The 115,343-nt window shown below is 49.5% G+C and carries 93 protein-coding genes, 4 pseudogenes and 1 riboswitch (1 of these 98 only partly in view); of the genes and pseudogenes, 8 read left to right on the top strand and 89 right to left on the bottom strand.

The features are described from left to right. From BN3277_RS08115 to argC, 10 genes and pseudogenes are all read right to left on the bottom strand, one after another. Positions 1-615, bottom strand: partial view of a hypothetical protein gene (locus BN3277_RS08115; RefSeq protein WP_059041736.1) — the 5' portion only. Its footprint begins 108 nt before the window's first position; the window shows 615 of its 723 coding nt (coding positions 1-615); the start codon lies at positions 613-615; the stop codon falls past the left edge of the window. After that, positions 615-1,259, bottom strand: a complete 645-nt coding sequence (locus BN3277_RS08110; protein ID WP_059041735.1) for a YhbD family protein — start codon at positions 1,257-1,259, stop codon at positions 615-617. Before BN3277_RS08110 ends, BN3277_RS08115 begins: the two co-directional genes overlap by 1 nt. Positions 1,260-1,494: 235 nt before the next feature. Beyond that, the gene (locus BN3277_RS08105) at positions 1,495-3,492 is read right to left on the bottom strand and encodes a methyl-accepting chemotaxis protein (protein WP_059041734.1); all 1,998 of its coding nucleotides are present in this window, start codon (positions 3,490-3,492) and stop codon (positions 1,495-1,497) included. A 394-nt stretch (positions 3,493-3,886) separates the two neighbouring features. Further along, positions 3,887-5,302: an argininosuccinate lyase gene (gene argH, locus BN3277_RS08095; RefSeq protein WP_059041732.1), complete on the bottom strand. Its 1,416-nt coding sequence runs from the start codon at positions 5,300-5,302 to the stop codon at positions 3,887-3,889. 253 nt (positions 5,303-5,555) lie between these two features. Further along, positions 5,556-6,794, bottom strand: a complete 1,239-nt coding sequence (locus BN3277_RS08090) for an argininosuccinate synthase (protein WP_059041731.1) — start codon at positions 6,792-6,794, stop codon at positions 5,556-5,558. A gap of 23 nt (positions 6,795-6,817) precedes the next feature. Further along, positions 6,818-7,780: an ornithine carbamoyltransferase gene (gene argF, locus BN3277_RS08085; RefSeq protein ID WP_059041730.1), complete on the bottom strand. Its 963-nt coding sequence runs from the start codon at positions 7,778-7,780 to the stop codon at positions 6,818-6,820. Positions 7,781-7,783: 3 nt separating this feature from the next. Next, entirely contained in the window at positions 7,784-9,061 is a 1,278-nt protein-coding gene (locus BN3277_RS08080; protein WP_187380045.1) for an acetylornithine transaminase, read from the bottom strand. A 58-nt stretch (positions 9,062-9,119) separates the two neighbouring features. Then, the gene (gene argB / locus BN3277_RS08075; protein ID WP_059041729.1) at positions 9,120-9,905 is read right to left on the bottom strand and encodes an acetylglutamate kinase; all 786 of its coding nucleotides are present in this window, start codon (positions 9,903-9,905) and stop codon (positions 9,120-9,122) included. A 62-nt stretch (positions 9,906-9,967) separates the two neighbouring features. After that, positions 9,968-11,307, bottom strand: a pseudogene (gene argJ / locus BN3277_RS08070) (bifunctional glutamate N-acetyltransferase/amino-acid acetyltransferase ArgJ). A gap of 15 nt (positions 11,308-11,322) precedes the next feature. Beyond that, a complete protein-coding gene (argC, locus tag BN3277_RS08060; RefSeq protein ID WP_059041727.1) occupies positions 11,323-12,378 on the bottom strand; it encodes an N-acetyl-gamma-glutamyl-phosphate reductase in 1,056 nt (351 codons plus the stop codon). A 235-nt stretch (positions 12,379-12,613) separates the two neighbouring features. On the opposite strand from argC, the gene BN3277_RS08055 reads away from it, so the two are divergent. From BN3277_RS08055 to BN3277_RS08045, 3 genes are all read left to right on the top strand, one after another. Further along, positions 12,614-13,315, top strand: coding sequence for a PIG-L deacetylase family protein (locus BN3277_RS08055; protein ID WP_059041726.1), 702 nt, complete (start codon positions 12,614-12,616; stop codon positions 13,313-13,315). A 197-nt stretch (positions 13,316-13,512) separates the two neighbouring features. Further along, a complete protein-coding gene (locus BN3277_RS08050; protein ID WP_059041725.1) occupies positions 13,513-14,328 on the top strand; it encodes a zinc ribbon domain-containing protein in 816 nt (271 codons plus the stop codon). Then, positions 14,329-15,840: a zinc ribbon domain-containing protein gene (locus BN3277_RS08045; protein WP_059041724.1), complete on the top strand. Its 1,512-nt coding sequence runs from the start codon at positions 14,329-14,331 to the stop codon at positions 15,838-15,840. Between the two features lie 67 nt (positions 15,841-15,907). Here BN3277_RS08045 and BN3277_RS08040 read toward each other — a convergent pair whose 3' ends face one another. The 13 genes from BN3277_RS08040 to BN3277_RS07980 all read right to left on the bottom strand — a co-directional run bounded on the left by BN3277_RS08040 (position 15,908) and on the right by BN3277_RS07980 (position 33,441). Further along, on the bottom strand, positions 15,908-16,798 hold the full coding sequence (locus tag BN3277_RS08040) for a YitT family protein (RefSeq protein ID WP_059041723.1): 891 nt from the start codon (positions 16,796-16,798) through the stop codon (positions 15,908-15,910). Positions 16,799-16,924: 126 nt separating this feature from the next. Next, positions 16,925-18,035 (bottom strand): peptide chain release factor 2 gene (gene prfB / locus BN3277_RS08035; RefSeq protein WP_148501000.1). Its coding sequence is split into 2 segments (ribosomal slippage): positions 16,925-17,962 and positions 17,964-18,035, totalling 1,110 coding nucleotides; the frame shifts between segments, so codons are not numbered across the junction. A 320-nt stretch (positions 18,036-18,355) separates the two neighbouring features. Continuing rightward, complete coding sequence (gene secA / locus BN3277_RS08030; protein WP_059041722.1) at positions 18,356-20,863, bottom strand: preprotein translocase subunit SecA; 2,508 nt, start codon at positions 20,861-20,863, stop codon at positions 18,356-18,358. A gap of 222 nt (positions 20,864-21,085) precedes the next feature. Next, on the bottom strand, positions 21,086-21,637 hold the full coding sequence (gene hpf / locus BN3277_RS08025) for a ribosome hibernation-promoting factor, HPF/YfiA family (protein WP_059041721.1): 552 nt from the start codon (positions 21,635-21,637) through the stop codon (positions 21,086-21,088). A 130-nt stretch (positions 21,638-21,767) separates the two neighbouring features. Next, on the bottom strand, positions 21,768-22,274 hold the full coding sequence (locus BN3277_RS08020) for a VanZ family protein (protein ID WP_059041720.1): 507 nt from the start codon (positions 22,272-22,274) through the stop codon (positions 21,768-21,770). A gap of 128 nt (positions 22,275-22,402) precedes the next feature. Further along, positions 22,403-22,600 carry a cold-shock protein gene (locus BN3277_RS08015; protein WP_007132290.1) on the bottom strand — a complete coding sequence of 66 codons (198 nt, stop codon included), beginning with the start codon at positions 22,598-22,600 and terminating at the stop codon, positions 22,403-22,405. Between the two features lie 232 nt (positions 22,601-22,832). Beyond that, positions 22,833-23,909: a glycosyltransferase gene (locus tag BN3277_RS08010; protein ID WP_059041719.1), complete on the bottom strand. Its 1,077-nt coding sequence runs from the start codon at positions 23,907-23,909 to the stop codon at positions 22,833-22,835. Between the two features lie 7 nt (positions 23,910-23,916). Next, entirely contained in the window at positions 23,917-24,678 is a 762-nt protein-coding gene (locus tag BN3277_RS08005; protein ID WP_232436360.1) for a glycosyltransferase family 2 protein, read from the bottom strand. Between the two features lie 20 nt (positions 24,679-24,698). Then, complete coding sequence (locus BN3277_RS08000) at positions 24,699-26,468, bottom strand: glycosyltransferase (RefSeq protein ID WP_059041717.1); 1,770 nt, start codon at positions 26,466-26,468, stop codon at positions 24,699-24,701. A gap of 46 nt (positions 26,469-26,514) precedes the next feature. Next, the gene (locus BN3277_RS07995) at positions 26,515-27,291 is read right to left on the bottom strand and encodes an FkbM family methyltransferase (protein WP_059041716.1); all 777 of its coding nucleotides are present in this window, start codon (positions 27,289-27,291) and stop codon (positions 26,515-26,517) included. An 18-nt stretch (positions 27,292-27,309) separates the two neighbouring features. After that, entirely contained in the window at positions 27,310-28,098 is a 789-nt protein-coding gene (locus tag BN3277_RS07990; RefSeq protein WP_059041715.1) for a glycosyltransferase family 2 protein, read from the bottom strand. Between the two features lie 16 nt (positions 28,099-28,114). Beyond that, a complete protein-coding gene (locus tag BN3277_RS07985; protein WP_059041714.1) occupies positions 28,115-31,390 on the bottom strand; it encodes a glycosyltransferase in 3,276 nt (1,091 codons plus the stop codon). Next, on the bottom strand, positions 31,387-33,441 hold the full coding sequence (locus tag BN3277_RS07980) for a glycosyltransferase (RefSeq protein ID WP_059041713.1): 2,055 nt from the start codon (positions 33,439-33,441) through the stop codon (positions 31,387-31,389). The genes BN3277_RS07985 and BN3277_RS07980 overlap by 4 nt, the downstream gene beginning before the upstream one ends. A 207-nt stretch (positions 33,442-33,648) precedes the next feature. Here BN3277_RS07980 and BN3277_RS07975 point away from each other — a divergent pair, with 207 nt between their 5' ends. Beyond that, positions 33,649-35,148: a CDP-glycerol glycerophosphotransferase family protein gene (locus tag BN3277_RS07975; protein WP_059041712.1), complete on the top strand. Its 1,500-nt coding sequence runs from the start codon at positions 33,649-33,651 to the stop codon at positions 35,146-35,148. A 15-nt stretch (positions 35,149-35,163) separates the two neighbouring features. Further along, positions 35,164-35,553 carry a glycerol-3-phosphate cytidylyltransferase gene (tagD, locus tag BN3277_RS07970; protein ID WP_059041711.1) on the top strand — a complete coding sequence of 130 codons (390 nt, stop codon included), beginning with the start codon at positions 35,164-35,166 and terminating at the stop codon, positions 35,551-35,553. 41 nt (positions 35,554-35,594) lie between these two features. On the opposite strand, the gene BN3277_RS07965 is transcribed toward tagD, so the two are convergent. The 56 genes and pseudogenes from BN3277_RS07965 to upp form a co-directional block, all read right to left on the bottom strand. Further along, positions 35,595-37,568, bottom strand: a complete 1,974-nt coding sequence (locus tag BN3277_RS07965; RefSeq protein ID WP_059041710.1) for a tetratricopeptide repeat-containing glycosyltransferase family 2 protein — start codon at positions 37,566-37,568, stop codon at positions 35,595-35,597. Between the two features lie 18 nt (positions 37,569-37,586). Then, on the bottom strand, positions 37,587-37,925 hold the full coding sequence (locus BN3277_RS07960; RefSeq protein WP_059041709.1) for a hypothetical protein: 339 nt from the start codon (positions 37,923-37,925) through the stop codon (positions 37,587-37,589). After that, complete coding sequence (gene fliS, locus BN3277_RS07955) at positions 37,922-38,311, bottom strand: flagellar export chaperone FliS (RefSeq protein ID WP_059041708.1); 390 nt, start codon at positions 38,309-38,311, stop codon at positions 37,922-37,924. Before fliS ends, BN3277_RS07960 begins: the two co-directional genes overlap by 4 nt. A gap of 17 nt (positions 38,312-38,328) precedes the next feature. After that, positions 38,329-39,786 (bottom strand): flagellar filament capping protein FliD, encoded by a 1,458-nt coding sequence (gene fliD / locus BN3277_RS07950; protein WP_059041707.1) that lies wholly within the window; start codon positions 39,784-39,786, stop codon positions 38,329-38,331. Between the two features lie 13 nt (positions 39,787-39,799). Next, positions 39,800-40,150: a flagellar protein FlaG gene (locus tag BN3277_RS25980; RefSeq protein WP_059041706.1), complete on the bottom strand. Its 351-nt coding sequence runs from the start codon at positions 40,148-40,150 to the stop codon at positions 39,800-39,802. Between the two features lie 150 nt (positions 40,151-40,300). Then, complete coding sequence (locus tag BN3277_RS07940; protein WP_059041705.1) at positions 40,301-41,071, bottom strand: flagellin N-terminal helical domain-containing protein; 771 nt, start codon at positions 41,069-41,071, stop codon at positions 40,301-40,303. A gap of 165 nt (positions 41,072-41,236) precedes the next feature. After that, complete coding sequence (locus BN3277_RS07935; RefSeq protein ID WP_059041704.1) at positions 41,237-42,079, bottom strand: beta-1,6-N-acetylglucosaminyltransferase; 843 nt, start codon at positions 42,077-42,079, stop codon at positions 41,237-41,239. Between the two features lie 27 nt (positions 42,080-42,106). Further along, complete coding sequence (gene csrA, locus BN3277_RS07930; protein ID WP_059041703.1) at positions 42,107-42,334, bottom strand: carbon storage regulator CsrA; 228 nt, start codon at positions 42,332-42,334, stop codon at positions 42,107-42,109. Next, complete coding sequence (locus BN3277_RS07925) at positions 42,315-42,776, bottom strand: flagellar assembly protein FliW (RefSeq protein WP_059041702.1); 462 nt, start codon at positions 42,774-42,776, stop codon at positions 42,315-42,317. Before BN3277_RS07925 ends, csrA begins: the two co-directional genes overlap by 20 nt. A 91-nt stretch (positions 42,777-42,867) precedes the next feature. Continuing rightward, positions 42,868-43,764, bottom strand: a complete 897-nt coding sequence (gene flgL / locus BN3277_RS07920) for a flagellar hook-associated protein FlgL (protein WP_059041701.1) — start codon at positions 43,762-43,764, stop codon at positions 42,868-42,870. 66 nt (positions 43,765-43,830) lie between these two features. Further along, positions 43,831-45,387 carry a flagellar hook-associated protein FlgK gene (gene flgK, locus BN3277_RS07915; RefSeq protein WP_059041700.1) on the bottom strand — a complete coding sequence of 519 codons (1,557 nt, stop codon included), beginning with the start codon at positions 45,385-45,387 and terminating at the stop codon, positions 43,831-43,833. A 24-nt stretch (positions 45,388-45,411) separates the two neighbouring features. Further along, positions 45,412-45,912 carry a flagellar protein FlgN gene (locus BN3277_RS07910; RefSeq protein WP_059041699.1) on the bottom strand — a complete coding sequence of 167 codons (501 nt, stop codon included), beginning with the start codon at positions 45,910-45,912 and terminating at the stop codon, positions 45,412-45,414. Between the two features lie 9 nt (positions 45,913-45,921). Next, positions 45,922-46,209 carry a flagellar biosynthesis anti-sigma factor FlgM gene (flgM, locus tag BN3277_RS07905; RefSeq protein WP_059041698.1) on the bottom strand — a complete coding sequence of 96 codons (288 nt, stop codon included), beginning with the start codon at positions 46,207-46,209 and terminating at the stop codon, positions 45,922-45,924. A 129-nt stretch (positions 46,210-46,338) separates the two neighbouring features. Further along, positions 46,339-46,758 (bottom strand): TIGR03826 family flagellar region protein, encoded by a 420-nt coding sequence (locus BN3277_RS07900; protein ID WP_059041839.1) that lies wholly within the window; start codon positions 46,756-46,758, stop codon positions 46,339-46,341. Positions 46,759-46,873: 115 nt separating this feature from the next. After that, positions 46,874-47,530: a ComF family protein gene (locus tag BN3277_RS07895; RefSeq protein WP_148500998.1), complete on the bottom strand. Its 657-nt coding sequence runs from the start codon at positions 47,528-47,530 to the stop codon at positions 46,874-46,876. A 541-nt stretch (positions 47,531-48,071) separates the two neighbouring features. Then, a pseudogene (locus tag BN3277_RS07890) lies at positions 48,072-49,286 on the bottom strand (helicase-related protein); the annotation flags it as partial. A 1,386-nt stretch (positions 49,287-50,672) separates the two neighbouring features. Continuing rightward, entirely contained in the window at positions 50,673-51,092 is a 420-nt protein-coding gene (locus BN3277_RS07880; RefSeq protein ID WP_059041694.1) for a hypothetical protein, read from the bottom strand. 696 nt (positions 51,093-51,788) lie between these two features. Beyond that, the gene (locus BN3277_RS07870; protein WP_059041692.1) at positions 51,789-52,517 is read right to left on the bottom strand and encodes a response regulator; all 729 of its coding nucleotides are present in this window, start codon (positions 52,515-52,517) and stop codon (positions 51,789-51,791) included. Next, complete coding sequence (locus tag BN3277_RS07865) at positions 52,510-53,682, bottom strand: sensor histidine kinase (protein ID WP_059041691.1); 1,173 nt, start codon at positions 53,680-53,682, stop codon at positions 52,510-52,512. Before BN3277_RS07865 ends, BN3277_RS07870 begins: the two co-directional genes overlap by 8 nt. Before the next feature lie 47 nt (positions 53,683-53,729). Beyond that, entirely contained in the window at positions 53,730-56,516 is a 2,787-nt protein-coding gene (locus tag BN3277_RS07860; RefSeq protein ID WP_187380043.1) for a stalk domain-containing protein, read from the bottom strand. Between the two features lie 311 nt (positions 56,517-56,827). Further along, positions 56,828-60,868, bottom strand: a complete 4,041-nt coding sequence (locus BN3277_RS07855) for an Ig-like domain-containing protein (RefSeq protein ID WP_089153323.1) — start codon at positions 60,866-60,868, stop codon at positions 56,828-56,830. 185 nt (positions 60,869-61,053) lie between these two features. Further along, positions 61,054-62,256: a methionine adenosyltransferase gene (gene metK, locus BN3277_RS07850; RefSeq protein ID WP_059041689.1), complete on the bottom strand. Its 1,203-nt coding sequence runs from the start codon at positions 62,254-62,256 to the stop codon at positions 61,054-61,056. Between the two features lie 362 nt (positions 62,257-62,618). After that, on the bottom strand, positions 62,619-62,888 hold the full coding sequence (locus BN3277_RS07845) for an alpha/beta-type small acid-soluble spore protein (RefSeq protein WP_059041688.1): 270 nt from the start codon (positions 62,886-62,888) through the stop codon (positions 62,619-62,621). Between the two features lie 116 nt (positions 62,889-63,004). After that, complete coding sequence (locus BN3277_RS07840) at positions 63,005-63,514, bottom strand: hypothetical protein (RefSeq protein WP_059041687.1); 510 nt, start codon at positions 63,512-63,514, stop codon at positions 63,005-63,007. 94 nt (positions 63,515-63,608) lie between these two features. Beyond that, positions 63,609-66,113 carry a hypothetical protein gene (locus BN3277_RS07835; RefSeq protein WP_232436358.1) on the bottom strand — a complete coding sequence of 835 codons (2,505 nt, stop codon included), beginning with the start codon at positions 66,111-66,113 and terminating at the stop codon, positions 63,609-63,611. A 323-nt stretch (positions 66,114-66,436) separates the two neighbouring features. After that, positions 66,437-69,430, bottom strand: a complete 2,994-nt coding sequence (locus BN3277_RS07830) for an Ig-like domain-containing domain (RefSeq protein WP_059041685.1) — start codon at positions 69,428-69,430, stop codon at positions 66,437-66,439. 510 nt (positions 69,431-69,940) lie between these two features. Continuing rightward, positions 69,941-70,282 carry a hypothetical protein gene (locus BN3277_RS07825; protein ID WP_059041684.1) on the bottom strand — a complete coding sequence of 114 codons (342 nt, stop codon included), beginning with the start codon at positions 70,280-70,282 and terminating at the stop codon, positions 69,941-69,943. A gap of 167 nt (positions 70,283-70,449) precedes the next feature. Then, positions 70,450-71,868 (bottom strand): group II intron reverse transcriptase/maturase, encoded by a 1,419-nt coding sequence (gene ltrA, locus BN3277_RS07820; protein ID WP_059041683.1) that lies wholly within the window; start codon positions 71,866-71,868, stop codon positions 70,450-70,452. A 453-nt stretch (positions 71,869-72,321) separates the two neighbouring features. After that, on the bottom strand, positions 72,322-76,473 hold the full coding sequence (locus tag BN3277_RS07815) for an S-layer homology domain-containing protein (protein ID WP_059041682.1): 4,152 nt from the start codon (positions 76,471-76,473) through the stop codon (positions 72,322-72,324). 895 nt (positions 76,474-77,368) lie between these two features. Next, the gene (locus tag BN3277_RS07810) at positions 77,369-78,490 is read right to left on the bottom strand and encodes a glycosyltransferase family 4 protein (protein ID WP_059041681.1); all 1,122 of its coding nucleotides are present in this window, start codon (positions 78,488-78,490) and stop codon (positions 77,369-77,371) included. Between the two features lie 112 nt (positions 78,491-78,602). After that, entirely contained in the window at positions 78,603-79,364 is a 762-nt protein-coding gene (locus tag BN3277_RS07805; protein ID WP_089153322.1) for a WecB/TagA/CpsF family glycosyltransferase, read from the bottom strand. A 14-nt stretch (positions 79,365-79,378) separates the two neighbouring features. Then, entirely contained in the window at positions 79,379-80,524 is a 1,146-nt protein-coding gene (csaB, locus tag BN3277_RS07800) for a polysaccharide pyruvyl transferase CsaB (protein WP_059041679.1), read from the bottom strand. Then, positions 80,497-82,515: a DUF5693 family protein gene (locus BN3277_RS07795; protein WP_059041678.1), complete on the bottom strand. Its 2,019-nt coding sequence runs from the start codon at positions 82,513-82,515 to the stop codon at positions 80,497-80,499. The genes csaB and BN3277_RS07795 overlap by 28 nt, the downstream gene beginning before the upstream one ends. Before the next feature lie 70 nt (positions 82,516-82,585). Beyond that, complete coding sequence (locus BN3277_RS07790; RefSeq protein ID WP_059041677.1) at positions 82,586-84,304, bottom strand: phospho-sugar mutase; 1,719 nt, start codon at positions 84,302-84,304, stop codon at positions 82,586-82,588. A gap of 44 nt (positions 84,305-84,348) precedes the next feature. Next, complete coding sequence (gene fabZ / locus BN3277_RS07785; RefSeq protein ID WP_059041676.1) at positions 84,349-84,771, bottom strand: 3-hydroxyacyl-ACP dehydratase FabZ; 423 nt, start codon at positions 84,769-84,771, stop codon at positions 84,349-84,351. 344 nt (positions 84,772-85,115) lie between these two features. Beyond that, positions 85,116-85,319 carry a DNA-directed RNA polymerase subunit beta gene (locus BN3277_RS07780; protein ID WP_059041675.1) on the bottom strand — a complete coding sequence of 68 codons (204 nt, stop codon included), beginning with the start codon at positions 85,317-85,319 and terminating at the stop codon, positions 85,116-85,118. Positions 85,320-85,331: 12 nt separating this feature from the next. Next, complete coding sequence (locus BN3277_RS07775; protein ID WP_059041674.1) at positions 85,332-86,153, bottom strand: flagellar hook-basal body protein; 822 nt, start codon at positions 86,151-86,153, stop codon at positions 85,332-85,334. A 32-nt stretch (positions 86,154-86,185) separates the two neighbouring features. After that, positions 86,186-87,085 carry a flagellar hook-basal body protein gene (locus BN3277_RS07770; RefSeq protein WP_059041673.1) on the bottom strand — a complete coding sequence of 300 codons (900 nt, stop codon included), beginning with the start codon at positions 87,083-87,085 and terminating at the stop codon, positions 86,186-86,188. 78 nt (positions 87,086-87,163) lie between these two features. Continuing rightward, complete coding sequence (gene mreB, locus BN3277_RS07765; protein ID WP_059041672.1) at positions 87,164-88,162, bottom strand: rod shape-determining protein; 999 nt, start codon at positions 88,160-88,162, stop codon at positions 87,164-87,166. Between the two features lie 242 nt (positions 88,163-88,404). Then, the gene (spoIIID, locus tag BN3277_RS07760; protein WP_059041671.1) at positions 88,405-88,689 is read right to left on the bottom strand and encodes a sporulation transcriptional regulator SpoIIID; all 285 of its coding nucleotides are present in this window, start codon (positions 88,687-88,689) and stop codon (positions 88,405-88,407) included. A gap of 480 nt (positions 88,690-89,169) precedes the next feature. Further along, the gene (locus tag BN3277_RS07755; RefSeq protein WP_059041670.1) at positions 89,170-89,916 is read right to left on the bottom strand and encodes a M23 family metallopeptidase; all 747 of its coding nucleotides are present in this window, start codon (positions 89,914-89,916) and stop codon (positions 89,170-89,172) included. A gap of 100 nt (positions 89,917-90,016) precedes the next feature. Continuing rightward, positions 90,017-91,147, bottom strand: coding sequence for a stage II sporulation protein D (gene spoIID, locus BN3277_RS07750; RefSeq protein ID WP_232436357.1), 1,131 nt, complete (start codon positions 91,145-91,147; stop codon positions 90,017-90,019). 406 nt (positions 91,148-91,553) lie between these two features. Then, a complete protein-coding gene (gene murA / locus BN3277_RS07745; RefSeq protein ID WP_059041668.1) occupies positions 91,554-92,897 on the bottom strand; it encodes a UDP-N-acetylglucosamine 1-carboxyvinyltransferase in 1,344 nt (447 codons plus the stop codon). Positions 92,898-93,182: 285 nt separating this feature from the next. Beyond that, complete coding sequence (locus tag BN3277_RS07740; protein WP_059041667.1) at positions 93,183-93,437, bottom strand: DUF1146 family protein; 255 nt, start codon at positions 93,435-93,437, stop codon at positions 93,183-93,185. A 271-nt stretch (positions 93,438-93,708) separates the two neighbouring features. After that, positions 93,709-94,125 (bottom strand): F0F1 ATP synthase subunit epsilon, encoded by a 417-nt coding sequence (locus BN3277_RS07735; protein ID WP_059041666.1) that lies wholly within the window; start codon positions 94,123-94,125, stop codon positions 93,709-93,711. A 59-nt stretch (positions 94,126-94,184) separates the two neighbouring features. Then, positions 94,185-95,576 carry a F0F1 ATP synthase subunit beta gene (gene atpD / locus BN3277_RS07730; protein ID WP_059041665.1) on the bottom strand — a complete coding sequence of 464 codons (1,392 nt, stop codon included), beginning with the start codon at positions 95,574-95,576 and terminating at the stop codon, positions 94,185-94,187. 34 nt (positions 95,577-95,610) lie between these two features. Beyond that, positions 95,611-96,474, bottom strand: coding sequence for an ATP synthase F1 subunit gamma (atpG, locus tag BN3277_RS07725; protein WP_059041664.1), 864 nt, complete (start codon positions 96,472-96,474; stop codon positions 95,611-95,613). A gap of 307 nt (positions 96,475-96,781) precedes the next feature. Beyond that, on the bottom strand, positions 96,782-98,296 hold the full coding sequence (atpA, locus tag BN3277_RS07720) for a F0F1 ATP synthase subunit alpha (protein ID WP_059041663.1): 1,515 nt from the start codon (positions 98,294-98,296) through the stop codon (positions 96,782-96,784). Between the two features lie 15 nt (positions 98,297-98,311). Continuing rightward, positions 98,312-98,860 (bottom strand): F0F1 ATP synthase subunit delta, encoded by a 549-nt coding sequence (locus BN3277_RS07715; RefSeq protein WP_059041662.1) that lies wholly within the window; start codon positions 98,858-98,860, stop codon positions 98,312-98,314. Further along, positions 98,857-99,345, bottom strand: a complete 489-nt coding sequence (atpF, locus tag BN3277_RS07710; RefSeq protein ID WP_059041661.1) for a F0F1 ATP synthase subunit B — start codon at positions 99,343-99,345, stop codon at positions 98,857-98,859. Before atpF ends, BN3277_RS07715 begins: the two co-directional genes overlap by 4 nt. A 114-nt stretch (positions 99,346-99,459) precedes the next feature. After that, positions 99,460-99,684 (bottom strand): F0F1 ATP synthase subunit C, encoded by a 225-nt coding sequence (atpE, locus tag BN3277_RS07705; RefSeq protein ID WP_009223739.1) that lies wholly within the window; start codon positions 99,682-99,684, stop codon positions 99,460-99,462. A 124-nt stretch (positions 99,685-99,808) separates the two neighbouring features. Next, positions 99,809-100,630: a F0F1 ATP synthase subunit A gene (atpB, locus tag BN3277_RS07700; protein ID WP_059041660.1), complete on the bottom strand. Its 822-nt coding sequence runs from the start codon at positions 100,628-100,630 to the stop codon at positions 99,809-99,811. A 38-nt stretch (positions 100,631-100,668) separates the two neighbouring features. Continuing rightward, the gene (locus BN3277_RS07695) at positions 100,669-101,043 is read right to left on the bottom strand and encodes an ATP synthase subunit I (RefSeq protein WP_059041659.1); all 375 of its coding nucleotides are present in this window, start codon (positions 101,041-101,043) and stop codon (positions 100,669-100,671) included. Further along, a complete protein-coding gene (locus tag BN3277_RS07690; RefSeq protein WP_232436356.1) occupies positions 101,036-101,224 on the bottom strand; it encodes an AtpZ/AtpI family protein in 189 nt (62 codons plus the stop codon). Before BN3277_RS07690 ends, BN3277_RS07695 begins: the two co-directional genes overlap by 8 nt. Before the next feature lie 235 nt (positions 101,225-101,459). Continuing rightward, positions 101,460-102,614, bottom strand: a complete 1,155-nt coding sequence (gene wecB, locus BN3277_RS07685; RefSeq protein WP_059041657.1) for a non-hydrolyzing UDP-N-acetylglucosamine 2-epimerase — start codon at positions 102,612-102,614, stop codon at positions 101,460-101,462. A gap of 812 nt (positions 102,615-103,426) precedes the next feature. After that, positions 103,427-104,056 (bottom strand): uracil phosphoribosyltransferase, encoded by a 630-nt coding sequence (gene upp / locus BN3277_RS07680; protein ID WP_059041656.1) that lies wholly within the window; start codon positions 104,054-104,056, stop codon positions 103,427-103,429. A gap of 274 nt (positions 104,057-104,330) precedes the next feature. Here upp and BN3277_RS07675 point away from each other — a divergent pair, with 274 nt between their 5' ends. From BN3277_RS07675 to BN3277_RS07665, 3 genes are read left to right on the top strand one after another with little or no spacing between them, the layout of a single operon-like run. Further along, positions 104,331-104,822 carry an RrF2 family transcriptional regulator gene (locus tag BN3277_RS07675; RefSeq protein ID WP_059041655.1) on the top strand — a complete coding sequence of 164 codons (492 nt, stop codon included), beginning with the start codon at positions 104,331-104,333 and terminating at the stop codon, positions 104,820-104,822. A gap of 58 nt (positions 104,823-104,880) precedes the next feature. Beyond that, entirely contained in the window at positions 104,881-105,798 is a 918-nt protein-coding gene (locus BN3277_RS07670) for an NAD(P)/FAD-dependent oxidoreductase (RefSeq protein ID WP_059041654.1), read from the top strand. Continuing rightward, a complete protein-coding gene (locus BN3277_RS07665; protein ID WP_059041653.1) occupies positions 105,795-106,571 on the top strand; it encodes a class I SAM-dependent methyltransferase in 777 nt (258 codons plus the stop codon). The genes BN3277_RS07670 and BN3277_RS07665 overlap by 4 nt, the downstream gene beginning before the upstream one ends. A gap of 75 nt (positions 106,572-106,646) precedes the next feature. Here BN3277_RS07665 and glyA read toward each other — a convergent pair whose 3' ends face one another. The 10 genes and pseudogenes from glyA to BN3277_RS25305 form a co-directional block, all read right to left on the bottom strand. After that, positions 106,647-107,894, bottom strand: coding sequence for a serine hydroxymethyltransferase (gene glyA, locus BN3277_RS07660; protein WP_059041652.1), 1,248 nt, complete (start codon positions 107,892-107,894; stop codon positions 106,647-106,649). Between the two features lie 34 nt (positions 107,895-107,928). Further along, positions 107,929-108,513 (bottom strand): TIGR01440 family protein, encoded by a 585-nt coding sequence (locus tag BN3277_RS07655; RefSeq protein WP_059041651.1) that lies wholly within the window; start codon positions 108,511-108,513, stop codon positions 107,929-107,931. Positions 108,514-108,648: 135 nt separating this feature from the next. Continuing rightward, positions 108,649-108,731: riboswitch (ZMP/ZTP riboswitch) on the bottom strand. Positions 108,732-108,791: 60 nt separating this feature from the next. Then, positions 108,792-109,376 carry a low molecular weight protein arginine phosphatase gene (locus BN3277_RS07645; protein ID WP_059041649.1) on the bottom strand — a complete coding sequence of 195 codons (585 nt, stop codon included), beginning with the start codon at positions 109,374-109,376 and terminating at the stop codon, positions 108,792-108,794. A 74-nt stretch (positions 109,377-109,450) separates the two neighbouring features. After that, complete coding sequence (locus BN3277_RS07640; RefSeq protein ID WP_059041648.1) at positions 109,451-110,011, bottom strand: manganese efflux pump MntP; 561 nt, start codon at positions 110,009-110,011, stop codon at positions 109,451-109,453. A 373-nt stretch (positions 110,012-110,384) separates the two neighbouring features. Further along, a complete protein-coding gene (locus tag BN3277_RS07635; RefSeq protein ID WP_059041647.1) occupies positions 110,385-111,257 on the bottom strand; it encodes a DUF72 domain-containing protein in 873 nt (290 codons plus the stop codon). Between the two features lie 4 nt (positions 111,258-111,261). After that, positions 111,262-111,955: pseudogene (locus BN3277_RS07630) on the bottom strand (L-threonylcarbamoyladenylate synthase). A 143-nt stretch (positions 111,956-112,098) separates the two neighbouring features. Next, positions 112,099-112,791, bottom strand: coding sequence for a stage II sporulation protein R (spoIIR, locus tag BN3277_RS07625; RefSeq protein WP_059041645.1), 693 nt, complete (start codon positions 112,789-112,791; stop codon positions 112,099-112,101). Positions 112,792-113,328: 537 nt separating this feature from the next. Then, positions 113,329-114,549, bottom strand: a complete 1,221-nt coding sequence (locus BN3277_RS07620) for an FtsW/RodA/SpoVE family cell cycle protein (protein WP_059041644.1) — start codon at positions 114,547-114,549, stop codon at positions 113,329-113,331. Between the two features lie 230 nt (positions 114,550-114,779). Further along, positions 114,780-115,055 (bottom strand): hypothetical protein, encoded by a 276-nt coding sequence (locus tag BN3277_RS07615; RefSeq protein WP_059041643.1) that lies wholly within the window; start codon positions 115,053-115,055, stop codon positions 114,780-114,782. Positions 115,056-115,171: 116 nt separating this feature from the next. Next, positions 115,172-115,343, bottom strand: a pseudogene (locus BN3277_RS25305) (protein-(glutamine-N5) methyltransferase, release factor-specific); the annotation flags it as partial.

The raw sequence follows: 115,343 nt of genomic DNA, 5'->3' as shown, positions 1-115,343 counted from the left end.
GCGCACCACGTCCGCTTTCGTACCTTCCAGCCGAAGGTCATCGCCCTCGATCACGCCTGCTGTTAAACGGGAGGCCCAGTGCGGGGAGAGATAGTCGAGCAGCCGTTTGCTTTTGCGCTGTCGAACAAGGATGAACTCTCCTCCGATTTCCTTGGCATGGCTGGGGCCATTCAGGTCAATCGTCAGCTTTCCCGCATTCAGCATCCCGCCAACCTGAAGGTGACCATAAACCTCCGCTTCCTCAAACTCAGCGCCCCCTTCCAGCTTTAGGACGCCGTCCACCTTGGCCGTCTCCCCAATGACAGAGCCCCCGGCTTTAAGAATCCCCCGGACGTGCAGGGAGGAGAATCGGACATCCCCGCTAACTTTAAACATTCCATCCAGTTCAAACTTCCCCCCGCGCAGTGCCCCATCCGATGAACCGGTCCCGTTCAGGCTGAACTCTCCCGCTTCGAGCGTTCCTTTGATTTTCAGCGTCCCATTTCCGCTCAGCGCCTCACAGGTGATCTCACCGTTTAGCGTTGCAATGCCTTCCGATTGAATTTTCCGATACGCGCCGCCCGACGCTTGACCCACGCCGTTAATTTTCAGATCCTTAACGCTTCGTTCCGCCATTACCCCTCACTCCCGCTCACCAATAGTTTCAATTCCTCTGTACAGCGCGCCAGGGATAGACGGGCAACCGTCCTGACGCTGCGGTCCATGTAAATTTCAACATCTCCCGGCACCAGGATAAAAGCGGCCACCCCCATTTTACGGGTGAGATGCACGCCGCATTCCTTTCCGGCCAAGCCCGGTAAATATTCCTCCAGAGTTTGAACCAATAAGCGCCCTTCCTCCAACGAAATATCCCCGCTTTGCAGCAGTTTGTCGAGCACGTAAACGGTGAGCATCTGATCGAAGCCCAACAGCGACATCCCTTCAGATTTCCCCGCAGTCTCGATATATAAGTTCAATGATGTCGATGTAACAATGTTTCGCTCTAGAAGCTCACCCACGCTTAAACGGATATCCCCCGGACTTGGTGAGAAGACATCGGCCAAGGCATCCAGCGATAAATCATCCTTCATACCTAGAATCCGGTCGATGCGCTGCAGCATTTTTTCCCTGGGAAAAAACGTCTCCTGCCCCGTAAAAGAAGACTTGCGGATAAACCACTGTTCCGGAATCAGGTTCTTGCGTTTCCATCGGTATAACTGTCCATACGAAATCCCTGTCAGATCCAGCAATTCCTTCTTGGAGATTAATTCCTCGGTCATTGTCATGCTCCTTTCTCGCTTTAACAACGTAACATAACATTGTTACGCTGTAAAGTAGGCAGAAGCGGATCCCTAGCAATCGCATTGCTGTTATTCATCTTAATTCACTTCCCCGGTCCCTCCATCCGTCTCGAGGCGGATTTCTACGCCGGGCCCGGGGTGGAATTCGGGATGCAAAAGAGCCCCCTGCGCCAATATACTTGGCTCAGGAGGCTCTAGAACTTCAACGATTCGCTTATAACTTAAACCGCTCGATTTGGTTATGCATATCTGCTGCCATTCGCGCCAAGCCCTCCGAGGCGGAGGAGATCTCCTCCATGGACGCCAACTGCTCTTGAGTAGCGGCCGTCACGCCCTGGAAGCTCTCCATGCTGCTGGCCGAAGTCGCCGCGATCTGTTCGACGGAATGAGCAATTTCATCGGCGCTTGCCGACATTTGCTCGGTAATAGCGGATACCTCATGGATTTGCTCCGAAATCCGCTGCGTCGAGCGCTCGATCGCGTGGAAGGCCGTTTGCGCTTCCTCGGTCACGGACATCCCACGCTCTACGTTGGCATTAACCTTCTGATTCATCATCTCATAGGCCTTGCCGGCTAATTGAGCCATCCGCCCGATGTTCTGCTGAATCATTTCCGACGTTGCTCCCGATTGCTCCGCCAGCTTCCGTACCTCGCCGGCGACTACCGCGAAGCCGCGTCCCTCTTCGCCGGCACGTGCGGCTTCGATCGCCGCATTTAATGCCAACAGGTTGGTTTGGTTCGCGATGTCCGTAATTGCGCTGCTCATCCCCGCAACCTGTCCGCTGAGCTCGTTCATCTGCTGCATCAGCTCCACCGATTCCAATGTGGAGCGGCGGATTTCCTCCATCTGTAAGCCAACGAGGTTGACCTTCTCGCTTCCTTCCTTGACATCCCCCACCGTCTGGATGGACGATTCAACGATAGTATTGGACGCTTCAGCAATTTTCCGGATCCCTTGGGACATTTCATCCATCGTTTTGGCACTCTCCGATGAAGCGGCGGCTTGTTTCTCCGCGTTGTCCGATGCATCTTGAACAAGCTCCGTGACGTATTCAACAGCCTTGGCATTTTGCTCCGTGCCCGCCGTCAGCTCTTCGCTCGAAGAAGCCAGTTGGCTTGCCGTTTCCGACATCTCACGAACCATTACCCGCAAGGAGGCCAGCATTCCGTTATAGTTCTCGGCCAGCTGACCAATTTCATCCTTACGTTTCGTGGCTACGTCCTCGTTTAAGTAACCTTCGCTAACCCGTTTGGCTGAACGATTGAGTTGCTCAATTGGTCGCGTGATGCTCAGGATCACCAATAACAGCAGGATACCGGCGACAACCAGCGAGATCGCCAGAACGATCAGGGAGGTCCACATGATTGGCTTGGAGGCATCGCTGAATTCCTGCACGTCCAGCACTCCGACGATTTTGAACCCGGTCAGCGGGTTCGTGGTAAAATAGGCACTTTTCTCCAGACCGGTAGCCGAATCAATATAATTCAGGGAACCTGATTCCGCCGCATGCAATTGAGGTATGAAGTCTTCAGCCGCTTCTTCGCCGATCGTGCGGGTTGGGTGAGAGACGAATTTGTCCGTGCGGTCCACGATAAACATATATCCACGTTCGCCCAAGCGAATGCTGCTGACTTCCTGGTTGAGATTCGCAAGGTCCAGAGAGACCGTAACCGCCCCCTGATGGTCCTTTAATGCGTGACTGATATACAGGTTATAATTGCCGGACGTTGCCGATTGGAACGGATCGATAATGACCGTTTCCTCCGGACTTTCCAACGAGGACTTGTACCAGTCCCGTACCCGTGGATCGTAATCCTGCTTACCGGGATCGGGGGCCTTCATCCAGGCTCCGTTTTGATTGCCGACAACCAGGTTTTCCAGTTCCGGATGCTTCTCCACGAACAATTCAATTAATTGACGCAGCTCGGGGGACTGGGTATCCACTTGCGCGGATTCAATCTCCTGGGCCAATTGCTCCACGTTTTGAACCTCCGCCTGCACAATGTGGGTAAGCGAGTCATTCAACAGGTTCACACTCGATCGGGTACTAGCGTCCATTTGCTCATGCAATTGCCCGCTGGCCCGGGTATAGCTCGTAAAAGATGTCACCAGGTTGGGGACCACCAGCAGCACAGCAAAAATAATCAGCAGCCGGTTGCGCAAGGACCGGACCTCCACCAATTTCCGAATTTTTGTAAATCGTTGCTTCATGCTTTGTTTTCTCCTTTTATTTTAATTGGGGCATCCTGTCGGTTCTTGCTGTGTGCCAGGGGTTGATCAACTGCAGAAAACTATAGCGGATGTCAACCAATTCTGATTTCGTTTGAGTTCCGTACAATAGATTTACCGCGTTGGCAGTGATGAATCTAACATTTATTTCGACAAAATACGATATTTTCTTTAGTGTTTTTCTGAAATTTTCGTAAATTTCATGATCTTTTTGGGTGATTTCCTGAGATTTTCGAATATCAGAACTTTTTTTCGACACTTTTCAACATATATTTCCAATATCCTCCTGATCAAAGACAGCAAAAAAACAGCCGTTCGTCCTGCGACGAAGGCTGTTCTATCAAGGGTGCCCGATCCCTTTTGAAGGGGCGTTCGATTATTTACTTTTTTCCGCGTAGGTTTGCGTCCATTCCCGGCCCGCTTCCAGCTTGCTCTCCGCGCGTTCAATCGCCGCCGTAACCTGAGCGGTTGCCGTCCCGCCGTACACGTTACGGGCATTTACGACACTCTCCGGCTGCAGCACTTCATAGATACTGTCATCAAACAGCGGCGAGAACTGCTTGAACTCCTCCAGGGTGAGGTCCAGCAAGTATTTGCCGTTCTGGATGCAATACAGCACGGTTTTGCCGATGACTTCGTGCGCCTGACGGAAAGGGAGACCTTTGTTCGCCAGGAAGTCGGCGATGTCGGTCGCGTTGGAGAAGTCCTGGTTCACCGCCTCGCGCATCCGCTCTTTGTTCACCTTCATCGTGGCAATCATCGGCGCGAACAGTTGCAGCGCCCCCTGCAGGGTAGCAACCGTATCGAACATACCTTCCTTGTCTTCCTGCATGTCCTTGTTGTACGCCAGCGGCAGCGACTTCAGCACGGTCAACAGACCCATCAGATTGCCGTAAACACGGCCCGTTTTGCCGCGGACGAGCTCCGGCACGTCAGGGTTCTTCTTCTGCGGCATAATGCTGCTGCCGGTGCAGAACGCGTCGTCCAGCTCGATGAAGCGGAACTCCGTGCTGCTCCACAGGACCAGCTCCTCGCTGAGGCGCGAGAGATGCATCATCAGAATGGAGGCGTCAGCCAGAAACTCGACGATAAAGTCGCGATCGCTTACCGCATCCAGGCTGTTTTCATACACGCCGTCAAAATGCAGCTGCTCCGCTACGAAATGGCGATCGATCGGGAACGTTGTCCCGGCCAATGCCCCTGCGCCCAGCGGCAACACGTTAATCCGCTTGTAGCTGTCCTGCAGGCGCTCGATGTCGCGCTGGAACATGGACACGTACGCCAGCAGATGATGGGCGAACAGGATCGGCTGCGCCCGCTGCAGATGAGTGTATCCCGGCACAATCGTGTCGAGGTTCGCTTTGGCTTGACCCAACAGCGCTTCCTGCAGCTCCTGCAGCAAGCCTACGAATTCCACCACCCGTTTGCGCAGGTAGAGGTGCATATCTGTGGCCACCTGGTCGTTGCGGCTGCGGCCGGTGTGCAGTTTCCCGCCAACCGAGCCCACCTCATCGATCAGCTGCTTCTCGATGTTCATATGGATGTCTTCGTCCGACACGGAATATTCCAGCTCGCCGCGGCGGATTTTGAGCAGGACCTGATGCAGGCCTTCCTTGATCTTCTCAACGTCCTCTTCCGGCAGGATCCCGCATTTCCCCAGCATCGTGACATGCGCCAAGCTTCCCTGCACATCCTCCTCCGCCAACGCCTTGTCAAACCCGATGGAGGCGGTATATTCCTCAACTAAACGGTTGGTCTGCTTCGTAAAGCGGCCACCCCACAGCTTGCTCACCTGACCCACTCCTTAACTTTGAAACTTGATCGTTAATCCAATCCATCCGACCAGAAGGAAATGGATTCGAAATTTCGACTACATTTCCTCACTAACCATCGAAATTGTAGATTGTATTCGAAAAATCATACACATTCCCGCCCCATCCCCGCAAAATGCTCAATTATATACGAAATTTCATACACATTGGGGTCGAGTCGCCGGAAATCGGCGAATTGTATTCGGTTTTTCGAATAGATTTGGGGTACTCCCTTTACTTACCGCTGTTTTGCGCCACTCCCGTACCCACTTTCAACCGCAGCGCGTTCAGATGGATAAAGCCCGTGGCGTCGCCTTGGTCGTACGCCTGCGTTGGATCGGCTTCCATTGTAGCGATGTCCGGGTTGTACAAGCTCACCGGGCTCTTCACGCCAGCGGCGATGATGTTGCCTTTGTAAAGCTTCACGCGCACGATGCCCGTCACGTTCTTTTGGCTCTCCGTCACCAGCGCCTGCAGCGCCAGACGTTCCGGCGCAAACCAGAAGCCGTTATATACGAGCGTGCTGTAACGGGTGATCAGGCTGTCGCGCAGGTTCATCACCTCGCGGTCCATGGTCAGCGATTCCATTTTGCGATGGGCCGTGAACAGGATCGTGCCGCCCGGCGTTTCATACACCCCGCGGCTCTTCATGCCAACGAAGCGGTTCTCCACCATATCGACGCGGCCGATGCCGTGTTTGCCGCCCAGCTCGTTTAGCTTCTCCATCACCGCGAGCGGATTCAACCGTTCGCCGTTCAGCGCCACGCAGTTGCCTTGCTCGAACTCCAGCTCCAAATACTCCGGCTGATCCGGCGCATCCTCCGGCGAAGCGCTGAGCAGGAACATGTCTTTGTTCTCCGGCGCAGACGCGTCGAACCACGGATCCTCCAACACGCCGCTCTCGTAGCTGATGTGCAGCAGGTTGCGGTCCATCGAATACGGCTTTGCCGCCGAGGCCGTAACCGGAATGCCGTTCGCTTCCGCGTAAGCGATCATCTCGGCCCGTCCCGGAAAGCGGTCGCGGAATTCGCTCAGCCGCCAAGGGGCGATCACGCGAATCTCCGGCGCCAAGGCAGCCGCCGCCAGCTCAAAGCGCACCTGGTCGTTGCCTTTGCCGGTTGCGCCGTGGGCGATGGCCGTAGCGCCTTCTGCGCGGGCGATCTCCACCATCCGCTTCGCGATCAGCGGGCGGGCGATGCTGGTGCCCAGCAGGTATTGCCCTTCATACAATGCGCCCGACTGGAACATCGGGTAAATGAAGTCCTTAGCAAATTCATCGCGAAGGTCGTCGATGTAGACTTTGGAAGCCCCGGTCGCAAGCGCCTTCGCTTCGAGCCCGTCCAACTCCTCTTTTTGGCCGATATCGGCTGTAAACGCGATGATCTCAGCGTCATACGTTTCTTTTAACCACTTCAGGATCACCGACGTATCCAAACCTCCGGAGTACGCCAGTACGATTTTTTCCTTTGCCATGATTCCTAGTCCTCCCCGAAAAATTATCCCAACAACGCAGCCATCAGCGCTTTCTGCGCATGAAGCCGGTTCTCCGCCTGGTCAAAAATAATCGAATGCTCCCCGTCGATCACGCCTTCGCTCACTTCCTCGCCCCGATGGGCCGGCAGGCAATGCATAAAGACATAATCCGATTTCGCGTACCGCGCCAACTGCTCGTCGACCTGGTAATCCCGGAAGGCAACTTCACGCGCTTTCTGTTCTTCCTCAAAGCCCATGCTCGCCCACACGTCGGTATAAATGGCATCCGCCTCTTGTACCGCCGCTTTCGGATCGCGCACCACTTCAATCACGGCCCCCGTCGCTTTGGCGATTTCCTGCGCGTCCGCCACGATTTGCGGGTCCGGCTCATACCCTTCCGGGCTGGCGACCGACACGTGAACGCCAAGCTTTGCCCCGCCGATCATCAGCGAATGCGCCATATTGTTGCCGTCGCCGATGTAAGCCAACTTGAGGCCCTGCAGCGTGCCTTTATGCTCGTAAAGCGTCTGGTAGTCGGCCAGCACCTGGCACGGATGGGCCAAATCGCTTAATCCGTTGATAACCGGTACGGTCGCATAACGAGCCAGATCAACCACTTTGTCGTGTCCGAAGGTCCGGATCATGATGCCGTCCAGGTAACGCGACATAACCCCCGCCGTATCGGCGATCGTTTCGCCGCGTCCGAGCTGGATATCGTTTTTGCTGAGAAAAAGAGCGTGCCCCCCCAACTGATACGTACCCACCTCAAAAGATACCCGCGTCCGCGTTGACGATTTCTCGAAGATCAACCCAACGGTTTTCCCCTTCAGCGGCTGGTATTCCTCGCCGTTCTTCTGCTTGCGCTTCAGCTCAATGGCTAAATCGATCAAATAGTGGATCTCTTCAGTCGTATAGTCGGTAAGTTCAATAAAGTCGCGGCCGCTTAAATTCATGCTGCTGCGTTTCGATGATTCCAACAATGCCATGGTTCAGTTCCCCTCCTTGGAAGTATAGGCGGCCACAACCTCGGCCAAAATCGACACGGCTTGGTCGATCTCCTCCTTCGATACCTTGAGGTTCGGCAGCAGGCGGATCACGTCAGGGCCGGCGGTGACAAACAGCAATCCGTGTTTCTGCCCGAGCAGAACGATGTCGCCCACCGGGCCCGCGCACCCGATGCCAATCAGCAAGCCTTTGCCGCGAACTTCCTGGACGAAAGGCTGATCCTTAAACGTCTCCTTCAGGAGTCCTACCAGGTAATCGCCCATCTCCTGGACATGCTCCGGAATGCCCTCCTCCTGCATCGTCTCCAGCGTTGCGATGATGGCCGACGCGACGATCGGGTTGCCGCCAAACGTCGAAGCGTGGCTGCCCGGAGAAAATGCATCGCGCAGATATTCTTTAGCCAGCATCGCCCCGGCCGGCAAGCCGCTGGCAATCCCTTTGGCGGAGGTGAAAATATCCGGCTCAATGCCGTAATGCTGATGCGCAAACCACTTGCCCGTACGGCCCATACCGGTTTGCACCTCGTCGATGATCAGGAGCAAACCCTGCTCCTTGCACAACGCGACCAGCTCCTGTACAAACGACGGGTCGACCGGATACACGCCGCCTTCGGCCTGCACCATCTCCAACATAACCGCTGCCGTTTGCGGGCCAATGGCTGCTTTCAGCGCGGGGATGTCATGCAGAGGTACGGTCTTGAAGCCTTCCGGAAGCGGCAGATAGCCGTCTTTGACTTTCTGCTGACCGGTTGCCGTCAGCGTGGCCAACGTCCGTCCATGGAAAGACTGCTCAAACGTAATGATCTCGTAGCGGTTCGTTCCCTTGATCTTCTGATGGTAGCGCCGCGCCAGCTTGATCGCCGCTTCGTTTGCTTCGGCGCCGCTGTTGCAGAAGAAAACGACGTCCGCACAGCTGATCTCCGTCAGCTTCCGGGCTGCCGTCTCCTGCTGCGGAATATGGAACAGGTTGCTTACATGCCACAGCTCATCCAGCTGCGCCTTCACCTTGGCCGTCACCTTTTCGGGCGCATGGCCCAGGTTGGCGACCGCAAGGCCGCTCATGAAATCGAGGTAGCGGTTGCCCTTATCATCCCACAACCAGCTGCCCTTCCCTTTGACCAAATGAATCGGATACCGGGCATAGCTCGGAAAAATCGCACTAGGATTGTTCCCTTCCGCCGCGGCCGCTGCGGTTGCTGCAGCACCGACTTCAGTTGCCGGAACCGTGGTTGCTTCTTTCAGATCGCTTTGCGTTTGCGCCATCGTCTTTTTCCACTCCCATCTTCTTAAATACTAATATAACCTCGTCTCCACCAGTTCGCTACGCCATGCGTACGATTCGGGTCCCGATGCGCTCGCCGGACAACACCTTGCCCAGCACGCCCCGCTCGCTGCCGCCCACGATCACGGCTTCTTGTACGCTGCCGCTGATGCAGGCCACCGCCGCGCGCACCTTCGGAATCATTCCTCCGTAGATTTCTCCGGTTGAGATCATATCCTCGATTTGCTGAACCGTGATCGTCTCCAGCACTTTCTTTTCGTTACCTGTCATCTTCAAAATTCCCGGCACGTCGGTAACGACGATCATCCGCGAGACGCCTAGAGCGGAAGCGACCGCCCCGGCCGCCGTGTCCGCGTTGATGTTATAACGCTGCCCGCCGTTGGCATCGATGCCGACGGGAGCAATTACCGGGATATACCCGAGGTCAAGCACCCCGCCAATCAGTTCAGCATTAACGGCCGTGACGTCGCCAACGAGTCCAACCTCTTGGTAATTCGCCACCGGCTTGGCCTGAAGCAACCCGCCGTCCACGCCGGACACGCCCAATGCTTTCCCGCCGTTTTGATTGATGCGGCGCACGATCGTTTTGTTGATGCTGCCCGCCAATACCATTTCCACGACGTCCAGCACTTCCTCACTCGTGTAACGCAACCCGCCGACGAACTTGCTCTCAATCCCCAGCTTGCCAAGGTTCTCCGAGATGGCCGGGCCGCCGCCATGCACGATGACCGGCTTTATCCCGTCCTTCTGCAGCTCCACCAAGTCTTTAAAAAAAGAATCCGGCAGCTCCGCGAGCGTGCTGCCGCCACATTTCATCACAAACATTGCTTAGTTGGCTCCTTTCCGGAGTTTATCTCATCTGATAAATCATTTAGGTTATGAAATTATTAGGTTCGATACGCCGCATTGATACGGACATAGTCATAGGTCAGATCGCAGCCCCAGGCGGTTGCTGCGCCTTGGCCGTTATGCAGGTCGACGGAGATGTGAACTGTGTCGCCTTTCAAGTACGCCAGCGCCACTTCCTCATCAAAAGGAACCGGGCGCGAGCCCTCCAGCACAACGATCTCCCCCAGCTTGATGTCCACCGTCTCCGGGTTCACCGGCTCGCCGGCGCGGCCCACTGCCGCGATGATGCGCCCCCAGTTGGCGTCCGCGCCAAACACCGCCGACTTCACAAGGCTTGAGCCGATGATCGTCTTGGCGATCGCGCGGGCGGAGTTGTCGGTCACGGCACCGTGTACTGTGACCTCCACCAGGCGCGTTGCGCCTTCGCCATCGCGGGCAATCGCCTTCGCCAGTGTCTCGCACACGTGGCGGAACGCCGCGGCGAATGCATCCCAATCGGCATGCCCGGGCGACAGCTCCCGGTTGCCGGCCAATCCGCTGGCCATCGCCAGCAGCATGTCGTTGGTGCTCGTATCCCCGTCGACGGTGATCATGTTAAACGTCACGTCGGTCGTTTGCCCGAGCAGGCCTTGCAGCGCCTGCGGCTCAATGGCGGCATCGGTCGTGACGAACGCCAGCATCGTGGCCATATTCGGATGGATCATGCCCGAGCCTTTGGCGGCCCCGGCGATCGTCACCTCGCGGCCGTCCACGTCGAGCTTCACGCACACCTCTTTCTTCACGAGGTCCGTGGTCAAGATCGCCTGGCAGAACTGCTCGGCCCCCTCGTCGTTCGCCGCTACGGCCGCCGGCAATCCGATGATGCCGGCGTGGACGCGATCCATCGGCAGCAGCTCGCCGATGACACCGGTGGAGGCAACGGCGACTTCGTTCTCGCCGAGCCCAAATGCTTCCGCCGCTGCGGCGCGCATCGCGTACGCGTCGGCTTCGCCTTGCGCGCCCGTGCACGCGCGCCAGCGAAGAAGGCGAGGCCGGCCGGCTGACGGCGACTCGGGGCGATGCGGGGAAAACCGGGCATTAGAAGGAAATGACCGGGGGGCACTGGCCGGCCCGAAAAGATAAGAATTTGAAAAAACCTGCAAAGTTTTGGGCCACCCCCGACTGCCTCTTATACTTCGCGCGTCACTTTCAGCGGGGCGGCCTGGAATACGTTTGTCGTGTAAACCGCCGCGGCCACCGCCGGCACCTCGCAGAGGATCGCGCCGAGATCGTTGCGCGTCGTTTTCTTCAAACCGCAATGCAGCCCGCCGGCTTGGAATCCTTTTGGCGAGGTAATGCTCCCCTCCGGCGCTGTACGAAATAAACTAACCACTCCCATGACGTACTCCTTTCCCTATGGGTAAACCGGCGTCAGCTTCAGACCAGTCGTTTCCTCCCAGCCCATCATCAGGTTCAGGTTTTGGATGGCCTGCCCTGCGGCGCCTTTCACCAAATTATCGATAACCGATACGATCGTCAGTCGGCCCGTACGCGCATCCGCCGCAAAACCGATGTCGCAGTAGTTGGAGCCAAACACCTCTTTGGTCGCCGGCCATTTGCCGTTGTCCCGGATGCGGACAAACGGACGTCCCTCGTAGTATTGCCGATACAGCTGGATCAAATCTTCCTCCGTATAGGCACCCTTCAACTGGGCATACATCGTGCACATAATCCCCCGCGTCATCGGTGCCAGGTGCGTCGTAAACGTCACCGTCACCGGCTCGCCGGCGATTTGCCCCAAGGTTTGCTCGATCTCAGGAATATGCTGATGTTTGTTGACTTTATACACTTTCATATTTTCATTGATTTCCGCATAATGGCTCGTTAGGTTCATGCCCCGGCCCGCGCCGGATACGCCCGACTTGGCGTCGATGATAATACTAGCCGAGTCAATCCAGCCTGCGCTTAGCGCCGGGATTAGGCCTAGCAGAGTTGCAGTCGGATAGCAGCCCGGGTTGGAGATCAACTCCTTGCCTTTGACTTCATCGCCGTAAATTTCGGCTAAGCCGTATACGGCCCGCTCAAGAAACTCTGCCTTCGGAGCTTCATGCTTATACCATGCCTCGTATTCACGGCCGTCTTGAATTCGAAAATCGCCGGACAAATCGATCACCTTCAGCCCTGCTTCCAGCAGCTGCGGCACTAGCTTGGCGCTGACGCCGGACGGGGTTGCCGTAAACACGACGTCCACCTTTGCCGCGAGCTCCTTGGGATCTAAACCGTCCAGCGGCTGAACGATGATCTCCGACAAATGCGGGAATCCGTCCGTCAAGGGCTCCCCGGCACTGGAGACGGAAATGACCGAAACGATCTCGGCCTGCGGATGTCCCCATAAAAAACGAATCAGCTCCACGCCCCCATACCCCGTGGAACCGACAATGGCTACTTTCATCTTTTCCCCGTTCACCATGCTAACCTCGCTTTCCTCTCCCGATGTAAAAGCCTATGACATCAACAATATGCATTATTCCGTTGTAAATATGTATTATTATACGGTTGAACTTATATAAATACAACAACTCTCGCAAAAAATTTCCCTTTGCATGTCAGGCCTCTCCCAGCCACTTTTATTCTGTATTCTGATTCAAGTATAGTAAGAAGGAGTTTACCACTTAGGCTGCAGATAAAGGAGGAGAGGCAACAACATGTCGAACCGTAAAACGATCGCATTCCTATACGCCCATCCCGATGATGAGACGTTTGGCTGTTCTTATCTGATCCGGCAGATCGCCGACGAAGGAGGTCAGGCCGTCCTGCTGACGGCGACTCGGGGAGATGCGGGGAAAACCGGGCATTTGGGAGAAATGACACGCGAGCAGCTGGCTGCCCGCAGAGATAAGGAATTGGATAAAGCTGCTGAGATTTTGGGCATCTCCGTTGTTGAGCAACTGGGGTTGCCGGACGGTAAGCTGAGTGAGGTAGACCCAACCTTGCTACGGGAAAAGATCGCCGATTTCCTGCAGCGCCATCAAGCTGAGGTGGTGATCACGTTCCCGGAGGACGGTTTATCCGGCCATCCGGATCATATCGCGATCCATTACGCCGTCAACGAGGTGGTGCTTGGCGGTCATGCGCCAACCGTACAGAAGTTATACTACAACCAATTGGGGTCGTATACATCGGAGCATTCGAGCGTGCTGCGCGTAGATGGCGGCGATCGCTGGGAAGCCAAACGTCAAGCACTGGCCGCCCATGAATCGCAAGTATGGAGCGTAGAGCGGGTGTTCGGCGTCTTGGGACCAATGGTCCCGCCGGGCTTCGAGATCGAATCGTTCGAGTTAGTTTGGGAGCGGGGCGAGCGGTATCCGCAAGTTAATGAGACCTCCATCTACGACGGATTGCTATAAAGTTTTGAGCAGAATAAACCATCCGAATTTCTTACTAATTCGGATGGTTTTTTTGCTCCATCCCCTTCCTAATTCCCCATACTCGAACGTTAAGTCTTCAACAAACATCTCATCAAATGTCATTTTTTCTCATTGACGGCTTGGTTCATCAGAACTAAATTTAATAAGAATATAATAGAACTACAGGAGGATATTTCATGAATTGCACGCATTGTGGTTATCCACAGGAGAAAGGGAGATTTTGTGTAAAATGCGGTTCTCCGCTGCTGGCAGGGAATGAACCGTCAGGCGCAGCTGAAGCTGCTCCAGCAGCCAGCGATCCAGGCCAGGGGGTACCCGCCATCACTTCTTTGGCAGATGGCTGGAACAAGGTGAAGCAAAGCGAAACGACTAAGCAAGGACTGATGATCAGCAAGCAATATTGGACTTATTTTCTTAAAGCGCTGCTTCATCCTTTCCAAACCACGCAGAACGTCACGGCCAATCATTTTACGAACGGCATGATTACTATAGTGTTGACTGCACTGTTCTTCCCGCTCGTCTTTATTATTGGTGAATCCAAGTACGGCGGACATGTCTCGTTTGGCAGCGGATTCCTGAAACCTTTCTTACTCATCTGGATTGCCTTGCTGCTCGCTAGCGCGATCTCATTTGCTGTGATCCGGTTGGCTCGGGTTTCAACGAATTATGTATCGGTAACGGCCAAGTTCGGCACCATGCTCGTTCCCGCCGTCGCCGCACTTGTCCTGGCCATTCTCACTATCGTATTGGATATCAAGGAAACGATCCCGGTTTTGTTCCTGATTATTTCAATCCTAATTGTGTTTAGTTCAATTACAGCGGTTGTACTCAGTACACGCAAAGAAAGCATCACAGGTTTGGATCCGCTTTATGGAGCGATGATTGCGAATCTCGTATTTGGTTATATCTTTTTCAAATTTATTGAATACAGCGTTTCGTCCATTCTCTCGGATATCTTTGGCGGCTACGGAATGTACGGAGGTTTTCTATAAGTGCAAAATTCGATAAGTTATTGTCGCGAATGTGGGGAGAAGCTGGAGGGTCATTACGAACATTGCCCAGAGTGCGGCACAAGAGTACATACGCCTGAAGCGAACTTAAACGCTCAGCCTTCCTCGAATCATCCAACTCAATCAAGCTCCTACATTCCTGCCGTGGAGATTCAGTCCATCGACTGGAACCAAACCGGTTCCCGCCTGTGGGCCTGGATTAAACGTTACAAGTGGGGGTTGACCGCGGCGCTTGCCGTCATCCTTCTTGTCGTGGGATTCGTTCAAATCGGAAAATATTTGACCGATGTGGACAGATTAGTTGCCAAAACAGAGAGTGCACTATTGGAGAAGGATGCCGCCAAGCTGGCAACGCTGCTACAGATTGAAAAAGGAACTACGCTGACCCTGAATGAGGAATCCTTACAACCGTTCATGCGTTATCTAGAATCCGATTCAGATGCTTTGGATGAACTGATTGACAGCTTGAACGATCAAGCATCCTATTATCATGAGACATCTTCCGAAGAAGTAACGGGGGATACGTTCTATAACAGCCTGATTCACTTGCGTAAGGACGGGAAGCAGCTGCTATTTTTTAACCATTATGTCTTGGAGATGACTCCCGTATATGTCGACGTCACAACCAACTATGAAGCGGCTGCGATTTATTTGGATGATCTTCAGGTCGCTGTAGCGGATTCTTCGGATTTCAAGACAACCATCGGACCGTTGCTTCCAGGACTGTATACTTTCAAGAGCGAGTTTGCTGGTGAGTATACTTCCCTTCGGAATGAACAGGATCAGGTATTAACAAGTTCCGATGATGACCATGAACAGCTTGATATGTATCTGGACGGCAGTTATATGATGGTCCGTTCCAACTACGATGAGGCTTCCATCTATATCGATGGGAAGAACACCGGGCTAGCAACGGGAGAAGAGGTTGAAATTGGACCGATCTCTATGGAGGGGGTCAATGAACTGTATGTGGAGAAGGAATTCCCTTGGGGAAAAGTACAAAGCGAAAGCCTCCCGGTCACTGACTCCTATATGTACGTTGAACTGGATCCTGTTAATGATGCCTTCCAGGAAGCGATTATGGAGGCAACTAAAGAATTTATTCTCGGCTGGATCGATTCATTGAACACGCTGGATCCTACAAAGGCCCGTAATCTGTCCGACTACATGTTGGAATCATTAACCGGGTACGTTCAACAATATAAGGATAGCGGCCGGACCTATCAGGGGAAATTGAATAAAGTCGTATTTGATCTTGACAGTATCGGATTAGGTACAAATGGAGACGGAAATTATACCGCAAGAGTGACGGTACAGAATTATGCGGAAGAAGTTGCTTATGATCAAGGCGTAACGCCGGAAGCCGCTGTTGAAGAAGCGAACCCGATGACTTATGAGCTTATTTATACAGATGGAGAATGGGTCGTCGAGAGCTCCTACAATCCATACTGGTTTGATGATAGCCATACGAAGGAAGTCGTCATCAGCGAGTAAAATAAGATGTTCAAAAAGAGCAAGCACCTGCAAAGGCGCTTGCTCTTTTATATCTTTACCTTATCCACTATTCAAGCGTCCTTTTAAACCCTTCGCCTAAGACTTCATGTGCATTCGTAATGATCACAAAAGCAGTCGGATCTAACGTCTGCACCAACGTCTTCAGGCGCGTCACTTCGCTTTGCCCAACGACGACCATCAGCACAGTCCGCGTATCCCCGGTGTAACCGCCGCGGCCGTCCAGCTTGGTCAGCCCCCGGTCTAGGTGATGAAGCACCGCCTCCGAGATTTCCTCCGTCCGCTCCGCGATAATGTAAGCGACCTTCGTATAATTAAAGCCCAGCTCGATAGCATCGATGATCTTCCCGGTGATGTACAAGCCGATTAAAGCGTACAGCGCTTTTTCCGGGGATAGCAGAAATCCCGCCAACGCGATCACAATCCCATCCATCATCACAACGCAGACGGAGAGGCTTAGGCCGCTGTATTTCTGGATAATCTGCGCCAAGGTGGATAACCCGCCGGTGGATCCCCGGCCGCGGAACACGATGCCAAGCCCAAACCCTACACCGATGCCTCCATATAAAGAAGCCAGCAACGGATCGGTCGTTGGTACAGGCATCTCCCGCGTCAAGAAGACGAAGAAAGGCAACACCACGGTACCGAGTAAGGACCGAATGGAGTAATCACGTCCAAGCAGCAGGTAACCGGCGATAAACAACGGGATATTCAGGGCCCACTGCGTGTAAGCCGGCTCAATGCCAAGCTGTGACTGAACGATGATCGAAATCCCCGAGACTCCGCCCGAGGCGATATTGCTGGGCACAAGAAACAGGTTAAACGCCAAAGCTGTGATCAACGAACCTACGATGATCATCGCCGTATCCAGGATGTGACGAACCGGCCCGGTGACCGGGATATAATCATGAAATCTACGTTTTCGGACTTTCGGCGGCATTCCTGCCCCTCCTTACATGCATCTCAATATGTAAAAAAGAAAAACCCACCCGTACCAAGCGTGGCCAAGGTGGGTCGTATGAAACAACGGCTCGGACAAGTTGCGCCTAGGCGCTCTCGACGCCGCTTAGCTCTCCGTCTTAATCTGGCTGCGCAGATAACCGTCGATAAAAGCGTCCAGATCCCCGTCCATCACCGCGCCGACGTTGCCCGTCTCCACGGAGGTCCGGTGATCCTTCACCATGCTGTACGGGTGGAACACGTACGAGCGGATCTGGCTGCCCCAGGCGATTTCCGACTGCTCGCCGCGGATTTCGTCCAGCTCGCGCTGCTGTTCCTCGATCTTGCGTTCGTACAGCTTGGAGCGGAGCATCGTCATCGCCCGTTCGCGGTTCTTGATCTGCGAGCGTTCGTTCTGGCACGTCACCACGATCCCGGTTGGGATGTGGGTGATCCGCACCGCCGAGTCGGTCGTGTTGATGTGCTGGCCGCCGGCGCCGCTGGCGCGGTACGTATCAATCTTCAAATCCTCGGTACGGATTTCGATCTCCACGTCATCGCTGATCTCCGGCACGACGTCGCAGGAGACAAAGGACGTATGCCGGCGTCCGGAAGCGTCAAACGGCGAGATCCGCACCAGGCGGTGTACGCCTTTCTCCGCCTTCAGATAGCCGTAGGCGTTGTAGCCTTTGATCAACAGCGTAACGCTCTTGATCCCGGCTTCGTCGCCCGGCAGATAGTCCAGCGTCTCGACCTTGAAGCCACGCTTCTCCGCCCAGCGGGTATACATCCGCAGCAGCATTTGGCCCCAGTCCTGGGACTCGGTGCCGCCGGCGCCGGGATGCAGTTCGAGAATCGCGTTCATCTTGTCGTAGGGCTGGTTGAGCAGCAGCTGAAGTTCAAACTCCTCCAGCTTCTTTACAAGCGATGTAACGGAATCGGCGACCTCTCCGGCCAAGGACTCGTCGCCTTCTTCATCGGCGAGCTCAGCCATCATTTCCATTTCATCATACTCGTTCTGCAGCGCCGTGTACTGATCCACGGAGGATTTCACCGCGTTCATCTCGGCGATAATCCCCTGGGCTTTCTCGTTGTCGTCCCAGAAGTCCGGAGCTGCCATTTTTTCCTCATAGTTGGCGATCATCTCTTGCTTCAGATCTAAGTCAAAGAGACCCCCTAAGGTTGGTTAATTTCTTCGCGATTTCGCGCATGTCCTGTTTCACGTTCGGATCGATCATACGTTAGATCACCTTTCTTTCTTCAATTATGCAGCCCAAACGGGCAAAAACGGGCAACCCGGGGATTCCCAGGCCACCCGTTGTTTCTTTTCTACACTTTGCCTACGCTGAGCTAAACGTAAAGGACCGTAATGACCTTATTGGCCCATTTCCCGGATATTTCCTGCTGTAACGGACTCCACAGACCTTATTAGGCACTTATAGCGGCAAATGTAACGTTGTTTGACCCAATAAAGTCCTTCAGGTCCGTTAGAATCGAAACAAGTTCAAACCACTCTAACTAGCGTCACTGGTGTCCGTTAACTTAGCGAAAGTTCCACCTAAGCGTTCTGGCCGTGGCAGTGTTTGTACTTCTTCCCGCTGCCACATGGGCACAGGTCGTTGCGTCCAATGGCATCGCCGCGTTTCACGGGGCGTTTCTCCGCCGGCTCGCCGCTGGTGGAGATTTTGCTCTCATCCACAACCGCTTGACGCTCTTGGTTCGATTCAACCTGAGCCTTCATGATGTAGGTCGCAACTTCTTCCTGGATGCTGGCGATCATTGCGTTAAACATCTCGTAGCCTTCAAATTGATATTCGCGCAGCGGATCGGTACCGCCATAAGCCCGAAGATGAATCCCTTGGCGCAGCTGATCCATCGCGTCGATATGGTCCATCCACTTGCTGTCAACGGAGCGAAGTGCAATAACCTTCTCGAACTCGCGGACCAATTCCGGACCAATAGCTTCTTCGCGAGCATCGTATTTGGTCAGGACGCGTTCAAAAATATACTCGACCATCTCGTTAGGCTCTTTGCCCCATAGATCGTCCTTAGAAATGGCGCCCTCGTCCAGCAGCTTACTGTTGACGTAATCGGCGACTTCCTGCAGCTCCCAGTTCTCTGGGAGTTCGTCAGCAGTATGGGCCTCAACAACCCGTTCGATGACCGGTTTGATCATATCGAGAATGATTTGCTTAATATTCTCAGATTCCAGCAGCTCGCGGCGTTGTTTGTAGATGATCTCGCGCTGTTGGTTCATCACGTCGTCATATTGCAGGACGACTTTACGCACGTCGAAGTTGTTGCCTTCAACGCGCTTTTGGGCGGACTCGATGGCACGGGTGATCATCTTGCTCTCAATCGGCTGATCTTCCTCGAAACCGAGGCGATCCATCATGTTCAGCACGTTATCCGCACCAAACCGTTTCATCAATTCGTCGCCCAGCGACAGGTAGAATTGCGTGGAACCCGGGTCACCTTGACGACCGGCACGACCGCGCAGCTGGTTATCGATCCGGCGCGATTCATGACGCTCGGTACCTATGATATGCAGGCCGCCTAAATCGGCCACGCCTTCGCCAAGCAAAATATCGGTACCACGGCCCGCCATGTTCGTGGCGATGGTCACGGAGCCCGGTTCCCCGGCGCGGGAAATGATTTCCGCTTCCTCCGCATGGTATTTTGCGTTCAGCACCTTATGCGGTACGCCTTTACGCTTGAGCATTTCGGATACGCGTTCGGAGTTCTCGATCGAGATCGTACCGACAAGTACCGGTTGATTTTTCTTATGACGTTCAACGATTTCATCAACAACCGCTTTAAACTTGCCGTCGACGCTCTTATAAACAACGTCCGCCATATCTTGGCGTTGGTTCGGCCGGTTGGTCGGCACCTGCAGTACTTCCAGGCCGTAAATTTTCTTAAATTCCTCTTCCTCTGTTTTCGCCGTACCGGTCATCCCGGCCAGCTTGCGATACATCCGGAAGTAGTTCTGGAATGTGATCGTCGCCAGCGTCATGCTTTCGTTCTGAACCTCGATCCCTTCCTTGGCTTCGATAGCCTGGTGCAACCCGTCGCTGTAACGGCGGCCTTGCATGATCCGCCCCGTAAATTCGTCGACGATCAGCACTTCGTCATCTGTCACGACGTAATCCACGTCGCGGCGCATGATGACGTTCGCTTTGAGCGCTTGCACCACATGGTGGTTCAGCGTAACGTGCTTATGATCGTACAAGTTATCAATGCCGAAGACGCGCTCCGCTTTGGCGACCCCTTTTTCGGTCAGCGAAACGGCCTTGACTTTAATGTCTACTGTAAAATCTTCTTCCGGAGTCAACGTCTTCACAAATCGGTCGGCTGCATAATACAACTCGGTCGATTTCTGAGCTTGACCGGAAATAATAAGCGGTGTCCGTGCTTCATCGATCAAAATGGAGTCCACTTCGTCAATAATACAAAAATACAACGGCCGCTGTACCATCTGTTCCTTATAAAGCACCATATTATCGCGCAGGTAGTCGAACCCAAATTCGTTGTTCGTTCCGTACGTGATGTCGCAAGCATACGCTTCCTGCTTCTGCTCATGCTCCATGCCGTTCAGGTTCACCCCAACCGTCATGCCGAGGAAGTTGTAAATCTGCCCCATCTGCTGGCTGTCGCGTTGTGCCAAGTAGTCGTTGACGGTAACGACGTGCACGCCTTGCCCCAGGAGCGCATTCAAATAAACCGGCAGGGTGCCGACCAGCGTTTTCCCTTCACCGGTTTTCATTTCCGCGATCCGGCCTTCGTGAAGCGCCATACCGCCGATCAATTGCACGTCGAAATGACGCATGCCCAGCGTTCGCTTGGAAGCTTCCCGTACCGTGGCAAAAGCCTCCGGAAGCAGCTCATCCAGCGTCTCGCCTTTCTCGATCCGTTCCCGGAACTCGGCGGTTTTCGCCTGCAACTGCTCGTCCGAAAGTGCCTCAAATTGCGGCTCCAATGAATTAATATGATCTACCGTCTTCATCAGACGTTTGACATCACGTTCGTTCGTGTCGCCAAAAATCTTCTTTACTAATCCCAGCATGATTTACCCCTTTCACGCATAAACAGATGATTTGCCTAAATTGTAACAGTTTGTAAGGCACGCCGCAACACGCCCCATCACGTCTGCACTGCGGTAAAGCGCCTTTGTATACGAATAAAGAGCCCTATCCGCGGGCGGATAAGGCTCGTTTCCTTAGTGTTGGGATCACAGGAATTACCACCTAGTTCAATCCATTGCCATGATTGCACGGAGTGCAAGGGGTTAATCCTGTTCGATCAAACCGTATTTGCCGTCATTGCGTTTGTAAACGACGTTCACTTCCTTGGTGTCGATGTTCGAGAAAACGAAGAAATTGTGTCCTACCATATTCATTTGCAAAATCGCTTCCTCTACGTCCATCGGCTTCAAGGTGAAGCGTTTCGTGCGAACCACTTCCAGCTCTTCGTCGCTTTCATCCAAAGCCACGGAGCCTGCGGTTGCGCCCTCTACAAAGAGGCTGTTCTTCACGCCTTTCTGGCGCAGTTTACGGTTGATTTTCGTTTTGTGCTTGCGGATTTGACGTTCAAGCTTGTCCACAACCGCATCAATGGATGCATACATATCATCGCTGCGGTCTTCCGCGCGGAGCACAACGCCTGTCAGAGGAATCGTTACCTCGACCGCGTGCAAACCTCGTACCACACTTAATGTGACAGTACCGTCTGAGGTGGGGGGTGCATCAAAGTACTTGTCAAGCCGGCTGAGCTTCTTGTCTACGTAGTCACGCAAGGCCTCAGTCACTTCAATCTGCTGTCCTCGAATACTAAAATTCATAGGGCACTCCTCCTTTGCTTTGCACCTTCATTATACCATGGTGTAAAGGCAAAGTAAAAAGTGTTAAGAGGGCGTTAAGCACACCATCCCCCTCTAAAAATGTTTACATTCCGGCTAATCACCTGTGCTGTCAGGCCCGACGGTGTCTCTTGGCATCGCGCCATCGTTTCAACAAAATCGTGAACGCCGCGCCGAAGGTTGCCCCGATCGTATCCAACACCACGTCCTGCACCAAGGCGGTCCGCCCCGGGGTAATACTCTGGTGCAGCTCGTCCGTGCAGGCATAGAGGAACGCGATCAAGATCGCGAGGAGGAGGCGCCGGCGGTTGGAGCGCCCACGTCCGCCTAAGGCGTAAACCAGGAGCGCCGCCAACAGGGCATAACTTCCGAAATGCGCCGCCTTGCGGATGAAGAACTCGATAAAGCTCGCCCCGCCCACGCTCTCCACGCTGATCTCATGCCCGCCGTAGCTGAACCGGATCCCGCCGAACCAGTCGTTGATGGATTGGTCCGAGGTGTTTTTTTCGATATCCGGTACCAACGACTGCTCTTGATACGATTGCGAAGAGAACGCAAACAGGATCGCCATCATCGCGATCGCCGGCAGCCAGCGGAGCCAGGGCCGAAGGTTGTGCATGGAGGGTCACCTCGTTCGTTTGCGAAATGATTACATAAGAAAACCCCGGGTTTCCCCGGGGAGTTGCTAGCGAATCTTTAATTGTTAACCATCGTACCGTTCATATGTAGGTCGGCTGTGCCGGATGATTACAGTTTGATTACGTTAGCGGCTTGTGGACCTCGAGCGCCTTCAACGATTTCGAACTCGACGGATTGGCCTTCTTCCAGCGTTTTGAAGCCTTCAGATTGAATCGCGGAGAAGTGTACGAATACGTCGCCGCCTTCTTCAGTTTCGATGAAACCGTAGCCTTTTTCTGCGTTGAACCATTTTACTTTACCTTGCATGCACTAACATTCCCTTCATTATCAAATAAGAGTGTGATCCTTGTAACCAAGCCCCACATGTCTGACTATACCACCCGAACTTATCCAGTGTCAATTACCAAGGAAAAGGTTTTATTGTAAGGAATTTGTAAAGTTTTGTCGGATTTTAGTCTGAACACTACAGAGGGAATGGAGTCACTCTTAACCCTAATTAACCTTGAAGGATGGGGGTGAAACAAGAAATTTCAAAATCTCAGGATTCATGACCTAGTCGGCTCAATCGAGCTGCGGAAGGCCGGTATTTCATTGCAGCTGCCTTCTGATAATACTGCACAGCTTGGCTGACATTACCTGTCACCTCGTAAAAAACCCCGAGATTATGGTATGCCGCAAAACTCCCGGTTCCCAGCACACTTCCTTCTAGATCACTATCCCCTATTTCGAGAGCTCGCTGGTAGTACTTTTCGATTAGCGGAAGTAGCTCACCAAATCGATCGGGGTCTCTTGAAATGAGCTCCAGCAGGTACAACCCTGAGGCAAAAAAGAAATCGGGATATTCCCACAGAAACTCACGCTCCCCCTCAATGACATCAAGGCCATTCTCCAAGTTTCCCGAGGCAATCATTGCATATAAATAGTTCACGATGATGCTTGGAGCGTATCCTTCAGTACGATGAATTAAACCATAAGCCGTTTTAAGATGTTCATAAAACAAAGAATGCTTCTCCAGTCCCCGGTACTCTTTAGCTATTTGATAGTGATAGTAAGGATCCGCAGGATTTTCGGCTATGACACTTTGCAATATCGGGATGTTTCTGTCGCTTTTTGTCTGACCATAATATCCATCATGCATAATTTCGACATCAACTTTATATCTTGGAAGCCCCGATTCAATCTGCTCATGAATTCTTCCGCTATATCTGCAAGACGTTGGAAAAAGCCTCGAAATATAAATCTGCTCGTAATTATCCCCGTCTTCTGCCAGAAACTTGTCGATTCTCTTCACCTTGCCAATTGCAGTTTTTGAACCAATAAATTCACGAATGGCTTCTCCGCAATCATTCGCAATATACTCATCCGCATCCAAGACTAAACTCCAGTCGCTTGTCGCCTTCGACAAAGCAAAGTTGCGGGCGGCCGAAAAATCCTGAACCCACTCAAAATCAAACACCCGGGCGCCATACTCCCGGGCTATATCCTTAGTCTTATCCGTGGACCCCGTATCAACGATTACGATCTCATCCACATACCTAACTGCACTATCAAGACACCGACGAAGTACGGCCTCTTCATTTTTTGTGATCATTACCAAAGAAACAGTCGGCTCCATAGCTTCCTCAACTCATCTCTAATTTTGACTTTCTGATCCAATCCAGCATTTCTGGGCTTTTCGCTTTCGATTCCGCGATATTAAGATACCTAATGGCTTTATCATTATCCAATCCGATCATTTCTCGTCCTAAATGCATCCATAACCTAGCATTCTCTTGATCTTCCTGCAAGCTTTGGATCAAAAGATCAATGTTGCGTTTTTTCTTGACTCGAAGGTCGATCTGATTAAAATCATATCCATCGTGGAGAAGATGTATATCGCTCTGGATTCGCTCTAACGGATGGTAAACAATTTGCTCATGGATTTTATCTTGAAAACGTAATGAACTAGGGAATAATCTGACGTAGCCAACAGGGATGGTTTCAACAATTTTACCGTCTACGGTATTGTCGTAAACGATATCAAATACGCACTTTTTCCCTTGGGCATCCATTTGGTTTGTATATTCTCGAATTTTAGATTGATCCTGTTCAGGAAGAACATCGTCTGAATCAACGACAAAGGTCCATTCCTGAGTTACCTTAGACAAGGAAAAATTACGAGCTGCAGAAAAGTCGTTGATCCATTGGAAATGATAAAGTTGTATATGTTTATACTGTTGGCAATAGGCTTCTACAATTTCTACAGTACCGTCTGTTGAACCAGTATCGACAATTACAATTTCGTCAACAGCTGTTAATATGCTATCTAAACAACGTTCAATACAACGAGATGAATCCTTTATTATCATTGCGGCGGAAACGCCCATTAGATCACCTGGCTTCACTTAGACCCTTTTAAAGTCTATTAAATTGAATTAAGAGCTCTCATAATTATTTCTAAGAGTTGGTTAGAAGCGTCATCTCTAACATCGATCGCATTCAGGTAGTGCAAAGCTTGATCATGTGCACCAATCTGATATAGGACATATGCATAGTTATACAATGTATCATGATGTCTACTATCAATCTCTAGAGATGCATTCAAGAGTGGGATAATGTCGTTAAATAAACCTTGAGCGAAAAAAGAGGTCGCTAAAATATTAAAGACTTGCTGTTTATCTATACTCACAGTGTGAATGACTCTTATAATATCTCTATTGTCAATTTCGTGATTTTTGATCATACCAACGATAAGCGAAATGGCATCCGAAGAATCTTCTTTCCCAACTCTCTTGAGTAACTCCTCTAATTGAGGTGTATCAGATTCTGAGGTTCTTGAAGCTCTAATCAAGTATTTGACCGACTTAAGGTGATTATTATCCTCTAGATTTACAAGTGAACTTAAATGGCCTACAAAGCCCTCTTCTATATCAGTCATTGTACTCTGTACTGTCTTGTATCTGATTTCCGTAAATCCAGCTTCTAAGAACAGCTTTTGGATTTCAGGTAATGAATAGAGGTGTAAGCTACTACGGTTCACTACGCCACCACTATATAATGTATCATTTTTTAATAATGAGTATATAACGCTATAGTGTGTTGAATTTGGGATGCTGGCAATCATTTTCCCGCCTGGTTTAAGGGAGGCAACTAACTTCTTTAAAACCATTTCCGGGTCAACCAGTTGATCTATGACATCACCCAAAAGGATATAGTCGTAATAACCCTCTGGATATGAATAATGCTCCGCATCCCTAGCAATAACATCGCAAACTAATTTAGCAATAGATGCAGCACTTTCATTTTTCTCAATTCCTTGCAAGTTCGACTTAGGAAACTTATATTTTGCTTTCAGTAATGTTGCCCCACATGCACAGCCTACATCTAATATATTCAATGACCTGTCGGCATCCTCTTCGTTCATGAGGTCGATCAAATCTTCTCGTGGCTGCATATGGTGTGCAGTATGAAAACCCCATTTTTCTTCAAACAAAACTCTATTTTTATTCCATAACTGTTGTCTTTGCTCCGGCATTTCCCCAAATGAAGTCGATCCAAAGTGATGAATAAAGACGTTCTGACAGAGCATTAGCTTATATCCTGTTTGCATAATCCTAACGGAATAATCACTATCTTCACACATTCCAGGACTAAACATCTCATCTAGTAGCCCAACCTTTTCAACAACTTCCTTCTTGATTAACATGCAAAAGCCGATTAATTTTAACCGTTGCTCCCATTTAGGAGCGGAGCTGGAATTATAAGAGTTAGCAAAGTCCCACATTTCTTCTAATGTCGAGTAATTCGCTAGTACCTCCTGATCTCCATAAGCACTATTCGTTACAGGACCTACTGCCCCGATATCGTCTGAGCTATATAAGCAGTCATTCATCAGAGTAAGCCACTGATCGGTCACAAGAACGTCATTATTAAGAAGGAGTATACTATCCCCCGTAGCTACTTCAATGCCTTGATTACAGCCCTTTGGAAACCCCACATTTTCTTCATTAAAAATTGTTAGAACATCCGTTTGTTCCGCCAACCACTCGCGGGTCCCATCTGTCGAGTTGTTGTCCACAACTATTAATTGATAGGTTCCTCGAGGGGTGTATTGACGGATGCTGTTAATACACGCTTGGGTGTATTCCAATTTGTTGTATGTGAGGAGGATGATGCTGGTTATATTGGTTAACATCTAAAAAACCACCTTGTAGTAACAATCATATTATCCTTTGTCAAATTCACCAAAGTTCATCGGTAAATACGTAAGAGTTAAAATTACTCTCTTCATAGATGGCATCCATCATAATTAACTCTTGGTTCGTATTATATATATATTTGTACGAACTTAATGTATCTAGCATCCTCTTGGTTGAATTGACAAATGCATCAGTTATATTAGAATCAGCTTTATTCTCTAAATACTTTTTCAAATAAGGCGGATGTATCGATAAATATAATGTAGGCTTATTCTTTTGAAAAAATGATTTTAATGAAGGAAGTAATTCATACTCCGCACCTTCAATATCAATTTTCACAAAATTAACATCATCCAAATTATATTGTTCAGCCAGCTCATTAATGGTTATTGCTGGGATTTCATAACTTTCAATTGAGGAATCACTGGATAAAACTGAAGACATAGAATCCCCGTTATTTGAATTCAAGAAAAGATTTATACTACCTGATTTTGGACTCAGCGCTGCATTAATACAAGTAACTTTATGCGAGTGCATAGTATTAAGCCTAACATTTTCAATTAACTCATTATAAACCATTTTATTAGGTTCAATAGCATATACATGCTTGGATTTCTGTGATCCATATAAAACAGTAGGTCCAATCCATGCACCAATATCCAAATAATCATACGTAGATTCTAAAAATCTATTAAATATCCGAAAGGTCTCTTCTTCCCAATGCCTGTAGTTATATCTCCAAAAATCAGCATGTTTAGGAATTTCATCTTTGATGTTGACGCTGAACACAACTCCAAGTTTATTGATCTCTAACTCCATATATTTACCCCGCTTATGTTAATCTATCTTAATTAGCTTGCTTTTTTCACCATCTTCTACCAATCTATAACCATTTTTAAGTAGCCTTTCTTTTAATCCTTCAATAGAGAACCATGTCTTAGCTTTATAATTAGATAAGTAATACTCCAAGTTTTTTTCAAACTCTTGGATGTTATGCCCCCAATTTGTAACTAAGTATCTATCATTCCAAGCTACGTACCAGCCAAGTCTCCTAACATCACCTGAGAATTGTCCATCTGCTGGGAACCTCCATTGGCCAGATTCAAAATTACTCCATCTAAGCCCCTGTTCAATTAGTTCCTTTCTCACCACAGAAGAAGTTCCAACATTTTGATCTGTTATATAGAAGGACAATCCCTCACGGGATATAAGCTTAGCATTTTTGGCTTCCCAAATCTCTCCTATTTCCGTTTGAGGGACTGGAGAGAAGAGAGATATCTGTCCAATTTGGTGAAAAAGATTCAATTTTTTTATTATTTGTTCATCCCATCCCGGTAAATACTCTAGATCATTTTCGGAAAAGTGCACATATTTATAATTATAATCTCTATCAAGTATTAAATTGAAAGCCTCCCCTCCTATGTTCTCTTCCAAATATAGAACATCAAAGTCGAATTTTTGAGATAACTCAGACAGTAAATGAGTAGTTTCAGTATCCGACCCATTGTCAACTACCACTAGTTTGAAAGTGCACGTAATTGTTTTATGATAACTATTTATAGTTTGTTCCAACAATTCAGGTCTATTCCAGCTTAGTAGAATAGTAAGTAAACTTACACAGGTCATAGAATAACTCCTACAATTAATTTAGTCCCATTTTATTTACAAAAGATTTTTGCTTTGCTGTGCTTGATAAATTTACAATCCCCTCATTTTTCCTATTTACTGAATTTTGGAATATAGACTCCATTTGATAGTGCTGATATAAGCGATTTTCATCAAAATTCGAATATAATTGTTTTATGATAAATAGAATAAAGTCAGATGCCTTCGAGAAAGTTATATATGGGTGCATTTCTTGGAATAATGAATTTAGATTTCGGAATATCACGTAATCTTCTGTGATATTGTCACAGTAAATCCACTTTCTATCCACAAACCTTACTCTACCTTCCTTATCTCGAATTAAATTATTGTATGAATAGTCAATACTCTCACCTTTAACATAATAAAATTTATTCGGGTCTAACTTCCCAGTACTAAAATCATTAAGAAGGTGTCTTCTTACTTCCTTAATAAGAAATACTAACTCATTATAATTATCCCTTCTCAGTAAATGCCTATATGCTTCTAAAGTTAAGCTTTTCCCCTCTATATATGGTTCATTACGTAGCTCAAATGTGTGTCTATCAGATATAATGCTCTTTGAAACTGAGGATAACGGCGTTCTTTCAACTTTTTTGTATCCATTATCATCAAATAGAAAATTCACTTTATGATGATATATTGGCTTAACCTCATCCCTGTTAGAGTATTTAGTCATACTTACTTTAGTTTTTAAATTAACTGACGTTGACTTTGAACACAGGACTAAGAATGAGTTAGAGAACTCATGAAGTAATTGGGCTGAAGATAAAGAATCAATTAATAACGCATCTGGCATTAAATATTCTCTATGTTGTCCATTGCTAGGGAATAACCCTCTCATGACTCCGCCATAATTCCAGTCATACATGTTTTCACTCTCTTTAATTATAGTGCTTGGGAATTTATAATCAGGGAAGCAATGATAAAATTGAATATTCTCATATCCGGCATTCTTTAGAACTTCCGTAAGTTCTTTCCTACTGAAGGTAATAGCTGATGATTCTGGATATCCAGATATACCTGAAAAGAGTTGATTATTATGATCTTCCGCACATCCTGAGAAGTACTTCGCTCCAAGCTTATTTTCAATTGCAACAACCAATATACCATCGTCTTCTAGGTGATCACCTACCTCCTTCAAAAGCTCTACACATGTTTGTTGAGGGTTGGTTGATTTGGCATAGAATGGAATGTACTCTAGCACCCCTATTAAAGTTGCAATATCATACTTTTCTCGAGGGAAAGACATATTTAGCAGATTATCTACATAAACTTTGACGTTAGAAAACTCTTTATTTCTCAACACATTAGCGTGTGCTCTCTTTAAGCTTCCTTCTATAACATCAACTTCTTTAAAATTCTGAGCTAACCACCATGTAATTGCCCCCATTCCACCTCCTAATTCCAATAATGGCCCTTTTTTCTCTAGCAACAATTCTTTGATAAAGTCAAACAAATTATGTCTAGCTGGTGATAAATGATACTTACTTCCCCAACTATTTATAAAGGGGAGCAAATTTTGAGAATCTTCACGAATATGCTTTAACTCTTTGAAAATATTAATTATATAATCTTCACTACCATCTGCGTAGTCAATATTAGTTATATCTTTTCTTACATAACACTCAAATTCAGGAAGAAAAGCAAAAGCATTGTTATTATCTAATTGATGATTCTCCGTTTTATGAACGTATTGATTATTAGTTCTAATCGTAAATATTTCATCTTGCAGCACTTTTTTGATTGAAATCAAATCATCATACTCGTCATCAAATGTAACGTAACCTACTCTTTTTTCGATATCATTCAAAAAATGCCACATATTTTCTAATGCCATCAAATACTCAGCCTTATCTTTAAAATATCCGAATTTAGTTGCGTTTAAGAGAAGATTACAGAAATCAATTCTTCCATTTATCAACATTTTTCTGTTTTGTAACTGTTGACCATTATGAATTCTGAAGAAGCTTAGACTCTCACTAATGTAAACAGCATTTCCTTGATGAAGTATGCCCATCCAACTAGCCAAATCCACATTACACACATACTTCCTATTAGCAAAATAGCCAAAACGTTCAATCAGTGTATTTTTTCTAAATAAGACTGTTGTAGGTTCACCAATAGAATTCACAATGTTTTTAAGTAAAAATTCTCCTAAAGATATTCCATCTATTACTGTATCCTCTTCAAATAGTCTCTCAGTCGCGGCCCAATCTTCTAAATAATCTCCTTCTGAGTTGATAAGTTGACGATGGGATGTCACAAGTTTTATATTTTGATCCTTGTCACGTATCAAATAGTCCATCATTTTTTCAATTTTAAGAGGGTGAAATAAATCATCATCCATTAAAAAGTTAATAAAATCACCTTTACTTAAGTCAAGACACTTTAGGTCGTTTTCAAACTGCCCTAAGTTTTTTTCATTCTTATAGTACTTAATATTTTCAAATTGTAGTAAATAGGGGATAATAGCTTGTTCTGTATCGTTATTGGTGCTATCATCACAAACAATAATCTCAATATTCTTATACGATTGATTTATCACACTTTCTAATGCCTGTAAGAAAAAGTTTGGACGATTATACGTTGGAATCAATATACTTACTAGCGGGAATAATGACCTATATTTATCTAAAATAAAATTAATACTATCTCTATCGAATTCATGAATTAACTCGTCATCGTATATGCACCATGGGTTCTCTTGTTTTGGAGTTGCCAAAAGATACCCCTCTTCACTATAAGAAACTGATTGTGAAATGCTGTATATATCTTTGTTACGATATTTATCTTCTATCCATGGAATATCATATTGAGTAACCATAAGAAGCCCATCTAGTACTCTTACCAATTCAAACTCTTTCTCAATTGGATTAAAACTTAGAAGTTCCATATTACTTTTATTAGAATTGTGGAGAATACAACCATACGTTTCTGGTGATATCTCCCACCTACAATTTGTCGGTAGAGTCTTAGATCCAATTACTCCAATAGCACCAATTCTAGGGTTCAGTTTGAATAAATTAATGGTATCAAAGATAAAATCCTTATTAATTATTAATGTTTTTTCATCAATATAAACTTTGAATTTTGCGTCACTTTGCTTTAATGCACGATTATACCCTACAGATAAATATTCCGCATCGGTAATATTAATGATCTCGACTTCTATCATTTCAGGTACATTTAAAGCCTTAATATATCGTAGGCATTCTTCATATAAGATTTTATCTGTTGAACAAGTGATAAATGCTATTTTATTCTCATTCATTGTATTTTCTCCTTAATCTTCCTTTTTAGCAACTCAATATCTTCATCTATACCATTTATCTGGTACAAAAAATTAAGCGCAAGATTGTACTCATTAAAACTGTATAAAACCATACCTAAATTATATAAGGTATTCGGGTTATTACTATCTTTATCATATGCGTGCTCTAAAAAAGGCAAAACCCAATCATATAGTTCAGAATCAAAACACATGGCCGATATTTGGTTAAACACCCCTACTTTATCAAATACATATAAATTAACATTGTTTACAATCTGATCAATTGAAATTTTACCTAGTTCTATTAATTGCAGAATAGAATTGCACGCTTCACTTTTCTCCACGTCATTTTCTATACGTCGAAGCAGAAATTTTAATTGGTTTTCTTCATATTTGTTTTTATATATGCCTAATTCTATTTCGCTCATCCACTTTAGGATCTGATCACTTTTATCCTCTAGTTTATTCAGCCAACATAATGCGTCCTGTTCTTCACCAATCGTATACAAATAAGTTGCTATATTAGTAATTGTAATGGCCTCTTCAGGATCGTATTCATATGCTTTATTAAAAAATGCTAATGCACTGTCGTATTGCTTTTTTTCAAGATAATAAATCCCCAGATAATTCATTATATTAATTCGCCCCCCTCCTTCGTACGAATCCAGAGAGGCCAAAATTTGTTCAGTAGAGTGGGAATATATTGATGAAAGTAACCTTTCCTGAGGTTTAGTGAGTAACTCCTTAAAATAACCGTGCAAGATATAATTGCGAGAGTTTTTTTGAGCGGTAATCACAAAACTCTCAACTTCAAACTCATAAGGAAGTTCATCAACCAACGCTTCAACCTCTTTAATAAAATAGGTGTCCTCATCAATTAATTGCTTGGTGACATAATCCACATCTAACTCTGCAAATCCCTCTTTTTCAAACAACGATACTATGTCTGTCAGATTCCAAAACCGCTTATCTGTCTGGAATCCACTACCACAAAGTAAACTCCGCACATTTTCGAAATAGTTCAAATTAGGCATTTCAATTAATAGTTTTCCTGAGTCATCCAGAAGGTTAAATGCTTTATTTAGTATTTTATCCAATTCGAGTTTTGGATTAAGGATGATATAATCGAATTTCCTAGCACAGTCATTAAGTAGTATTTCAAACACATTATAAGAAAAAATATGAGGAACTCCATCTTCAATATTACACCCATAAACATCCGCATGTGGGAACCTTTTGAGTAATTCTAGATTTGTTGCACCAATTCCACTTCCTATTATTAAAACACTAAAAATATCATCTTTTTCTCTATGAATATATCTTATTACTCTATCTAAAGGACTTGTATAATCAATATCGAAACCCCATTTTTTCTTGAAGTTTTCCATAAATATCTTTTTTTGGCTTGGTTCGTTATAACCATAATGATAAATAAAAGTATTTTTAGAAACCGCTATACTCCAACCTGCTTTACTCAATCTCATTGAGTAATCAACAATCAGGGAACTCCCGCTAAATTGCTCATCAAAAAAACCAACCTCTTCGAAAACCGTTCTTTTCATAAATACCATAAAATCCGATAAAACCAATACTTTTTCAAGCTCAGCCCCATCAATTTGGTTAGAATATGATAACAAATCATTAATTGAGGAAAATTTCACTTCTTCAGTTGGATAATTGTTTGTTGCATAATTTGTAAGAGGCCCTACTGCTCCAATTCCATCATTATTTTCTATCGCATCTCTTAACTTTACTAACCAATTTTCAGTCACTATATTATCAGCATGCATAAATAATATAAAATCCCCAAGAGCAAATTGAGCGCCTTGATTCCAAGCTTGAGTTAGCGTGAGATCTTCATTATCAATAAAGAGAGGTCTTAAGTCTGTTTGTTCCGATAACCAGGAACTCACTTTCATCGATCCAAACGAACTAACCACAATCAGTTCATACAAGCCTTTTTCTGTATAGCGTCGTATGCTATCAATAGAATCCTTCAAATATTCAATTTCCTCATCAAAACCAGCCAAAATAATACTAGTCTTTTTCATATTTATCTCCTTATAATCCTGATTCCTTCGAAAATATTATTATTTTTATTATCGGTATTATTATCGATTTCAAAGAGATCATTTATGTACATTCCCCAATGTATTGTTTTCCATTTTTTAAATATAGGCTTTCATTAAGTACATTGTTCTATATTCCGATAAAATATATAAAGAGATTTTGTCCATAGCTATCGGAAAGGACCTAAAATGGAAAACCAAGATAAAATCAAAATCACCCTCTTTCACTTATCCTCATCAGGATCAAACAACTACTACTTATACCGTGCTGCTTCGGATGAACTGAGAACTAAATACGATATTGAACTGCTGACGGAGGAGCAATTCCGCCACAATCGCTATATCGATCAGAGTGACGTGTATATTACAACACATGGCGAGTACTTGTCTCCTTATGACAAAATCAATATTGATCTGTGGCACGGCTTCCCATTAAAAGGCATGGCGAAAATGGACAAGCAAGAGCAAGTTCCCGATGAACACATCCAACAGCACTGGGCCAAGATGGATATGATCATGTCCTATTCCCCGCTGTACAATACAGCGATGAATGCTTGCAATGGCGCTAACATCCGTCAGTACAGGGTAACGGGGGTACCGCGGAATGATGCTCTTTTCTCGAACGGGAGCAAAGCCAATTTGAACACCCTATATCCACAACTGGATGTGGTTAAAGAGAAATTCATTTTCTTTATGCCTACTTTCCGAAAGTCTGTGATGACTCCAAACAAGGTGGAAGGATCCAAAAACTCCAAGAATCTTTTCGGTCTTCCTGCGTTCGAGCAAAAGGAGTTACTGAAGTTTCTCGAAGAAAATCAGATTACGTTAATTATTAAGCTTCACCCGTTTGAAGAAGCCTATTTTGCAGAAGAATTGGAACAATTGAAATCCCCAAAAATCCTTGTACTTAACGATGGGATGTTAGGTCAAGCCAATTTAGATCTTTACGATGTGTTAAGCGCGGCGGATATGCTAATTACCGATTATTCATCGGTGTACATTGATTATTTACTGCTAAACCGTCCCATTGTATTTTTACCAACTGATTTGGAGGAATATAAAGGAAACCGCGGTTTATTATTTGAGCCTTATGATTTTTGGACTCCGGGTCCAAAGGTATACACACAAAAGGAACTGCAGGGTACTATTTACAACCTCATCTCAGGCCAGGATTCTTATTCGGACAAGCGACAAACCATTCTTAACTTATGCCATACTTATCAAGATAATAAAGCCTCTAAGCGTATATGGGGAATGATTGACGAATACATTCAGGAGAATCTAAATCTAATCTATGAAAGAAGACAACTCCTTCAAACCCATAAAAGGATGCAACAGCAGATTAAGCAAAAAATAAATGAGATGATTGAGCAGGGGCATTTAGCACAAGCGAATGAGGCCATCAATCAGTACTTGGAGACCAATACAGCAGATTCAGATATTTTCGCAATGAATGGTATGCTTCATCTATTAACCGATAATCCTCATGAAGCGATTAAAACGTTCGAAAGAGGGTATCAATTCTTTCCTTGGGATGAGGACTTACTCTATAATCTGGGGTATGTTTATGAATCACTTGGTGAAAGAGAATCGGCTCTTCATAATTATGTTCAGGCTAGAAAACAAACCATGAAGCCCCAACTAATCGCACTGCTCGATGAAAGAATAGCAGCTTTATCTGTGAAATAACAGGAGGTTTTAGCTTTGCGAAAGGTCATCACCTACGGCACCTTTGATCTTCTTCATTACGGACACATCCTTCTTTTAAAACGAGCTAAAGAGCTTGGGGATCATTTAACTGTGGCTCTGTCAACGGATGATTTTAATGCGATTAAAGGGAAACAAGCCTATTTCTCCTATGAGGAACGAAAAATGATGCTGGAAGCTATTAAATATGTAGATCATGTCATACCGGAGCACATCTGGGAGCAAAAAAGTGCAGATATTCAGAAACACCAGATTGATGTGTTTGTCATGGGGGATGATTGGCGAGGAAAATTTGATGAGTTAAGTACCTTATGCAAAGTCGTCTATTTACCCAGAACACCGGATATTTCAACGACCTCCATTAAAACCAACTTGCAAAAGTTCTAATGAATAGAAAGGGACTCCTCTAAGGAAGTCCCTTTCTTTCATTATCCATGAATCTGTTTATGAAGGAAGTCAGCAATAAAGGAGATCGTGGTGAACTCGGGAAACTCACTTTTAAACAGTTCTATATAGTGTGTTTTCTCTTCCTGTCTCGCATTTTTAATGAGAAAGTAATAAAGATGCCTTGCTTGAGGCTCCTCTCTTAAGGCAGAACTCAAGAACTCCACAGCGTCTTCTTTATAATTTTGATTGGCATGATATAAACCCAAATTCTCCAGGCTGTTAAAGTTTAACGCTTGACTAGACAACAATATCGAATAATAGTCCATCGCCAAATTCAGCACATTGATGCTATAAAAATAATTCGCCAATTGATTGACTAAGTTATTGGTTTGAAATTTCTTCATGAAGATATCAAATAACTCGTATTGTTTAAGCAAGAACAACTGTCTAGCGATAATAAACAGCTTTTCCGAATTAACTTCATAGTCTGAACTCTTCGGGGAAGGCTGGTTAGTCAAAAGAGTACTCATTACGAATTGATGTAGTTTTTGAACCTCTTCATCCTTTATGCTCAGTGTGAGTCGATGAAGCAAATCAGACTCATTCCATAGCATTGCCCCGATAAGTCCCTGTAACCACATATAGAACGGACGATCTTCTTCATGGCCAATAGCAGATTGAATACTTTTCATCCAATCTTGTTTGTCCTGCTGTACAAGGGAAAGTCGAATCCGGTCCCCCGATGTTAATTGGCTATCAATATCCAGATAAGGTCTATAGTAATTTACCAACTCTTCTTGACCTAAGGCTAGAGATATTTTAAATAACAAAGAAACATCCGAAGGATCGTTTACATCATAGATCTGATTCAACAATTGAATTACGGATTCCGGGGCATCATTATGACATAACCATTCAACTAACTTAAGCAGGACGGTGGGGTTCTTCCTGTTTTTGTTGAGCAGCTTCGAAAGCCAATAAATAGCCTTTTGATTGTCATTTGTGTGGGAATAGACCTCGATCAGTTGCTGTACTGGCATATCAAAACTATACATCGGATCTACAAGCCAAATTTCCTGATTATTTACTGCTCTTAATTCAGCGGTCTCTATTGCTTTCAAATAACAGGCAATAGCTTCATCAAAGAAACCCAAAGTTTCATATTGTACGCCTTTAATAGCATAATAATCAGCAAATTCACTGTACTCCGCAAGCCTAGATTCGGTCCATTCCCACGATTTATCTAACTTATTCTGCTTATAATATAGAGTGATGAGTCCTACTAGACAATGTGGATACCATACCGTTTTAGTTCCAGCATCCTTTATTGCCAGCTCATAACATTCCAATGCCTTTTGCTCTTCCTTGGCATATCTATACTGATTGCCTAAGGTAAACCAGTCGTATGCACTCATCTCTCCATTTTGCTGCATTTGATTGAAGATCTGCATATTACGCTCATGTTTATTTTTCTCATCAACGCGGAGATTCTGGTACCCTGTATGATATATATTTAAATCCAGTTTCTTATGAAACAGCTCCCCTGCAGTCCCGCGGGTTAGTTGTTCGTGGATAGGTCTCTCAAAGTATATGCCTTTAAAATTCGGGAAAAGTCGCGTGACGGGCGAAGTACTGATTTCATCTTCGTAACCCTTATCCCCTGTAAAGTTTATGATCGGTAAGGTATAGGCCAAGTACTCCAACGGCTTCTCTTGCTCCATGAAAGCAACCCATTTGTCCTGATCATCTGGAGAAAGATACTCATCGGCATCCAGAATAAGAATCCACTTGCCGGTAGCGTGTCGAATGGATTCATTTCGTGCAGCAGCAAAGTCATTCGTCCAAGAATACTCATATACTTGGTCCGTATATTGGGCCGCAATGTCCTTCGTTTTATCTGTCGAACCTGTATCAACAATGATAATTTCATCCGCAATGGTACGAACGCTTTCTAAACAGCGCGGCAATAACTCTTCCTCATCCTTAACAATCATACAGACACTTAGTCGCTTCATTAGATTCAGCCCTTTGGGTTATTTCTTATAGTCAAAAAACATGCTGTCGGGGGTGTATCCTACATTATAGGCCGAGGTTTGGTTCTTAATGTTTCCTCGTTTCAGCAACCAATCACTCGCTTCTTCTTTATACTGCGCCATACGAGATAATATCATCTCATCGTATTTCCTTAAGTTCAGAAGTCGATTTCGATCTTGATCGTCTAAAGAATCCTTTAGCGGAAGGATGAGGTTAGCCAACTCTTCCCGATGGTCAGAAAAGTCGGCTAATTCTTCGTAACTAATTTGATGAATCTGTTGCACGACGTGTAACGTTAATTGCTCTAGTTCGAGGACATAATCCTTCGCCAACGTCATTGTCCGCTCTCCAAGTTTCCAGCAATAGATTTCGCTGCCGTGTCCCAAGCTTCTCTAAGCTCAAGTAAATAGGACAACACTTCATTAGCCGGTGTAGTATTTTTTTTCAAATTAGCCACAATCAACTGATGAAGCATGTACTCATAAATCTGCGACAAATTCTTGGCGATAGGATAGTCAAAGTTTAAAGCAGCAATAAGTTCATGAATGACCGCCTGTGCTTTACATAAATTAGTATTGGTTTTTTCATAATTTTTCTCATCAATCCCCGAAATGCCGGTTCTAACAAAACGAATAGCACCATCATATAACATAAGCAGCAGCTGTGCAGGCGGAGCAGTTTGAAGTTGAGTTTGTTGGTATTTTTGATATGGCGAGTTAATCAACTTGATCTCTCCTTTTCTTAGGAACTAAACAAACTACTGGATATGCTATTGTATTTATTCATGGCGGTTTCCATTGCGGTAAATTGCTGATAATAACGATTTTCGATCATCGTTAATCTTCGATTCATATCCGCAATGCGATCATCGTAATTTCTTAATTGCAATCCAAGTTCACTTTCCGGAAGGAAAGCAGTAGTTAAATCACTACTAAATTTAGATGTACCTGCACGGTCATATAGACTTTGAAGGGCCGCTGAATTAATTTTTTTGATGCGATTAAAAATACCGTCTTTGGAATTGTTAGTCACTGTGGCGCTAGAATCCGTTTGTCCAAATAAAGCATAAGCTCCATCTGGATTCGCTTCAATCGCTTCGCGTAACTTTGTTTCATCGATGTGAAGTTTGCCTTTTTCACTATACGAACCTGTAGTAATACCAAATTGGGCTAAATTAACCTTCGTTCCATTCGGTAGTGTAACATCAGCAAACAATGAAGTTCGCATATCACTAGTGGTCTTACTCAGGATCGAGTCATTTCGGAGCATACCGCTTTTAGCCTTCTCTTCCCAGAGCTTAATTTCGTCTTCCTTCATCGCTTCCTTCTGCTCACTTGTTAATGGCAGATATGTTCTATATCGTTCTTCACCTGTCTTTTTATTGAGCAACGCCAACGCTTCATTATAGGTATCAACAAAAGCTTTAATGGTCTCTACGACCTTGTCGACATCCTGCGCCACTTCAACCTGTGTCGATTGCCCATCAGGTGTCACACCAGTAAGTGTAAAATCAACCCCGTTCACTGAAAAGTGGTTCGAAGATTGCTTAGTTTCAATGCCATTAATTAGAACTGTCGCGTCTTTCCCTAAGGCTTGCCCAGAGGTTGAAAGCTTCGTATTAGCGCTTGTAAAGAAGTCAGAAGTGGCACCGAAGCTAATCGCAGCCCCGCCGGTCTTCTTACTAGTTAAAGACAAGCTTCCGGTTGCCGAATCAAAAACTGCGGTTACCCCGGCATCCTTATTACTATTAATTTTGGAAACTAATGAATCAATCGTATCATTGGCCGAAAAATCTATAGTTGCCGATCCAATTTGAAGACTAGTTTGGGTTCCGCTATAAATATCGGAAATTTTCGTGGCATTTGCTACTCCCTTAAAGATCACATTAGTAGCCGAAGCCAGATTCTTGACCTGAATGTTAAATACGGAATTTGTAGCCGCACCGGTTGCAGTAGCCGTCACAACAGACGCACCGCTGACAACCGCCTTCTTCGAATCGATCGCACTACTTAGACTTAAACTCGTCAATTTTTCATTAAAGCTAACCAGTTTCGTACTAACCTCTCTGTATCCTTCACGTTTCCATTCCGTTTGTTGCTTCTGCTGGTTCAGCTTATCCAAAGGAGCTCTTTCGGCCGTCATCAACTGCTTAACCATTGCATCAATATCTAATCCCGAAGCAAAACCGCTGATTCTCATAATACCCTCCTGTTCAAGCCTTCTTATCTATTATTAATCCATTAAGTTCCATCAAGTTCGCAGCAACATCCAGCAGTTTCTCCTGGGGAATTTCCCTGATTAAGTCCCCCGTATCCTTGTCAAAGACCTTAACCATAATCGTATGTGTCTCTTGGTGTATTGAGATTTTAAAGGACTTTTCCGGTCCCTGGACCGCTCTTATCATCTTTTCCAGCTGGTCAACAGCCTGTTGTTGTTCTTGTGAAAAGCTCGGTTGAATACCTAACGGGTTAGTGGCAGCATCACCCGAGGTTTCACTGTAGCTTTTGGCTATACCAGCATTGTTTCCGTAAACAGGTCCATTCCCTGATATTCTATTACTCACCGCTGCCCCTCCTCTTCATAAATTGGAACGGTCTAAAGTTGCGGATTCTCACTGTTGTTACAGATTATATCGGTATAATAGGGCCAGTTTTTAAGAGAAACAAAAAAAGAAGCCTTGATAAACAAGGCCTCTTTTTTAGATAACAGGTTATTAACGAAGTACGGACAATACGCCTTGTGGCGCGGAGTTGGCTTGTGCCAACATCGATTGAGAAGCTTGAAGCAAGATGTTGTTCTTCGACAAGGCCACCATTTCTTTAGCCATATCCGTATCGCGAATACGGGATTCTGCAGCCGTCAGGTTTTCTACAGTTGTACCGATGTTGTTCGAAGTGTACTCCAAACGGTTTTGAACAGCACCGAGTTTAGCGCGTTGCGTAGATACGTTTTTGATTGCAGTTTCAATAGAATCAAGGCTTGTTCCAGAGCCAAGACCGCTGAAACCGCTAGTCGAAATTGTACCAATCGTGATAGAACCGGAAGCTTTGTCATTGACCGTGATGGTAGCACCTTTAGTGATACTGATACCGTTGAAAGTAGTTTTCGTCATGATGTTATCGATTTGAGCACCCAGTTCTTTCAACTCTTCATCAATGTTCTTGGTATCTGTAGAGCTGTAAGTACCACTCTTCTTCTGAACGTTCAGTTCTTTCATACGAGTCAGCATGGAGCTAACTTCGTTCATCGCGCCTTCTGCCGTTTGTACGAAGGAGATCCCGTCTTGAGCGTTACGTTGAGCTTGCTCCAGACCGCGGATTTGACCGCGCATCGATTCGGAGATGGACAAACCTGCTGCATCGTCAGCTGCACGGTTGATGCGAAGACCGGAAGACAGTTTTTCCATGTTTTTGCTTGCTGCTGTTGTGTTCAGACCCAAGTTGCGGTGAGTGTTCAAAGCTGGTACGTTGTGGTTGATAATCATTGAAAGTTTCCTCCCTGAATTTAAATTAGCCCACGTCCATGTGGTGATTGGTTTAAGGGTCGGCCGCCCGTCTCAAACCTTTCTATGAATTATATCGGAAGTCCTAATTCAATATTTAATAGGACTTCAAATTTTTTTTGAATAAATTAGGCAAATTATAACTCGCTAGATGTGCAAAGACTTTTCGATCATTGCTAATATATTTTCATCCACTTCATCATCAAATTTCCTAGCAAAAAGAGCATCACTTTGAAATAAGGCTTGCAGATGTGTGGTATCGAAAATGATTGGGCGCTGAAAAACTTCTTCATATTGTTTCATTTGAAAATAACGATAATTAGCATTGATATGTGTATCCTTAAATTCACTGTTTAACAATAAGGTTTGAAAAAAGGCTTCATCCGGGATAAAGGTATACCTAAAATAATCCTGCATTTCGAAAGAAAGGTGCGAAGTAACACAGTAATTGGCAAACGAACGTGTGATCAGCTTCCACTGAGATCCATAATAGGGCACGATATGAGGTGCAAAATACTCCTCAAAAGGTTTACGTTCGCCCATATTCAGAACCGTTCCGCAGTCCTCTACTCGATAATAAGCTTGGGTCATTTTTTTCTGTACAGGATCCAAGTTTATCTCCCTAGCCATTAAATAATTCGCTTCTGAACCAGATAGAAATTGATCAATAATATTTTGCCTAGCTAGCGGGAAATCTTGTCCACTTAAATTGATGTAGTATTCCCAGCCCCGATCCCAACTTATTAGATAAGCCATTGCATCGAGTTCAGCCTGAACAAGTGACCAGCCCCCCCATGATAAATAACGTGAAGGAAGGATCCGAATATTGGGATTACTCTCACTTAGATTCCAAGCTAGTTCATGCACCTCTAGCGCTGCACCGGAATCAATATGAATCAGATACACATTCTCCTCTGTGTAAATTGCGTTAATTAACCTTAATAACAACGATGGCTTATGATGGGCCATGATAAAGTATGCAATTCTCATGTTATTCTGCCTCCATCTTTGATCCCACTACCGGTCTTCCCAACCCGCCAATTTCTGGAGAAGGGCGTTTCGATCATTTGAGGCTTCTTTATTGCTCTCCTGAATCGCAAGATAGATTTCCTTACGGTGAATCTCCACGTTTTTCGGAGCTTTTACTCCAACCTTCACAATGTCACCTTCGGTTTCCAGAATGATGATTTCGATCTTATCTGAAATCATGATGGACTCACCTTTTTTACGGCTCAATACTAGCACGAGGCTCATCCCCCTTTATTACAGCTGGTTTACTTTTCACCAAAGGGTGTTTCGTTGTATACCCGCTGTTTACTAATACCACTTGTTTTCCCAGCCGTTCCCTCGTATTTAACACGATAGGCGCCATTAAATTCGTAGTTACGCTGGAGAGCTCATCTCCCCAGGTGACGATCGTACAAACTCCAACCTCACTTTGATCTGTGAGTCTTAGTTCTTCTCGATCCGGAACCGTAAGCGCAAATTCATAATCCGAGAAAAAGGTAAATGGATTCGTAACAATAAACGCAAGTTCTTCATTCTCGAGGGATTGCAGCAGATTAAAATTTTCATCATGTTTAATAAACATATATTTAGTATATTGCTCAAATCCAGGAATTCCTTTATTGAATATAAACACCATCTCTTCGTCAAGATTTAAATCATTATGAGTTAATGCATTCATAACCTTTCAATTCCTCCTTGTACTAAAAAAGCCATGAACGATCAAGTTCATAGCTTCATTATAGACTCCATTTTCATAAGATACGATTTAGTTAATTAATAAAATCAACCAGTGTTGGTGTAATGATCTTGGCCCCCGCAGATAACGAAGCTTGATAAATATTGGACGAGACATTGGATTTAATCATAAGCTCTGCGATATCAGCGTCTTCGGTCTTAGACTGCAATTCAGTTAACCCCAAGTTTTCATTTACAAGACGCGACTGCATCAACTCAACACGGTTCGTACGTGCGCCTGTTTCAGCGTGTACCGACACCATCTTATTCAAACGTTTATCAATATTGTCTACTTCCTTGGCGATGTCAGGAAAACTACTGGTGCTCATCGCAGTTAGCATGCGATCAATAATGCTAAATACATTATCCGTTCCATCCTTTTCCCCAAAAAAGTCGTTCCCCGACGTATTAATTTGGAAGGTAACTCCTTGCCCCACCGTGTACTCGACTGCGCCGGTATCCGTCTCTGCCGCAGCTGGATCGTTAGAATCGTACGGTTTAATGTCATAGGTTTGTCCATTAAAAATAAACTTACCATTAATCTGAGTATTGCCTAAATCGGAAAGTTGCTTCTTTAATTCCTGAAACTCCGATGCAATACTGTTCAACGCACTTTGTGGATTGGTCCCTGTGCTAGCTTGCACGGCTAGCTCTTTCAAGCGGTTCATTACATCCTCCGCCTGAGACATCACCGAATCCGTTGTATCCAACCACCCCAAAGCTGTATTCACGTTACGGCTGTACTGGTCGTTGGCGGACAGCTCCGAACGGTAGCGGAGCGCATAGGTTACGCCGACGGGATCGTCGGAGGGTTTATTGATTTTGCGGCCGGTGGACAGCTGGTTTTGCTGCTCGGCCATTTTGTTTAGGTTGCGATTCAGGTTGCGAAGCACCTGGTTGCTCATCATATTGGATGTGACGCGTAGAGCCATTGATTCAACCTCCTTAGCTTGCGAAACAGGTTCGTTCTGAAACTTGTCAGAAAAAGTTTATATCCTTTAGCGTCCTACCACACCGGTGCCGTTAATCAGCTTGTTCAGCACTTCGTCAAATGTGGTCATAAAGCGCGCGGCTGCGGAATAAGCATGTTGGAACATCATCATGTTGGACATTTCTTCGTCAAGGGAGACGCCGCTGACGGATTGGCGTTTTGCGTTCACCTGGTCGGTCAGGACCAGAGCGTTATCAGCCTGCCGTTTGGCTTCATTGGCTTGTACACCAACTTGGCCTACGATCGCCTTGAAGTAGTCATCAATCGTGGACGTTGCCGTTTGGCCTCCGCCGAAAGTGAACTTCACATCCTTAAGGTCGGCCATGAGCAGCGTCAAGCCGTTGTTCCCTTTAACAACGGTTTCCGTGGTGCCGTTGCCTGTTGTTCTTAGCGAGGTCGCGATCAAGCTGGGATCGTCTAAGATCGCCTGGCTCATCGTGATATTGCCTGCCGTGATCGTCGTTCCACCGTCTTTGGCGGCAAAGAAATCGCCGCCGGCGACAGGGGTGCCGTCATTTGCACTGTAACCAAGCTTATGCAATGCGTTAATGCCTTTAATTGTCACGGTCAGGTCTGTAGTCAGTGTACGAGTAGGTCCCGAGAAGGTTTGATCCCCGATGACTGTACCTTCCGGTAAAATCGCTCCGGCTGGGATCGTGACCGTAATGTCTCCGTTAACCAGAGTATTAGCGAATTGATCCAGTTGATTCTGATAATCCCGCACATACGTGTCGCGGGAATAGATCATCCCGTAGATTTCACCGTTATTCAGCGTTCCTGCAGCATAGGCATTTTGCAGGTAATCCGCGGTTATTGGTGTCGGCGCCTCGCCTGCTACGAGCACTTGCCCGCCCATCGTAATCTGGTACCCTTCCGGAAGCTCGGTAACCTCGATATTTACGAGGTTGGACAGCTGATCTGTCAACAAATCCCGTTGGTCCCGGAGGTCGTTGGCCTTATCCCCCAAGCTTTCGATCCGGGTAATCTGCCGGTTCAAGTCCGCGATCGAAGAAAGGATCGAGTTCATATCGGAAGCATTAACCGTCACGTTGTTCGTCAAATCCGAATTCAAATCGCTGAGCTGCTTGCTGGTATGGTTTAATGCATCCGTCAGAGCAAGCGTTGTTTCCTTGACGATTTTGCGGTTCGTGATGTTCTCAGGGTCCTTACTTAAGTCGGACCAGGCTTTCCAGAAATTATTAACGAGCGCGCTAATCCCAGTATCGGACGGTTCGTTAATGATCGTTTGCAGCTTATCCAGCGTATCGTATTGAATATTCCACGCGCCTAGCGATTTGTTCTCATTTCGGAATTGCTCATCCAGGAACTGCTCCCGGATCCGTTCAACCGAAACAACTTCTACCCCGGTTCCCAATTGCCCCGGATTGACGGAGCGATTGACTCCGTAGGCTTCCAATGGCCGGGCCGCGCTCATTTTAACCGTTTGCCGGGAATAACCGTCCGTATTGGCATTGGCAATATTATGGCCGGTTGTATTTAAAGCCATCGTCTGCGTAAACAAGCTTCGCTTCGCGGTTTCGAGCGAATGGAATGTCGATGTCATAAGTTCCTCCTTGTCGGCTAACAGCTAAGCCCGGGCATCAAAAAATCCCGGTCCCTTGGAGCCTGTCGGTTTATCTGTCGGTGGGGCGTAGGTTGCTTCTTGCATTGGCGAAGCTCCTAACAACTCCACTGAATAATTAATGAATGCGAGCGACTGCTCGATCAACTTCTGATTTAAATCATTCATAAATTTGAGTTCGTTTAGCGTCTTGGATAACGACTCTTGGGTGTGCAGCAGGGCTTTTTTCTCCTCTGGATCAAACACAAGCCGGGCCAGTTCCGTAATGTTCAGGTTAAGCGCCGACTTGATCCCTTTCTCCTGCAAAAATGCCTGGCAAGCGGCAACCCGCTCCTCTTCCAGAGCGGCGATCCGCTTCAACACCCGTGACTCCTGATTCATGATTTGAATCAAGGAATCAATGTCATCCTTCATGACGGCTTCCTTCTTCGCCTGTCCCGACGCTAACATGGTTTGATGGACATCATCCAATTGATTCAAAACATCAATCAGCCGTTGTATCGCCATAGCCGCCTCCTATTTCTCGTTCAGAAAAGACTTAAAGTACGGAGCAAGCTTGTCGGCGATTTTGCCCGTTTCCACGTGATAGGTGCCTGAAGAGACCTGCGTCTTCAGCTCCTCAATCCGCTCAGCCCGCTCGGGGCTGATTCCGCCCTCCTGCGCCTTCAGCAGTTCCTTCGCTTCCGCCGAGATCGAAACTTCATCTTTGCGGCGAGCTTTGCTGTCTGTATCTTTACGTTGAGATTCAACCTGGCGTTGATAATTATTGATGGCTCCAACCCGTCCGGTTTCATTAATTTTCATGGGCTCCACCTTCCTTCCAAATAGAAAAAGCCGATAATCTTTACTAAGTTTATCGGCGGCACTGAAATTATTTTTAATAGCGAAGCATTGGTTGTTTAAGAATATTATGCCAAAGAATCAGGGTTTTAGTCATTTGGGACTACGGAATTTGTCGACAGCGCTATAGGCTCCACTGCCGGGTCGATCGTCCTGTCCCGGTCTCTTCGTAGATTCATCCCTGGCAGCTGCCGCAAGATCGCGGGTCAACCGGTTACGGCAAGAATCGCACATATTCCCGTCCCGAATCAGCACGCCGCACACCTCACAGGGATACATCATGTTCGGGTTATTGGCAACCGAAATGCGCCCCTCCTTGATGAACTTGGTGATTTGTCGGATAGAGACCCCCGTGCCTTCGGAAACGTCTTGAATCGTGGCCAGCTTCTCCTCACGCAAAAACTTTAAGCACTTTTCGTACTCTTCCTCGATTTCTTTTATGCAAGAAGGACAAATGTCTCTGAAATTGTTGGCAAACAATTTTCCGCAGCGTGGACAATTCGCAAGATTCAACCCCATGCTCTTACGTCCTTTCGTCAAATCTTCATTTGATGCTAGATTACCTTATTTGAGGGGGGTTCGTCTATATGTTTGTCAACAGAAATGCAGAAATTTGTAAGAATTTAGGTTAAGACCGCGCCCAGGTTAGACAAAAAATTTCCGCGCGTCTCCCCATTTGCTCGCAGAGCTCATGCAATACGCGGGAGCAAGCCTCAAGCGTGCTTCCCGTTGTGTAAACGTCATCGACCAGTAAGATCCGTACCGGCTCGGGGGTTGGATCGAGCAGGATTTGGGAAAAAGGTTCCGGTCTTCCTGCCCGTAAGGAAATTTTGCTTCGTTTCCGCTTTACCTCGTCCACGGCTGCCAATAGCTTCTCCGCCGCCAGGGCAGAGGGGCGAAACACATCGTGCAGATCGTGCAGGCGCTCCCAGCGAGTTTTGAAGCTTTGTTTCTCGGTGTGCCGGGAACGTTCCAGCAGATTTAACAGCGGGATCCGTCCCGCAGTCGCAGCACCATAAGCTAGTCGGGCCGCTTGATTGAACCCCCGCTCCTGCATGCGGTCGATGCTGACTGGAACGGAAGTTACGGCATGGAAACGATAGGGCGTCCCGCCTACTTTTCCGTTGCCGATAAAGTCTGCTTCTTCTAACTCCTTAGCCATTTGCCGGTAAGCCACTCCCGTCATTCGGGCTAGAATCGTACCATAAGCTTCATTGCCGCGGTATTTATATTGGGCAAGCCATTCACGCATCGCCGGGCTATAAGCCACAGCGCTTCGATTCATCACGAAGCTGCGTGGCGCTTGTCCCGTTCGGGTGCAGTCCGGGCACCCTACCTGACGGCCACAGACGCGGCAGCGGGGGCTTTTGATCCAAGGGATCGAGAGATAGCAGGATAAGCATATTTCCGGGTAGCCCCGTACGCGCTCGGATATCGTTTTGCCGCAGGTTAAGCATGGGATGGCGGGAGGCGCCAGCAATTGCTGCAACGGGGTTAACAAGCCGTTCCAAGAAAAGCTATTCCCTCCACTAAAACAGGAAGTGCTGGAGGACAAGGCGTTTGATGAGATATCATCCGCAGAAGGGAGCCCAATTGCCGTTAGTTCCACTTTTCCTGCTGAAATGGTCCGCACGGAGTGAAGGGGCCGTTTCGGAATAGGCCTACTCCATGCCGCAGCCTCCCCGTCCAATTGCCCCGAAAAAAATCTGTCACCGACAGGCCCATAGGGAGCTGTAAAGGGACTTCGACAAGGTTTGGCCCGGTGCCAATCTCGGCTTCGCGTCCGTGAACCGTCATTTGCAACTTGCTGGGATGACTTCATCATTTTATTGAACCTCCTTTACCTTTAAAAAACCGTTTTTATAAGCAGCGGCGTTCATCATCCGGATTTGGCGGATCGCGTCTCTCTGGGATCGGGTCCACGTTGGGGCGGCAAACACGACTTTTCCGTTGGGATCGTCCTTGGAACGGCCGGACCTCCCGGCCATTTGCACCAAAGAGGCCTCATCAAACAAGGCGCTGTCCGCGTCTACTATGTATACATCGCTTTTGGGCACGGTTACACCGCGCTCCAGAATCGTCGTCGTAATCAGCATTCGGATCCGTCCTTCCCGGAAAGCCAATACTTTCTCATTTCGGCCCGGATCGGTGGAGGAAGTCCCTTCTATTCGGATCCCTGGAAAATAGGAACGCAGGAGCTCCGTGAAGGCAGCAATCTGACGAATCCGTGTTACAAAAATAAAAATTTGCGCCCCTCGCTGCACCGACTGCCGGAGAGGACGAAGCAGTGCAGGCGGCAGGGAATGGCGGCGCAGGCAGAGTTCCACGCTGGCAGCTTTGATCCGATCCGGAACCGGTAGCGGACTGCCGTGATATCGCGCGGGAACTTTGGCGTGCGGCAGACGTCCGGCTCGGGTCTCTTTTTGTAAACGTAAGGGAGGTGTCGCGGAGAGAAAAATAAACCGGCCCTCCGGTTTACAGGCGGCCTCCGCCGCAAACCCCAGCATCGGGTCATTATGGTAGGGGAATGCATCCAGCTCGTCGATGACGACTAGATCAAACGCATGATGGAATCGCAACAGCTGGTGGGTGGTGGCCAAGATCAAACGAGCCTCCTCCCAGCGCTGCGGGCTCCCGCCATATAAGACGGCCATGGGCTCTTCGGGAAAAGCCCGGGCCACCCGCGGCGCTAACTCCAGCACAACGTCGCGCCGCGGTGTTGCGACCAGCACGCGGCCGCCTTGATCCAATGCGTAGCGCAGCAGCGGGAAGATCATCTCGGTTTTGCCAGCTCCGGTGACAGCCCAGAGTAAGAAACGAGGCGGTCGGGCCGAGCTCTCCTTCTGGCGCGAGAAGGAACGCCGCAAGGGCAGCGGAAGCGTGCGGTTTCCGCGGGCTGCGCCAGGTAAGGGAGCTTCCTGCGCATGCGCCAGGAAGCGCAGCGCCTGCCCCGCGCTTCCGCCAGGGGCGTGGCTTCGCCCCACGCCCCCGCTGCACGCCACGCGGATCCCTCGCTCCGTTTTTTCGCCTCGCCCCGCGCTTCCTCGGTCGCGGCTCCCCGCTCCACGAGTTTATCCCAAGCTCCCGTGGTGCCCAGACCCATGGCTACTCCCCGCGCTGTCGCGACCTGCCCCGTCACCAGATCGGCTGTCTTTGTCCCCAACCCCATCTCCATCTCCTTGTGCATCCCTCCCGAAACGCTCAACTCCATCTTTGTCCCCTCCTTTTCCATAAGCGACCGTCCCCATTCCGTCACTCGTCCCTCCAACAACAACCAACCCCGAAGCTTGCCCAGTAAAGCAGTCTCCTCCTGCGGCTCTCCCAGCTTAGTTGGCCTCGCCTCTGCCTGTAACTCCTCCTGTAATTCCCGCTTCAACCATTGATTCCATTCCCGCCCAGACCAACGATCCATCTCCCCCCGTGACTTGAACCAATCCCGAACCTCAACAGCCCAGCCGAACGGTAACCCGTCCGACAATAAATAGATGGCATACACCCCATCATCCAACCACCACATCAAATCAACCTTCAAATCCAAACTCACACGCAACCGCCAGCCTAACTTAGTTCGAATGGCATACAAACTCCCTCTCACAATTCCCACCACCCTCCTAATTTCTAGCAATGTTATCCATATTTCAACAATTTTCAGATAATTCCTCTTTTTCTGATATTTGTTTTTTTGATAAATGATTTCGCTCCGTTACTTCGACTTCTTTCACCAATTTCCACGTTCGTTTTGTCGCATATTGTCCGGGAAATAACGCCGATTGAGGTTCCCCCTCGCCCCATCATAGACATCGTCTTACGTAACGGACCGGAGAGGCCTTATATGCCGATTTCCCGGCTATTTCCCGAGCTAACGGACCCCACAGACCTTATTCGACTCAAAAGAAAGCTATCTAGCCAAGCAAGGTGCAAATAAGGCTCCTTAGGTCCGTTACGATCAGAGTTCTCACTCCCTTGGGCAAATAACGCCCCTGAGGTCCGTTAGCGATGCCCCTCTCCCACTCGAGGATTACACCAAAACTCTGAATACCTATGGTCCCTTCCAACATCCCTCCGTTATCGTCCGCTTTTCCATTCGCCTCCTCTCTCAACTTCTTCCCAGATTACCAGCATCTTTGGTTCTTTCCCTACTTTCCCTACTCTCTACTCTCTCTACTCTTTCTACTCTCCCTACTCTCACTACTCTCACTACTCTCTCACCATCACAACTGCCCCTTCCCCCTAATCAATCTTCACCTCCCGCCGCTCCCCCTCCCCGAAACGCAAAAAAGCACACTCCTCGGCTTCTCGCCATTAAGAGTGTGCTTCACACTTTATACCGCGCATCATTATGCGCCAGCTTGCTCATATGCTGTTGTCGTCCTTCCTGTATCAACTGCCATTCATCAGCTCCGGAACCCTCTGCTCCGGAAAGGGGCTTACACATGAACATATGGGATTTTGTCCGCCTCCCGCGGTACGCGAAGGTCAATGCAGACCGGCGCGTCACTGGCCAGCAAGGCCGCATGCGCTTCCACATCTTCCTGCCGAACCACCGCCAAGCCGATAACCGTGAGTTCCATCTCGCCTTGCGTTTCGAGCTTACGCATAATCGCCAGGGTGTCATCCTGCGAGCTCTCGTCAAGGACCGTCACCCGCAACGGTAAACCGCGCAGCCGCGCATACCAGGAAAGTGCCCGCAAGTACCACTCCATTTGATTCTCATGATTGCTCGTAACGAGAATATAATGAATCGCGCGATCCTTCCGTTTTCCCTGCCGATACAAACTGTGCAGTACATGCACCAGCGCAGCGGCCATTCCGTAGCTGAGCAGGATCCAGCCAACATAAGGAACCACCGTACCCACCTCCTAATTAGAGGTAGTTCAAAAAGTCATCTTCGGATCACGAAGCACTCCATGAAGGGCATTCGGCATCGAATCTTGAACTCACCCGGGACTTCCGTTGCTCACGTAGATCCATCTACGCTCCGCTACTCACTCCCTAGCTTCATTCAACCTTCTTGGTGCTCCAAACCTGACTTTTCGAACCCTCATCTTTAACGAGGTAGTTCAAAAAGTCATCTTCGGATCACGAAGCACTCCATGAAGGGCATTCGGCATCGAATCTTGAATTCACCCGGGACTTCCGTTGCTCACGTAGATCCATCTACGCTCCGCTACTCACTCCCTAGCTTCATTCAACCTTCTTGGTGCTCCAAACCTGACTTTTCGATCCCGAAGTAGATCTTCTTGAACCCTCCCTTATAGCGACAATATATGCCGCCGCGTAAAGGTCGGTTACTGGGCTCGCACGGAAGGAGCCGCGTTGCAAAGCACATCGACACGTAAGTCGGGATTCGCCAACTATGTATTTGGCTGGTGCCATTATCAGGGACGGGCGAAGGATACGCCAGCGGGGCACCCGCCTCTCTTTTCAAGATCATGAATAAAATGGTAATCCCAGACAGCAAAAAACTCTCTCCCCCTCATCCCGCGAAGCACTCCAATTACGGTCGCGGGACGTTATCCACAAAAGTATCCGAGATCGCTATCTTACAGGGTCACCCAGCCAAACTTAATCGCATTAATAACCGCTTGGGTCCGGTCGTCCACGTCCATTTTTTGCAAAATACTGCTGACATGGTTCTTCACCGTCTTCTCACTAATAAACAAATGCTCACCGATCATCTTGTTGCTGCGGCCTTCCGCCATCAAACGAAGCACCTCAGCTTCACGGCGGGTCAACGGATTATCGTCGCCAGCTACGAATTTCACGCCCGCTTCGCGGATCGCGGTATCCTCGGCAATCGCTCCGGTCTCGCTCAGGTATTCCATGCGGCGCAGCTGCTGGATCAATTTGCCCGTTACCTTCGGATGAATGAACGCATTCCCCTCGGCGACCGTCCGGATCGCGTTGATCAGGGATTCCGCTTCCATATCCTTCAGCAGATAACCCGTAGCACCTTTGCGCAGCGTCTCAAAAACATAACTTTCATCATCATGAATCGATAAGATAATGACCTTTACATCAGGCAACGCCTCGCGTAGCTCCGCCGTAGCGTCCACACCGTTAAGCAGTGGCATGTTGATATCCATCAGTACGATTTCCGGATGAAGCTGCAAGCAGCTTTCCAGCACCTGGGTGCCGTCCCCGCATTCGCCAACGACCTCGATATCTTCCTCCATATTCAAAATCCGCTTCAGACCCTCACGAAATAACTGATGATCATCCGCCAAGAGAACTTTAATCACTTGTCTGGTTCCGCTAGTAAGACTATCCATCCTGGTACTCCTTTCTCTTATCTGAGTTGGTTGGGATATGAATGATGATTTTTGTGCCCAAGTTGGCCGCCGATTCGATTTCCATCCGACCTTCGAGGAGCTCCACTCTCTCCCGCATGCCAATCAAGCCAAAGTGCGTATGCTCTTTCGTTTTCTGCTCTAATTGCTCCACCTTGAAGCCCAGCCCGTTGTCCGTCACCACAATGCGGATCATTTGCGCCTGGTACGTAATTTCCACGCCGACATAAGTCGGAAAAGCATGCTTCGCCGCATTCGTCAGCGCTTCTTGGACCAGTCGGAAAATCGCCGCCTCCATCGGAGAGGACATTCGGTGCTCCTTGCCCCGGGTTTCGAAGGTTGCCCTGATTTTCGTTTTCTCTTCATAGTCATGCACATACTTGCGCAGTGTCGGAATCAACCCGAGATCATCCAACGCCATCGGACGCAGATTGAAAATGACCTTCCGCATCTCTTCCAAACTCGAGCGAACCTGCGCTTTTAAATCTACTATTTCGTCCTGCACTAGCTTAAATTCCTGCTTAGCAAGCATTCTTTCTACAATTTCCGTCCTTAGCACTAGATTCGCCAGCAGCTGGGCAGGACCATCGTGAATCTCCCGGGAAATGCGCTTTCGTTCCTCTTCCTGGGCCAAAATAATCTTTAATCCGATCAGCTGACGATTCTTCGCCGACTCCAAAATTCGGGTCACTTGTCCTAATTCACCGGAAAAATACTCCAACACGACGCTCATCTGCGAGCTGATCGTTTCGGCACGCTCCACCGACTTCTCCACATTGCGAGCGCGCTTCTGCAGCTCGTCCCGGCGGGCCTTCAGATACATCTCTTTCTCGCGATAAATGAGCAGGTCGAGCTGGAGTTGGGTTGCTTTTTCATAGGCTTGTTTGATGTCTTCTTCGGTATAACGCACGAAGTCCCGGCTGACTTCCGTCAGCCGGATGCGGGATTTCCGGTAGTTTACCTCGAGCTGGTCGACCTTCTCCACCGTTTCCGCCGTTTCCTTCATGACATTCTGCAGTTCATTACTAAGCGTCTTCAGCTCATTGCGGGCCGAATCTAGGATCTCAAGAATCTGCAGCTTGCTATTTTCCAATACGCTTACAGCATTATTAATAACGCGATCTATGGCATCCGCTTGAAAATCCACGCAATCCTTCTCCGTTTCTTAGTCCGTATAGTCCCAGACTAATCATATCATGATTCGAGGGTAATGGATTTGGTTTTCTTCTCCCAATTTACGCCAATTCCAAGCTGTTCAGAGACCAAACGTAATGGGACTAAAGTCCTTCCGTTCACAATAATTGGAGATACATCGGCTTTGGAAGAAACTCCGTTAAGCAAAAATGCCTTCTGTCCAACCGTCAGTTCCAGGATCGTAGCCCCGCGCGTCACCGTGATTTTCTTGGCGGCACCGTTCCATGCGGCATTCCCGCCAAACACGTCCAACACATATTTGATAGGCACGTACGTCGTGTTATCTTTGAGTAACGGCGCAACTTCCAGGTTTTGCTTCTTGCCGTTAACTGTCATCGACTTCTGACCCAATACCATCACCGCAGTTGCGCTTGGGAAGTCCGGGTTGGCGCCACCGGCAGCGGGAGCCGTAAACCGTACGTTGTCAAAAGATACGCTGCCCGTCAACGCCCGTTCATCCTGACCTTCTTCTACGTTAACAACGTAGAGCCGCTTCAGCTTGGCCGGGTACTTGATGTTGCTAGCCGTCAGATCAGCCGTGAGCGTCTTCCAGCCGGTGAAGTCCATCGGCCGTGCCAGGTCAATGTACACTGGCTTACCGTCGGCGTCAGACAACTCAGCCCGTACCCAGTTCAGACTGGCATCGCCCAACACATCAACCGTTAAGGTTGTTGCGTTATCCGGAATCGCTCGGCCGGTCGTCCCGTTGATTTGTGCATAAGCAAACTTACCGCCACTTCCGCCCGTCAGGTCGTAGTCCAGCTTCAACACTTTGGAATTGGCGTGTTCGCCGGTGCCTTGCACAATAGCAACCGTTCCTTGGGCTTCCGCCGGCAATCCGGTGAAGGAGATCGGGTAAGCTGTATTTTCGAAGCTCTCCCAGATGGTTTCCGTCGAAGCCGACAGCACAACCGGCGTTCCGGTGAAGCCGTCATAGGTTGGCGTAGCATACGCAAACTTCGCACCGTTGTTGACGGATTGCACCGTCAGTACGCCTCCTTGCACGCTGGCCTTCATCCCACTGAACGTCCATTTGACCGATTCGGCTGGAACGTCCACGGTGCGACCGTCCTTCAGCTTGGCGGACACGGCTACCGTAACGCTGGTTCCCGCTTCCAGCGGTGCAAACGTTGTTCCCGCCGTCAAGCTTTCCAGATCGGTTCCGCCCAGCACCTTCACGTCCATGCTAGTTTTTGCTTGACCGCTGGAGGCTGTGATTTTGGCGGTCCCCGCCTTCACACCTTTAAATCCGTTGTTGGTCCAAACGACGTTGCCGTTGCTGGCTTGCCAGGAAGCTTGAATGCCGCTCGTATCGATCGGGTTGTAGTACGTATCGTATCCTTTTAAGCTGTACGGCAAGGTTTGGCCGATGAATAACGTAGAAGAGCCGCTGACTTTAAGTCCAAGCAGCGTACCTTGCGGTGCCGTCGTAAAGACGCCAAGCCCGTTGGCCACCGCACGTTGCCCCGCCGACCCGTTGGACGTCGTAAACGTCAGCTGCGCCGAGGTTTCCGCCAGCGGACGCGTTACCATCGTCGTCGAGCCGCCGCCGTCCAGGTTCAAGCCTTTCCAGACACCGATCCCCGTCATAAAAGCTTGCAGCTCCTTCAGAGTGAGGCCGGTGCTGTTGCTATTTTTCTCCGCGGTAATGATATATGCCGTTTTACCGTCCTTGGAATATCCCACCGCCGTCCGCGCAACGGCGCTGCCTCCGCTAATGGAGGTCGTTGAACGGGTAAACGCCGATGCTTGGCCTTGGTCAACCAGCAGCGTGTGTCCGCCGATCATCACTTTTAGATCCGCCGGGTTCACGATCTGCCCGTCCGTCAAAGAGCGCAGCTCATAGATGGCATCCACGCGCTGACCCACCTGCAAGTGAGTCGCCACATAATCGGCCGCCGTCCCATGCGCACGCAAAATAAATCCATCCGCCGGCACCGGTCCCGGAATCGCCGCTTTGATGGAAACCTGCGTAATCACGCCGCCTTGCACCAGAACCTCGGTTGGCGTTGTCGAGCTGGCCGCCGGCCGCTCCTCCGCCTTCCAGGCGCTGGTATAAATAAACATGTTGTTCACGTGGCTGTAAGCTTTCTCCGGCTCCGTCATATAGGATTCCTGATTGATCCCGGTGAGCGGGAACGTCGAGCCGTCCTCAGCAAAAACCGTCCCGTTGAAGCCAAACCGATCGATCAGCGGGGTCCCGTCATTCCGTACAGCAAAGGCATACATCCCCTGCAGCTGCGCCGGGCTGGTGACCAAGGTACCTTTGCTGACAGCAGCTCCCATCGGCACGCCTTGGCCGCCTGTCGCAAAGAAGTCGCCGTTTACGCCAGCGACAGCACCGGTTTCCTTAGCCATACCTTCAACGCTTTGTCTTGTCGTTACTTGTCCCCCTTTGCCGGTCATCACATCCAACTGGACGTAAGGATTCGTCAAATCCACCTCAATCACATCGGTTAGCACCTTCACCGGCTTGCCCGATCGAGTGACGGTGTACTCATACTTGACGAGCTTAGCCCCGGACGTGATCATCTCTTCGCCAAGCTTAACGGTTTGGCTTGCTGCCGCTGCCGCGGTTAAAGCCGGTCCCGCGATCGGTCCTACCCCAATCACAGGCTGAATCCATATCAATCCCGCCAACGTGACGAGCGCAATTCGCTTCCCGCTCTTTACCACCAGGTGGGCCAATTTTGAGTTTTGACGTGCGACAACTTCCCTATCCGATTCCGCTTGATGTCTTCCGGTATCCTCTCGTCTGACTACCATTTTGTTCGACAACTCTCCCATCTTTTGTGCTTCTAACGTGCTTCTATTAAAGCTAGCCTCTTATTAATAGACTACTTTGAAGCGGAAAAGTTACGAAAAATAGCAAGATTGTTGAAGGAATGTATTGAATCGTTGAAACTCGGAGGATGTTGCGTGTGGGTAATGTGGATATTGGGGATAAAACTTGTGGAAAACTGGGATAACTTTTTTTTGCAAGTCCCAATCAATGGGCTCGACGCTTGTGGATAATGTGAATTTCGTGGATAACTTGTGGGCAAAAAGAATCCCGACACCAAGGTTCACCCCCCAGTGCCGGGAAAAGTTGTGGATGATTAAATGTAGTTCAGTTTATCCAGTACCCGTTTCAGCATGACCGCCGCTTGCGCGCGCGTCGCGTTGCCTTGCGGCTGGAACGTATTCGTCGACACGCCCTGGATGATCCCTTCCTTCACGGCTTTGGCTACCGTGTCCTTAGACTGGATCTTGGCTGCGTCCTTAAACTTTGTTAACGTTGCGGTGCTCGCACCGTTCATCGACGTATCGTAGCCGGCGTATTCCATCGCCCGCACCATCATCAGCGCCATCTGCTCCCGCGTGATGTTGCTGTTCGGCTTAAACGTACCGTCGGCGTTGCCGTTGATGATCCCGGCTTTCGCCGCCGCTCCGATGTACGCCGCCGTCGTTCCCGACGACACGTCCGGGAAGCGGCGAGCATTCGTCTCATCACCGGCCAGCCCCAGCCCCTTTGCAATAAACACCGCGAACTCCGCGCGGGTGATGTTTTTTTCGGGTTCGAAGTTGGAGCCTGATGATCTCGGACCAACAATGAGTTTATTAGTCAGCTCAGCAATGTCGTTTTTAGCCCAATGCTTAGTTGTATCCGTGAAATAGCTGTAACCGATGACCGGACCAATCAAGGCATTGCCGGAGGTCGTTCCTTCAAACAAAAGCATCCCGCCGCTGCCGGTCGTGCTGGAAGGCAAATGCGCCAATGTCCGGTTGCTCACATCGTACTGAACTAAGGAGGCTTGGTCCGCTACCGATGCCTGTCCCGATAAACGATAGTGAATCTGACCCTTATGGGAGACATCCACATCGTTTTGTGGAGACGAGGTGTTAAAGGCTGACACGCTAACCTGAACCGGGTCGGCCAAAGGGGTTATGGTCACGCTACCTGTAGCGCCTGCCGAAGGCAACTGATTCCGTGAAACGGTCTCCAACTCGACCAGCAGGTTAACGGAATTCAGCGTATCCGCCATTAGCGAGCGAGAAAGCTCAGCATACGGGATTTTCTCTACAGGCACTTCATAGAGCACGTTTCCATATTTTACGGCAAAGGAACCCGTCTTTCCGCTATTGTACAAATCCATGAATCCGGCCATCGGTGCCGCGACGAGCGCCGCTTTCTCGCTGGACGGCACTTCAAATACCAGCATACGGCTATTGACGTTGTTATTGGCCAGATATTTGAACGACTCTTGCAATTTCCCATTATCCAGAGTGTATTTGTTCACGATTTGGCCATTTTGTGTGCTACCTCCGGAGACCTGAGCTGCACCTGTTCCCAGGATGAACCCGGCCTTTCCATAATCGGCTGCTGCCAACGCCGTAAGATAGGAAGGCTGTCCATTTACTCCCCCGGTTCCTGGAGTGCCGGTCCCCGTTCCCGTTAAGTTTTGAACAGGCATATCGCTATAGCTCTTTAGGATGTTCCCTAGATAGTCATATAAAGGCGCTGCACCTGTCATATAAGATAGCTTGACGGTTTGGGTTGGCGTAACCGCCGAAGTCAGCTTCAACGTCAAGGTATCTCCGCTGATCGAAGCACTTTGTAGGCCACGATTCGTTTGATCGACCGTAACATAGAACTGATTAACCGGAATATAACTCAACGCCATGAGTGATGTATTATACGTCACCGTAAGGGTGTCACCGCGCACAATGGCGGAACGAATGCCTTCCGTAATGGTACTATAGGTTACCGGCTGCAGATTGATATATCCCGCCAAGTTTCCATTCAAATCGGCAATGCCACCTACTCCAGACACATAAGAGAGCGTCACGGCTTGCGTTTGAGTAAATGAGGAGGCCAGCGTCAAGTAGACCTGACTCCCTACGATTTCTACATTCGTCACATATACCGGCGAGTTGTTCACAAGTACCGAAAATTGACTTTTCAGCGGAACGCTCGTCGTTCGCAATGCTTCGTTATAGGTCAGTACGAGCTTATTCCCTGAACCCTCCACCCCCGCAAATTCGGGAGGACGGGTATCATTGTAGTTCCTTACGAAATAATCGGAAAAACCCGGAATGCTCTGTCCCCGGTAGTCCTCCAGCGGATAAGACTCTGGTGAGTAGGAGACTTTCACGATTTCTCCATTGGATACGGAACTGGAAAGATACAGGGTTACTGTCGTCCCGCTTTGAGAAATGCTATTAATACCCTTGGAGTAACCATCGGCCGTTACTGAAAATTGTTGATAAGCGTAACTCGATACGCTCTTCAACGTATCGCTAAAAATCAAGACGAGCGTGCTTCCAGAGACATAACCGTCCTTAGGTTTTGGCAGAACCGAATCGACCCCGTTCGTCACTTCCCGGCTGGAAAAGGAAGCGACCGCATTCCCTGCCAAATCTCGGATCGGTCTGACGCTGTTTCCGGTGTAGGCGATGGTCACCTTCTGTCCGACGGCTACGCCGGTTTCCAGGGTTACATAGGCGCTGTTGTCGGAGACGTACGCGTTGCTTAGTCGGCGCGTCTCTCCGTTTACGGTTACGGAGAAGCTGGAAGTCAACAAGCTAATCGAAGAGTCCAGGGATTCATTGTACAGGAGTTGAATGACCGAGTTACTGTACATGGTCGCACTTTGCAGGGTCGGCGCAGTATTATCTGCACTGACCGTCTCAAAGGTCCAACTGCTCGATCCGGTCAATCCCCCGAAGGAAGTACCGCCTGCTGCTAAATCCAAGACAGCCCCGGGAGCAATGTTCACGTAATAGGTGGATCCTTCCTGTAAATTACTCGTCGGATCAATAATCAACTGACGATTGTTCGAAGGGTTCACCTGTACGGTTGCAGGTACAGAAGTCGCAGTTCCTTGCTTGTACAAGCTAATCCCGGACGCATTATTCAGTGCGATACTCCGGTTAAATGTCACAATCAAATTACCTGCTACTGGATGATTTGTGCTGCGATCGGCCGGTGACAATGAACTAACGGCCAATGTCGTCGACGTCGTGGTTCCTGTTGTAAATGTCCAGTTTGCAGCTGGAGCAGGATTGTTGTCACTATCCACGAACACCCCTGCGGGTACCTCAACAGTGTATGTGGTATTCATACTTAATGCAGTTGCTGGTTGAATAACGATGGTTCGAGAATCGCCACCTGTTACTTCAGGAGAAGTAACGCTAATGGTTCGTTGAGTCGTTGATCCGGTTTTGAGCGTAATATTCCCACTGACCGGATACACATTCCGGCTATAATTAATTTGCAATGCGGCTTGCGGATTTACCCCCGAACCCGTAGGTGTATATTGCGTCACCGTAACCGGCGAACCTTTTACAGTAAACGTCCATTGATTCGCATTGCTAATCCCGGCATAAGGTGTCCAATCCGCATCGCGAAATGCCGTATTTTCGATAAGTACATAATACCGTTCGCCGCCCGATAGTTTCGTTGCTGTAAATTGGATTTTCGTTCGATCTGCCGGGTCTGGGTAACTAACCGAAGTAGCCGCAATTGTTTCGATTGTCTTATTGTCAGAAACCCGATTGATCAGAATTCTCCCGCTGCTGGCTTCAATCGGTTCACTGAACGTGGCACTCAAGGTAAGCAGGTTTCCTGCAGCCAACGTTACGTTTGCATTATTCGGTGTAAATGCCGTAGCCGTTGGAGCGATATTACCTGAGGATACAGTCGTGAACGTCCATTCCATAATAGGAAGCGGATTATTCCCATCTACTTCGATAAACGTTCCTGCCGGAATTGAGATCTTATATTCCTTGCCATATGCTAGAGTAGGTAGCGTCAAATTCAACTCGTGGTAATCCTGATTCACTCCCGAGGCTGGACGCAATTGAATTTCACCATATAGCGTATCGGAACTCATGTCCGTAATTGCGATGTCTTGGGAAGTGAATGTCACCCTTTTTTCAAATTCTATTTTAATAGAAGTATTAATAACGACTCCTCGGTCGCCGTCCCCCGGGCTAACCTTCACTGCTCCTCCCAGCATACTCGAAGCAGCCACCGCCGTCTTTGAAGATAGATTCGTAAAAGATGCTGTCACGCCGGAAGCCGCTCCTGCTAAAGCACCACCGAATAAATTTGCCGCCAGTAAGATAGCTATAACTGCGGATGCTCTCTTTTTCATGTCTAGTAACCTTCCCCTTCCCTGAAGCCAAGTTCTGTATATAAGTCAGCCTCATCGGCAACGAAGCGCATACCTATATCTATTAACGGCAGATTTTCCCTACAAGTTTAGAAATAGCGCGAACAAAAAAAGGATACCTACTCTCACCAAGTGAGATAAGGTATCCTTTGACGTATCAAATCCTTTTAGATCCCCGCTTGCACCTTTAACGCCTCCGCCTTGTCCACTCTTTCCCAAGGCAAGTCGATGTCCGTACGGCCAAAATGCCCGTAAGCGGCGGTTTGCTGATAAATAGGACGACGCAGATCCAGCATCCGGATGATTCCCGCTGGGCGAAGGTCGAAGTTCTCACGTACGAGCTCAACCAGCTTCTCTTCCGATACTTTGCCGGTGCCATACGTATCCACGTTGATGGACACCGGGTTCGCTACACCGATGGCGTAGGCCAGCTGAATTTCCACCTTATCGGCCAATCCGGCAGCAACCAGGTTCTTGGCTACGTAACGAGCCGCATAAGCTGCGGAACGGTCCACTTTTGTCGGGTCCTTCCCCGAGAAGGCTCCCCCGCCATGACGAGCATATCCGCCATACGTATCGACGATGATCTTCCGTCCGGTTAAACCGGCATCCCCTTGAGGTCCACCAATAACGAACCGTCCCGTTGGGTTAATAAAATATTTCGTATCCCCGTCCAGCAGTTCAGCTGGAACAACCGGGAGAATAACTTGCTCCTTAATATCTCTTTGGATTTGTTCCAAAGTGATTTCCTCGGCATGCTGTGTGGATACAACAATCGTATCGACACGTTTTGGCTTGCCGTCAATATATTCAATCGTCACCTGGGTTTTGCCATCGGGACGAAGATATTCCAGCGTACCATCCTTGCGGACTTCAGATAAGCGGCGTGCGATCCGGTGCGAGAGCGCAATCGGAAGCGGCATCAGCTCCGGTGTTTCGTTCGTAGCAAATCCAAACATCAAGCCTTGGTCGCCAGCCCCGATATTTTCGGTTTCCTTGTCGACCTGAGCCGGATCCCGATTCTCGAGCGCGGCATTCACGCCTTGAGCAATATCCGCAGACTGTTCGTTTAATGAAGTCAGCACGGCGCAGGTATTGTAGTCAAAGCCATATTTAGCACGCGTATACCCGATCTCCTTGACCGTCTTACGAACGATCGCCGGAATATCGACATACTCGGATTTCGTACTGATCTCCCCGATCACAAGCACCAATCCCGTAGCTACCGATACTTCACAGGCTACCCGAGCATAAGGGTCATTCGCCAAAAAAGCATCCAACACCGCATCGGAAATTTGGTCACAAATTTTATCCGGGTGCCCTTCGGTTACAGACTCGGAAGTAAATAGGTGTCGCCCTTGTACGGACATAGATTCAACCTCCCATGGATAGTATGGCTGCAGCCTGTCTATCCAATACAATGTCATGCCTAATCAAAAAATGAACCTTTCCCAAATCGGAAAAGGTTGGATTAGCATCCTTAAAGGAAATAGTATCGTATTTGCCAAGTCATGTCAAAATAATTCATGGCTTTTGTGGAATAATTTATAATGGTTGTTCAAAAAGCCTCTTTTCATGACGAAGTAGAGCATTTGAAGTAAATTCGACGTCGAATCTTGAATTCAGCCCGGCCTTGCGTTGCTCATGTAGATCTGTCTACGCTCCGCTACTCAATCCCTAGCTTCATCCAACCTTCTCGGTCCTGAAAACCTGTCTTTTTGAACTTATCACCTTATAGAATAAAGTTCCGCTCTGCATGAGCAATCAAGCGTTTCGTAATTTCTCCGCCAACGGAGCCGTTTTCACGAGAGGTCAGATGTCCCCAGCCTCCACCGCTGCTTTGCGTGCCACCTAAGGCGCCTAATTCTCCAGCAAACTCCGTGTCCGCTGCTCCTGTTGCCCCATAACCTACAGGCAACCCGAATTCAGCGGCGATTTCGTATTTCCATTGTTGCAGCACCTGACGACTTTCCGGAACAATTTTACGGTTATTTCTTGCCATGATTTCAGCACCTCCTGAAAAGTTGGTTTTCAAGAGGTAGTATGGCATCCCTCTGCCTTCCCTACGCTCAGGAATGTTTGTCTCTTCTGCCCAATCATGCCATTTGCCTAACCGGGTTATTTGATTTGATATCCGCCGCGTACCATGACTGTGAGGTTATGGGTATCCCCTTCTTGCACTTGAATCCCCCGGCCCTCTCTAGGAAAAGACAACAGATGATTGTTCGCCACGGTGCCTCCATTCGGAATATCCTTCCCATCGGTAAGGTCCGCGACCCCATTGGAATCCGCACTATAAATAACCGCTTTGCCAGAACGGACAATAAATTCTGCCCCTGCAGCAGCGACTAGAATCTTACCTGGTTTGACATCAACGATTTGAATCCCCGCTTCGCTGGAGCTGCTCCCAGAACCGCCTGTAGAAGGCGTGCTCGGTGTGCTGGAGCCTCCTCCGCCTCCAATCGCCTGTTGAATCGCCTGATCCACATAGCTCTTGGTCACCACCGGATCATCCGCCGTTCCCGGTGTCGTCCCCGCACCCTCCGCTTGCATATTTAGCAGCGATCCTGCCCATACACTGCCGCCAATCAATACCACGGCCGTTGCTATTTTCCAACCCGTCTTCATTATGTTCCTCCTCTATGACTCTGTTACTGTCTATGATAGAGGTTTTGGTAGAAAGGAACAAGCCCAAATCCGGAGGGGATTTGGGCTTGTTGTTTTAATCATTTTTGTTAGAAGCATAATAATAAGCTTGACTTCCCAGTTTAACTTTCTGCCCCTGGAATAAATCATAAACATTGAGGTAGAACGAACCTGATGTTTTACCCTCAAAGACCGAATCATTAATACTAAAACTACTACTACCACTCGTAGTTAATTTCAAGTCTTTTTCTGGAGTAAATTCTTGTTCGAAGGTCCGGCCAGTACTTGAATCTACAATTTCGAATAGATATTTGTGCTCGGACTCACCCACTGCATAGTTCATATCCCTGGATAAGCTATAATCAAAGTTAACACTAACCGAAGACGAACCACTAAGACTTGCTCCTACGCTCCTCACAGTTAGGTTATATGGCGGTATGTTTAGTGCACTTAACGTACTATTAACAGTTGGTTGTACGATAGCTAATGAGAGCGCAGCAGCATTCACATAACCTGTCGAAGCCTCCTTAACAGGAGTCAATTTCCCATCGGTTATACCCTCACCAACAATCAATTTCATACCATTTGCTGAAATAGTTTTCGGGATCTTAGACCACAAAGTTACTATGCCTTTCTCTTCCGGCCCCACCGAAGTATCGATCTGGCTTACATTGGCCTTGAAAGTTAGGCCACTCGCGCTTTCATAAGCACCAGCTAATTGTGACAGATCAAGTTGATGATCCTCCATATTCTTTGATTCCAACTCAGTATATATGATATCAGAGGTAGTACCAGAAAAAACAAAGGATCTCAATACCCTTAACTCTTGTTTACGGCCAGATGTCTCAATCTTGTATGTTTCACCACTACTGATTTCAGGAATATCTGTTGCGGTTCCTGCACTGCTAAATTGAATCCATTCAGTAGTAGCATTCTCCTTGAGTTTTTCCAACAGCGATATCTGAAGTTGGCTAAAATCTAGGTAACTAGGAACTTTGGCTATAACATACACATCTGTCGACATATTAGCACCAAGCAAACCTACACTTTGCGTAGTAATTAACTGAGTTGTAGATGTCATCATTGCTGAATCTACTTTTAGAACGCCAGTCAATTCAGGTAGTTGAATTGTTTTAAACCCTGTGTTATCGATTTTAATTTTCGCAGAGACTAAGTCCCCGTCACTCCAAGGTAATCTTTGCACGGAGGACAAGGTAACTCCAAGAATTCCATTACTCGTTTGAATAAATTGCTTTTGACCAATCATATTTTGCATAGGTTGCATTGCCGGAAGCGCAAAAATTCCAACCGGGTAAGCAAACAAATCCTTAGAATCTGTCGCCGCAGGGAGACTCATAAAAAGTTGTGGGTTACTCGTGCTCACATTTGCCGGTATGCTTACTGGCAGATTAATTACTCTCTCCTCTAATGGCTGTAAAACTACATTCTCCATACTGGCTGTCGTAATTGGTAAGCGATATCCATCCGAAGTTTGAAGCTCAAATTGATACTTAGGAATGGTAATAGTCGTACCTGTTGTATTCCGTATTGCAAAGCGAACTGATAGATCGTGCTCATTAAGGCTTTGTAGCAACGTAGCCCCAGAAACTTTCACAGCAATCTTGCCACTACCTAAAGAAATGTATTTTTCCGCATTAGGTTGAACCGCTAGAGATTTGTTAGACGCATTGGGAAGTTGCATTGTTGCGATTGGTAAACTTAGCTTCGTAGTTTCATCATCCTGCACAAGTTGTAATTGCATGTTCGTTAGTTTGATACTCTTAGGAATGGCGGTCATTAAATTTAATGTCTTACTGTCTTGTGGCTGTATTTTATAGTCAACACTTGAAGTGTCTGCGGACATAGGGTAACTTGCACCACTGTCTGTTTTAATTACGAATTTAACCTTAGGATCTTCAAAAATCTTATATCCTATATTTTTGAGATCTAATCCAATACTCACATAATTATAATCACCTGATGCAAATGCTGCCACTTGGCTTACTTTCGCTTTCACAGGTGTATCAAAAACTTTTAAAGTCTTCGATTGATCCGAAGGTGTTGAAGTTACATATGTAGCAGGAATCTTAATCTGCCCTTTCAAACTTTCATAATTAGCTTGGCTGAAATCCCATTTAATAACTTGAAATACTAAATTGTTTACTTTTATGTTTTTCCCTACTTTAGCCACATAAGTTAATGTCGTTGAGGAACCCGCGGACAGTTTTTTCTTATCTTTGTCTTTGGTCATCAGTGACGTACTATACGTTGTACCACTGTTTGTTTTCAACTTCGACCAATAATCGAGCAAATCTAGCGACTTATTATCTCCATTTGTAATTGTCAATGTATAAGTTAGAATACTCTCATCATCTAAAGTTAAGATGTTTACATCGGTCAATCTAACCGTACTTTTTGCTGTAATTTTAATAGGATTTAGTTTTTCCAAAGTATTTACAATCGTTTTTGTTTGTTTCGTTGTTGTCTTCGGAGTGGTCGTACTCGCAGCCATTACTCCTGATGTTCCAGAAAGCAACAAACTAAAACTTAATGCAGCGGCGGTCACTGGTATCTTTTTCAAAGCCTTTCCTCCCATGCATAATTGTTCTTACAAATTTAAACGTATTTGAATCAGAAAGGTTTCGTATATAAAAAAATTGATTAGGTATTTTCCCCTTTAAACAACGGAGTGAATTTGTATGTTTTCCGCTTTCTGGTTACCTTCATTCTCCGCAAAATCACCAGCATATTATATGAGAGTTAAAGTCTAGCCATGAACTAAAAGATCCAAGGATCGATTTCAAGAGTTTACTTGTGCTTCTTCTCAAAACACCCCTTTATCAAAAATTTCCATTATGTAAAAAAGGAGAACCCCTAAGGGCTCTCCTTTTTATGTCTTGCTAATTATGGTGTAACAACGACGAACTCAACCAAGTCAGATCCTTTGATCAAGTTACCGGATACATCCTTCAGGAATCTTGCGTCATTCTTAACTTTTACTTGCAGAACATTTTCGGTAGTTCCACCAGTAATATTAAGAACTACAGTTGTACCAGAAACCGAAGTAACTGTAAAGCCAACAGAATCTCCGTTAGTCTTCTTCAGTTCAAGATCTGTTGCAATGTTAGCCAGATTAGTAGCACCTGTTACAGTTGCAAGATCTTCAGAGAAGGCAAGTGTTACTGCTGTAGTTGTAGCTGTAACATTTGTCAGACTACCAGCAATCTTATCGCCAGCAACTTGACCAATTGCATTAGGAGCAATTGCGATACCCGCAGCAGTTGCAGTTCTAGCATTAGCATTGATGGTTACAGTCGGTTTACCGTAAGCACCGAAATTACCATTAGAATCCACTTTATTGCCATCAGCCAATGTCAGAACAACAACTTTCGAGTTATCGGATTTCAGAGCAGCGCTGATAACGGAAAGTTTAGCAACTCCTGCTTTAACCTCAAAGTCAGAAGCAGAGACGGAAGCAGCAAGAAGATCTTTGTCAAATTCAACTTCAATCTTATTGTCTGCAACAGCATATACAGCATCTGTCACTTTCAATGCAGGTGCAGTACCTGTTCCGATAGAACTACTATTAAAGTCCTGATACAAACCTGCGATATATTGATCATCTGTATCTTTAATCAGTTGAACGCGGAAGTTTGTGATGACATCTACATCCAGATCATCCACATCAAATGTTAAGATAACCGATTTGCTATCAGGGCTTACTCTCAAATCAGTGCTATCCGGGATTTTATTCCAGGTAGTTCCGCTATCTTTGGAGTAGTAGTATTTGTCAAAAGATGTAGCAGCACCGTCGCCCGACAAAGCAACCGTCTTGCTGAAGTTCACAACGATTTTATTGTCAGATGAAAGCTTATCGATCGATACAGTCGCTTTAGAAGTGTTAGCAACTTCAAATTTTTTGCTGAAAGGTAGGGAAGAGTTACCCAAGATAGTAGTATCTTGTACCCCAGCTACTTCCAAGGTGTAAGTCTTGCCCAAATCCAAAGCCTGAACCAGAGTTACATCAACTGTCTTACCATCTGCTCTCAGAACAGCTGTTTTAGATTTGCGAACTTCATTTCCATCTGCATCCCGAACGATGTAATGTGCTTCATCATTAGCAGAAGACGTCAATAAAGATTTGCTGAATTTAATTACGAAAGTTTTGTTATCATCATTCAGTTCAGCATTTACAACTTCTGGACGAGTTTGGTCAACTACAGGATTCACTTCAACCTTTGTATCAGCTGCAATAGTGTTTCCAGAGTAGTCTTTAATACCATTCAGATAGAGAGCAGTTGCATATTGAATACGGTTAGCAGAGAAATCGAACTCATAAGTATCATCACTGATTTGAGTTACGTTTGTACCTGCATATTTCTTAGTGGAACCTTGCAGCCAGTAAACATTGGATCCAAGTACTGTCGCTTTATCTACAGGTTCGCTAAATTTGATACGGACCGTTTCGAAGGAAGCTTTTTCAACAGCTGCCACTGTAGGAGCTTCTTTATCTTCTACAACCGTGAATTTAAGTTCTTGAGGCGCGGATTTAAATGGAACAAAGTCTTCTACATTTGCAATCGAAATTGTATGTTCAGCATTTTCCAAAGTGCTATACAATTTGAAGATTACAACATTACCTGCAACTTCAGCATAGCCAACTGCCGCTTTACCGTCAATAGTGATGCTCGATGCATTCGCTCTGTAAATCGGTTCGCTAAATGTTACTTTAACCGTTTTATTACCAAGAGCTTGAACGGCAGTTGCTGTAGGCACGGCATTGTCAAGCGGAGTGAATTTGAAGTCTTTAACACTCAACACCTTGCTTCCAGCTTTAACGTTGCTGATGGTTAATTTATATTCTTTTTGATTTGTCATCACATCGCTAGGCTTATCGCCTTTCAATGTCAATGTAACAGTTTTTCCGTCAGCAGACAGAGAAGCAGATTCAGCAGTCAAGCTATTCGAAAGAGTATAGTTGGAAGCATCTTCGGCAGTTGCTTTGTCAACTTCTCCATCAAAAGTTACTACCACTTGTTTCAAGTTACTAGCAGACACGCTCTCAACCTTAGTAGCTTCAGTTACAACCCAAGTAATTTTCGCTGTAACTTCTTCACCAGCAGCAGTTTTGAAAGTAACTTCAGTTTCTTTGTTAGCTTCCAAAGCTTTTTCCAAAGTTACTTTCACTACTTCGTCGTTGGAAAGCGTGAACTCAACGTTCTTGCTGTCAACTACTTTGTAGGATTTAACCGTTGGAACTTGAGCTGCTTCGTAGATAGCGTAAGCTGCTACAACTGCTTGGGAGCGAGTTGCTTGAGCTTGGTAGTTGATGCCGTCAGCCAGGTAACCAGCGTTAACAGCTGCTGCTACATAACCTTTAGCCCATGCAGATGCTGTGTTGTTAGCGTCAGCAGGAACTTCCAGTTTCAGAGCAGTTACCAGAACTTTAGCCAGTTCTTGTACAGTTACTGCGCCGTTCGGATCGAACAGTTTCTTAGCTGCATCTTTACCATTGAGGATGCCAGCTTGTGTAGCAGCTTCAATGTAAGTGCGGCCCCAGTGATTTGCATAGTTCTTATCGTTGTAAGAAGTAGCGTCAACTGGTTCCAAGCTCAGGGAGTTAACGATGATTTTCGCGAGTTCAGCGCGAGTCAACGTTTTTTCCAAGTGGGACAGGCCGTCTGGGAAGCCAGATACGATACCTGCTTCTTTCAGAGCGTTAAATTGTTGCTCTGGAGTCAGTTTGGCATCAGCACCGAATGCTACGGAAGCAAACATGGAGAATGCCATTGCTGTAGACAAAGCTACGGACAAAATTTTCTTCATAACCTTTTTTTCTCCTCCTTGATTAACTATCACATGAGAATTTTCTTTAAATGAATAGCTCGTGTTACTCATTAGCCATTGCACCCCCTTTCCAGAGCTTGAGCAAGTTTCCTATAAATTAGGTCTGCAGCAAAACTGCAGAAACTTGTAACCTTATTCATTTGATAGAATGTAGAAATAGACTAGTTTCCTAATCCTACCTAAACATTATACAATGGGTCCCCATAGCCGTAAAGCTAATTTTTCTAATAGATAGACAAGTTTCCCTACGAGGAAGACGTTGCCATGTCTAATTTGGTCGCCATTGTCAATGCTCTACATCTTAAACGCAGCAGGTTCCAAAAAGTTGCGGGGGTTTTAAAAAAAATTGCGAGATTGTAACTTTTTCTAAGATTCCCCTCAGTTACGCCTTTTTGACTTCCTTGCCGCCTGACGGAAATTAGTATATCATGCCGGAATATGTCAGTCATTAAGCAACTTTTCCCATTTTCACACTATCTCCATTGTATGTTCGGACACGACAAATAAGACGTCCAAAATGGGACGCCTTATAGGTAATCTCGTACCAATAGGCTTTTGAAGTTATCTTACTCTCATGGCCAATTGGATAATACGAGCCCGCATTTGCGGATCGGTATTCAGTTTCTCATACATTTCATCGATCGCTTGCTTGTTGTCTTTGTATGTCTTCTCATGCTTCATAGTGATATGAGACCACTCGATCAATTCGTTCTCGGCTGCACGCAGCTCGGTGAATGCATCATGGAAACCCGTTTCCAGAACAAGGCCTTCCATTACTTCTTGGGTTACTTCTTGCAGTTTTGCAGTTTCTTCAATGCGCTTCTCTAAAACTTTGGATTTATCCTCAAATTTGCGTTTCGCTTTTGAATAACCCAACTGCGGTTTAGATAGAATCGGTTTCATCTGTTCAAGTTCACCCTTTTGCGTATTGTCTATTACTCTGCTTATTTTAACGTAAAGCTGGGGAAAACACAAAATGATGTAATTGGAAAATCGGGTAGGAGGCTACCCATTAATTGAGTAGCCGACCTCCCACACCACCGTACGTACCGTTCGGTATACGGCGGTTCCTAAGTTTTCGCAGTTACTTGTCGATAATAATCCGAGAAGAAGAGAAATCCTAAGCCCTTGAGAGTGTTATTTCCGAGGGACTTCGAGAGGACGGGGCTATTGGAGATTCTCCAGTAGCCCTTTCTCGTGTTTGCGTATTCCCATGCTTTTTGTCCTTGGATTCCGAGCGATTGCAGTTTCTCGAATTTCGTCCTCACTCGTTTCCACTGCTTCCAGAAGATCATGCGAATCCGCCTTCTCATCCATTCATCCGTGGATTGGAGCATACTTTTCATATCCGCTATTTTGTAGTAGTTGATCCACCCCATGATGTAGCGTCTAAGCTTTTCGGCTCGTTCTTCATTTCCCATCCCGTTGCTTCTGGACGTGAGCTCCTTTACTTTGGCTTTCATCTTGGCAGCGGATTTCGGATGAATGCGGACTCGTGTCTCTCCTTTCCTTTTGTAGAAGGAGAACCCAAGAAATTTAACCTTCCACGCCTCGTCCACCACTGTCTTTTCCCGGTTCACTTTGAGAAACAACTTCTTTTCAATGAAGGGAAGAATGTTCTCCAGTGTCCGTTCCGCGCTCCTTTTGCTTTTGCTGAAGATCAGGAGATCGTCCGCATAGCGCACGAAGCGGTGCCCGCGGCTTTCCAGTTCCTTGTCCAGTTCGTTCAGCATAATGTTGCTGAGAATTGGACTCAGATTGCCCCCTTGCGGTACGCCGATTTCCGTATCCTCGAAGCGGTGCTTCACGACAACGCCGGCTTTCAGGTACTTGTGGATGAGCGAGATGACCCGCCCGTCTTTAATGGTTCGGGATAAGACTTCCACCAATTTGCTTTGGTTAACGGTGTCAAAGAATTTCTCCAAGTCCATATCGACCACGTATTTGTACCCTTCTTCGATGTTTGATTGGCTTCTCTGAATAGCGTTATGTGCGCTTCTCTTGGGTCGGAATCCGAAACTGTTCTCCGAAAACTGTTTTTCGTAGATCGGGGTAAGCACTTGAGCGATCGCCTGTTGGATAACTCGGTCAACAACCGTAGGAATTCCCAGGTTTCTCTTCTTTCCGTTCTCTTTCGGGATTTCTACCCTTCGAACAGGATTCGGACGGTAGGTTCCGTCCAGAATGGATTCCTTGATGGTTTCTCCGTTCTCTCGGAGATATTGTAGAAGTTCATCTACTCCCATCCCGTCGATTCCGTGAGATCCTTTGTTAGTTTTGACCCGCTTGAACGCTTCGTTCATGTTGTCTCTGCTAACGATTTTCTCAAGCAACTCGTCCTTCGACTCGGTTGCGTCGGTGCTGTCGGTTTCAGGTATCCGCTCAGGACTGTGCGCTCCCGCATATTCTCCATGTTCCGCATGTACGTTTTGCGTCGAGCCTTCTCTTCGAAGTTGGCTGCACTTGACTCCTGTTTCGGTACCATTCATTAACCCACACCTCCTTAGGTTCAGCCCTTCCCTCAAGTTGTCGACTAACCGAGGTACTATGGCGTCTGCTGACTTCTCATGATAAATCTTGTTTCAACCATGATTTGAAATTCATCTCCTCACGTCCATGAGACCTCCCACGGTAAGACGCGTAACTTTCATCCCGTATACCCGCCGCATTTACATCCGCGTGTCCGTGCAGTTTATTGGATTTCGTCTTGTTTAGCAGACTCATCCCACTTTGGATGCCTGATGCGATTCGTGTTCCTCAGGCCGGGACTTTGCCTCCAGCTTCCTTCAGATTCCACCTCACGATGGACACCCTTGCTCTTGGCTAATGGTTGGCAACTGCCAGCCCCCATAGCGGACTTTCACCGCCTAGCTACGCGCCATGCGTGGCGCACTAAAGAAGCGGCCCGGATACGACTCCGGCCGCTTCTTTGTGAAGATCAATTAGCTAAAGTTCTTCGGGAAAATACTCGTACTCTTCTTCAACAGTTCAACGGCGATTTTCCCTGCCTCCGCCCGCGTCATTTCACTGGTCGGATTAAAGTTATATGAAGCTTTCTTTGCACCCGGCAGAGTGACGGGACTTCCGGACATGATTTTAGCCTTCGTTACGGCTTGGACAGCAGGCAGTGCGTAGTAATCAATTCTACCTGCATCCAGGAACGATTTAGCCACGCTATCCTTCAGCTTCTGATCGTTCAGTGCCAGCTTCAACTTGAGCGCTCTAGCAATCATCACGGCAGCGTCCTGACGCGTAATCGTCATGTTCGGTGAGAAGAAACCTTCCGTCCGGCCTGTGATAATACCGGCTCTTGCTGCCGTTTCCAGATGTCTATAATCCCAAGTCGTTGTTTTTGCGCCATAAGGAACATCGAAGAATGTTTGCTTCTGATCATCTGGTATCAACGGCAAGCTCAACCCTTTAACAAGCAAGGTGGCGAACTCACCCCGCGTGGTCAGGTCGTCGGCACCGAATGCGTCCGAGCGAAGATATTCCATGATTCCTTTAGAATACAAACCATTCAGAATATTGCGTGCCCACGGATGGTTCGTAATGTCAGTGAAGCTTCGGTTCAACTTATAAACCGCGTAGTACCCAAATTCATCGAAAGGAACCGAAACCGTATGGGATTTAGTATCGACTTCGCCAGGAACTCTGGTCCATCTTCCGACACCGTCAATTTCCGTGTATTTAAATACCGTGACCAGTGTGCCCGCATCGTCTACGACATTGCTGTCATAAGTCAGTTCCAATGTCCCGCGCTGGGAAGGAACGATTTTTCGCTCCGGTTCGAATTTCGTGAAGAACCCTTCGACCGAGTAGGGTGCCAAGCCGTTCGTGGCTGGCTTATAGCCCGTGGTGCCTTTATCGCCTAATTCTCCTACGCCTCCGCTGATCCAATAAATATTTGAGATCCGCGTGAAGTTAAAAGTATCGACGGTGGACGTGAAATTGCTTTTTAGCGAGTCCAACAAGTTATTATTGCCATTGATTTCGGTATTGTTATTAAAATAAACCCCGTAGTCATTCCGACGTTCAACGACCCCGTCTTTCGGATCGGCAATACCGAACAACAGCTTCGTATCCGGATAGAACTTAGCGACAGTATTTCCGGCCGCTGTTGCCGACCTCATAATCGTTCCTTTAGGGAAGGTCAACTCTAATTGTTTATTGAATACCGAATATTTTGTTGCCGTCTTTTCAGCCATGAATTGCGTATCTATAGTAACCTGGCTGGTGTAGTAGACATTGATGCTATCATCAATCGTATCATTACCCCGAACGATCTGGATTTTAATCGTGTTTGCCTTGTCCGGCTTCAAACCAACATAATCGTAAACAAAACGATTTTGCTTATCCGGTTCAGTGCGGCGCGTAGCCTCTTCTTTGCCGATGATCACCTTTGTCGCGCCTTCGGCTTCGATATCGAAGCGGACGAAGTTCTTGTTCACCACATACTGGTCACCAACAGTAGGCTGAGGTGCCAACAGGCGATACGGCGCCGCTTCCCGAGTAACTTCTACCCGCTGGTTTGTTCGGGCACCTGTCTCATTAATCAACTCCAGATTGTAAACATGCGTACCCGTGGTATCTTTTTCAAATTGAAAATCCCCTAAATAGGTTACATTCCCGCTGGCATCCGTCTGAACGTTGTTCATGATCCGAAGTAAGAAATCGTTGCTGTTCCCGATAACTTCATAATAGTACTTCTTCGTATCAGCAGGATAATACCCGCTAGTCTCGGTAAATTTATCCGGGCTCTTAGGAATGATAAGTGAAAAGATGGATTCTGAACCCAGATACAAGTTCACTTTACTTGCACCGCTGCCACGAACAACCATATCGTAACTCAGTTCACTGGTAGTATACGTCCCATTATCCTTCGGCGTAAATTCAGTAGGAATTTGTGTGATTTTTGCCACCACTTCTTCAACGGCATCCTTTACGGTGGTACTCGTCGGAAGAAGGAAGTCATCCTGCGCCGGGAACGGTGCTCGGATATCGCCGGTCACAGACGTCTGAGGAACCTTGCCCGGATGGAATTGAGTAATTGTCGCTACATTCTCGTCAACAATATAAATACGGAGCTTCTTGGACACCGGAACCCGGTTGCCGGCGGCATCGATATACTGCCCTCTAAATTCGATGGTATTCTCGCCAGCAACGAGCGGACCGCTCGCCGAAATATACAACGACAAATCAAATTTAGGGAACTCTGCTTTCCCCGCTACACCTTTTTGGACCAGTGTCGTATCTGTACCGAAGTCGGCTTGTTCGTCCTCGGTTAACTCACCTACATTAATCCCGTTGACGAAATACTCAGGGTTCAGAGTTGTGATCTCATCAGTAGTTGATGCCTTGAATCCAAAATATTCCCCGGAAACCACAAAATCCGTTTTTCCGGTCCCAGAGTTTTTCGAATTGAAGTAATACGTTTGACCATCTACTAGATTGTCTACCAATATCCCGCTTACTGAGGAATAGGAGATCGTGGCGTCAAAAGGATTTGACTTCCCCGTGTACTCGAAACGTACCGTTTGACTTCCTGTTGCGAAACCGGTGACTTGATAAATAAATGTATTCGTAACGTTAGTACCACCTAAGGTCGCTTGGACTCCAGGTGTCGAGATCGTTAGGTTTTTGGTTCCGAGCGGCAAGTATTTCCCTGTCAGCGCATCTGCAGCGACGATACCGCCATCCGTTTCAACCAAAATATAAAAGTCGCCTTTATCGACAGTGCCTAATGGAAGCTGGGTTCGATTATCGAGCTTGCCGGCATCGCCAGCCACATAATCCGGCAGATATTTTATGCTTTTAATCGTCGTCTTGTCGGAAACTCGATAGACAGGTGTATAAGACGTACTGAACGCCCACTTCGTGACCGGAGGGGTGTCCGTCGTAACCGACTTCCCATATTTCACATCAATCTTTGGTGCTTGCGTCGCCTTCGTAGTTCCGTCCGCCTCTTTCTGCGTCGGTACTCCCGTGATCTGGAACGTTACGAGTCGGTAGACCGGACCTGTCGAGTCTTCAATAATTACTTCCTCGGCCGCTCCAGTAGGAATGACAAAGTTACCTGCGGTATCGTATAAGTTAGGAGCAAGCATCTTAATGTCGGCTGCCGGAATAACCGTTTCATCCACAGATACCTCGTAATCTTCCTCAAACTCTTTATTACCCGCACTGAAAGGTACCATCACTTGTACGATAATATCATTGTCCGTAACCCCGCCGCGCAAGCTCGGAATGGTCTTTAAAAGGTCATATGTCTTTGAGCTATTGTTCTTGTCCACGACATGAAGATCGATGAACGGATTGGTATCCGTAAAGTAATACACATCACGTGCAATTTCAATCGAATCTGAACCGTTGGTGAATTTGATTGTCAGTTTATTCAACCCAGGCGATAGTTTCAAGGCCGGAGTGGATAACTGATTGTTATAAATGTCCGTCGACAATTCCTTCCCGTCGATCGTTACAGTCGCTTTTGTTGTATTGAATACTTGTCCCACCAAGGAAATCTGAGGGCTTTTTACTACAACCCGGGTTCCTTCGTTCAAGCTGATATCCGAAAGGAAGCCGCTTCCCGAGATCGCAAGATTCGAGTAATAAGGAATTTTATCATACAAGACGAAGAAGGTCTCGGAGCCTTCCACGTTACCAAATGTTCCTTTGAGAGTAATCCGGTTCAATCCCGGGAACAAGGTCAGGTTGGAGGCAATAAACCGGTTCTCGTTAGCCGGATCCTTCGCGACGATCCCCGGAGCAGTGTGGACCTTGTCGACGACCCAAGTGGCCTTCGCGTTATCCCAGGCCAGCAGATCCACCTGAGCGTTAAGGGTATCGCCAGAAACCTTGGAGTAGGCCCCCGAAACCGTTATGGTTGGACTATTCGTCACCTTAACCTTTGTTCTCAAGTTAGCATCATTGCCAATGGCATTTAATTCGTAGTTTGCCGTTTTCAGAATATCCCGATCATCCGGCGCAAAATAAGTTGTTGCTGCATAAGCCGTGGAAGTCAGCCCCACTGGAATCAGCGTAACAATCAAAGACAGCAAAGCCAGCCATAGAAACGGCTTCTTGAAGCGTTGCATGGATTAATCTCTCCTTTGTTGTGTAGTGTGTGTTGATGTCCCCCCCTAAAGTTCGGCAGGGACTGCCCAAAAGCGTCACTTACATATGTTATCGGTCGAAAAGTGGAAGAATTTTAGGAAAACATGAAGAAGAATCCAATAAAAAACGCGGGAGTCAAAAAAACGCCGTTCCGGCGGGGATGTCGTTGCACTTCTGGCTAGGGGGGGCCTGGGTTCCGGGGGGTAGTCTGGGGTTGTTGAGGTGTTGGGTTGCTGAGTTGCTGAGGTGTTGAGTTGCTGAGGTGCTAGTTGCTGAGTTGTTGAGTTGTTCAGTTGTTGAGTTGTTGAGTTGTTGAGTTGTTGAGTTGTTGTTGAGTTGTTGAGTTGTTGAGGTGCTGAGGTGCTGAGGTGCTGAGGTGCTAGTTGCTGAGGTGCTAGTTGCTGAGGTGCTGGGCTGCCAGGTTGCCAGGCTGGGTTGCTGGGGTTACTGGGGTTGCTGGGGTTGCTGGAGGTGCCTAACTAGGCATGGGTTGACCTAGGCTGCCTGAGTTGGCCTCCCCGGGTTGGCCCCGGATGGGTCATCGCTAACGGACCTGAATGACCTTATTCGCATATTTCCCGGAGATTTCCCGTTCTAACGGACTCCAGAGGCCTTATTCGGCTCTTCTTAGGGCCAAAGCGCTGCTACGGCCTGAGATAAGGTCCTCTCGGTCCGTTAGAATACGAACGGGCGAACCAACGTGCAAATAACGACTCTAGTGTCCGTTAGACAACTCCAGAGCAAGCGGCAGACAAAAAAACAACCCCTGCGGCCTACAAGCCATCAGGGGTTGTCCAATTATCAAGTCAAGAAATGCATAATTGCCCACCATTTAGGGATGCTATAATTTCGTACTGCCCTTGGTTCCTTGTCCTGTTATTTCGTACCGCGTTCCTCCGACACCTTCATACGCAGACGAGCGAGGAAGTCGAGCACCGGGCGCTTGGTCTTGCCGATCAGGCCGATGACCTCGGCACCGATTTGCAGGAAGAAGACCATCACGCAGATGACGACAAACGTCACCCAGTTGGCGTTATACATCGCGGCCGACGACTGGATTACGGCCAGTACGCCAAAGAAGGCGGCGATGCCATAAATGATCAGCACCGTTTGGCGGTGGCTGAATCCGAGCTCGCGCAGGCAATGGTGCAGGTGACCCTTGTCCGGCGAGAAGATCGGCTTCTTCTGCATCCAGCGGCGGACGATCGCGAACAGGGTGTCCGAGAGCGGCACGCCGATCAGAATCAGCGGTGTCAGGAACGACACGATCGCGATCTGCTTAAAGCCCAGCAGCGATAACAGTGCCAAGCAGAAACCCAGAAACAGAGCGCCCGAGTCGCCCATGAAGATTTTGGCCGGGTGGAAATTGAAGTACAGGAATCCGATAATGCTACCCAACAGCAGCAAGCACAACAGCGCCACCATCACGTTGCCCATCAAGAACGCCATGACGGCGATCGTTCCGATCGCAATGGCAGATACACCGGCAGCCAGTCCGTCCAAGCCGTCGATCAGGTTAATGGCATTGGTTACACCAACGATCCACAGAATGGTGAACGGAATCGCCACCCAAGTCTCCACTGCCGCATACGTGTGGAACGGAATATTTGCGAATTCAATACGTATATCGAACACGAACACGACCACGCAGGCCGTCGCGATTTGAATCAGAAATTTCAGTTTGGCCGGCAAATCGAAGCGATCATCCAAAGCGCCCAGCAGGACGGTAATCGTGCCTCCGACCAGAAAAGCTTTGATAAAGTTCACTTCGCGTACCGTGAAGACGTCCGGAAGGAACGGAAGAAGCAGAAAAAACGCGATGACAAATGATAAGAAAATCCCCAAACCACCGAGTCTCGGCATAATTCGTGTATGCACTTTGCGCGCATTGGGTACATCCACAGCGCCAACCTTAATCGCGAATTTCTTTACGAGCGGCGTTAGGCCCAAAGCCAAGCCAAGTGAAACGATAAACCCGATGATATAAATCATCAACATTAAATTTCGACCTCCAATTGTTCTGCACCGGAATGATTATACTCCGATTGAGGAGAAACACCAACCCCGTATTTGCGCAAAAAACCGCAGTTATTCATGGAAATCGAGACATTTAGCCCATTTTCGTAAGGTTTTCTTTCTCCCGCAGTACGCGAACGGCGAATTTCGGCAGCGCCAGCATTCTGCGGAAGCGGGTAGGTTCCTTTAACAACCGGTACATCCATTCCAGTCGAAGCTTCCGGAAAGCCATGGGAGCTCTTTTGGTGCGCCCGGAAATGACGTCGAAGCTGCCCCCAACTCCCATCATGACAGGGACGCGCAGAACATCTTTGTACTTGGCGATCCAAGGCTCCTGCGTGTCCGCCCCCCGGGCGACAAACAATAGATCGGGTGCGGCTTTGACGATCTCATCGATGACTTCCCGATCTTGATCGGGCCCGAAATAGCCGTCGCGGTAACCTGCAATCGTCGCTCCGGGATACTGCAGCGCCAATCGGCGTGCGGTCTCCTTCACGACATCCGGTGCAGAGCCAAGCAGGTACACCTTCCAGCCAAACCGTTCCCCCTGCTTCATCAATTCATGCAGCAAGTCGTACCCCGGCACGCGTTCCGTTACGGGATCGCCGCCTTTTTGCGCCGCCCACACCAGGCCGGTTCCGTCCGGCACGATCAATTCAGCAGTTTGCATCATCGCTTTGTATTCCGGGTTTTCGATCGCCGCCATCATCATGATTGGATTGGCCGTAATCACATGATTCGGCGTCTTGGACGCAACCGCCTCCGTCAAATGGGCGACCACTTCCTTCATCCCCCATTTGCTAACGGGAACGCCAAACACCGAAACCGTCGGAATCCCTTCCTTGATCTTGGTCATCACCTGTTCACCCATCACTTTCGTAAAAATTCAACGATCCGCCGCGCGGGCACCCGTGCTTCCCGTTTCAGTTCGGCAATTTGCGCGGCGTGGCTCTTGCGCCACGTCCCGGCTTCCTGCAGGAGGCGCTCCCCTTCCGCGGCTAAAATCCGCGGATCCAGCTCCTCCGCCGTCCCGACCGGGACGCTTCCGATGCGACCTAAGAAATGGTCGATCTTCGGGTCATACGAGACGCCAAGCAGCGGGACGTTCTGCGAGGCGGCGTAGATCAAGCTGTGCAGCCGCATGCCGACCAGCAGGCTGCACCGGCTCACCTCCCGCAGCATATCCTGCGGGTGCTCCGTCTCTGGCGCGATACTTACGGTGCAGCCGCGTTCCGCCACATTCCCCAGCCGCTCCATCACGAAGCGTGAAGCTTCGACGTCGCTGGGGAGATGAAAAGGCAGGAACCGGATATGCACCGGCTTGCGGCGGCAGAGCAGCGAGAGCCCTTCGGCCAGCTGCGTTAGCTCGGTTCGCGCTTCGTTCCAGAAGCGAACCGATACGCCAACCACCGGCAGCTCCGAGGCGGTGGACTCGCCAACATCGCCGTTCCCTTCCGACCCGCCGGCGTTTTCCCGCAGCGTCAGCCCCATCACCGGGTCGGGTACGACCTGAACGGCGTCCTTCCCGCGAAGGCCCATGTCCCGCAGCAAGCTAGCCGATTCCGTATCGCGTACGGAAATATAGTCGCAGCGCCGGAACACCGAAGCGATCAGCGGCCGGAACAGCTTGCGGTTCACCGGTCCGATGCCCTGAGCATAGACGAAGGTCGGCTTGCCAAGCCATTGCGCCAGTTTGATCACGCCCAGATAATACGGGATCGACTTGATCCCCGTGGCATCCTGCAGCAGGCTGCCGCCTCCACTGATCAACCCGTCGCTGCTCTTTATAGCCTTCCTTACCTCGCCGAGTTTCATCCGGTGTACCGATTCCACGCCATACGTCCGACTTGTCCATTCCGGATCGATCGAGAGCACGATGGGCTTAATATCCACCCCCGTGGTAAGCCCCTCTTCTTCCAGCGCCAACAGGATGGACTGAAGCACCGCTTCGTCCCCGCTGTTGCGAAATCCGTAATACCCCGACAAGACTAAAGTTTTAGCAGTCGTGGCGACCATTTATCCCAGCACCTTTCAATGATTTGCCAAACCAGAACGGCAATCAAACCAATCACAAGACCTAGTCCGAGACCAAGCACATCGCGAATCAACGAAAGCACTGCCGGAGTGTGAATATGCGCAAACGTATCGACCATCGACAGTTGGCCCATCACCGCAATAATCATCGCAAACATCGCCCAGCGATAGCGGAATGCAGCGAACAACCCTACGATAAAGAGCGGATGCGCCAGCAAAAATTCCTTGTTCCGCGGCCGAACGCCAAACGTGTTCTCCAAGAAGGAACGGAAAGCCGCTTCGCCCGGCAGCAGCGTGCCGGCATTGCCGGTCCGGGACAGGTAGTACAACGCTGCAACCCCAAGTACGGCGGCAACCGCTACCCATAACACCGTGATCGGCATACGCAGCCATTTCCGCAGCTCTTCCCAAACCGAGTTACCTCGATACAAGAAGACATAGATCGCAATCAGCAAAATCGGTCCCAGATGCAGCAAGCTTACGCCGCGGAACTGATTTAGCACCAAGCTGTACGTGATGTTGTTCAAAAGAGCAATAACGAACGGTACGGCGGTCAGCGACAGCAGCGAGGTTTTGATAAACAACACGATCGTATGCGTCAACCGTCGACCACCCGAAAAATTCGAATGTTTCTCCTGCAGCTCCTGCACCTTGCGGATCGCCAGCACCATCGCGATGGTCGGCGCGCTGATGGCTACAAACAAGGCCAGCGCTTGCTCAAGTAGTACCGGCTTCAGTACGTAAAGACCGGCTGAACCCACCAAACCGAGGACAAACGCAGCCAGCGTGAGCGATGGCAAGAAGCAAGAGATCAACAGCGCCACAAACGCTACGCCCCCAAGGACTACCAGTGCTTTGAGGTATCGCTGCCAGCTTGCGTCGTGAATCGTAAAGGCTTCGGCCTGTCCAAGCTCAAACCCGTTGTTTTCGATACGCTCAATCGCCTTCCCCGGAGCTTGCAACGAACCAATCAGATTGTCGATCGGATTGGTGATCGCTGCCTTCGCGAGATCCTTGGAAGCAGAAGCGTTGAGATAAACCATCCGGATGTTCCGGTCTTTGGTGGCCAACACGAACCGGTCGGCCAAGGTCGCCTTATCTTGGGAGGCTTCCGTATCGGCCAAAGAGTGCAGGCGCACCACATTATAGTCGATCAAGTAGGCCAGCTTATTAAATCCTTTTTGCGGAGCCTTCAGGTTTTCGATGGCCGCGATGCCGATACCATGCTTCTTCAGCAAATCAGCAAAGCCCTGCAGGCTGTTCTTCGACTCATTTTCGGTGAAGCCCTTCACCGCCTCGCCGTCGAACAAAATGCGGGTCACCCCATTTTCAGCAAAATAGGCCAACTGCTGGTCCAACTCTGCCTGATCATAAGGGATATTGTCCGAAAGTCGCGGCAAAATGGTAAAGCCCTTCTCCCGCAGCATTGCAAAAGCGATCGGATCCAGCGGCAACGGCTTCATGACCGCTTCTTCCATCCCCATGCCGATCACCAGACCGCCAAGGTCCTGATACTGCCAGTTCGCTACCGGCACGTCCAGCTTGCGGAACGCCGCTTCGATCATCGGCTTCAGCTCCGCTTCGTTCTCCGCACTGGTAAACGCCAGGTACGTATAATTGCCGTTCTCTGCAATGACGGCTCCGTTCAGCTTCGCGGCTTCCACCGAGCTAAACACCATAATCCGGCGCGTCTTCGACAATTCGTCCAGCGTGCTTTCAAACATCGCCATTGTGCCTATGCCGGCTTCCTTCAGCCGATCCAGCTGTTCGTCAAGATATGCCTTTGGGTCCGCTTGATACGAAGCGATATCCAACAAACCTCGATAATTCATGACGAACTCCACTTGGTTCGCGGATGACTCCGTTTGAACCCGCTGCGCGATCACCGGCACGGATGCCAGGATTCCGACAATCACCAAAACCCACAACCATTTGCGGGAAGCGTTATTCCACCGCTGCCAACTTCGAATCACTAAGGTACCTCCTCAAAAATGCATAAATCCACATCTGTTATTTGTGTCCCAAACGAACTCGAACTTGCCTTTACTTCTCAACTCGCGCAAGCACATCGTCTTGAATCCGATCCAAGCGCGACTTGGCGTCTTCCGCAGAAGTACCGCAAACGCCGAAATAGAATTTGATCTTCGGTTCCGTCCCCGACGGCCGCAGACAGAACCACGAACCATCCTCCAGCAAAAACTTCAATACGTTCTCCTTCGGCAAACCGTCAAGGCCCAGCGAGTAATCGAGGACCTCGGATACACGCACGCCTCCAACTTCCTGCGGCGGTTGGCTGCGGAACGCTTCCATCAGCGCGCCGATTTGAGCCAGACCGTCTTTGCCCTTCAACGTACGGGAAGCCAGCGTTTCGCGGTAGTACCCGAATTGTCCGTACAGCTCTTCGAGTACATCGATCAACGTCTTGCCTTGGCGTTTATAATAAGCCGCTGCTTCGCAGATCAAGGTCGAGGCCACGACGGCATCCTTGTCCCGCGCATAGTTGCCCGCTAGATACCCGTAGCTTTCCTCATAACCAAATAAATAAGTATAATCGCCGGAAGCTTCAAACTCGTTCATCTTCTCGCCGATGTATTTGAAGCCGGTCAGCGTGTTAAACACCGTTGCTCCGTAATGGCGGGCGATGGCGGCGCCAAATTCGCTGGTGACAATCGTTTTGACGACGGCACCGTTCTGCGGAAGCGCACCTTTTTCCTTCAATTGGCTTAATACATAATGAACGAGCAAGGAACCCGATTGGTTACCGGTAAGAATTTCATATTCGCCGTCCCGTGTCCGCACGACTGCACCCATGCGGTCCGCATCGGGGTCCGTGCCGATCAGCAGATCCGCCCCCACTTGTTTGCCCAGCTCAATCGCCATCGTGAACGCTTCCCGTTCTTCCGGGTTTGGCGATTTCACGGTAGGAAAATCTCCGTCCGGCAATTCCTGTTCCTTCACGATATGCACTTGGGTAAACCCGATCTTCTCCAAAGCACGGCGAACCGGCAGGTTCCCTGTTCCGTGCAGCGGGGTAAAGACCACCACGAGATCCTTCGCCGCACCTGCGGCCATCAGTTCGCGATTCACGCTGGTGTTCGCTACGGTATCCGCAAACGCCTCATCCTCGGCTGCGCCAAGCCAAACAAGCAGCCCCTTTGCTTCCGCTTCCTCACGGCTTAACCGCTTGACTTGGGCGAACGAGGCAATCTCCTGAATCCGAGCAATAACCTGCTCCGCTTCATGCGGAACCAGTTGGCCGCCCGTTGAGTTATAGACTTTGTAGCCGTTGTACTCCGGCGGATTATGACTCGCCGTCACAACGATCCCCCCGGTTGCTTTCTGCACACGCACCGAATAAGACAGCTGCGGCGTTGGGCGAAGCGACGGGAACAGCTTGGCAACGATGCCGTTGCCGGCCAGCACCAACGCCGCCTCAAGCGCAAACTCCGGCGAGAAGTGGCGGCAGTCATGCGCGATGACCACGGAAGGTGCTCCGGCTTGGCCCGCATGCGCTTCCAGAATATATTCGGCAAAGCCCTGCGAAGCACGGGCAACCGTATAGCGGTTCATGCGGTTGCTCCCGGCGCCGATCACGCCACGCAAACCACCTGTACCAAACTCCAGATCCCGATAGAAACGGTCCTCGAGTTCGGACGGGTTATTTTCCAAGTCGCGCAGTTCCTGTTTGGTGGCGTCATCAATCGTTGGGTCTTGCAGCCAGTTCTCCAGCTTCTCTCTTACCGCCTTGCTGATTTCAGTCATGGTTGTTTCTCCTCCTTAGTGATCTCCTTATACTTTGAGCCCGATTACGACAAGGCGAACATGATGTCTCCTTCAGCGACAATCTTATCGTCCACTTTGGCAATCGCGTGGCCTTTCCCGATAGAGCCCTTCATCCGAGTAATTTCGACCTCCAGACGCAGCGTATCCCCTGGAACTACTTGCCCGCGGAACCGGAACTCGTCGAGCCCGGCCAAAAAGCCGATTTTCCCGCGATTCGCTTCCACATTCAGTATCGCCACGGCTCCAACCTGTGCCAATGCTTCTGTAATCAGCACGCCGGGCATGACGGGGTATCCCGGGAAATGTCCGGTGAAGAAAGGCTCGTTGATCGTCACGTTCTTAATGCCGACGGCGCGTTTCCCTTCCTCCAACTCGATGATTCGATCCACCAGCAGAAACGGAGGGCGATGCGGAAGAATCTCCTGAATTTCATTCGTATTTAACATATGTACGTCTCCTTTCGGTTTGTCGCAGGTGTTCCGAGCTTGCGCTGCTCCACATTTGAATAAAAGCGCAGGCATCCGGTCACACTGTAGTTATCCTTCGCCTCTGCAGAAGCGAAGGTTAAGATAAGGGGCTTATCCGCAAACGACCCCCAGGTCGGTTACGGATATAGCCCTTTTGACTTTGTTTTAGCCGGATAGTCCCCCATCATTATACATTTTTCGCCTACAAAAAGAAAACTCCCGTTAGCCGAGAGTTCGTGGACAATTATGTTAAATTCATTGAGTTTCTTCTATTATATATGCGTTCCCTACGCAAAAACGCAAGTGTCCGCTTCCGCCGTCATTTACGAAGCAAACACCAGGTCGAATACATGCTTCCACGTCGACCATTGCCAGATGTCCGAAGCGTCCTGTTTGCCGAAAACGACATAGCCTACGACGGTACCCGCCGCCAAAGCCACAACGAGAACCAGCAACACGAGGACGATACGCAGGATGACGATCCAGGCCGGGCGTTTAGCAGCCATCGGTTGATTGTCTTCACTCATGAAGCTTCCCACCTATCCGCGCAAGTTGTTGGCCAGACCCATCATCGTTTCGCCGGACGTCAGCGCGCGAGCAGTCAATTGATAGGCGCGCTGCACTTGAATCATTTCAGCCATCGCTTCGGTCAAGTCTACGTTGGAAGCTTCCAACGCCCCTTGACGAAGGCTAGCCCGCTGCTCCTGCGGCAGGGTGAGTGTATCCACCATCGCCTCGGCAGGATCCAAGCCTGCAGCCAGGACAAACAGGTTACCATCCTTCTGAACCAGCGCATCCGGTCGTCCTGCCGTCAGCAGGGCGATTCGCCCCACTTCCGTTGTTCCCTCCCCGTTTGTAGCCAGAAGGTTCCCTTCGGAGTCAACGCTCAGCTTGGCATCGGAAGGGAATGTGATGGGGTCGCCATCGGCATTTAACACCACATAACCTTGTTGATTCACTAAGAAAGCCGCATCGGCGTCATCCGGATCCGGTTGTACGTGAAAATCTCCACCGCGGGTATAAGCGACAACCCCATCCGGGGTTAACACGCTAAACATCGCATTCCCTTCAATCGCCAGATCGGTAGGATTCCCGGTCTCCTTGATGGAGCCTTGGGTATAATTCACCGTAACCTGCGACATTCTGGAACCGAATCCGAGCGTAAAGCCGGATGGTGTGGCGCGGCCGGGCAAATTCAGATCGGAGGTCTGCTGCTGTACCCGCGTCAACGTATCTTCGAAATTGGCTTGTTTTCGTTTATAGCCTACCGTATCCACATTCGCGATGTTGTCCGCAAGCAAGTCCAGACGTTGTTGAATTCCGCTCATCGAAACCATCGCGCTGATGATGGTGTTATTCATGCCGCACCTCCTGTAATGGCTGGTCGCTTAACTTACACGCGGCCGATTTCATTCACCGCTTTATCTAAGCTTTTATCGTAATATTGAATGATTTTCTGGTTGGATTCATAAGCCCGTTGGGCTGCCATCAAGTCTACCATTGCTTGGGCTGAATCGACGTTGGATACCTCCAAATAACCTTGGCGTACCACGGCTCCATCCGCTCCAGGCACCAACTCGCGAACTCCCGCTGCCTCTTCATCTGCAACGCGGTAAACGCCGTTGCCTTCCCGGACCAACTGGTAAAGCTGTTCAATCACCGTGACTCCTAGTGTTCCCAAGTTAACCGGTTCACCGGTATTGTCCAGCGCCGTTAAGTTCCCGGCTTCATCGCTGGTCAGCGTATTCACGGACAGTCCCGCATCGAGGACGATCGGCGTGCCGGTGGCATCCAGAACTCGGTAGCCGGTGGACGTTCTCAGTTCTCCCGCCGCATTGACGGAGAAGCTGCCATCTCGGGTATACCGAACATTCCCCTCGTTATCTTCCACGGCGAAGAAAGCCTGAGGCTGATAAATCACCTCGCCGTCCTCCGTCACAAATTTGCCCGATGCGTCAAAAGCATAAGGTTGGCCCGTTGCCGGGTTGGTTAGGCCAAGCTCTGAGATCAGGGCAAAGTCGGTTCCGTTCCCGGTTTCCTTTAAATCCCCTTGCGTAAACGCCGGCAAGCTCTCTTCCGCAAATACCCCGGTCACAAGCTTCCCGATGCGCGAAGTGGCTCCCGATTGCTTGTCCCCCATCAGAGAGATTAACATTTCGGGAAAAGAGTGCGCCACCGTGTTCACCGATTTATAGCCTGGTGTATTGAGATTGGCGATATTTTGCGTAACTGTATCATGCCGCCGCTGCTCGGCAATCATGCCGGATGCTGCGGTATAGAGACCTCTAAGCATGGCCTTCCCTCCAAACGTACTGTATATTCAATGCCCTAACTAACCGGGCAACACATTCTTTCTTATTATATCGGACGATTAGAGCTTTCTTCTTAGCACCTTGTCCAAATTATCGAGCATGATGCCCGTTCCCTTCACCACGCAGTGCATCGGATCTTCGGCAATCAGCACCGGCACGCGAAGCTCTTCGGCAAGAAGCTCGTCCAGTCCGTTCAGCAGAGCGCCTCCCCCGGTCAAAATCACGCCGCGGTCGATAATATCGGCGGACAATTCCGGCGGAGTGCGCTCCAGCACCGATTTGGCGGTGGCTACGATGGAGGATACCGGATCGGCCAGCGCTTCCTGAACCTCGTTCGCCGTAATCGTCACAGTCAGCGGCAGCCCGGACACCATGTCCCGACCGCGGATATCCATCTCGGCCGCCCGTCCGTTCGGGTATACCGTTCCGATCCCGATCTTGATATCCTCCGCCGTCCGTTCGCCAATCAATAGCTTGTACTTCGTTTTAATATATTTAATGATGGCGGCATCAAACTTGTCCCCAGCGACTTTAAGCGACGAGGCGGTGACGATGTCCCCCATGGAGAGCACCGCCACATCCGTCGTTCCGCCACCGATATCGACAACCATGTTACCGCTCGGCTCGAAAATATCCATACCGGCTCCAATTGCAGCCGCTTTCGGTTCTTCTTCCAAATAGACTTCTTTGGCACCGCTGTGTTCGGCGGCTTCGCGAATCGACTTCTGCTCCACCGAGGTAATGTTCGTCGGCGCGCAGATCAGAATTCTCGGATGGCTATACCAGCTTCTACCGCCCACCCGGTCAATAAAGTATCTCAACATCGTTTCCGTAATTTCAAAATCGGCAATGACTCCGTCCCTCAAGGGACGAATTGCAGTGATATTTCCGGGCGTCCGGCCCACCATCTTTCTGGCTTCTTCACCGACGGCCAGCACCCGTCTTCCGTCGCTGTCAATCGCGACTACGGAAGGTTCGTCAAGAACGACTCCCTTCCCTTTCACATGAATCAGCACATTGGCCGTGCCTAAATCAATCCCAATATCCTTGCCCATCATTCGATCCCCCAAAGCGTATTTTTGTAAATCACGGAAAGGACGTAGCGGCCCTACCCCATGGAATATGGCAGAAGTGTCCCGCTAACCAAGGTGTTGTTAATCGACAAAAGTCGAAGAATATCGCGAAATTTCGGGATAAATGGATGAAAATCCACATCATCTTATACCATATTTAAAAATACCATACTTTAGGGGAATGATTCAATGAAAATCGTTCGATGGGTGAACTAAATAATTACCCATTATTTGACGGAACTAATCACCTCGCGTTTGGTTTGGCCTTTTTTCTTATACTTGATCTTCGTCGCTTCCCCGCCGCGCAGGTGTCTGATCGATTTGTGATATTCGAGAATGTGCTTCACCTGATCCGCCAAATCCGGATTAATCTCCGGCAGACGTTCCGTTAAATCCTTGTGCACCGTGCTTTTGGAAACGCCGAATTCCTTGGCGATCGTTCGAACTGTGTGCCGCGTTTCCACGATGCACCGTCCAATCTTTATCGTCCGTTCCTTGATGTAATCGTGCACGCTCCCGCCTCCCTCAACTCGAGATAGTTTGGTACATTATATGAGGGGCGGGCCTAGATATTCTTTGTTTCCAAGCCTGACAAGCCTGGGCGAGGCCATTTATTTTACCTCCGGTCACTTCATAGGAAGGCGCAGCAGGGCGGGACAAGTTCAGTGAGGGGTGTGAAATGAAGGGGAATTAGCGTGATAATATCACCTTATTGGGGAGTGTTCGGGTTCATTTCGGAAACTAGCGTTATCCAATCACCTTATTTCCAGCATTTGCGCTGCTTTGAACCTCATTTTGAGAAAATAGCGTTAAAAACTCCCCCTATTCGTTCGTTAATCCTGCTTTTTCGTGAAATAAGATGATTTCATAACGCTATTTCATTCATCTGAACAGAAAAAAACGGAGAGCTCTTTGCTCTCCGTTAGGCTTGCCGCAACTGTCCGAACGATTGGATCGGCGGCAGTGCCTATAAAGGGATGGATGGGTTAACCTCAGTTTTTCGGAAGTACGGTTTCCGGATTCACCAGCTCGCCGTTTTCGTAAATCGCGAAATGGACGTGATTGTCGAGGTCCTTCTCGATTTCGTTACGGCCGGCGCTGCCGATCATGTCGCCTTGCTTCACTTCGGCATCCTTCTTCACCTTCACTTCGCCCAAGCTTTCGTAAACCGTCTTCAGGTTGTTGGCGTGGGTAATTTCCACGACATACCCGAGGAGCGGAACTTCTTCAACCCGCGTCACTTTTCCGCTCATGGCGGCCGTTACCTCGAAAGGCTTGCGGTCTTCGCGGGCCAGGTCGATCCCGGTGTTTGGCGTAAACGTATCGTTGTACTGCACCAGGGCGGCTTGATGTTGCTCAGCCGTACCTTCCTTCTCATAGAACGGTTTCACGACGGCAACTTCGGCGGCATTCGCTACCGGCCAAGTGAGATCTTCGGAGGAGGCGATAACCTCGGTCGCTTCTTCCTCTTTCGTTCCCTCTCCGGTTGCGGCTTCCTCATCGCCGGACAGGTTTACGGTGTCGGTCACGCTGGCGGGGGTCGAGTCCATTGGCTTGTTGCTCGCATCCTGGTAGACCCACACTAAGGTTAGTATAATTGCCGCTGCCGCCACATATGCTGCCGGGTAAACCCATCTCTTGGACAATAATCTCTTCCACGCGGATACCGGTTTGACCGGCTCTCCCAATCCAATTTTAGGAGATTCCTCGTGTCCTGTTTTTTTCTGGTTTTCATTCATTTGCTCATCACCTCAGTAACCAGTGTTACCGGGGCGAACTCTTTTATACTTCGGCTTTATACTTTTTTTCAGAAAAAGAGAATCATCGTTTTTCACAAGGTTACTTGAGAAAATGGGAGGCTTGCTGAAACGAGATTCCCGTGTAGTAGTGTTTGAGGATTTGCGTGGCCGTATATCCTTCTTGTGCCATCCCGTTGGCTCCCCACTGACTCATCCCCACCCCATGGCCGTAGCCGTAGGTAGTGATCTTCACGGTATCGCCGGTCACCGCCAGCGTAAACTGACTGGAGCGGAGATCGAGCCTCTCCCGAACTTCGCGTCCGGTGTAGACCTGATCGCCGATCCGAATTTCCTTAACGCGGCGTCCGGAGGTCCAAGACAGCGTCTTAAACAGCTTGCCTGCACTCAGCTTCGCCGCCGCGGCTTTGCTGTCTCCCTGATCCAAGGCCGCCAAAGCGGTCTGCACGGGTTCAGGCACCTTTTGCCCTAGCTTGCCGTACAGCTGGGAGAGGGGCATCTCAAGGGTCTCGCGGTTTTTGGGATTGATCGCGGCGTCCCACGGACTCGGTACGCTGCGCAAGTAAGGGATTTTCAGGGACCAATACTCTTCGGAGTTCTCCGTATAACCACCGCTGGAGGAGAAGAAGGAAGCGGTGATCGGCTGACCGCGATAGGTCATTACGATCCCTTCCGTTTGTTTCACGGCCTGGCGCAGCTTATCGAGCTGTGCCGCCTTACCTAGACTTGGCCACTCTTCCAAATCAGCGCGGGAGAGGTAGACTTGATGCTCCACCGTATCGTTGACATCGGCTTTGCCGCCCGCGGTGCCACTGGTATCTTCGGCTGCCAGCCGCCGAACGATAAAAGTACGCGCCGCGATGGCCTGCGCTTTGAGGGCCGCGAGCTCGAAGTCCGCCGGCATCTCGGCGGCGAGGACGCCGGTGACGTACTGCTCGAGCGGCACGGTCTCGACCGCGCCGGTGCGCGTGACCCCCTGGGGTGGTGCCGCCGCCGGGGCAAGCCCCCGGGCCGCCTTCGCCTCGCCCGGACTCCTCCCACTGCCCGCTTGGTTCTCGTTCTGCCCTAACGGCCGGAACGGTACCCTTCCGCTAGTCGGAAGCTCTCTATGTTCTACCTCTCTGTGTTCCAACTCTCTGCGTTCTTCTTCTCCACGCTTCACCTCTCGGCGTGGCGCTACATTTATCCTTACGGTTTGATTTCGCTCCTGCATCGTTTGATTTACCTCCGCCTCTGATCGTGCTGCCTCGAATACCTATCACCTAAAGCGAGCTACTAACCTAGCGTTTCTCTCCTTATATCGTTTACCCGCTATACTTATAGATATGAGTTTTGGCGAATTGCTAGAACCCGTTTTCTCCCTTCTTAAGCGATGCACGCTAAAATGTTGCATTCCCTGCAACATTTCGTGGCCTATTTGGCCGCTGACTATAATATTGATGTATTAGGTACATCATTTTAAGCCTGCTTTAACCTCCACCAGCTCTCCCCAACCAAATAAAAAAAACCGGTTTCCCGGGTCTTCGCTAACGTTTATCCCTATCCATAAGGAGGGGGAAAAAGAAAGAAACCACACCTTCGGTATGGTTTCTTCCGTACTCTATTCAATTAAGCCATGGTTAAGCCCAAGATGGCTGAATTTTCAATACCGGGATTTCCTCTTTGACGTTAGCCGACACCTTCTCGGCTTCCGGAGCGGTCTCTTCGACCGTGATACGCCAAATGTCTGCACCCAGACCGGTTAGTTTCTCAGCCAGATCCACATAACCCCGGTCGATATGATGCGTACCGCTGACTTCCGTTGTACCTTCCGCTACCAAGCCGGCGAGAATCAGTGCAGCTCCGGCACGAAGGTCGGTGGCGCATACCTTGGCTCCGCTGAGCTTGCTGCCCCCGGAGACGATTGCGCTGCGCCCTTCCACCTTAATGTCGGCGCTCATTAAACGGAATTGATCCACATGCATGAAGCGATTTTCGAATACGGTCTCGGTAATGACGCTAGCCCCTTCGGTCACCAGCAGCAGAGCCATCATTTGCGACTGCATATCGGTCGGGAAGCCCGGGTAAGGCAGTGTCTTCACGTCAACGGCTTTCAGCGGCTTATCCGCGATCACACGTACTCCGTTCTCCTGCGCTTCCACCGTCACGCCCATTTCCTCCAGCTTAGAAATCACCGGACCCAAGTGATCGGCAATGGCCCCTTCAACGAATACATTTCCGCCGGTAATCGCCGCAGCCACCATGAAAGTACCGGCTTCAATCCGATCAGGGATCACGGTATGTTCGCAGCCGTGCAGTCGCTCAACGCCTTCGATCCGAATCATGCCTGTACCCGCACCGCGTACGACAGCGCCCATGCTGTTCAAGTAGTTGGCCAAATCGACGATTTCCGGTTCCTTGGCCGCATTTTCAATAATGGTTGTGCCTTCCGCCAAGGTTGCTGCCATCATAATATTCTCCGTAGCACCTACGCTGGCAACGTCCAAATATATCTTTGCACCGCGGAGGCGGCCGTTCGCCTTAGCTTCGATAAATCCATGACCAAGGGTGATCTCTGCGCCCATCGCCTCGAAGCCCTTCAAATGCTGATCAATGGGTCTCGTTCCAATCGCGCAGCCGCCCGGCAGGGAAATCCGGGTGAACCCCATCCGTGTCAACAACGGACCCATGACAAGAAAAGACGCCCGCATCTTTCGCACCCATTCATAAGGCGCTTCGCATGAAGCGATTTGCCGTGCATCGACCGTAATGACTTCCCGGTCATAGGTCACGGCCGCTCCCAGCGACTCCAACACTTTATTAATGGTCATTACATCGTCAAGAGGCGGCGCATCACGAATAATGCTGACCCCTTCTTCCCCTAATAAAGACGCTGCAATGATCGGTAGCACTGAATTTTTAGCACCGCTGACTTTTACGTTCCCGGCCAAAACATTGCCACCGCGGACGATAAATTTGCTCATCATGGTTCCCTCCGCGCGTTCATTTTCACTTATTTCCCGATTTGGAAAAAGATCAACCTGTTCATTCCCTAAATTTCATCATATCACCGGTCATTTAAGGCACACAAGGCTCTAATCCTGTCGAAAAAGCGTGTTTTAGCGCAGAAATCGCCTCTTGCCCCGTTTATGGACATGCTTTCGAGTCGTAGTCCTTACTCACCATTGTTGACACAATGAAATGATGTTATTCGACAATTTACTTCCTGATCTGTTTACCGACTAACCCCACAAACCTTCATTTCGTCGTCATCCAAACATGTACTTCAACATTTGGGTATATCCCCAATAATCCATGACAAACGCGGCTACAAAACGGCCCAACACAACCGCAAGCAGCAGCTGAAGCAGCTTGCCCTGAGGTCCCTTGGGGTGGCGGATGAATAGATCCAGCTTCAAGTTTTGCAGCGCATACCATGACAGCGCGATGCATGCCAAGGAGACGAGGATGGCCGTCAAGCCGCCCACACCGACCGAAGTCGCTACCTGGTCGACCGGATTCATGACTATATCCCCCATCACGTTTATATTTATGCAGCAAGTACCTAAACGGTTAATCTTACCTTTTAACGCATTGAACCAAGTTTCACAACATGTAATATATATCGGTTATGAACTTGTAAAATTATAGACCTTCTATATCATACTTGCCATCGCAGCAATAATCCAGCTTTTCTTTGTCATGCAAAGGTTTCCAAATTCAACTATTACCTAAATGTCAGCGTCACGTCATTCTGAAAGAAAAACAGGCACCCCAAGAGGTGCCCGTTATCTATTATTTCTTATTGCGGTGGCTGGATACATTGATCCGGGTAACCGCTCTTTGCAGCGCTAACTCCGCGCGGCGATGATCGACGCGGTCCTGGTTGCTGCGAGCTGCCAATCGGCGTTCGGCGCGTTCACGAGCCGCAATGGCCCGCTCCAGGTCGATCTCTTCCGGCAGCTCCGCACTTTCGGCAAGGACGATCACTTTTTCGCCCTGCACTTCGATAAAACCGCCGTGTACCGCGATCGTCGTCGTATCCTTGCCGGTCTTCGCAATCACCGGAGCAACTTGCAGCGGTGTAACGAGCGGGATATGGCCTCGCAAAATGCCGAGCTCCCCTTCGAGACCGCGGACCGTCAAGCTGTCCACCTCTTTCGAGAACACCACATGCTCCGGCGTAACGATTTCCAATAAAAAGCTGCTCAAGTTTATCCCTCCTGTTCGTGGGACAGTTCATTTCTGAAGCATCCGGATTCGGCTTGGAATTACAGCGTTTTTGCCTTTTCGACGGCTTCTTCGATCGTTCCTACGAACAGGAACGCTGCTTCCGGAAGGTCGTCGTGCTTGCCGTCCAGAATTTCCTTGAAGCTACGGACCGTTTCGGCAATCGGAACGTATTTTCCGGGAATCCCCGTAAACTGCTCAGCGACGTTAAATGGCTGCGACAGGAAACGTTCGATTTTACGAGCACGGGCTACCAGCGTTTTATCGTCGTCGGACAACTCATCCATACCGAGGATGGCGATGATATCCTGCAATTCTTTATAACGGGCCAATATTTGTTTTACGCCTTGGGCTACGGCATAGTGCTCTTCACCCACGATTTCCGGCGTCAAAATCCGCGAGCTGGATGCCAGCGGGTCCACGGCCGGGAAAATCCCTTTTTCGGAAATTTTCCGCTCCAGGTTGGTCGTTGCGTCCAAGTGAGCAAACGTCGTAGCTGGAGCCGGGTCCGTGTAGTCATCCGCTGGTACGTAAATGGCTTGGATCGAAGTAACGGAGCCTTTCTTGGTCGAAGTGATCCGTTCTTGCAGTTGACCCATTTCGGTTGCCAGCGTCGGCTGGTAACCTACCGCGGACGGCATCCGTCCGAGCAAGGCGGAAACCTCAGAACCCGCTTGCGTAAACCGGAAGATGTTGTCGATGAAGAGCAATACGTCGCGGCCTTCTTGGTCGCGGAAATATTCAGCCATCGTGAGGCCCGTCAAGGCAACGCGCAAACGTGCGCCCGGCGGCTCGTTCATTTGTCCAAAGACCATCGCGGTTTTCTCGATAACGCCGGATTCCGTCATTTCCATGTAAAGGTCGTTCCCTTCACGGGTACGTTCCCCTACGCCGGCAAATACGGAAATCCCGCCGTGTTCGTGCGCGATGTTACGGATCAATTCCTGGATCGTTACGGTCTTCCCTACGCCGGCACCGCCGAACAGGCCGATCTTACCGCCTTTGGCGTAAGGCGCCAGGAGGTCGATCACCTTGATCCCGGTTTCCAGCATTTCCGCTTGCGTCGACAGTTCTTCAAACTTCGGCGGTTCACGGTGGATCGGATATTTCAGTTCCGTGCTAGCGGCGCCCTTTTTGTCGATCGGTTCGCCAAGTACGTTAAATACGCGGCTAAGCGTGGCTTCACCAACCGGAACCGAAATCGGCGCTCCCAAATCGATCGCTTCCGTACCGCGCACAAGGCCATCCGTCGAGGCCATGGCGATACAGCGAACGAGGTTGTCGCCCAGATGATTGGAAGCTTCCAGAACCAGCGCAGACTGGCCTTCTTGCTTCTCAATTTTTATAGCGTTGAAGATTTCCGGCAGTTGACCGCGTTGAAATTCAATGTCAACAACCGGACCCATTACGCTGACAACGCGTCCTTTGTTCATCTTCGTTTCCCTCCTAAAATTGCTTCCGGATCGATTAGCCTTGTGCTGCGTTTGCTCCGGCAACGATCTCCGTGATTTCTTGCGTAATCGCCGCTTGACGCGCGCGGTTGTATGTCAGGGTAAGTTCATTGATCATTTTGGTCGCGTTTTTGGTCGCACTGCCCATGGCGGTCATTTTTGCACCCAACTCACTCGCTTTGCCGTCAAGAAGCGCACCAAAGATCAACGTTTCGGCATATTTCGGAAGCAGAACTTCCAATACGCCCTCTGGTGACGGTTCATACTCGTAGCTGCTGGCCGGACCCTCGCTCTCAACGGAATCAAATGGAAGCAAGCGCTCCACGGTTGGCAGTTGGGTAATCGCATTAACGAACCGGTTGTAGCAAACATAGATCTCGTCGAATTGCTCGGTTTCAAAGCCTTGCACCGCTGCATAGGTCAAGGACTTGATATCCGCGAATCTCGGCGTATCCGAAAGCTCGGTTACATCGTGAACCACCGGATAGTTGCGGCGCTTCAAATAGTCTCTGCCTTTGCGGCCGATCACAAACAGCTCGTATTCCGAAGAAGAAGCGTGGCGGGAACGGACCAAATCCGTCACTTTCCGCAAAATATTCGCGTTATATCCGCCCACCAAACCGCCGTCGGACGTAATCACGATATAGGCGGTTCGCTTCACCGGACGCGTCACGAGCATCGGATGGCTGACGCCTTGAGAGCCCGCCGCGATGCTGGAAACGACCTCTTTCAGCTTCTCCGCGTAAGGCCGAGCAGCTTGCGCTCTCTCCTGCGCTTTACGCAGCTTCGCCGAAGCTACCATTTCCATCGCTTTGGTGATTTGCCGGGTATTTTGAACGCTTTTGATCTGACGCTTGATTTCGCGCATCCCTTTTGCCATGATTTCACCACCTTAAACTTTGGCGTGGCCAAGCTTGGGTGCAAACCATTTGGGTCTATAGGGGCGGCGAGAATGAAATGTTCTTACGATCGCTGTTGCTCGCGGATTTCTTGAATTGTCAATTCAAATATAGTAGAAATCCGCTCACAAAGGCGAACGCTTCGCTTCTCCAGAATCATTTACATCCCCTTGCCGAAAGACCCATTAGGTTTCACTCTAGCCATTGGCATCCCCAAAGTATTTTTTACACACACAGCCGTAAACCGGCGTTGCACTTAGCCACAGCCGGTTTGTGCCGCAAGAACATTTATGCCGTAGTCGCGAAACCGCGTTTGAATTGCTCGATCACTTCTTTCAGCTTCGCTTCGTTATCTGCAGTCAGGTCCTTCGTGTCGCGGATCGATTGCAGCACGTCGTTATGCTGATTTTGGATAAAGGACAGGAATTCCGATTCGAAGCGACGAACGTCGGCCAGCGGAATGTCGTCCAGGTAACCTTTGACCGCTGTATACAAGCTGACGACTTGCAGCTCAACAGCCAACGGTTGGTTGACGCCTTGCTTCAGGATTTCCATCATCCGCGAACCACGGGTCAACCGGGCTTGCGTCGATTTGTCCAGGTCGGAACCGAACTGGGAGAACGCTTGAAGCTCGCGATATTGGGCCAGGTCCAAACGCAGGGTACCGGCAACTTTTTTCATCGCCTTAATTTGCGCGGAGCCACCTACCCGGGATACGGAAATACCTACGTTAACCGCCGGACGTTGGCCGGAGTAGAACAGGTCGGATTCCAGGAAGATTTGACCGTCGGTAATCGAAATGACGTTCGTCGGAATGTACGCCGATACGTCGGAGGCTTGCGTTTCGATAAACGGAAGCGCCGTGATCGATCCGCCGCCCAGCTCATCGCTCAGTTTAGCTGCACGTTCCAGCAAACGGGAGTGCAAGTAGAAGACGTCACCCGGGAACGCCTCGCGGCCCGGTGGACGGCGAAGCAGCAAGGACAATTCGCGGTAAGCCGCCGCTTGCTTCGACAAGTCGTCATAGATAATCAGGACATGCTCGCCTTTGTACATAAAGTACTCAGCCATAGCTACACCGGCATAAGGAGCGATGTAGAGGAGCGGAGACGGTTCCGATGCGGAAGCCGAAACCACGATGGTGTAATCCAACGCGCCGTGGCGACGAAGGGTTTCCACCACGTTAACAACGGTGGATTGCTTTTGTCCGATGGCAACATAGATACATTTCACGCCGTTGCCTTTTTGGTTGATGATCGTATCAATGGCAATTGCCGTTTTACCGGTTTGACGGTCACCGATGATCAATTCCCGTTGACCGCGGCCGATTGGAACCATCGAGTCGATCGCCTTGATCCCAGTTTGCATTGGCTCATGCACCGATTTCCGGTCGATAACGCCCGGAGCGTTATTCTCTACTGGGCGGAATTCGGTCGTGTCGATGGGTCCTTTACCGTCAATCGGTTGACCAAGCGGATTTACTACGCGACCCAACATGGCATCGCCAACCGGTACCTGCATGATTTGTCCGGTGCGTTTCACTTGGTCGCCTTCGCGAATTTCGCTGTAAGGGCCGAGGATTACGACACCGACATTGCTTTCTTCCAAGTTAAGGGCAAGACCAAAAACGCCGTTCTCAAACTCAAGCAACTCGTTCGCCATGGCGTTCTCTAATCCGTGGACACGGGCGATACCGTCACCAACTTGAATAACGGTGCCTACTTCGGCCACTTCGATTTCCGATTTATATTGTTCGATCTGACTTTTAATCAGTGTACTGATCTCTTCAGGTCTGATACTCAAGTGTTTCACCCCTATCTACAGTGCTTGTCTTCGAAAAGACTTTTCGAGCCGTTCCAGTTTCCCGGCCAAGCTTCCATCGTACAACGTATCGCCGATCCGCACTTTCATTCCGCCGAGCAGCGATGTGTCGATCACATTCTCGACCCGAATCTTCTTGTTCACGAGTGCGCCGAACTCCGCAGCAACCTGCTGCTTCTCGTCCTCGTTCAGCGGGTAAGTGGTCGTAACCACCGCATTCGCAAGCCCCAACGCTTCGCTGGAAATGCTCACGTAAGCGTCCACCAGATCCGGTAAGAGCCCGATTCTTCCGCGTTCCACCAGGAGCTTCACCGTCGAAACCACGGGTTTGGACAGCTTGCCTTCAATCGCGCGGGATATGGCTTCCCATTTCGCAGCTTCCGTAATCTTCGGCGAGTCAATGAAATGCTCAATGTCATCCCCTGACTGAAAAGCTGCCGCCAGCGCCTTCAGTTCTTCTTCGACCTCCAGCGTCCGGCCTTCTGCCGCGGCGATTTCATACAGCGCTTTGGCATACCGTTTTGCGGCTACGGTCTCGCGGCTCATGAGCGGCCACCGACCTCTTTAAGATACTTGTCAACCAGCTCGCCTTGAACGCCTTCTTCGCTGACTTCCTTCTCGATCAGCTTGGATGCAATCTTCACCGAAACGGCGCCCACTTCGCTGCGAAGCTGTTCCACGGCGCGGTTCTTCTCGTTCTGAATGTCGCGTACCGCTTCATCTTTCAAGCGAGAAGCTTCGTCCTTGGCTTGCTCCAGCATTTGAGCCGCTTGCTTGCTGCTGGTTTGCTTGGATTGCTCGATAATGTCATACGCCTCTTTACGCGCTTGCTGGAGGGCCGCTTTTTGTTCCTCCACAAAGGCAGTTGCCTGCTCGCGAGTCTGCGCCGCTTCGCTCAGCTGCTGCTGCACGAGTTCACGACGTTTCTCCATGACGGAAAACAACGGACCAAAAGCGTATTTGTTTAACAAGAAGTATAAAATCCCGATCGCGATCAACGCGATGACGGTGTTTTCCCATACGATTTCCAAACTAAAGTCACTCCTTTCCGAAGCCTATCCGCATTCGCGTATCGCCCGTCCTGGGCTAAAAAGAAGGCGTGGACGGCTGTGGCCTTCCCCGCCATTTCTTTTCTAAAGATCTTATTAAGCCTGACCAAAGAACATGAACGCCAGGACCACGCCGATGATCGGAAGTACCTCGATCAAACCTACGCCGATAAACATCGTTGTTTGCAGAGTGGACTTCGCTTCAGGTTGACGCGCAATCCCTTCAACCGTTTTGCTGATAACCATACCGTTACCCAGCGCTGCGCCAAACGCACCCAAACCTGCTACGATAGCTGCTGCCAATAATGCCATTGCTCCCATTTTGTATATCCTCCTTAAATGTAAAATCAAATTTTATAGTTCAGTCAGGTTGAAGAAACACTCCAATCCGTAACTTGAAACTTAGCTGTTCTTTGAAGCTTGGGTTCTACTAAATCCCAGTCCGTTAATGCTCTTCCTCGTGTGTTTCGAGATTTTGCGAGATATACACCATCATCAAGATAACAAAGACAAAAGCTTGGATCGCACCGACGAAAATACTAAATCCGTCCCAAACCATCAGAAGCGGTACAGAGAAGATCGCACCAACCACGCTTGCTTTGGCCAAAGTCATGATCGTGGAGATCAATACTTCGCCCGCGAAGATGTTCGCGTATAGACGAACGCCATGCGTCAACAGCTTCGACAATTGCTCGATGATGTTAATCGGAAGGAAAAACGGATACGGTTGTACGTAATGCTTAAAATAGTTTTTGGTGTTCCTGATCATACCAAGGCCATGAGAGATTACGAATACCAACAAGGCAAGCGCCATCGTCACGCTAAGATCAGCCGTCGGCGATTTCCACCAGGCCACTTCGGCGTGAGCTTCCTCCCCCGGGTGTTTCGCGTGCTCCTCCGTAAGAATCTTCGTCACCGAAGTAATTTCTTGACCGAAGACCGTTGCTTTCGCCGGATCATCATACTCAGTTACGACCCCAAACAACAACCCTAGCATATTTGCGACAAAAATAAACATAATCATCGTCATCGCCAGGGAGAGAAAAGGCTTCCCTTTCTTCAGATCCATCGTGCTCGAGATCAAGTTCTGAACGAATTCCGTCGCCCATTCCATGAAATTCTGCAGCTTACCGGGGTTCTCTACGGATAGGTTCCGAGTCGCTAGACGCGCGATGACGAACACGATTGTGCAGGTCACCACCAGCATCAAGATGATGGACAGGTCTATATGTAGGCCGCCCAATTCTATGACCGGAGCTTCATGCATGTTTTCTCACCCCCATTCCAAAGTTGAATGTTTCCAGCCTAAGGCTTACGAGAAAAACGAATGCCTATAAAAAGAAGAAAAAATTGCGCAAAAACCAGACTGCCGGCAACCGCATACACATTAAGGTACTGCGGGTATTTCATCGCGGCAAATACCGCTAGAACCGCCAGTGCTGTACGGGTCAAAAACCCCATGTTCAACCGCTTCGAACCGCCGTTTACCGCGGCATCCAGCACCTGCCGGACCTTGCGGCTCAAGTAAACCGCATTAATCCAGCTTACCGCTGAGCCGAGCGCTATGCCAAGCATAATGCTTTGAATTTCCGGCAATAAAGCGCCTCCGAGAAAACACAGGGCCAAGAAACCTAGGGTTCCGGCTGTCAAAGCACGGCTGTATTTCGACAGCTCATCCATCATTTCCCCCCACAACCGACTTAATCAGTGCGACGATGCCCAGAATTCCCGCTGCAATGCCGATCAAGACGCCCAGGCCGATGCCCAAGCCATTCTTGAACCACAGCTTATCCATCCAGGCGCCGAGGAAGTAACCTCCCACAGCGCACACGGCAAAGTTCGTTCCTAAAGCGGTTACCACAGCGACAGCCTTCCACACGCCGTTGTTTTTACCAGGTTTTGTCGGGTCTTCCATTTCAATCACCCTAATAATCCCAATTTATTTTACTAATTGTGAAGAGTTCTTGTCAATTGAGGTTTTTTAGTGATTTAAAGCCCTGAAATGCTAATTTTGCCCTTGCAATCCTGAATAAAACGCATACAGCGTACAGTAATACTGTATACTTTTTTAGGCTCGCGATCAAAACAAATTTTCGTTAGTTTGTGAACTTTCTGTGAAATTCCTCCGGACGCTCATTTAAAATTCCGAAATGGTGACGAATCGCATTGACAATTCTTTGCGACGCCTTACCGTCGCCATACGGATTGGCCGCCCGGCTCATCGATTCATACAAGTTCTGATCACTGAGCAGCGCCTTAGTCCGTTCATAAACCATCTCCTCATTTGTGCCGACCAATTCCAGCGTCCCCGCTTCGATCCCCTCCGGACGTTCCGTCGTATCGCGAAGCACAAGCACCGGAACGCCAAAAGAAGGCGCTTCTTCCTGCAAACCGCCCGAATCCGTAAGTATCAAATGCGTATGAGGATAGAAGTTGTGCAGATCCACCACATCCAAAGGATCGATAAGTTTAATACGGGGATGATTTCCCAAAGTTTCGTAAGCCGGTTCCCTAACCGCAGGGCTTGGGTGGACCGGATAAACAAGGGCGATATCCTCAAACTCATCGGCAATTCTTCTTACGGCACGGAAAATATTCAGATGCGGTTCGCCTTGCGACTCGCGGCGGTGCGCCGTCATGAGAATAAGCCGCTTTCCAGCGGCCCAGTCCAGCACAGAATTCGTGTAATTCGGCTGTACTGTATATTGAAACACATCCGTCACCGTGTTGCCTGTGACATATATAGCTGACTCCGGCTTATTTTCCTTACGTAAATTTCCAGCCGACCAATCCGTCGGAGCAAAATGCAGATCCGCTAGAACGCCGGTCAACTGACGATTCATCTCCTCCGGATAAGGGGAAAGCTTATTCCAAGTCCGCAGTCCAGCCTCGACATGGCCCACCTTAATTTGCTGCAGGAACGCGGCATAACTCGCCAGAAACGTCGTCAGAGTATCGCCGTGCACCAGCACGATATCCGGCTTGGCTTCCTTGAGGACGCCTTCCAGCCCCTGAAGCACGCGAATTGTAATTTCGTTCAGCGTCTGGTTCGGCTTCATCACGTCCAAGTCATAATCCGGAACGATCTTAAATACGTCCAGCACCTGATCCAACATCTCGCGGTGCTGCGCCGTGACGCAAACGACCGATTCAATCTGCTCGGGATGCTTTTGCAATTCGAGAATCAATGGCGCCATCTTAATCGCTTCGGGTCTGACGCCGAAGATGGTCATTACCTTAATCTTACCCACCCTACTCAATTCCTTCCTTATAGAGGTAATCAAAAAGTTGTGTTTTGATCGCGAAGCCTCTCTAGGAGCCAATTCGACGTCGAATCTTGAATTCAGTCTGGGCTTTCCGCTGCTCACGTAGATCCATCTACGCTCCGCTGCTCAATCCCCGACTTCATCCAACCTTCTCGGCGCTGAAAACCCAACTTTTTAACTCTTATTTAAGAGGTTGCTTTAAAATCGTCTTTCCTTCACGATGCCAATTCAGAGGTGTGAACTCGACGTCGAATCTTTGAATTCAGCCGGTCGCTCCGTTTCTCACGTAGATCCATCTACGCTCCGCTGCTCAATCCCCGACTTCATCCAACCTTCTCGGCGCTGAAAACCCAACTTTTTAACTCTTATTTAAGAGGTTGCTTTAAAATCGTCTTTCCATCACGATGCCAATTCAGCGGTGCGAGCCCGTCGTCGGATCACATTACTTCTCCTGCACGGAGTAGCTAACGGTAAAAAGTACCGTTAATCTCTGTGTATCCGGTATTGGCGTCACATTTAACTGGAAAAACTACCGTTATTCCCGCTAGAATTCGATGTTTCCGATGATATCGGCCAAATTAAAGGTAGGATTTACCGTTAATTCCACCCAATCGTGCAAATCGCCGAAAATAACGGTAGGATTTACCGCTAATTGCCGAAAGGGGCCGGAGGTAACAACCATTCGTCACCCCGCGACACCCCCTCCTACACGTACACTTCAACATCCACCAAGTTGCTACCTAAACTTATACCATGCAAGAAGTACGTGTACGATTGCAGCATCCTTACTCCATCCCTTACTTCGTGCCGTACAACCGGTCGCCGGCGTCGCCCAAGCCGGGGATGATATAACCATGCTCGTTGAGGTGGCTGTCCAATGCCGCCACGTAAATGTCTACATCAGAATGCACATCGTGAACCGCCTTAACGCCTTCCGGCGCGGCGATCAGGTTCATCATCTTGATCTGAGTGCAGCCGCGGTTTTTCAATGCAGTGATGGCGGCAATCGCAGATCCCCCGGTGGCCAGCATCGGGTCGATTACGATCAACTCACGCTCCTGTACGTCCGTAGGCAGCTTGATGTAGTATTCGACCGGCTGCAGCGTATCCGGATCCCGGAACAACCCAACATGTCCAACCTTTGCCGCAGGAAGCAGCTTCAGCACACCATCCAGCATCCCCAACCCGGCACGGAGAATCGGGATCAGTCCCAGCATCCGTCCAGAAATGACCTTCGACTCGGCTTCCGCCACCGGCGTTTGAACCTTGATCGACTCAAGCGGAATGTCCCGCGTAATTTCGTACGCCATCAAAGTCGCCACTTCATCCACCAATTCCCGAAAATCCTTCGTGTTGGTTCGCATATCGCGAATAAAAGTCAGTTTGTGTTGAATCAAGGGGTGATCGCATACCACCAGTTTTCCCATATTTCGTCGTCCCTCCGCTTTTATAGCTAAGTCTTTACTTGCTTTCTCGTTCCCATTCTTCGAACGCTCCACAAATCTTGTCTATTATATCATTCCAAGTTGGCATTTTCACCCTTGCGACAACATGTTGCAAAGCCGTCAAAAAGAAACCGCTTATATATGAAGCAACGCGCAGGAAACGCAGTCCCACTACCTATCCAAGGCCCTTGACAGCCTGGATTGAATTTCGCTATTATGGATACACTGAATCCATAATCAACAAAGGAAGAGCGCCATGCAGTATTCTAAAAGCACCGACTACGCGCTGCACGCCCTCATTCACCTGGCAGGGGCGGAACGTCGCCAGCACATCGGCATCAAGTCGTTGTCCGCAACCTTAGGCGTATCGGAGAGTTATCTCTCCAAAATCATGTCCAAACTGCGGCAGGACGGTATCGTTCGCGCGGTGCCGGGCGTAAACGGCGGTTACGAGTTAGCCCGCCACGCGGACCAGATCACTTTTCTCGAAGTCATTCAAGTGATCGAGGGACGGCAGCATCTGTTCGAATGTTCCAATATGGCATCGCATCAACATCGCATGCTTGCCGAAGAAGACGTGAAGGAACACGAACCATCGAGCCTGGATCCTGACCGTAACGTCTGCCTGGTTAAGCAGGTCATGGACGGCGCTGAACGTCAGCTCAATCAATACCTGCAAGAGCATACGATTCAAACGGTGGTGGATGCGGCCGTTGCCGCCGGAAAGTTCCCTGCTCACAAGAAGTGATTTGTCGCTTCTTGCTTTGTAATTATGGATATCAAAGATCCATGGAGGTGTAATAAGAATGCATGAACCAATCTATGATGCCGTCATTATCGGCGGTGGACCCGCCGGACTGAATGCCGCCCTGATGTTGGGAAGGGCCCGCAAGAATGCCGTGGTCCTCGATGAAGGGCGCCCGCGCAATGCAGTAACCCGAGAGGCCCATGGATTCCTGACCCGCGACGGGATCGCTCCAGGGGAACTGCGGCGGATTGCCAAGGAACAAATCAGTCGCTATCCCGGCATCACTTTTATGGAAGATACAGCCCAATGGGTGACCGGAGCGGATGGCAACTTTCAGATCACCACCTCCCAAGGGGTAATCCTTCACTGTAAAAAGCTACTGTTTACTGTCGGCATGAAGGATCGGCCATTAAATATTCCGGGGCTAACGGAGGTTTACGGAAAAAGCGCCTTTGTCTGCCCCTACTGCGACGGCTGGGAATTACGCGACGAGCCCTGGGTGATTCTATCCAATGGAGCGGATGCCATGCACTTCATCCCGCTGATTGCCGGCTGGACGGATCGCTTTACGTTATGCACGAATGGCCCGGACGGGCTGACGGAAGCGGAACGCGAGGACTTACGACGGCACGGAGTCCCTCTCTACGACACCCCCATCCGTTCCATTGAGTCGGAAGAAGGGATCGTACAGCAGGTCCTTTTGGAAGACGGTACGGCTATTGCGTGCAGGGCGATCTTTTTTCGACCGGATCTCAGGATCGGCTCGGATCTCCCCCAAACCTTGGGTTGCGAGGTGACCGAGGCGGGAACGGTTGTCGTCGACGAATTCGGTAGAACCAGTGTGCCGGGGGTCTATAGCGCCGGCGACGCCGTAACGATGCGGCATCAAGCCATCGCGGCGGCTTCCTCGGGAGCCATGGCTGCCGCGGCACTAAACAACGAATTAAATCTGGATGCCTGGAGGAACCACGGATGAGTATCTCCCTAGACGGCTCAACCCCCACCAGCCCAGGGTCTTTAAATTTCCATGCTTTAACCGCCCGACCTGGCATCGAGCTGTTAACTTGGCTGCATCCTGAGCCAGGAGAACGAATCCTTGACCTCGGCTGCGGGAATGGAGACCTGACGGCAGCTATAGCCGCCACTGGGGCCATCGCCACCGGGATTGATGCGTCCGAAGGTATGATCCTTCGGGCGAAACAGATGTATCCCGAACTGGACCTTCAAATGAGAGATGCTCGGCATTACCGGGGCGACAGGCGTTTTGACGCCGTGTTCTCCCATGCCGCCCTGCATTGGATTCCAGATGCCCCTGCCGTCGTGGAAACGATCCGACTCGCCCTGCGGAAAGGCGGCCGCTTCGTTGCCGAGTTTGCCGGAAAAGGCAATGTCGCCGCATTAACCGGGGCCATCGCACAGGTACTGAGAGCCCACGGCTATCCCTGGGAAGGGCGAAATCCATGGTACCATCCCAGCATCGGCGAGTACGCAAGCCTATTGGAACAAAACGGCTTCCGCGTCACCTTCGCCCGGCATCTCGACGCCCCTACACCGCTCAAAGGCGAGGAAGGGTTACGAAAGTGGCTCAATAGCTTTGCGGGGTATTTTTTCCCGGAAATCGATCCGACGGAGCGGGTAGTTCTGTACGACGAAGTGATAAGAGTCGCCAAGCCCGTATTATATAAGGAAGAGCAATGGATGCTCGATACCAGCCGACTGCGGATCATGGCAGTTAAGGCGACGGAGTAAATCAGGAAACGCCAAAAAAACCGGGAGCGAAATGCTCCCGGTTTTGCTATAGGGGCCGCCTTGACCCCCGCACAATTAATATTGCAGGTTCGGGTACAGCGGATAACGGTCGGTCAGCGCGGACACTTCCTTACGAGCCTTGTCCAGAAGCGCTTCGTCCTTCGGCGATTTCAGCACGACGGCGATAATCCGGCCGATTTCCTTCATCGCTTCCTCGTCCATCCCGCGCGAAGTGGCCGCCGGCGTACCGATCCGGATTCCGCTGGTCACAAATGGGCTGGTTGGGTCGAAAGGAATGGCGTTTTTGTTCACTGTGATGCCAATCGAATCGAGCACATGCTCGGCGTCTTTGCCCGTGATGTTCAGGTTGCGCGTATCCACCAGCATCAGGTGGTTATCCGTGCCGCCGGACACGATGTTCAAGCCTTCGGCTATCAGCGTTTCCGCCAGAACCTTGGCGTTCTTCACGACGTTTTCGGCATAGGTTTTAAAAGAAGGCTGCAGCGCTTCGCCCAACGCAACCGCTTTGGAAGCGATGACGTGCATCAGCGGGCCGCCTTGCGTTCCCGGGAAGACCGCTTTGTCGATGGCGGCTGCCCATGGCTGCTTGCACAGAATCATCCCGCCGCGAGGTCCGCGCAGGGTTTTGTGGGTGGTGGTCGTCACAAAATGAGCATGCGGCACCGGATTTGGATGCAATCCCGCAGCCACAAGACCGGCGATATGCGCCATGTCGACCATAAACAACGCGCCTACATCGTTGGCGATCGAAGCCAGCTTCTCGAAATCGATGATCCGCGGATAAGCGCTCGCTCCGGCCACAATCAGACGCGGACGATGCTTAAACGCCGCTTTACGCACTTCATCGTAATCGATCAGGAACGTGTCTTCCTGTACGCCGTAAGCTACGAAGTTATAGAATAAACCGGAAGCGTTAACCGGGCTGCCATGAGTCAAGTGGCCGCCATGCGCCAGGTTCATCCCTAACACCGTATCGCCGGTTTTGAGGGCGGCCAGATAAACAGCCAGGTTCGCCTGTGCACCGGAGTGCGGCTGTACGTTGGCATGCTCGGCGCCAAACAATTCCTTCGCCCGGTCGCGGGCGATATTTTCCACGATATCCACGCGTTCGCAGCCGCCATAATACCGTTTGCCCGGGTATCCCTCGGCGTATTTATTTGTGAGTACGGAGCCCATGGCTTCCATAACTGCCTCGCTAACGATGTTCTCGGAGGCGATCAACTCAATGTTGTTGCGCTGACGCTTCAACTCCAGGTTCATGGCCTCCAGCACAGCTGGGTCTTGGTTTCTTAAATTTTCCATCTTCCGTTGTCCTCCTTAGTAATGAAATCCTATTTTAATCGCAAAGCGTGGAATCCGAATCCGGCGGCAGCGCATATACGGCTCGTTCCCCGCCAATCAGCTTCGGACGGGTTGTAGCCGCCGTGACGCGCGCCTCCCCTACCTTCCGCAGGGAAGGGCGATACGGAACTGCCACCCGGCGCAAATGCATACCGATCAGCGTTTCGCCGATATCGATTCCGGCATGAGCCTCGAGCATTTCCGCCAGGCACGGAGCCGACAGACGCCGGTAAGCCGCCGCGGCCATTGATCCGCCGGCCTTCGGCACGGGCACCGCGGCCACCTCCGTCAACGAAAGTCGCTCCAACAGGGCCCGTTCGACCACCAGCGCGCGATTCAAATGCTCGCAGCATTGAAACGCGACGTCAAAGCCGTATTTGGCCCGAACCTGTTCGATTCCGGCCCATAGCTCAGCCGCGATGTCTTCCGCTCCGCCGGTGCCGATTCGTTTCCCCGCCACTTCGCTGGTGCTGGCCCCAACGACCAGCAGCTTGCCCGGACCCAGGTTCGCCGCGATCGCAACTTCCTCCGCAATCGTTGCCACCTGCGCCCGAATCCCTTCGAGCTCTTCCTGCTCCATATTAAGCCCCCGCTCCTTTCTCCACTGTCCAGAACATTTTCACAAAGACTGTCCTTATTATATCAGAGAAAGGGGTGCGGCAAACGAAAGACCTGACCAACAAAAAAAGAGCATAACGCAGCTTACGTGCGTCGTGCTCTTTGCCCAGGCGACCGGCCGTATCCTCCGATGCTCCATCGTGGTTTGATCCACTCTTGTCGCCAGTTACATCGGAACTAAAACTTCTGTTATTAGAATAAAGCATCCGCGTGGCAAATGCAACAGGATTTCATCCCCTACTAATGCCCTTCGCCGCGCTTCAGCTTGGCGATCAGCTTCTCCAGCGCTGCCCCGATCTCCGCCGCCGCGCGGTCATAATCTGCCCGCGACCCGCCAAACGGATCGGAGATGTCGTAGGCCGGCAACCGCCGGTGTAATTCCTCCAGCCGCCGTTGCTGCTCCGCGGTCCACGGGCTGCCCAGCGCCCGGGCGAGCTCCCGATCCGTCGCCAAACGCCGGAACTCCTCTAGGTTCGCCAGAATGGTAGCGTCATCCTCAACGTATTCTTTAAGCGTGAATATTTTATCGGCTGTGCCGGGAAAGGTGTGAATCACTTGGCGCTTGTGCCCTTGCGTCAGCGTTAGGATAAGATCGGCCCAGTCTGTCAATTCGGCATGTAAAGGGGTAGATTCAAAGGCATCCGTAACCCCCCGATCCCGCAGCACCGCTTCCGCATGACGGGAAATGGAAGAGCCTTTCATGGCGGCCACCCCCGCCGAACGAACCTGCACCTCCAACCCCCGGTCCCGCGCCAGCTTGCGCAGCATTCCCTCGGCCATCGGGCTGCGGCACGTATTTCCGGTACATACAAACAAGATGCGCATGCCCTTTCACCTCCATGTTAAGCGAGAAGTGTTCCCGCGTTTGAACCTTTATTTTATCACGAATCGCCGCTGATTCAAAAGATGAACAACAGTCCAAACGCCAGCAAAATCGCTCCGCCGGCCGCCTCACCGTAATCGCCCAGCGAACGCCCCATCCCTCGTCCCATCGCCAGCCCAACTAAGGACATGATGCCGCCAAAAAATCCAAACGCCAGCACCGTCAACAGCCAGTCTCCATGGAACATGCCCAGCGACACGCCAACGGAAAACGAATCGATGCTGACGCTAAGCGAAAACAGCAGCACGCCAAACCACGTCCGGTGGTTGATTGAATGCACGCCGCTGCCTTTGACTGAACTGATGATCATATGGGCGCCGAGCAGGAACAAGAGCCCTCCCGCGGCGTACCGCGCCAGGCTTCCCAGCAGCGCCCCGACATATTGTCCCGCCGCAATGCCAAGCAGAGGCATTAGCACGTGAAAGAGAGCGACCATCGTTCCGATGCGGAGCGCGTCTTTCCGCCGGACTCCTTTCATGCCGATGCCTACGCCTAGCGACAAAGCATCCATTCCGAGCGCAGCCGCCATCAGCAGGATCGTCAACAGCTCTCCCAGCCGCTCATAAGCCTCTGTCATAACCGCTAGTCCCCTTTGTCCAGTCTTTTGTACAACCATATGCGGACAGGTTACAGTTCATGACTTGGCGGGATGAGGGAACTGGGGAGAACGGAGCGGGGAAACCACTTTAGACCAGATAGCAGCCGATCCCCCACCTTCGTGATATGCCGATCCTCCCACCCTCGTAACATAAAGGTAAAAAGTGGCGTTATTGGGCTCAACATGCGGAAATCCCGCTCAAATAACGGTATTTTGTGGCGTTAATTCTCTTAAAAGTTGGCCATCCGCCGCATCCCCGCAGAAATAACGCCATGAATTACCGCTATTTCCCCATAGTAAGTACATTTCACAATTTATAACGCCATAAAATACCGCTAAATTCTTAGCCGCATTAATTCCACGTTTCCTCCCAGCCGCCAAACAAATCCATCTGACGCGGCGGAAGCCCGCGCGGTGACTGGCCTAGTAAGCCCATCATTTCCAGCGCATTCACCGCTGCATCTCCGCCGGAATTGTTGTTAAAGATCATGCAGATCTCCTTCGTGCCTTGGCTGAGCAACTGGTCCAGCATCTCGATCCACTCCTGCAGCTCTTCCTGCGAATAGCGGTACAACGTGCGAATTTCCCGCCAGTTTGCCGCTCCCGCTTGGCTCCAGCCCGCGGCGTTTCGGCCATGCATGCGGACGATCGTTAACTCGGCATCGGTAGGCTCCAGCACCGTCGGGACCGACCCTTGCCCTACCTGAGGTTCATCGCAAACAATATGAATCCAGCCTTCTTGGCGCATGAACTCCAGCGTGCGCTCCCGATTCCCGGCCGCAAACCAGCTTTGATGGCGAAACTCCAGCGCCAGCGGCAGGTTGCCCATCCATTTGCGGATGGCCCGCAGCTGCCGAACATGCTCCGGCGTGCAATCAAACCAAGGCGGGAACTGGAACATGACGGCTTTAAGCCGGCCGGCCTCCACCACCGGACGGATCGAATCCAGGTAAGCTTGGAACATGTCGCCCGGTCCACCAAACGGCGATTTGCCCCGGCTATGGCCGGTCATCCCTTGAAAGGCTTTAATAATATACGTAAAGTCGGGCGGCGTCTCCGCCAGCCAGCGGCGATACACCTCTTCCCCCAGCACGGCGTAAAAAGAACTGTCGACCTCCACCACGCGAAAATACTTCGCGTATTCGGTGAGCTTGTTGCGGGCCGGCGTGCGGGCAGGGTATAAATCGTCATGATCGCCCCAGCCGGCTAAGCCGATGCGGATCATGACCTCACCCCCTGCCTTCTCCGACTTCTCCGCCGGCGTCAATCACCCGGTGACCGGCGGCTTTCAGCAGCCGGTTCATCACCGCCGAGCCAAGCCCCTCTTCGGGGCAGGCTTCGGCGAGGATGTAGGTGACGCCGCATTCGTCGAAGCGGCGGAGCGCTGCGTAGAGACGGTGCGCCGCCGTCTCCAGCTCGGCCTCGCGGCCGAGCGAAAGCGCGCAGTCGGCGCGGTAGGAGCGCCACGTCGTGGGCGGGCATGCGCACGCCCACGGTGGACAACCCCGCCGTCACGCGAGGCGAGACGGAGCCTTCGGCCACGGGCAGCACCAGCGTCAGCGGCCCGGGCCAGAACGCCTCCATGAGCCGCCGTGCCGTCTCGTTCACTTCCGTGACGAGTCCGTCCAGCTGACTCACGTCGGCGATGTGCACGATCAGCGGATTATCGGACGGGCGTCCCTTGGCGGCAAATATCGCCTCCACCGCCGCCGGATTCCGCGCATCTGCGCCAAGCCCGTACACCGTCTCTGTCGGGAACGCCACCGTTCCGCCGGAGGCCAACACCTCGGCGGCTTCCTTCAGATTATCTCCAGCCCCAGGCTCAACCCGCCACCAGCGGGTTAGCTTTGGCGCGACCTCCCCCAGAGCAGGCAGATCTCCGGCGCGAAGAGTTTTATTTTCCATAGATTGATTTCGGTTCATTCTCGCTCATCCCAAACTGTTCGATATCGATATATTCTACTATTATACCCGAACCCGTCCATGCGCATAGCCCGCCTTGGTCAAGCCCGCAAAAAAACCGTCCGGATTCCTCCGAACGGTATCTCCTCACATCAACGATGCAATTAAGCAAATAAACTAGTAATCCAGTTCCAGAAGTTCACCAGCATATCCCACAGGAAGAAGCGAACCTCCGCCTGCTCCGGCTCCACCTGAACCGCATCTCCCGAAATCCCGGCAGCTGAAGCCTTCACCACCGTCGCGGTCGCCGCCCCGGTGTCCTTCGCCAACGCGTCCCCGCTCCCGGCATCAATGAAGCATAGCGGCGGAAACAACACACACCACCAATTCTTCCCTTTTCCTTCGCCCAGCGTCACGCGCAGCGCTTCATAATCGCCGGCCGGATAAACCGCGCCGCCGTACATTTTAGTCGGAAACGGCACCGTCCCGAGCTCCACTTGAAAATCGTAAGTTTTCCCATACTTTTGGAGCGTCTCGCCAACTTGTTCTTCGATTGCAGGCAGATGGTCGCGAATCACCCGGCGAGCCTCGTCCAGGCTCTGCGGATTGTCCAGCTGCGCAACCCAACCGTTCATTTGCTCCACCACGGCATCACGAACGCGGCGTTTCACCAGCTGATCGCCGGTTCCGTCCGAATTGGCCAAAATGCGCAGCCGAATCGATTCCTGCGGAATGATCCCTTGCGTCCCTGCCGCAGCGGCGGTATCGACCATCTGTCCCTCCCAGGACATCAACAACATCACAATAGAAAAAAAGAAAAGTGCGATTTTCTTAAGGGAAGGTGTACGTTGACTCATGATTCTTGCTCCTAACCAAACCGGTATTTCAGCAGCTGATGTCTATCAGTATGTCCGGTTAAGAGACTTCTAAACCTAAGAATCTAGTAATTTTTTGCTCAGCGAAAAATAGAGTTAAACGATCACCCTATTCCCGAGAATCTCCCGTTTTTGAGCCAAATAAGAGGAAATCATCACCTTATTCCCCTCCAAGTGCGCCGATTTGGCCCCTACAGCAGCAAATAAGCATAAAAAATCACCTTATTCCAGCGCAAATCCTCGCTCCGCGCCGCAATAAGGTGAAATCGTAACTCTATTGAACGCCTTGAACACCTAGAACGTCTCGAACGTCTCGAACGTCTTGAACGCCTTGAGAGCCTTGACCGACTTAACCGCCTGAGCGGACTAGGTGTGTTATCTTCATCGTGTTTAGGCGTATAAGCAATCCACTTCTCGCACACTCGCAAACACCGGCACGACACGTCCGTGCAGCTCTCCAGCCACCGCTTTCCTTCTCACATAACATCACACAACATCACCCAACTTCGCTCAGCTCGGTTAACCTTGACTTTCCGGCCGACGTTTCGATCGGAGCAGGGAGTAGCGGGAGGACGCCGACGATGATACCACCGGTTTTTCCTCTTCCTTCTCCTGCCCGTAAATGCGAATGCTCATCGCTACACCGATGCTGGCCATATTAATCAGCAGCGAGGTACCGCCATAGCTGATGAACGGTAAGGTAATCCCCGTTAAAGGCATCAGGCCGATAAACATACCGATATTTTCGAAGATCTGATACAGCAGCATCGCCACGATCCCCACGATCAAGAACGGCCCGCCGGTCTCGCGACACTCGAGGGAAATCAGGATCAGCCGGTGGATTAACACGAAATACAGCAGGAGCAAGGCCGAGCTTCCGATAAACCCAAACTCCTCGGCGATCACCACAAAGATCGAGTCCGAATAGGTGAGCGGCACGCGTTCCGACTGGACCGTCTCCCCTTTCATGTAGCCTTCCCCGGTCATGCCGCCGGAGGCAATCGCCAGCTTGGCGTTCCGGGTATGATAGGAGGCGTCCTCCGACGCTTTCTCCGGCATCAGCCACGGATCGATCCGGTTAATCCAGTGCTCCCGGCCGATTTCCACGAAGAAGTTATACACTTGATCGTGATAAGCCTTGTAAGCCGTAATCCCACCGATGACCGAACCGGCGAAGATCACCAGCGCGATCAGCGCATGCCAGTATTTAATGTTTCCGATCCACAGCATCCCCGCCAAAATGATGACATAGCTGAGCGCATTCCCCAAATCGTTTTGCGCCATGACGGCGACAAACGGAACGAAGGTCAACAGACAGATCGGCACAACATCACGCCAGAACGATAGCCGAGGTTTGCGTTTGCGAAGCAGCATAAACCCGAGGAAGATCACCAGCAGCAGCTTAAAAAACTCCGCCGGTTGAAAGCTTTGATTAATGACGGGAATGGTTAACCAACCCGTGGCATTGTAATACGTATTCCCGATAAACATCACGACGATTAACAATCCGAAGCCAAACAGATATAAATAAGGCGCGTATTTGAGGAGCAGACGATAATCCACGATGGAGACCCCGAAAAACACGACGAACCCCAGCGCGTAATAAGCGAGCATACGAAGGTGATAGCCATGATATTGGGTATTCGACGTAGCGCTGTACAGCACCGCGATACTGATGATCATGAGCAGCACCAAGATCAGGACGATGGAGTAATCGATTTTTTTCAGTTTGCTCAGCATGTACATCCTCTTTTCTTTATCTAGAAACCCCGTACCTTTACTTTAAAAGAAACCCACCCTAACTACAAATGAGCCCTTTGACCCAAATAACGGGTAAAGCGGCTAAAAGGTTTCCTTTTTGGTGTTATTTTACCCATCGGTGCAAAAAAAGAACGCCAACGCTTAGCGTTGGCGCCCGAAAATGGGGGTCGGGATAGGAAGGAAATGAAATGGGGGGAGGGGAGGTAAGGTTACACAGGGGTGATCAACGTGATGAGGCCCGTGGCGGCCGTCAGAGCGAAAATACCGATCGTTTGAATATTGCTAAGCTGAACGGTAAAGGTGCTGCCTTGAACTACGGTCTGGATAAAGTCTGGTGCGTTGTACCGGGTAATGCGAAGTTCGACGTTACCCAGCGTAGCCTGAACCGTAACGATCCCGGTTGGGCCTAATGGGTCGGCGGCCACGAAATACCCTTGGCCGACGCCGGCAGCTTGCGCGTACGGAAACGTCAGCGTAAACGCCATGTGGAATCTCCTCCTTTCGGTTCGAGATACCACATTCTATGAAACTATCCTTCCAGAGTTAACGGCTTTTGGTTGAGGAGATTCACCTATTTTCATAGAGTCTCGTTACGGGAAAATCACCGCCCGCGCGCGATGCCCAGCACGTGGCGGTCGATGCCGGCGAGATCGGGAACCGTCACGATCTCGTCCCAATGGCCGGCGTCGCGGAGCAGGGCCGCGACGTCGGCGGCTTGGCCCTGGCCGAGCTCGAAGCCGATCAGGCGAGGCGGCCGAGGCAGCCGCGCGAGC

Origin of the sequence: Paenibacillus rubinfantis, from assembly GCF_001486505.1 — a bacterium.
Lineage (GTDB): Bacteria > Bacillota > Bacilli > Paenibacillales > Paenibacillaceae > Fontibacillus > Fontibacillus rubinfantis.
The sequence above is the reverse complement of the archived record's forward strand: the minus strand, read 5'-3'. Positions and strand labels throughout refer to the sequence as shown.

Excerpts from the sequence above, each read along its gene's own strand:
- BN3277_RS07855 (WP_089153323.1), bottom strand. The coding sequence starts at position 60,868 with ATGAAAAAGAGAGCATCCGCAGTTATAGCTATCTTACTGGCGGCAAAT.
- hpf (WP_059041721.1), bottom strand. The coding sequence starts at position 21,637 with ATGAATTTTAGTATTCGAGGACAGCAGATTGAAGTGACTGAGGCCTTG.
- spoIIR (WP_059041645.1), bottom strand. The coding sequence starts at position 112,791 with ATGAGTCAACGTACACCTTCCCTTAAGAAAATCGCACTTTTCTTTTTT.
- flgK (WP_059041700.1), bottom strand. The coding sequence starts at position 45,387 with ATGACATCGACATTCCATTCGCTCGAAACCGCGAAGCGAAGCTTGTTT.
- BN3277_RS07780 (WP_059041675.1), bottom strand. The coding sequence starts at position 85,319 with ATGAGTGAAGACAATCAACCGATGGCTGCTAAACGCCCGGCCTGGATC.
- atpG (WP_059041664.1), bottom strand. The coding sequence starts at position 96,474 with ATGGCAAAAGGGATGCGCGAAATCAAGCGTCAGATCAAAAGCGTTCAA.
- BN3277_RS07980 (WP_059041713.1), bottom strand. The coding sequence starts at position 33,441 with ATGAAAAAGACTAGTATTATTTTGGCTGGTTTTGATGAGGAAATTGAA.
- BN3277_RS07845 (WP_059041688.1), bottom strand. The coding sequence starts at position 62,888 with ATGGCAAGAAATAACCGTAAAATTGTTCCGGAAAGTCGTCAGGTGCTG.
- BN3277_RS07655 (WP_059041651.1), bottom strand. The coding sequence starts at position 108,513 with ATGGAGCAGGAAGAGCTCGAAGGGATTCGGGCGCAGGTGGCAACGATT.
- flgM (WP_059041698.1), bottom strand. The coding sequence starts at position 46,209 with ATGAAAATTAATGAAACCGGACGGGTTGGAGCCATCAATAATTATCAA.
- BN3277_RS08110 (WP_059041735.1), bottom strand. The coding sequence starts at position 1,259 with ATGACCGAGGAATTAATCTCCAAGAAGGAATTGCTGGATCTGACAGGG.
- atpB (WP_059041660.1), bottom strand. The coding sequence starts at position 100,630 with ATGCATGAAGCTCCGGTCATAGAATTGGGCGGCCTACATATAGACCTG.
- argC (WP_059041727.1), bottom strand. The coding sequence starts at position 12,378 with ATGGTGAACGGGGAAAAGATGAAAGTAGCCATTGTCGGTTCCACGGGG.
- BN3277_RS07975 (WP_059041712.1), top strand. The coding sequence starts at position 33,649 with ATGGAAAACCAAGATAAAATCAAAATCACCCTCTTTCACTTATCCTCA.
- BN3277_RS07740 (WP_059041667.1), bottom strand. The coding sequence starts at position 93,437 with ATGAATCCGGTCGACCAGGTAGCGACTTCGGTCGGTGTGGGCGGCTTG.
- fabZ (WP_059041676.1), bottom strand. The coding sequence starts at position 84,771 with ATGTTAAATACGAATGAAATTCAGGAGATTCTTCCGCATCGCCCTCCG.
- csaB (WP_059041679.1), bottom strand. The coding sequence starts at position 80,524 with ATGGTCGCCACGACTGCTAAAACTTTAGTCTTGTCGGGGTATTACGGA.
- BN3277_RS07960 (WP_059041709.1), bottom strand. The coding sequence starts at position 37,925 with ATGACGTTGGCGAAGGATTATGTCCTCGAACTAGAGCAATTAACGTTA.
- BN3277_RS07695 (WP_059041659.1), bottom strand. The coding sequence starts at position 101,043 with ATGGATGAGCTGTCGAAATACAGCCGTGCTTTGACAGCCGGAACCCTA.
- BN3277_RS07770 (WP_059041673.1), bottom strand. The coding sequence starts at position 87,085 with ATGCTTAGAGGTCTCTATACCGCAGCATCCGGCATGATTGCCGAGCAG.
- glyA (WP_059041652.1), bottom strand. The coding sequence starts at position 107,894 with ATGGAAAATTTAAGAAACCAAGACCCAGCTGTGCTGGAGGCCATGAAC.
- BN3277_RS07715 (WP_059041662.1), bottom strand. The coding sequence starts at position 98,860 with ATGAGCCGCGAGACCGTAGCCGCAAAACGGTATGCCAAAGCGCTGTAT.
- atpE (WP_009223739.1), bottom strand. The coding sequence starts at position 99,684 with ATGGGAGCAATGGCATTATTGGCAGCAGCTATCGTAGCAGGTTTGGGT.
- BN3277_RS07775 (WP_059041674.1), bottom strand. The coding sequence starts at position 86,153 with ATGAATAACACCATCATCAGCGCGATGGTTTCGATGAGCGGAATTCAA.
- fliD (WP_059041707.1), bottom strand. The coding sequence starts at position 39,786 with ATGAGAATCAGCGGTTTTGCTTCGGGATTAGATATTGATGCAATGGTT.
- BN3277_RS08015 (WP_007132290.1), bottom strand. The coding sequence starts at position 22,600 with ATGCAAGGTAAAGTAAAATGGTTCAACGCAGAAAAAGGCTACGGTTTC.
- BN3277_RS07825 (WP_059041684.1), bottom strand. The coding sequence starts at position 70,282 with ATGAAACCGATTCTATCTAAACCGCAGTTGGGTTATTCAAAAGCGAAA.
- secA (WP_059041722.1), bottom strand. The coding sequence starts at position 20,863 with ATGCTGGGATTAGTAAAGAAGATTTTTGGCGACACGAACGAACGTGAT.
- BN3277_RS07935 (WP_059041704.1), bottom strand. The coding sequence starts at position 42,079 with ATGAGAATTGCATACTTTATCATGGCCCATCATAAGCCATCGTTGTTA.
- BN3277_RS07925 (WP_059041702.1), bottom strand. The coding sequence starts at position 42,776 with ATGAATGCATTAACTCATAATGATTTAAATCTTGACGAAGAGATGGTG.
- BN3277_RS07620 (WP_059041644.1), bottom strand. The coding sequence starts at position 114,549 with ATGCTGAGCAAACTGAAAAAAATCGATTACTCCATCGTCCTGATCTTG.
- BN3277_RS07910 (WP_059041699.1), bottom strand. The coding sequence starts at position 45,912 with ATGGCGATACAACGGCTGATTGATGTTTTGAATCAATTGGATGATGTC.
- metK (WP_059041689.1), bottom strand. The coding sequence starts at position 62,256 with ATGTCCGTACAAGGGCGACACCTATTTACTTCCGAGTCTGTAACCGAA.
- BN3277_RS07995 (WP_059041716.1), bottom strand. The coding sequence starts at position 27,291 with ATGGAGTTAGAGATCAATAAACTTGGAGTTGTGTTCAGCGTCAACATC.
- BN3277_RS08055 (WP_059041726.1), top strand. The coding sequence starts at position 12,614 with ATGTCGAACCGTAAAACGATCGCATTCCTATACGCCCATCCCGATGAT.
- BN3277_RS07870 (WP_059041692.1), bottom strand. The coding sequence starts at position 52,517 with ATGGATAGTCTTACTAGCGGAACCAGACAAGTGATTAAAGTTCTCTTG.
- BN3277_RS07940 (WP_059041705.1), bottom strand. The coding sequence starts at position 41,071 with ATGATTATCAACCACAACGTACCAGCTTTGAACACTCACCGCAACTTG.
- BN3277_RS07755 (WP_059041670.1), bottom strand. The coding sequence starts at position 89,916 with ATGAATGAAAACCAGAAAAAAACAGGACACGAGGAATCTCCTAAAATT.
- BN3277_RS07670 (WP_059041654.1), top strand. The coding sequence starts at position 104,881 with ATGCATGAACCAATCTATGATGCCGTCATTATCGGCGGTGGACCCGCC.
- spoIID (WP_232436357.1), bottom strand. The coding sequence starts at position 91,147 with ATGCAGGAGCGAAATCAAACCGTAAGGATAAATGTAGCGCCACGCCGA.
- BN3277_RS08020 (WP_059041720.1), bottom strand. The coding sequence starts at position 22,274 with ATGCACAACCTTCGGCCCTGGCTCCGCTGGCTGCCGGCGATCGCGATG.
- upp (WP_059041656.1), bottom strand. The coding sequence starts at position 104,056 with ATGGGAAAACTGGTGGTATGCGATCACCCCTTGATTCAACACAAACTG.
- murA (WP_059041668.1), bottom strand. The coding sequence starts at position 92,897 with ATGAGCAAATTTATCGTCCGCGGTGGCAATGTTTTGGCCGGGAACGTA.
- BN3277_RS07675 (WP_059041655.1), top strand. The coding sequence starts at position 104,331 with ATGCAGTATTCTAAAAGCACCGACTACGCGCTGCACGCCCTCATTCAC.
- BN3277_RS07840 (WP_059041687.1), bottom strand. The coding sequence starts at position 63,514 with ATGAAGACGGGTTGGAAAATAGCAACGGCCGTGGTATTGATTGGCGGC.
- BN3277_RS08090 (WP_059041731.1), bottom strand. The coding sequence starts at position 6,794 with ATGGCAAAGGAAAAAATCGTACTGGCGTACTCCGGAGGTTTGGATACG.
- ltrA (WP_059041683.1), bottom strand. The coding sequence starts at position 71,868 with ATGAATGGTACCGAAACAGGAGTCAAGTGCAGCCAACTTCGAAGAGAA.
- BN3277_RS07985 (WP_059041714.1), bottom strand. The coding sequence starts at position 31,390 with ATGAATGAGAATAAAATAGCATTTATCACTTGTTCAACAGATAAAATC.
- BN3277_RS07810 (WP_059041681.1), bottom strand. The coding sequence starts at position 78,490 with ATGTTGATGATTTATATCATCGGGTTTATCGTTTCACTTGGCTTGGCT.
- BN3277_RS07860 (WP_187380043.1), bottom strand. The coding sequence starts at position 56,516 with ATGGGAGAGTTGTCGAACAAAATGGTAGTCAGACGAGAGGATACCGGA.
- BN3277_RS07815 (WP_059041682.1), bottom strand. The coding sequence starts at position 76,473 with ATGCAACGCTTCAAGAAGCCGTTTCTATGGCTGGCTTTGCTGTCTTTG.
- BN3277_RS08080 (WP_187380045.1), bottom strand. The coding sequence starts at position 9,061 with ATGGCGCAAACGCAAAGCGATCTGAAAGAAGCAACCACGGTTCCGGCA.
- BN3277_RS07805 (WP_089153322.1), bottom strand. The coding sequence starts at position 79,364 with ATGACCAAGATCAAGGAAGGGATTCCGACGGTTTCGGTGTTTGGCGTT.
- flgL (WP_059041701.1), bottom strand. The coding sequence starts at position 43,764 with ATGGCTCTACGCGTCACATCCAATATGATGAGCAACCAGGTGCTTCGC.
- BN3277_RS07990 (WP_059041715.1), bottom strand. The coding sequence starts at position 28,098 with ATGACCTGTGTAAGTTTACTTACTATTCTACTAAGCTGGAATAGACCT.
- BN3277_RS07615 (WP_059041643.1), bottom strand. The coding sequence starts at position 115,055 with ATGGCGTTTACGCTGACGTTTCCGTACGCGCAAGCTGCCGGCGTCGGC.
- BN3277_RS07640 (WP_059041648.1), bottom strand. The coding sequence starts at position 110,011 with ATGACAGAGGCTTATGAGCGGCTGGGAGAGCTGTTGACGATCCTGCTG.
- BN3277_RS08040 (WP_059041723.1), bottom strand. The coding sequence starts at position 16,798 with ATGCCGCCGAAAGTCCGAAAACGTAGATTTCATGATTATATCCCGGTC.
- BN3277_RS07830 (WP_059041685.1), bottom strand. The coding sequence starts at position 69,430 with ATGAGTAACACGAGCTATTCATTTAAAGAAAATTCTCATGTGATAGTT.
- BN3277_RS08000 (WP_059041717.1), bottom strand. The coding sequence starts at position 26,468 with ATGTTAACCAATATAACCAGCATCATCCTCCTCACATACAACAAATTG.
- BN3277_RS07790 (WP_059041677.1), bottom strand. The coding sequence starts at position 84,304 with ATGACTGAAATCAGCAAGGCGGTAAGAGAGAAGCTGGAGAACTGGCTG.
- atpD (WP_059041665.1), bottom strand. The coding sequence starts at position 95,576 with ATGAACAAAGGACGCGTTGTCAGCGTAATGGGTCCGGTTGTTGACATT.
- BN3277_RS08105 (WP_059041734.1), bottom strand. The coding sequence starts at position 3,492 with ATGAAGCAACGATTTACAAAAATTCGGAAATTGGTGGAGGTCCGGTCC.
- BN3277_RS07645 (WP_059041649.1), bottom strand. The coding sequence starts at position 109,376 with ATGCGCATCTTGTTTGTATGTACCGGAAATACGTGCCGCAGCCCGATG.
- BN3277_RS07635 (WP_059041647.1), bottom strand. The coding sequence starts at position 111,257 with ATGATCCGCATCGGCTTAGCCGGCTGGGGCGATCATGACGATTTATAC.
- mreB (WP_059041672.1), bottom strand. The coding sequence starts at position 88,162 with ATGATGGGCAAGGATATTGGGATTGATTTAGGCACGGCCAATGTGCTG.
- BN3277_RS07665 (WP_059041653.1), top strand. The coding sequence starts at position 105,795 with ATGAGTATCTCCCTAGACGGCTCAACCCCCACCAGCCCAGGGTCTTTA.
- BN3277_RS08010 (WP_059041719.1), bottom strand. The coding sequence starts at position 23,909 with ATGGAGCCGACTGTTTCTTTGGTAATGATCACAAAAAATGAAGAGGCC.
- argB (WP_059041729.1), bottom strand. The coding sequence starts at position 9,905 with ATGTTTGTGATGAAATGTGGCGGCAGCACGCTCGCGGAGCTGCCGGAT.
- BN3277_RS07965 (WP_059041710.1), bottom strand. The coding sequence starts at position 37,568 with ATGAAGCGACTAAGTGTCTGTATGATTGTTAAGGATGAGGAAGAGTTA.
- BN3277_RS07895 (WP_148500998.1), bottom strand. The coding sequence starts at position 47,530 with ATGAATCGAAGCGCTGTGGCTTATAGCCCGGCGATGCGTGAATGGCTT.
- argF (WP_059041730.1), bottom strand. The coding sequence starts at position 7,780 with ATGGCATTGTTGGAATCATCGAAACGCAGCAGCATGAATTTAAGCGGC.
- BN3277_RS08050 (WP_059041725.1), top strand. The coding sequence starts at position 13,513 with ATGAATTGCACGCATTGTGGTTATCCACAGGAGAAAGGGAGATTTTGT.